Genomic DNA, 115,343 nt, shown 5'->3' with positions numbered 1-115,343 from the left:
TGGCCAGGCACGTTATCTGGCATCTGCACTGGGTAAGCTGCAAAAAGATCAACTGCAACCTATGCAGCAAATTAGTTTTAAAGCGCGTGATGGCAAAACTATTCGCGGCTTGCTGACACTGCCATCAGACGGTGCAAAAAACCTGCCGTTAATTGTCAATGTTCACGGCGGTCCTTTTGGTCCTTTTGATAGTTGGGGCTTTAATAGCGATGTCCAGTTTCTGGCAAGCCGCGGCTATGCTGTACTGCAGATAAACTTCCGCGGTTCTGGTGGCTATGGCGATGACTTTCAGCGGGCAGGCCGTTTACAGTGGGGCCATGCAATGCAGGATGACGTAACTGACGGCACCTTATGGGCGATTGAGCAGGGCATTGCTGATAAAGAACGTATCTGTATTTTTGGCGGTAGTTATGGTGGTTACGCTGCGCTGTGGGGTGTGATTAAAGAGCCGGATTTATACAAATGCAGTGTCGGCTACGTCGGTGTTTATGATATGCCGTTGTTCTTTGATGGTGACGGCTCTGATGCCAGTCGTTCGCCTACTATAGAGCAGTATATAACCTCCCACGTAGGTGAAGGTGACGACTATATGCGTTCAATTTCGCCGGTACATCACGTCGATAAAATCAAGGCTGAACTGTTTATTGTCCATGGCTCAAAAGATGTAAGGGTGCCAATTGTCCATGCTAATAACTTGAAAAAAGCGCTGGATGACATTGGCAAGCCATATGAGTGGTTAGTAAAAGAAGATGGCCATGGCTTTTTTAAAGTGGACCACCGCGTAGAGTTGTACTCAAAAATGGTGGAATTTTTTGACAAGCATATCGGTAAGCCAAACTAACTTTCTGGTATTCAAATGGTTAGCTATGCGTAACAAGTTTTAACATTAAAGGTTTGCACTTTGTGACATGTTCCGATAATGTTTAATCTTCAGGTTGAAAAAGCAAGGAGAGAGCAGGTTGAAAATTAAATTAGTAGCGCTAAGTCTTGCCAGCTTACTGATAGTAGGCTGTGCAAGTACATCTGATGTGTCTGACAATCGTGCGTCGCGTAACTTTGAGTTTGAAGTTGTTGATGAAAATGACAAAGTAACTCATATTTGTCGCAATGAGCGTGCAACAGGCAGCAACATTGGCCGGCGTAATTGCCGCACCGTTGAGCAGGTTGAGGCTGACCGTGCTCAGGCGCGCACTGAACTTGAGCGGGCTCAGGGTTCATTAGTCACACCTCCACCGGGTGGCTGATAATCAGACGCGCTAATCACTCAGGCCAGTTAAGAAACCACTGTTACAGTGGTTTTTTTATGCCTGTTCAAAAGAAGTGTCATTAAAAATCTCCAGACAAAAGTAATACTGCTGAAACTGACTACATTAAATGGTAGATTGTCGGTTAAGCCTGAATGACATAGTTGAATTTGCCGGAGCAGACGATTTGTATCTTAATGACCAATTTATAATTATGCAGCGTGGCGGTCAGCTAATGCTCAGCCAGATATCCGGTGTGGCAAAGCCGTTTTTGGTACATGAGCTGGACCTGCTGTTGCTGGCGTTGTTTATTGATAATCACGACAAAGTATCGGTGTGTCATGCCTTTGTAAGTGATGCTGTTGTCCAGAAAAAAGTGCCTCAGATAAAAGCAGAGGCTGTATTTAATCGTATCCGGCAATTGCAGCAGGCTGGTATTTTAGTTAACGAACCTGGTAACAATCCAAATGGTAACTGTTGGCTTAGTGTGGCAAAGCTGATGCCCGGTGAGCTGGTATCAGAGCTGTCAGCCGCTGAGCAGAAGACAGAAATCCCTGAGGCACTTTGTGTCAGCATTCATTTTGCCGCAATAATTACACCAGAAGGCTTTGCTGCCTGGTCAGCCCAACATCAACAGTATATTAGTTTGCCGGTAGCCAGCCTGTTACTGTTATTAGCTTTTGCTGATGGCAAAAAGCAAGCAGAAGTCGTTGCTGCTAAAACTGATTTTTTCGACAGCGTTGGGCAGCCAGAACAGATAATAACAAAGCTTTACGAGCAGGGTTTATTGCTACGGCAAAAACGTATAGTGCATAGTAATGTTGATGATATTCCGGTTTTTAAACCTGCAGCGTCAAAACCAGGCGTAGCCACCAGCTGGCAGCAACTTGACGCGGATGGCCGGATCCCGGTCTATTTTGTGCCGCATATGGAGAATCATCTGCCATTAGCGCTGGGGGTGTTATTCAGTGCGTTACAGCACTATCAGGATGGCGTTTTACTGCAGCGGTTTGTGCTCATTCCCATTAATTTTCTAAATCCCAATGACTTACTAAATGGTCCGTACCGCAAGTTTGGCCCCGGAGTCTGGTTGTTTTCAAATTATATGTGGTCGGTAGATTTAAACCTGCAAATCAGCCAGACAGTGAAGCAACACAATAGCACCAACCTGACGATACACGGTGGCCCCAGTACACCGGATTATCCACAGGCTTGTAAAGATTTCATGCAGCGCCACCGCTCGGTTGATATTTCAGTGCATGGCGAAGGTGAAGTGGCGATAGCCGAGATCTTTGAAACAATTTCGAAAAATGATAACGGTGCCCTGGGTTTTGACGAATTTGCGCTGACCAACGTAACCGGCATTAGTTTTCGAAACGCCCTGAGCCAGAGCATAGTGCATACAGCCGGTCGTACCCGGATGAAAGAGGTTGATGTTATCCCTTCACCTTATTTATCCGGTTATTTTGATGGCTACGGCGGCAGGGTGGAAGCGGCAATTATTGAGACAAATCGTGGCTGCCCTTATGGCTGCACTTTTTGCGACTGGGGCTCGGCAACTAACCAGAAAGTACGTAAATTTGACATGGAGCGGGTTAGGCAGGAAATTGACTGGATTGGCCAGAACAACATTAAAGTAATGTGGATAGCCGATGCTAATTTTGGCATGTATGAACGTGATATTGATATTGCCAGACATATTGTCGCGGTGAAGCAACAATTCGGCTTTCCGCATGAGGTGGTAGTTAATTACACTAAAAACTCAACGTTGAAATTAGTTGAGATCATTAAAATTTTCACTGATGGCGGTATTATCAGTCAGGGTATTATCTCTATTCAGACAACGGATGAAGATACACTTGACGTCATTAACCGTAAAAATATCCGCACCGAACGTTATGATGAGTTAACTCAGATTTTTGATGACTTGAAGTTACCGTTGTCGACCGACCTGATGATAGGCTTACCCGGCATTACGGTAGCCGCATTTGATAATGATTTACAGCGTTACATTGATATGGACGTATCGGTTAAGGCTTATCCAACCCAGTTGTTACCAAACAGCCCGATGGCTGATCCCGCCTATATCGAGAAGCATCAGATTAAGGTTGATGAAAATAACTTTCTGATTTCCAGCTTCAGCTATACCGAACAGGATTTAGCCGAAATGAAAGCCATGTATCAGATGTATGTTATGGCAGACGGTTACTCATTGCTGCGCTATATTATGCGTTATCTGCAATGGGAACATGGTATCAGTGCCATCACGTTTTTGCGGGATCTGTTACGGCAGGTAACTGATGACCCAAATCGTTTTCCGCAGATAAGCTGGGCGGTGCGGTTTTTTAACAATGATAAAACCATGCCAGGTGGCTGGGCCGGTTTTTATCAGCAAATAGCCATGTTTATCGAGCAGCACTACCAGCTATCAGATAGCTCAGCACTGGCGACAGTATTCCGGGTTAACTTATTGTCCATGCCTGACGATAGCCTGAGTTACCCCCTGACAGCGCAATTGCAGCATGACTTTAAACGTTACTTTAAAGAATATAAACAGCTGCAAAAGCCGTTGGCCAGTTACCCGCCGGCAACATTTGAGGTGGCTGATCCTAATTCGATGGTCAGTGTTGATATGAACTACCTGCAATACGATACCCATCAGTTTTTCTGGGAACTCCATTCAGCCGTATCACGGCCAAAATCTGTTTCAGACTTTGCAGCTGCGTGACATGTTGGCCCTAAAGTGTTTTAAGCACATTATTAGGGCCAATAAGTTTATCTACCTGAATTTGCGACGAATAGCGGCACCTGTTATTGACCACTGCTTAATCGGTATGCATATTAGGTCTGAATACTGACAGCTGCGGCTGTCTGTATTTTTTAAGCCGGCCTTATCTGAAAGGGTATAGTCCCGGAGCAATTAAAATAAGAATCGCTTTCATGAAGAGCGGTCCAGGGAGATCAAAATGTTCACAAATAGCAAATTAAGCAAAGCCGTGCGCCTGGCTTTTGCTTTCGGTGCTGCATCAAGCATGTTGGCAGCCGGAGCCGTTTCAGCCCAGACTGAAACTGAAGAAGAAGAAGCAAAAACGGAAAAAACCGAACGCATTCAGGTGGTAGGTTCCCGTATTCGTACTGATGGTATTGACAGTGCTACGCCACTGGAAATTATCAGTGCTGATATCGCCAAAGATCAGGGCCTTAACACCCTGGGTGAATTACTGCGTACCTCAACTGTTGCAGCAGGTTCAGATCAGTTAATTTCTGCCTACTCGGTTGGTTTTGTTACTAACGGTGGTGCAGGTGCTGAATCAATTTCAATGCGTGGCTTAGGAGCAAACCGTACACTGGTGTTGTTAAATGGCCGTCGTGCTGGTCCTGCCGGTACCCGTGGTACCGTATCTGCGTTTGATATGAACGCATTGCCGGTGTCTGCCATTGACCGGGTTGAAATTTTAAAAGATGGTGCATCATCACTGTATGGGTCTGACGCTGTAGCCGGGGTAATTAACATTATTACCAAAAAAGGCGATGATGCCAGTATTAACGTTAGCGGCAGCAAGCCATTTGAGGCAGGTGGCGAAACCTACCGTATTAATGGAACCTACGGTAACACCTTCGATCGTGGTTCATGGCGGGTAGTGGCCGATTACAACGTCAATACCGGATTAAAACGTGGAGACCGTGAATTCTTTGATTGTCAGGAACGGTTATTATTTGATGCCACTACTGGCGAACGGGTAGACCCGATTGATCCTCGCACCGGCAATTATCATTGTACCGACTCAGGCCCGGGCTTATTCAATTTAAACGGTGGTCGGTTTCAATATGACTACACTAATTTTGGCTTCCCGGGCGTAAGTGAAACCAATACCACAGTAACCCAGCACCCTGATGGCTGGTACTGGGCTGGCCATAACGCTGACACTGACGGCTGGTTAGATGGCTTACATCCGTTTCGTTTAAAGCAAACCATGATCCCGGAATCTGCAGTCAGCTCAGTGTTTTTCCAGGGTGATTATGATTTAACTGACGACATTTCTGTTTATGGTGAATTTTTACATAGTCGCCGTAAAACAGAAATTGATAGCGCCCGTCAGTTCTGGACCGCGGATATCGGTTATGTGCCGATTGGTCTGGCACCAGGCTGGGAAGGCACGACCCGGGTATTGCCGGTTGCACTAACAGATCATTACAGCAGCGAAACAACCATCGATTATACCCGGGCAGTTATCGGCGCCGAAGGTATGATTGGCGACTGGTTCTGGGATGCCTCGTTCCAGCGTACACATAATAGCGGTCAGTATGAGCAGGATATTATTATTCGTGATTCAATGCTGATGGCCCAAAATGCGATACTGGGTGGTCCCTGTGCCGGCGAACAAACGCCGTTAACCGGTCGTGACTGTGTGCAGGTTAACTGGTTTACCCCTGAGCATATCAATGGCCAGTTCAGCGACGAAGTACGTGGATTCTTGTTTGGCCGTGATATTGGTAAAACCATTTACAAACAAGATACCGTTGATGCTTATATTACCGGCGACTTGTTCGAATTGCCGGCAGGTATGGTAGGTGCGGTAGTCGGTGCGGCTTATCAGTCAGATATGATTAACGATACGCCGGGTGTTGAAACCCGCCGGGGTAACTCATGGGGCTTAAGCAGCGCCGGTATTACCGCTGGTAGTGCCAATACTAAAGCAGTATATGCAGAAACCAAAGTACCATTATTGCGCGATTTACCACTGGTTGAATCCCTTGATCTTACTGCGTCTGGTCGCTGGACCGATGTAAATACCTACGGAAGCGACACAACCTATAAAGTAGCGGCAAGCTGGGTTATCGGCCATGGTTTCCAACTGCGCGCTTCCCGTGGTACGTCTTTCCGTGCCCCGGCGCTGTTTGAACTGTACCTGGATAATCAGACAGGCTTCCTGGGCCAGACTTCAGATCCGTGTGTTAACTGGATTGAGTCAACTAACCCGCGGATCCGTGAAAACTGTGCGGCTGCTGGTATTCCTGAAACCTATATTGCCGGTGTTGGTGGCTCGATGACTTCTGTTACCGGTGGTGGAGCAGGCGTGCTGGAAGCAGAAACTTCGGTTTCTAAAGGTATTGGTTTAACCTTTGTCAGCCCGGAAAACACCTTTGGTGCGTCAGTTGATTACTACGATGTCACCATCAGTGATCAGGTTTCAAGTGTTAGCGGTGCTGCGGTACTAAGCCAGTGCTACACCTCTGAAAACTTTGCAAATGAACCATTCTGTAACCAGATTGACCGTCGCGACGGTACTGATGGTGACTGGGGTGTTGACGAGGTTCGTGGTGGCTACCTGAACACCTCTGAGCAGAAAGTGCGCGGTGTTGACTTTAAATTCACCTACCAGGATACCTTCTCATTCGGTGATTTACGGATGGTGTTGAACCATACCAACCAGATTGAGCGTTCATTCCAGCAATTCTCTGACAGTGACCGCCTGTTCTATATTAAGCGGGTAGGTAATCCGAAGCATGTTGGTACGTTATCTACCACGTTAACGCGTGATGACTGGCAGTTTAACTGGAACATCAGTTATTTCAGCAAGACATCAAATTACCATTTGTATGCTAATGAGAACCGCACTACTTATCGCGGAACACCGGTTACTTTCTTAGCTGAAACGCCAACCTATATTTTGCACGCAGCGTCTGTCAGCTATACGTACGGCGATCATATCGATCTGACTGTTGGTGTTGCCAACCTGTTTGATAAGCAGCCGCCGGTAGCCAGCCCGGCAGCGTCAAACGTAGTGGGTAACGTACCGCTATTCGCATCGCAGCTGGATTATTTAGGCCGTCGTGCTTTCGTTAATATGACTTATACGTTCTGATAAGTCTGTTACAGCGTACCTTGCTGTAAATTGAAAGCCCCGCACTTTTGCGGGGCTTTTCTTTTTGGATTATTCGCTTTGGCGCTTTTCAAAGCGGCGTAAATTCATTACCATTAGCGCCCTTAAAATGTTCTTCAATAGCAAAGAGTGGATTGGATGGCCGACGAAAATTTTAAAGATTCATTTAATTTTTGGCAGTTTCTGGCGTTTGTCGCCTTTTTTGTTGCTTTGCTATGTCTGGCGCCAATAGTGCGCTGGGTACAACTTCTGTTCTGATCAACGTCGTCAGACCCAAATAGGTAGCACCATGAATTTGCATCAACTCGCTTCTGACTTAAAAGCCGTAATTAAGACGGTACCTGATTACCCAAAACCAGGTATTACCTTTCGGGATGTAACCAGCCTGATGCAGGACGGCCCTGCCTTTAAAAAAGTGATTGATGCTTTCGCGGCTTATTACGCTGATAAGGGTATCGAGAAAATCATTGGCACTGAGTCACGCGGCTTTATTTTTGGCGCACCATTATCCTATGCGTTGGGTATTCCGTTTGTGCCAGTACGTAAGCCAGGCAAACTACCCCGCGAACGGATTTCGCAAAGCTATACCCTGGAGTATGGCGAAGATGCGCTTGAACTGCACGCCGATGCAATAGAAGCAGGCGACAAGGTATTACTGGTTGATGACTTACTGGCAACCGGCGGTACCATCGATGCTACTGTACAGTTAGTCCGTCGTTTGGGCGGTACAGTTGATCACGCTGCTTTCGTTATTGCGCTGCCTGAACTTGGTGGTGTTAGTCGGTTAGAGGCTTTAGGTTTAAATATCCTGAGTCTGGTTGAGTATAGCGGCGAATAAGTTTAGTCTGATACCAGAACATCCTCTTACCTATCAGGCTGTGGCATGAGTTATCAGGTTTTAGCAAGAAAATGGCGGCCAAAGCAGTTTGCAGAACTGGTTGGCCAGGACCATGTAAAAACAGCGCTTAGTAATGCTCTGCACAATAGCCGTTTGCACCATGCTTACCTGTTTACCGGCACCCGTGGCGTGGGTAAAACCACGATAGCGCGGATTTTTGCCAAAAGTTTAAACTGTGAAACCGGCATTACCGCCACACCTTGTGGCGTTTGCAGCGCCTGCCTGGAAATTGATGGCGGCAATTTTGTTGATTTACTCGAAATTGATGCCGCGTCGCGCACCAAAGTTGAAGACACCCGTGATTTATTAGACAACGTGCAATATGCGCCAAGTCGTGGTCGCTTTAAAGTGTACCTGATAGATGAAGTGCACATGTTGTCCCGCCACAGTTTTAATGCCCTGCTAAAAACCCTGGAAGAGCCACCTCCACATGTTAAGTTTCTGCTGGCAACGACCGATCCGCAAAAGCTGCCGGTGACGGTATTGTCGCGTTGTTTGCAATTTAGCTTAAAAGCACTGAACCAGGATCAGATTTCAGCGCATCTGGCGCGAGTGCTGACGGAAGAGCAAATCTATTTTGAGCCGGCGGCCCTGTCGTTACTGGCAAGGGCTGCCAATGGCAGCGTACGCGATTCGTTAAGTTTAACGGATCAGGCGATTGCTCAGAGTAACAGCCAGCTAACACTGGAAACTGTGCGGGCGATGCTTGGCTTTTTGGATCAGCAGTTCGCCAGCACCATTCTTGGGGCTATTCTTCAGCAAGACTATCAGGCGATGCAGGCTGGCTTACAGGCGTTGATCAGCCAGCACAGTGCTTACAGCAGGGTGTTGGATGACATGTTAACCCTGTTGCACCAGGGGGCATTGAGCCAGTTAGAACCCGGCGCAGCGCAGTTATCAGAGCAACCGGAATTTGTGTCGATGTTGGCAGCTAACCAGACGCCTGAAGCATTACAGTTGTATTATCAGTTGCTGATAAGCGGTAAACGTGAACTGAGCTATGCACCGGATGAGCGAACCGGTTTGGAAATGGCGTTACTGCGCGCTCTGGCTTTTGTACCCGCGACAGGTGCAGTTCAAACTGGCGGCATTCAGCAATCTGCTGGTTCCGGCACCAGGGATAGTGCGTCAGGTGCCATCCAAAACATACCAACTACAACAGTGCCCGCCTTTGCAACAGACGAGAGCCACATTTCAGGGGCTGAAGCTGGAGCAGCAGAGCAGCGCAACCGGCCAGAGAATGTGGTTCAGCCAGTTTTTCAACCAACTGGGCAGCGGGAATCATCCGACACTGCGAGCTCTGATACGGAATCAGCTACTGCAAAGCCTGCAACAGCGCATACCGAGAGCATTGATCCACTAACAGCCAGTATTATTAAACGTCGCGGCCTGGCGATGGATGCGGGAGTTACGCCGCCAAAAAAGCCTGAGCACCGGCCAGCACCGGTGGCTAATGCTGGTCCGGTGGCAACGGCAGAACACACGGATGATAGCGAATTGGCAGCGGATGCGCAGCCTGATGCGGTGCAGCCTGGCAGAGCGTCGGAGCAGGCCAGCAAATTGATGCCGGAATATCCGGATGACACCGAGACGGATACTGAGCAGCTTTATCCGGAAGATGCAGCAAACCTGGCAATGCTGGATTCGCTATGGCAGCAAAGCCACCAGCAGATTGAACCGGGAAAAGGTTTTGACGGTGAAATTAACGAGCAGAATTTTTCGATCCGCTTTGCCGCTGAAGTTGATAGCTGGGCGGCGTTAATTGAAAAAATGCCGGTTGGTGGGCTAATGAGGTTGTTTCTGCTAAACAGTGCCATGCAACTGCAACAGCAGCGGCTGACACTGGTTGTAAATCAAAGCCAGCAACATCTGGATAACTCTGATTTCCGTATGCAGTTGGTTAAGTTACTTTCTGAAGCAACACACCAGCAGCTTGAGCTGGAGATAAGCTACAGCAATGAGGTACCACAATGCCCTTTGGCTATTCAACAGCGGATAGAGCTTGAGCGCAAAAACTATGTGAGCCGGCTGATGCAGGAAGACCCGAACGTGCAACTATTACAGCAGCAATTTGATGCCAGTTTGTTGTTAGATACTCTGCAGGTAAACTAGCAGCGTATTACCAATGCCGGTAAACTTGTAATTTAAAGCGCTACTGATTATCGTGGCGCAAACAATTTTAACAGAGAGATAGAGCTATGTTTAAAGGCGGTATGGGCAATATTATGAAGCAGGCGCAAGCCATGCAGGAGAAAATGCAGAAAGTGCAGGCCGAAATTGCCAACATGGAAGTGACGGGTGAATCGGGTGCTGGCCTGGTAAAAATTACCATGACCGGCAGCCACAATGTACGTCGGGTAGAAATTGATGACAGTTTACTGGCTGATGATAAAGAGATGCTGGAAGATCTGGTGGCTGCAGCATTAAATGATGCCGTCAGAAGGGTTGAGGATAATAACAAAGAACAAATGGCAAAAGTTACCGGCGGTATGCAGTTACCACCAGGTATGAAGTTACCATTTTAATCCGGGTATTAGCAGCAGTATGAGCAAACTTGCGCCATTAGTTCAGCAATTAATTGAAGCGTTGCGGGTATTGCCCGGTGTGGGTCCAAAATCGGCTCAGCGCATGGCGTTTCAGTTGCTGGAGCGCAACCGGGAGGGCGGCGTGCGGCTGGGCGCCGCCTTAACCAGAGCCATGGACAAGGTGGGCCATTGTCAGAGCTGCCGCACTTTTTGTGAAGCAGACGTTTGCGCGTTATGTGCTGACCCGCAGCGACAACAGGCCGGCACGCTGTGTATCGTTGGCTCGGCATCAGACCAACTGGCAATTGAACATACCGGCCAGTTTAATGGTTTGTATTTTGTGCTGATGGGCTACATTTCACCACTTGATGGTGTTGGCCCTGCTGAGCTTGGCCTGGACCGGCTGGATAAGCAGCTGGCTAAAGGCCAGATCAGTGAAGTTATTCTGGCGACAAATCCGACGGTAGAGGGTGATGCTACCGCATTTTATCTGGCAGAGCTGTGTCATAAATATCAGATCCCGGTTACCCGCTTAGCACAGGGTGTGCCGGTTGGTGGTGAGCTGGAGTATATTGACGGTACCACCTTATCGCATGCCTTCAGCGGTCGTAAAACTTTCTGATTGCTTACCCGGCATTTTTATAACTTGAATTTAGTGAGCAGCTGCCCCATATAACAGGCAACTGACGGGTACAAGCGTGCCCGGTAAATCCTGTAAAAACTAAGTTCGAGGACCCGAGAATGAGTGATAATACTGCCACTAACCCTGGACAGAAGCAGACTCATGGCTTTCAGGCAGAAGTTAAACAACTTCTTAATCTGATGATCCATTCACTGTATTCCAACAAAGAAATATTCCTGCGTGAATTGGTATCTAATGCCTCTGATGCCGCCGACAAACTGCGCTTTCTGGCCTTGTCTGACTCCAGCCTGTACGCAGATGATGGTGAATTAAAGGTTCGGATAAGCCTGGATGAAGCCAACCGCACCCTGACTGTCAGCGATAACGGTATCGGTATGACTGAGCAGGAAGTTATTTCACACCTGGGTACTATTGCTAAATCAGGTACTAAAGAGTTTTTCTCTCAGTTATCTGGCGACCAGAGCAAAGATTCAAAATTAATCGGTCAGTTTGGGGTTGGCTTTTATTCTGCCTTTATCGTTGCAGATAAAGTGACTGTACGAACCCGTAAAGCCGGCACTGAGCAGGCAGTAGAATGGGAGTCTGCAGGTGAGGGCGAGTATACGCTGGCACCAATTAACAAAGACAGCCGTGGCACCGATATTATTTTGCATCTACGTGAAGGTGAGGATGAGTTTTTAAGCCGCTGGAAAGTGGAAAGTATTATTACCAAGTATTCTGACCATATCAGTATTCCGGTAGAAATGTGGCAGGAAGGCTCGCCGGAGCGGGAAGAAGACGGCGAGAAAATAGCGGCAACTGAGGGCAGCTGGCAGGCCGTAAACAAAGCCACTGCACTGTGGACCCGCGATAAATCTGAGATAACTGAGCCCGAGTATCAGGAGTTTTATAAGCATATATCGCACGACTGGAGCGAACCATTAAGCTGGAGCCATAATAAAGTTGAAGGTAGCAGCAATTACACCAGCTTACTTTATGTGCCTAAAAAAGCGCCGTTTGATATGTGGAACCGCGAGGCGAAGCATGGCTTAAAACTTTATGTTCAACGCGTATTTATTATGGATGACGCCGAGCAGTTTATGCCAAGCTATCTGCGTTTTATCAAAGGCGTACTGGATTCCAGCGATTTACCACTGAATGTTTCGCGGGAAATCCTGCAGGACACCAAAGTTACCCAGAGCCTGCGCAAAGGCTGTACCAGCCGCACCCTGAAAATGCTGGATAAACTGGCAAAAGATCCTGAGCAGTATCAGATTTTCTGGAATGAATTTGGCCAGGTGTTAAAAGAAGGCCCGGCAGAAGACTTTGCCAACAAAGAGCAAATTGCCGGCTTGTTGCGTTTTGCATCGACTAATAATGAAGATGCAACTCAGAATGTGTCTCTGGCGGACTATGTTAGCCGGATGAAAGAGGGCCAGGAAGAAATTTACTACGTGGTAGCTGATAGCTATCAGGCGGCCAAGCATAGCCCGCATCTGGAAGTGTTCCGTAAAAAAGGCATTGAAGTACTGCTGTTATCAGACCGGATCGACGAGTGGCTGATCCAGCATTTACCGGAATTCAGTGACAAAAAGCTGCGTTCGGTAGCAAAAGGTGGCTTAGATTTATCCAAACTGGATGATGAAGAAACCAAGAAAGCACAACAGGAAACTGCTGAAGCATTCGCCAGCGTGTTGGAGCGCTTCAAAACGGCCCTTGGTGACGAAGTAAAAGAAGTGAAGGTTAGCCACCGTTTAACTGACAGCCCGGCCTGTGTCGTTACTGATGAGCACGATATGAGCACCCAAATGATGAAGTTGATGGAATCGGTAGGGCAGAAGGTGCCGGATGTTAAGCCAATATTTGAACTTAACCCAGAGCATCAGCTGGTAAAACATATCGCTGATGAAAGTGACGATGCCCGCTTTAACGAATGGGCCCAGGTGTTGTTTGAACAAGCGCTGTTAGCTGAGCGTGGCAGTTTAAAGAACCCGGCCAGTTATGTAACGCGGCTAAATAACTTATTATTGTCTCTGGCAAAGTAATGTATTGCAATTAATTTTAAGCCCGCCAGGTGCTTTTGCATTGGCGGGCTTTTCTATTTGTAAATATTGCCTCGCATCTATCTGATTACAAACTATACTTTTTCCAATATTCGGTTGTGTAGCGGGAGTGCATCATGGTGTCGAATTGGAGAAACTTAAGCTTGGGTGTCAGACTGACTGCCAGTATGGTGGGGCTGATATTGTTGTCGATTGTAGTGCTGACCAGTCTGGTTTTTATCGAATATAAAAACACCCGCACGGAAGCTGTTCTAACCAACTTAAAAAATAACGGTAGTGCCAATGCTGAGGCATTTACAAACTGGTTATTGGTTCGCCAGGAGGAGATGCGCTATCTGGCCGGGCTTGCTCAGGTTCAGCAGGGCGATTTAGCACTTAGCAGCAGCTTGCTGCAGGCAATGGCACAAAGTCAGGGCTATTATGACACTATTTTTGTGGTGGGCCCTGATGGCCTGGGCCGCGCGGGTGTCAGCTATGCCAACGGTCAGGCCCGGGTGTTGTCCTTTGCTGAGGCGCAGGATTTCAATGTCGCTGACAGGGCCTGGTTTAAGCAGGCTATCGCCGGGCAGGATACTTTTTCTCAACCGATAGTATCCCGGGCGACTGGTGCCAGAGTAAGTACGGTGGCCATTCCTATTCGCCAGAATGGCGAGGTTGTCGGAGTAATGCGGGGCGCCGTTCAGCTAAGTACAATTTTTGAGATGGTAAATGAGCTAAGTCATAACAGCTACACTGAAATTTACTTGCTGGACAGTGACGGCGCAGCCATTACCGCCGCCGCTTCGTTAACGGGGGTAACCGGACAGCTAAGTACGGATGCAGCGGTAGCAGCCAGGGCGAAACAAAGTGGGGTGGGGCAGTATCAGAATGCTGCTGCCACTGAGGTATTTGGTAGTTATAACTTTATCCCGATGCTTGGTTGGTCGCTGGTACTTGAAAGTCGCCAGGCTGAAGCTCTGACCGATGTAAAAGCAATGTTCTGGACATTGTTAGTTATTTCATTGGTAGTGTTAATCATTGCTGCGCTGATCTGCATTATGCTGGTTCGCAGTGTCACCAGATTACTTGGGGGTGAGCCGGAATATGCCGCTGCAGCGGTACATAAGGTTGCTGAGGGCGATTTGACAGCACAGATAATGCTTAAATCAGGTGACAGCGATAGCCTGCTGGCGTCCATTGCCAGTATGCAGCAAAACCTGCGTAAGATGATTGGCCAGGTCGGTGACTATTCGGATCAGGTTGCCTCTGCGGCAACAGAGCTGTCAAAAATTAATGAGCATACCCGCACTGGGATTGAGCAACAAAACAATGAGATTAATAGTTCGGCTGTGGCCATGAATCAGATGACCAGCTCGTTGGAAGAAGTCTCACGCAATACTCAGCAAGCAGCACAGGCAGCAACGGCAGCTGAGCGGGAAACGGCGCATGGCCAGCAAGTAGTCAGTACCACGCTGGCTGATCTTAAAAAGCTTTCTGCAGAGGTTGGCAAGGCCTCAGAGATCATAAACTTACTAAAACAAGACAGCGATCATATCGGCAGTATCCTGCAAGTAATTGAAAGTATAGCCGAGCAAACCAATTTACTGGCTCTTAATGCAGCGATTGAAGCCGCGCGGGCCGGCGAAAGTGGGCGCGGCTTTGCTGTGGTAGCGGACGAAGTGCGCACGTTGGCCAGCCGGACGAAAGACTCTACCACTGAAATAAAACAAATGATTGATAAGCTACAAACCGGAACAGAGCGTGCAGTAAAAGCCAATCAGAGTAGCGAACACTCAGCCAAAGTGACTGCGGACAGTGCAGGAAGTGCTGGTCAGGCGTTGTTTGCGATAAGTGAGGCGGTAGAACTGATCAGTAGCACTGCCCATCAGATAGCCAGTGCCACCGAGCAGCAAACAACAGTGTCGCGGGACATTAATCAGAACATACACCGGATAAGTGATGTTGCGCTGCAAAATAGTGAGAATGTTGTGCAGTCAGCCAAAGCCAGTGATGCCTTGTCAGAGCTGGCGGAGCAATTGCAGGAGTTGGTGCGCCGGTTCAGACTTTAGTCGTTATATCATGATTTAGCTGGCAGAAAAGCATTACTTTCTGCCATTTTGACGCATAAACACTGTCAGACACTGCTGAAATCAAGGCTATCGACTAAAGGCTAGTAAATACGCCACCTCAGGTAGCACCAGTAGACAAAATTCTTGTTTCGGCAGGCGCATTATGTAAAGATTCGCTTTTATAAATATTTGAATAATCCCAGATTACGAGGGTGTTGCTATGCGTATCATTTTGTTGGGGGCGCCGGGTGCCGGAAAAGGAACCCAGGCTCAGTTTTTAATGAATAAATATGGGATCCCGCAAATTTCAACCGGCGATATGTTGCGCTCAGCAATAAAAGAAGGCTCTGAACTGGGACTGGCCGCTAAAGAGGTTATGGATGCGGGACAGCTGGTGTCAGACGATATTATTATTGGTCTGGTAAAAGAGCGGATAGCGAAAGATGATTGCAGCAAAGGGTTCTTACTTGATGGCTTTCCTCGCACCATTCCTCAGGCTAATGCGATGAAAGAAGCCGGTGTTGTGGTTGATCACGTTATTGAGTTTGATGTACCGGACGATGTTATTGTTGAACGAATGAGTGGTCGTCGGGTGCATCCGGCATCAGGCCGTGTTTATCATATAAACTACAACCCGCCAAAAGTTGCAGGCAAAGATGATGATACCGGTGAAGAGCTGGTGATACGTGCCGATGATGAGGAAGCGACCGTTCGCAAACGGCTGGCGATTTATCATGAGCAAACTGAATTGTTAGTTGGCTACTACCGCCAGGCGGCGGCGGCAGGTGAGACTCAATATCATTATGTTGACGGTACCAAGCCAGTAGATGAAATTAGTGCTAATCTGGTTAAATTATTAGACTGACTCTGGCGACTGGTTCGCGTTGTCCGAACTGTTTTTTGATATTAAAAAGCCCTCAATTGAGGGCTTTTTGATCAGTAAACCAGTAGGCCTGGTTATCCCGGTTAATTAAGGCTTAACCGTTTACAGCAGTTTTAATTTTGCTGCTTTGCTGTTCAGCTGCATTGTCACCATTGACCAGTTGCGGCTGTTTAATATTGCCAATTGCGATTTTTCTCGGTTTTAACGCCTCAGGGACTTCCCTTACCAGAGCAATGTGAAGTAAACCATTTTCCAACGATGCGCCGGTTACTTTAACATAATCAGACAGCTGGAATTTGCGTTCAAAGTTCCGCTCAGCAATACCCTGATGAACAAAGTGACGACCATCATCCTTATTGTCTTTCTGACCTTGCACCACTAAGGTGTTGTTTTCAGTTTCAATCGACAACTCCTGCTCAGTAAAGCCGGCAACGGCCATCGTGATACAGTATTGGTCTTCGCCTGTTACCTCAATGTTGTAAGGCGGATAGGCAGGTTGTTTTTCGTTGCGCGCAGCGGCATTCATCAGGTTTGCCAGATGGTCAAAACCAATAAAAGAACGGTAAAACGGAGTAAAATCTAAGTTATTCATAGCCAAATCCTCTGTAGATAGCAAAATGGTTAGTTAATACCCTTCAAGTGAACGGGTAATCAGCTTGCCGGCTCAAACCTGGCCGGCTTGCTTTAGCAGGTGCCTTATCAGGCCACCTGATACATAAATAAGGTTACTTAACCATTTTTCAAGAGTGATTATTCAGCATGAGAGAAAAAATTTCCGGGGCCGGCTCAGGATTTTTTCAGCACAGATGCCAATGCGCTCAGTGCAGCATCGTAGTCTGGCTCTTGCGCCAGCTCAGGCACTAATTGTTGATAACGCAACTTGCCGCTGCTATCAATCACCAGAATTGCCCGGGTTAACAAGCCCATGTCTTTAATCAGTAAACCGTAGTTGCTGCCAAAATCACGCCATACTGCATCGGACAAAACAGCCATGGAATCGACTTGTTCTTGCTGACAGTAGCGCTTCTGGGCAAAGGGTAAATCAGTACTGATAGTCAGTAGCACCACGTTCTCTGGTAAATTGGCCACTTCACTGTTAAAACGTTTGGTTTGCAGTGAGCAGATGCCGGTATCGATGCTTGGTACTACACTGATTAAAATCGTTTTACCCTTAAAATCGCGCAACTGAACTGTTTTGAAATTGTTATCGACAACTTTAAATTCTGGTGCCTGTTGGCCTGTCTGCAGCTCCTGTCCTAACAATACGACTTGCTGATTGCCGGCTTTTACCTCGCTGACTCTGCTGCTTAAATCAGCAGTCAGATCAATTGCTGTTGCTGGTAGACTAAACAAAGCTGCGCACAACAAGGTGGGTAGCAAAACAGGTTTTTTAAACTGAGTTAACATAGTAAGTTTCCTAATTATCTGGAATTTAATGGTATTTAAACCAATAACGCAATTTATTTGCCACTACTGCTGTTATCAAAAGCAGTTTTGCGTCTATTATAAACAGACGAAGTATTAAAGTGAGTGCCCAATGACCACCGCAGTACTGATATGTGATGACTCGAACATGGCACGCAAGCAACTTGCCAGGATTTTACCACAGGACTGGCAGGAGCGTGTTCATTTTGCCGGACATGGTGCCGATGCCTTGGCAACTCTGGAGAAAGAGTCGATTGACTGGCTGTTTCTTGACTTAAATATGCCGATAATGGATGGTTACCAGGTGCTGGCAGAGCTTAAAAAGCGGCAGCTTAGCGTCAACGTAGTGGTAGTATCCGGCGATGTTCAACCCGAAGCGTATCAGCGGGTAATGGAATTGGGGGCCCTTGATTTTATTCGTAAACCTGTTGATGCTGCAAAACTTCAGGTTATTCTGCAAAGTGTAAGCTTACGTCAGCCAGACAAAACGTCAGCGCAAAGCAAACGCATTACAGATACTGAACTTAATGCCGAAATGCGGGATGTGTTTCAGGAAATTACCAATGTGGCAATGGGCCAGGCCGGCGACTTGCTGGCCCGGTTACTGAATGTTTTTGTTAAACTGCCCATACCTAACGTCAATGTTATTGAAGTGAGTGAATTACATATGGCGCTCGCTTCGGTAGAGCAGCATTCGTCTACCTCTGCGGTTTGTCAGGGGTTTATTGGCGGTGGTGTCGCGGGCGAAGCATTATTGATCCTCACCGACTCCAGTTTTAAAGATATTGCCAGCCTTCTTAATTTTCAGGGTGACTTAACCCCGTCAACTGAACTTGAATTACTGATGGACGTGGCCAATATTCTGATTGGCGCAGTATTAAAAGGTATCGCTGAGCAATTAGATATGAGTTTCAGCCAGGGGCATCCTGTGGTACTGGGCCAGCATGCACCGGTTAGCGAGTTAATTAAAGCGAATGCCAGACGCTGGCGCAAAACGCTGGCAATAGAGTTAAGTTACGGCATCGAAAACTACAACATTAACTGCGACTTGCTGCTACTGTTTACCGAAGACAGTGTAAAAACCATGAAGCAGAAAGTCGCTTTTTTACTGGAAGAATAACCATGAGTTTAACCAATGCCGAGTTTGATGTATCTGAAATTCATTGGTTAATGGATATGTTCCAGACGGTGGATGTTGGCCTGGTGGTATTGAACAGTGACTACCGGATCCAGGTATGGAATGGTTTTATGGAAAGCCATAGTGGTTTAACGCCGCGGCAGGTTCGGGAACGCTATTTATTTGATTTGTTTCCAGAAATTGATGAGGACTGGCTGCGGCGAAAATGTGATCCGGTTATTCTGCTTAAAAACCGCGCTTTTACCATCTGGGAGCAGCGGCCTTATATATTTAAATTTAAGAATTACCGGCCCATTACCGGCAGTGCTGAATACATGTATCAGAACAGCACTATCTTTCCACTGACCGACACCCGGGGTCAGGTTACCCATTTATGTATTATTATTTATGATGTCACTGACGCAGCCGTTAGTCGTACCGAGCTGGAGTCAATGAATAGCCGTTTGCAGCAACTATCAAAAACAGACTTCCTTACTCAGCTCTGCACCCGGGGACATTGGGAGGATGCGCTTATCCAGGAGTTTAACCGGCTGCAGCGTTACCGTCAGCATTACAGCACCCTGTTAATGTGTGACATTGACCATTTTAAGCGAGTTAATGATACCTATGGCCATACTGCCGGCGACGAGGTGATCCGTAAAGTTGCTGACGTAATTAAAGCGAATATCCGGACAACAGATCTTGCCGGGCGTTATGGTGGCGAAGAGTTTGCGATATTGCTGGTAGATACATCAATGCAACAGGCTCTCTGCCTGGCAGAGCGGATCAGACAGCAGGTGGAAGCATTAACTATTAAATTTAATAATACAACATTAAGCGTTACTATCAGTCTGGGGTTGGCCGAACGGGATCTTAATATGCAGGAACATCGCCATTGGATAGAAGCTGCAGATAAAGCGTTGTATCAGTCTAAAGTGGATGGCCGCAATAAAGTAACTTGTCATCATCCTGAAGATGACGGCAACTAACTTTATTGCTGATTCAACTGTTAAGGTAATTCAATTGCTCAGGATTCAGCCTGTCCGGGTTACCGGTTCGGGGCAGCGGGCCAGTAGCTCATTGCTGCCATCCTGATTATACTGTTCCAAAATAACTTCAAAGCCCCACAACCGATGCAAGTGCTTCAGTACTTCAGCAGCGTTTTTTGCCAATGGTACACGTTGTTGCGGGATGTAGCGTAAGGTCAGCGCCCTGTCAGTATTAATATTGACATTATAAACCTGAATATTGGGCTCAATCTGGCTCAGATTATATTGTGCCGACAGCATTTGCCGGATCCGCTGATATCCCTCGGCATTGTGAATAGCGCTGACTTCGAGGGTATTGGCTTCATCGTCGTCTATGATGGCAAACAAGTGAAAATCACGGATCACTTTAGGTGACAAATACTGACTGATAAAACTTTCGTCCTTAAAGTTCTGCATGGCAAAGTGCAGGGTTTGCAACCAGTCACTGCCAGAGATATCAGGAAACCACTCTTTATCTTCAGCGGTAGGCCGCTCACAAATACGACGAATGTCGGTGAACATGGCAAAGCCAAGGGCGTATGGGTTTATACCGCTGTAATACTTGCTGTTATATTCTGGCTGTGCCACAACATTGGTATGACTGTGTAGTACTTCCAGCATAAAGCGGTCGCTGACTTTCCCTTCATCATACAGATGCTGCAAAATGGTGTAATGCCAGAATGTGGCCCAGCCTTCATTCATTACCTGAGTTTGTTTTTGTGGATAAAAATACTGGGAAATCTTCCGGACAATTCTGACAATTTCCCGTTGCCAGGGTTTTAGTAAAGGCGCGTTTTTCTCAATAAAATACAACAGATTCTCTTGTGGTTCTGCCGGAAAGCGAGTTAAACATTGCTCTTCAGTGGGGGCTTTTAACGGGATCGTGCGCCACAAGTCGTTAACCTGACTTTGCAGATAAGCTTCACGCTCTTCCTGACGTTTCTGCTCAATTTCCAGTGAGATTTTCTGGGGCCGTTTATAGCGGTCAACACCGTAATTCATCAGTGCGTGACAGGAGTCCAGCATATCCTCAACTTCAGTTATGCCATATTTTTCTTCACACTGACTGATATAATTTTTGGCAAATACCAGATAATCAATAATGGAGCTGGCATCGGTCCAGGTTTTAAATAAATAATTGTTTTTAAAGAATGAATTGTGGCCGTAACTGGCATGTGCCATAACCAGTGCTTGCATTGTTATGGTATTTTCTTCCATCAGATAGGCAATACAGGGGTTAGAGTTAATAACAATTTCATAGGCCAGCCCCATGTAACCGCGTTTATAATTCTGTTCGGTCTGAATAAACTTTTTACCGTACGACCAATGATGATAGCCCAGCGGCATACCAACACTGGAGTAGGCGTCCATCATCTGCTCTGCAGTAATAACCTCAATTTGATTTGGATAGGTATCAAGCTGATAAAAAGCGGCTACCCGGGCAATCTCCTGATGATACTCCTCCAGCAAATCGAACGTCCAGTCCGGGCCGTCGGCCAGGCATTGAGGCTTCGCTTTTGCTTTTGCCATACTCCCTCCTCAGGCGGCTTGCTTTTTAAACAGCTGACGGAATACCGGGTAAATATCAGCCAGCTCCCGGATATGTTCTATTGCAAAATTATCATGCTGAGCCAGCAATTTTTCATATTCCTGCCACAGGCTCTGGTGGGCTCTTGGTGTGATTTCAATGTAGGCATAGTAGCGCACCAGTGGCAGCAGTTTGTTGGCCAGCAGCGCAGCGCAGGGGGCACTGTCATCTGTCCAGTTATCACCATCAGAGGCTTGCGCTGCATAAATATTCCACTGAGTGGGGTCGAACCGGTCGGCGATGATTTCCTGCATCAGTTTTAGTGCTGAAGACACAATAGTACCACCGGTCTCCTGGGAGTAGAAAAACTCCTGTTCGTCGACTTCTTTCGCCTGAGTGTGGTGACGAATGTAGACCACTTCCACATTTTTATAGCTGCGGCTTAAAAACAAATACAGCAAAATGTAAAACCGTTTCGCCATATCTTTGGTTGCCTGATCCATTGAGCCAGACACATCCATTAAACAAAACATCACTGCTTTACTGGTGGGTTCCGGCTTTTTCTGATAATTGCGAAAACGCAAATCAAAACTGTCAATAAAGGGTACAGCCGCTATGCTGGCTTTGAGCCTGGCTATTTGCTCCAGTAGCGCCAGCCGTTGTTGCTGATCAGGTACCGGCTCGCGATCCAGAACCTGTAATTGTTGCTCCAGCTCAGCCAGACTCGCTTTTTTCCCTGCTGTCATGGCAACGCGTCTGGCCAGGGATCCGCGAAGCGAGCGCACTATATCAATATTACTGGGCACGCCCTCAGCCCGGTAACCCGCTCTGACTGTTTTATACTGTACTAATTTATCCAGCTGGTTTTTTCTGAGGTTTGGTAGCGCCAAATCTTCAAACAGCAGGTCGAGATATTCATCTTTGGAAATAGAGAAGACAAAATCATCACTACCTTCACCGTCAGCACTGGCATCACCCTGACCGCTGCCACCAGCACCACCTTGCGGGCGGGGAATACGGTCGCCCTCGCTAAACTGGTCGTTGCCCGGATGGATGATCTGCCGGCGCCCGCCCTTGCCCTGGTGAAAGAAAGGCTCGGTAATATCTTTATTGGGAATAGTAACATTTTCGCCACTGCTGATGTCGGTAACGCTGCGCTCACTGATAGCGTCGGCTACAGCTTTTTTAATCTGCTGTTTGTAACGGCGGATGAAGCGCTGCCGGTTGACAGCGCTTTTGTTTTTGCCATTGAGTCGACGGTCAATAAAGTGCGCCATACTGCCTCCGGCGTTATTGTGACTTGCGAACCCGCAAATACCATTCCGATAGCAATCTGACTTGCTTGCGGGTGTAGCCTTTCTCCATCATCCGATTGACAAAATCATCATGCTTTTTCTGATCTTCTGTTGACGTTTTGGCATTAAAAGAAATGACCGGCAGCAGCTCTTCTGTGCTGGAGAACATTTTCTTTTCAATGACGGTACGCAGTTTTTCGTAACTGGTCCACAACGGGTTTTTACCATTGTTCTTTGCCTTGGCCCGCAAAACAAAATTAACGATTTCATTGCGAAAATCTTTGGGGTTACTGATCCCTGCCGGTTTCTCGATTTTTTCAAGTTCAGCATTCAGGGCGGCTCTGTCAAACAACTGACCGGTTTCCGGATCACGGTATTCCTGATCCTGGATCCAGAAATCGGCATAAATTACATAGCGGTCGAAGATATTCTGGCCGTACTCTGAGTACGACTCCAGATACGCTGTCTGAATTTCCTTACCGATAAATTCAATGTATTTCGGGGTAAGGTAGCCTTTCAGGTGTTCAAGATAACGCTCTGCGACATCTGCGGCAAACTGTTCGCGCTCTATCTGCTGTTCCAGCACATAAAATAAGTGCACCGGGTTGGCTGCTACCTCAGTACTGTCGAAATTAAAAACCCGCGATAATATTTTAAAGGCAAACCGGGTTGATAAGCCGGTCATGCCTTCATCTACTCCGGCGTAGTCGCGATATTCCTGATAGGATTTCGCCTTAGGATCGGTATCTTTTAAGCTTTCACCATCATATACCCGCATTTTGGAGTAAATACTGGAGTTTTCAGGCTGCTTCAGTCTGGACAACACTGCAAACTGCGCAAGTGAGCTAAGTGTACCCGGCGCACAAGGGGCGGCACTCAACTCACTATGTTCCAGTAATTTCTGGTAGATTTTTTTCTCTTCGCTTACCCGCAGACAGTACGGTACTTTTACAATGTACACCCGGTCCAGAAAGGCTTCATTATTTTTATTGTTCCGGAATGTCTGCCATTCTGACTCATTGCTGTGTGCCAGAATAATGCCATCGAATGGCAGGGCGGCCAGGCCTTCAGTGCCGTTATAATTTCCTTCCTGCGTGGCAGTCAGCAGCGGATGCAGCACCTTTATTGGCGCTTTAAACATTTCAACAAATTCCATCAGGCCCTGATTAGCGCGGCACAATGCGCCTGAATAACTGTAAGCATCGGGGTCATTCTGGGCGAAATGTTCCAGTTTACGAATATCAACCTTGCCAACCAATGCCGCAATATCCTGATTGTTTTCATCACCCGGTTCGGTTTTGGCAATTGCAATCTGGTCGAGAATGGAAGGGTACTTTTTAACTACCCGGAACTGGCTGATATCGCCGTTATACTCATGCAAGCGTTTGGTTGCCCATGGCGACAAGATGTTGCGCAGGTATCGTGGCGGAATACCAAATTCCTGCTGAAGTAAACGGCCATCTTCAGCGGCATCAAACAGTGACAGTGGATGGTCATACACCGGCGAGCCTTTCAGGTAGTAGATTGGCACCTGCTGCATCAGATGCTTCAGTTTTTCCGCCAGCGACGACTTACCGCCACCAACTGGGCCCAGTAAATATAAAATTTGTTTACGCTCTTCCAGGCCCTGGGCTGAATGTTTTAAATAGGAAACAATTTGTTCAATGGCATCTTCCATGCCGTAAAACTCGGAAAATGCCGGATAACGGGCGATAACCCTGTTAGAAAATAACCTGCTTAGTTGTGGATCCTGGGCGGTATCAATCAGTTCTGGCTCGCCAATTGCCAGCAATAACCGCTCGGCCGCAGTGGCATAACAACTTTTGTCTTCTTTACAAAGTGCCAGATACTCCTGAATACTGAATTCTTCTTCTCGGGTGGCCTCATATCGTGATTTGTAGTGCTCAAAAATGCTCATTTGCACCTCCAGCCATTGCTCGTGGGAAACCTGATATCGCTGCTGTTGCTTTTAAGGTTAGACAGTAAAAATCAACTTCGCCTGCCTAATTAACCGAAAATAATCATATTTTTTTGTTCGTATTTTCATCAATACGTAACGCAGGCGTGCCGGGTTTACAGCAAAAGGCAGAAAGTTTTGTCGCTTAGAATTGATGCATAAAGGTAAATTGAGAATAAAAAAATACCCGGCATGTGCCGGGTACAGGGACTATAAATTTCACTTTTACAGTAGCGGTTACTTCGCGAAATTGTCAGCGGCGAACTGCCAGTTTACCAGTGCCCAGAATGCGTCAAGGTATTTCGGGCGGGCATTGCGATAATCAATGTAGTAAGCGTGTTCCCACAAATCTACAGTAAGTACCGGAGTAACAGTTGCGTCCTGAATAGGTGTTGCTGCGTTGCTGGTATTAACAATATCTAGGCTGCCATCGGCTTTTTTGACTAACCAGGTCCAGCTTGAACCGAAGTTATTAACTGCCTTGTCATTCAATGCTTTCTTAAACTCGGCAAACGAACCCCACTTGGCATTAATTGCATCGGCCAGGGCGCCAGTTGGTTCGCCGCCACCATTAGGTGATAAACAGTGCCAGTAAAACGTGTGATTCCACACCTGTGCCGCGTTATTAAACAAGCCACCATCTGAACTACGGATAATTTCTTCCAGAGATTTGCTGGCGTTTGGCGTATCTTTTACCAAACCATTTAATTTTTCCACGTAAGTATTGTGGTGTTTGCCATAATGATATTCCAGCGTTTCTGCTGAAATATGCGGGGCTAATGCGTCTTTTGGATAGGGTAGTGCTGGTAATTCAAAGGCCATTGTTGTGCTCCGTTATCGTTGTTAAAGATGTCTGCATCGCGTAGACTACAAAACCTGACTAAATTACTCAAGTTTTAGACTGTGTCAGCTTTTACGCTTAGCACGCTGCGCCGGTTTGTTAATTAAACCTGCGATTATTTTAAGTCATAATTATGATAGTAAAGCAGATATTGGGTTTTTTTTTGTGAACTCAAGTGGCGATAGCGAAAGATAAGCGTAAAATGATTCAAATCATTAAGTTTCTGTCGAGGTGAAAATGGAGACGTTGGATAAAATTAAGCAGCAAATTGCTGAAAACCCAGTTTTGTTATTTATGAAAGGCTCGCCTAAATTTCCCAGTTGTGGTTTTTCTGCTCAGGCTTCGCAGGCACTAATCGCCTGTGGCGAACAGTTTGCCTTTGTTGATATTCTGCAACATCCGGATATCCGTGCCGAGTTGCCCAAGTATGCCAACTGGCCGACTTTTCCACAGTTATGGGTTGAAGGCGAACTCATTGGTGGCTGCGATATTATTCTGGAAATGTTTCAGCGTGGTGAGTTGCAACCCATCATCAAGGAAACCGCTGCGAAAACCGCTAAGCCGGACACTAAGGCCGACGCTGAATAACAGTTAAGTTGCCAGCGGGCCTGATAAGCGATAATAAAAACAGGGAGCTTAGCTCCCTGTTTTTATTTGAAGTGTAAACTCAGTCTTAATGTTCTTGTTCTTCATTTTCATCCTCATCTTCAGCAATAGCCAGCGGCCAGCCGCCAAGTTGCTGCCATTTGTTGACAATGTAGCAAAATAATTCTGCCGTGCGTTCAGTGTCATACAGTGCGCTATGTGCTTCTTTATTGTCAAAGGCAATGCCAGCTTGCTGACAGGCTTTCGCCAGCACCGTCTGGCCCAACGCCAGTGCTGCCAGGCTGGTGGTATCAAAAGAGACAAAGGCATGGAAGGGTGATCGTTTATAATTGGTGCGGGCTATCGCGGCATTAACAAAGCCCTGATCAAACGCAGAGTTGTGCGCGACAATAACCGTTCGTTGGCAGCCTGCAGCTTTTTGTGCTTTACGCACCGCTTTGCAAATTTCGGTCAGCGCCTCCCGTTCAGACACTGCGCCACGCAGCGGATTAAAAGGATCAATACCATTAAAAGCAAGTGAACTGGCGTCCAGATTGGCACCTGCAAACGGCTCTACATGAAAATGCAATGTCTCCCCCGGCACCAGAATGCCGTCGTCGTCCATTTGCAGCAGGTTTACTGCAATTTCCAGCAAAGCATCTGTTTGAGCATTAAAGCCAGCAGTTTCTACGTCGATAACCACAGGGTAGTAGCCACGAAATCGCTGAGCAAGCTGGGAGGTTTTATCTGTCATAAGCCAACCATAAAAAAATTCTGAGCGCATTATGCCAAAAAAATCAGTCAGCGTCTTGTATTCGGCACAGTGTTTGCTTATTAATCTTTAGTATTCTGCCTGACTGAAGCCGGCAGAGGCGAGTGAGGTTGGTTAACTCCTCGGTAATTTTGTGACAGGGTAGATTAAATGCATAATTATGCCTTATTATACATAGCGTTAGCATGTTCACTGTTGGCTGGGAACAGTTATGCTGTGTCGCAACAACTGCGTCAATATTCTGCCAGTATTGAGCAATCAGCATGGCAACTTACTGAAAAAACTCCGCTGCTTTGTCAGTTAGAACACACGATTCCAAACTTCGGCAACGCCATATTTCAAAGTAAAGCGAGTAAGGCACTTAACTTACATTTTGAACTGGATATGCTCAGGCTGCCAGATGCGTACAGCCTGGCAGAAGTGCTCTCGATGCCGCCGGCCTGGCGTGCAGGAGAGCCCGGTAAAAACGTTGCCAGCATGGCATTGTTAAAACAATTCAACGGTGAGTTACCAAAAAAAACTGCCTGGACACTGCTAACTGAACTTGAACAGGGCTACAGCCCAACTTTCTATTTTGCCGACTGGTACAGCCCCTATGACAACGTCGCGGCAGCGCTTAACCCTGTAAAATTCCCCCCGGGTTACCAGGCTTTTACCGAATGCGTTGCGGGGCTGTTACCTTATAGCTTTGAAGATATTGCCTTTACCGTGCTCAGCTACGAGTCGGGCAGCGATCAGTTAACAAAAGAGTCGCAGCGGCGGTTGAGTCAGATTGCTGAGTACCTTAAGCATGATCCGCAGATTGAAGCGATTGAATTGCAGGGTTATACCGACAGCTATGGCGGCCGTTGGATGAATGAGCAATTGTCGGTAAAACGGGCTGAAGCAATCAAGCAATTTTTAGCAGAAGCTGGCGTCGCCAACGAAAAAGTTCAGGTAGAAGGTTTTGGTGAGAGACGTCATGTTGCGTCAAATCAAACCAGCCTTGGGCGGGCTACCAACCGACGGGTGGTATTACAAATGGCCAGGCAATGACCGGCTGGCGGTTAGCAATAGCCAGTGCTGTTACTGCACCATAATATCAATCTGGCGCCAGTCATTTTGCTCAGAGATAAGTATTCTGACTTGTTGCTGATTTACCCGGTAATACAGGTTCAACCGGCCATGAACAACAACGCTGTTGTCAGGCTCACCGAGCTGCTCACGATAGAAATCCTGTAGTTGGCTAACAGACTGTCGACTGAAAAAGCTTAACACTGCCGGTAGTTTATTTTCCAGCCTGGCAAATTCACGGGCATCGGCTGTTAGCGGAACCTGATAAAAACTGTCAGCATTCGCATTAAGTGATACTGCAGCTAACAGACTTGAAGCCAAAAGCAAAGCTGAAGAACGCATTATATTTCCTTTTTGCAGCACGAAAGTACGGCATAACCATAGCAAATTTAAGCAGTGGTTGACCAGCAAAAACCGCTGGCTGCTGTTTTTAATTCTGTTGCAGTCAGGCGACAGATACAAGTTATTTTTCAGGCCTTTGCAGTGTTGGAGGTAAAGCGCACCGGGGACAGTCTGGCCAGGCAGGATGTGCTTAGAGCCAATGGTTGACCGGTAATTTGACACGCCAGGGTTTCTGCCAGCAACGGTGCCAGTAAAATGCCCCGGGCACCCAGACCACCAAATACATACAACCCATTACAATCAGATATTGAACCCAGTAACGGCAGATGATCAGGCACCGTTGCCCGGAACGCGGCGCGGGCCGAGGTAGCTTTCGCATCTGCGAACCAGGCGGGTTGTTGTAACTGACTGTTGACCAGCGCAAGGTTTTCTTCATTGTCGGTGTCAGACACAAAAGCTGTTGTAGCATTGCGGTCAAATGTTGCGCCTACCGCGTGGCAGTTATCAAGCTGCGGCGTGATATATCCTTTGTGACATAGCACCGTTTTCAGCGGTTGCATGCCATTACTGCTGACGTGACTAACCTGACCACGAACCCGGTTCACGGGCAAGCTCTCACTCACTGCAAAGTTGTTAATGCCGGCACCGTTGGCCAGTACCACACAGTTGTAACTAACGGCGGGGGAGTGATCAGCAAACTGAAGTTCCCAGCCTGCTGCTGGCTCCGTGCTACTGGTATTGCCGGCGACTGGTGTTAGTGTAGTAACTTTGCTGTTAAACCTAACCCGGAAGTGTCCGGATCCCAATAACAGCTTCAGCGCTGTCTGGCAAAACTGCTGTGGGCTAAGCCAGCCGGCCTGCGGCAAAAAAATGCCGCCATGATTAAGAACTACCCCGGCCAGGTTTGATGCCTGCCCCGCTGTTACCGGATATACCAACTCGGACGGCCAGTTTGCCAGTGTTACCAGTTTTTGCTGGCGTTCTGTTAATGCCGGATTAGTTGCCAGATGCAATACCCCGCACCACTGCAAAGCAAAGGGCAGCCCGTTAGCTGACAGCTGCTGATAAAAACTGCGGGCGAAATAGAACGCCTGACAATGCAGCAGACTGGCAAAAGTTGGCGACGGATGAAGGTTTGGGTAAATTGCACCCTGCAAATTATGGGATGCACCCTGAGCAATCTCAGCATCTGCGCAAATCAAAGTTGTGTTAATTCCTTTATCAACCAGTTGCAATGCCAGACAAACGGAGGCAATTCCTCCGCCAACAATGCATACCTCTTTCACGGGTTCAGCAGGACTGCTTCGCTCATCCGCCATAATGGCAGGGGCAACTGGTTGATAGGTTGCGGTCAGCATTTCCCGTTTGCGGCCAAAACCTTTCACTTTTTTAATGGTAAAGCCACTTTGCACCAGGCCTCGTTTTACGATGCCTGCACTGGTAAACGTAGCAACAGTTGTTTGGCAATGGCTTAGCCGGGCCATCTGCTCAAATAAGCCTTGTTGCCACATATCCGGGTTTTTGCCAGGGGCAAAGCCATCGAGAAAAAAGGCATCGGCCTGATTATTGCCAGTCAGTTGCGGCAACAGCTCGTTAACGTCACCCAGCCACAAATCAAGTACAACAGCACCGTCATCGAATACCATTCGGTGGCATCCTGGCAGTGCCGGAGGATATTGAGCAAGTAGTTGCCTGCATAGCCCGCTAAGCCCGGTATGAGCCTGCAGCGCTGTAGTCAGATCCGCCAGGGTTAATGGATACTTTTCGAAGCTGGAGAAATACAACTTACGGCAGGCAGCATCCGGATGTTGTTGCCGAAACTGGCGGAACCGCTGCCAGCTTAGTAAAAAATTGGCACCAGTGCCAAAACCTGTCTCTATAATATGAAAGAAGGTGCGGCTGGTATGTTGCCAGCGTGCTGGTAAACCATTTTGCTGTAAAAAAACGTATTCCGTTTCTGCCATACCACCATCATTGGAAAAATAAATGTCATCAAAATCAGTGGCAACTGGGGTACCCTGTTGGTTAAAGTGGATATTGGCGTTCTTCAGCGACTGCATCTTGGTATCCGGCAGGAAAATCGGCTTGTAGTTTACCTGAAGCTGAAGCAAAATTAAAAAGAGTACAGCTGTACGCTGAAAGCTGACCAGTTTTGACTGCAAAGTCCGTACAATACGCCGTAACCTAAATATTTACCTGCCGTCAGGCAGACATGGGAGTAAGCATGAAAAGAGCCGTTATCACAGGCATAGGTATTGTTTCAAGTATTGGCAATAACCAGGCAGAAGTGCTGGATTCATTAAAAGCAGGCCGATCAGGTATTACTGCTTCAGAGGAATTTGTCGAGTTTGGATTACGCTCACAGGTATGGGGCAACATTAAACTCAACCCTGCCGAGCACATTGACCGCAAAGCAATGCGTTTTATGGGTGATGCCGCTGCTTACTCTTACATTGCGATGCAGGAAGCGATGACCGATGCGGGTTTAAGTGCAGAGCAAATTTCAGATCCCCGGGTCGGACTGGTAGTAGGTTCCGGCGGGGCATCGTCCAAGACCCAGATCGAAGCCGCTGACACCCTGCGTGAGAAAGGGGTAAAGCGGGTTGGCCCGTATGCTGTGCCTAAGACCATGTCCAGTACCTGTTCCGCCTGTCTGGCAACCCCTTTCAAAATTAAAGGTGTTAATTACTCGATAAGCTCAGCCTGTGCTACCAGTGCTCATTGTATTGGCCATGCGGTTGAACTTATCCAGCTTGGTAAACAGGATGTGGTATTTGCCGGTGGCGGTGAAGAGGTGCACTGGACGTTGGCGATGGAATTTGACGCGATGGGCGCGTTATCCAGTCGCTACAACGACACACCGGAACTGGCGTCACGTACTTATGATGCAGAGCGTGACGGCTTTGTGATAAGCGGTGGGGGCGGTATTGTTGTGGTCGAAGAGCTGGAACATGCACTGGCACGCGGCGCGACAATTTATGCGGAAATTGTGGGTTACGGGGCGACGTCTGATGGTTATGACATGGTTGCGCCCAGCGGCGAGGGTGCAGTGCGCTGCATGGAAATGGCGATGCAGGGGGTGTCTGCACCTGTAGACTATGTGAATACCCATGGTACCAGTACCCCGGTTGGTGATGTTAAAGAACTGGCGGCAATTCAGCAGGTTTTTGCCGGCAAGTCACCGGCAATAAGTGCTACCAAAGCCATGACCGGCCATGCACTTGGTGCCGCTGGAGTGCACGAAGCAATTTATTCGCTGTTGATGATGAAGCACAACTTTATTGCGCCTTCAATTAATATCAGCCAGCTGGATGAAGCGGCAGCAGGGCTGAATATTGTTACAGAAACAAAAGAGGCGACGCTTAATACCATCATGTCGAATAGTTTCGGCTTTGGCGGTACCAACGCAACTTTAGTTATGCAGCGTTATCGCGGGTAAGCGATGTCGCATTCTTAGTTGAAAAGCCAGGCAGTATTTCGCCTGGCTTTTTGTTTTTTTGCTAGACTGCGCCAGGAATACGATTGCAGCCGTTGATTTCGGTTAGATCAAAACACCAACATTTATAAAAGCACGCTAATGAAAATATACGCTGATGAAAATATGCCGCTTGTTGCCGAGTTTTTCGACCATATTGGGCCGGTAACCTTGTTTAACGGTCGCACCGTTAAGGCCGCTGATGTCGCCGATGCCCAAGTGTTACTGGTCCGCTCGGTGACACAGGTTAACGAGGCATTACTGGCGCAGAACAGTGCGTTGCAGTTTGTCGGCACTGCAACCATAGGTATGGACCATATTGACCAAAGCCTTCTGGCTGAGCGACAGATCAGTTTTAGTTCGGCGCCGGGCTGCAATGCCCAGTCGGTGGTTGAGTATGTTTTAAGTGCTATCTGGTATCTGGCAGAAAAATATCAGTGGCAACTAAGCAGCAAAACCCTGGGTATCGTCGGAGTGGGGAATATTGGCCAACGACTGGCTGATGCGGCCGCGGCCCTCAATATCAGGCTGTTGTTATGTGATCCGCCCCGGGCTGTCGCTGAAACCAGTTTCAACCACACACCCTTTGCCGAGTTGTGTCGGCAGGCTGATATCATCAGTTTTCATACTCCCATGGTCAAAACCGGCGCAGCACCGAGCTGGCATTTATTGAATACTACAACCCTCGGAATACTAAAACCTGATTGTGCACTTATTAATGCGTCGCGAGGGGCAGTTATTGATAATCAGGCATTACTGCAAGCGTTAAAACATCAAGCCAGACCGGTTGTACTGGATGTCTGGGAGCAGGAGCCGGATATTCTGCAGGCGCTGCTGCCACATGTAGATATTGGTACAGCGCACATCGCCGGCCATAGCGTTGAGGGCAAGGCCCGTGGCACTGCTATGCTTTACCAGCAGCTTTGTCAGATGCTTAATATAGCGCCAACTCGTACGCTTAATGATTTATTGCCAGTGCCAGCAGTGGAAAAAGTGAAAATATCTGATAATTTTGGGCTTCCAGATGTCCAAAATCTGGCAAGGATGTTATATGATGTGCGGCGGGATGATGCGTTGTTCCGTTTTCATATTCAGCGAGAAGGGTTTGACTGGCTGAGAAAGTCTTATCCGCCGCGACGTGAGTTCAGTTCGGTACAGCTTACAGGCCGTAAGGTACCAGCCTGGATGGCGCAGTTAGGCTTTACAAGTCAGTAAAAAGGGGTTCAGGAATGGCATCGCAATATAATGTAGCAATTTTAGGCGCAACGGGGCTGGTTGGGCAGCACCTGATCGAAATTCTGGAGCAGCGTGATTTTCCCATCGGCCAGTTGTTTCCGTTAGCCAGTAGTCGCTCTGCCGGCGGTACTGTAACTTTTAAAGGTAAGAAGATAACAGTTCTTGATGCTGATAGCTTTGACTGGAGTCAGGCGCAAATCGGCTTATTTTCGGCAGGCGGCAGCGTTTCAGCACTTTACGCTCCTAAGGCCGCAGATGCGGGCTGTATTGTTATTGATAACACATCACATTTTCGCTATGACGCAGATATCCCTTTAGTTGTGCCTGAGGTCAATGCATCTGCTATCGCTGATTTTCGTAATCGCAACATCATTGCTAACCCGAATTGCTCAACTATTCAGATGTTGGTGGCTTTAAAGCCAATTTACGATGCCGTTGGCATAAGCCGGATAAATGTCGCGACATATCAGTCAGTAAGTGGGGCAGGTCAGTCAGCATTAGATGCATTGGCTCAGGAAACCGTGCAACTGATGAATGGCCGGCCGCTTGAGGGCGAGGGCCAGTTCGCCCGTCAGATTGCGTTTAATGTGATCCCGCAAATCGATGTATTTCTGGATAATGGCTACACCAAAGAAGAGATGAAAATGCACTGGGAAACCCAGAAGATTTTTGCAGATAGCAGTATTGCGGTCAATGCTACTGCGGTAAGGGTGCCGGTATTTTATGGTCATGCAGAAGCAGTTCACATTGAAACCCGGATGCCGCTGAGCGTTGAGCAGGCCAAAGCGTTGCTGGCAGATGCGCCAGGTGTGGTGCTTTTGGAAGACAACGCCGAATTCCCCACTCAGGTATGCAGCGCAACCGGCAAAGATGAGGTATTTGTCGGGCGGATACGCCAGGATATTTCTCACGAAAACGGTCTTAACCTGTGGGTGGTTGCAGACAATATTCGAAAAGGTGCTGCGACTAACAGCATCCAGATTGCAGAGCATCTTATTCGCGATTACCTTTGACCATCTGTCATTAAAGGCTCCTGAAGGAGCCTTTTTTCCGGATTGGGTTTATGCTGGTAACATTGTCGTTACTGTTTTATATTTTGCTGACCATATTTTTTGCTGACTATTGTCTGCTGATTTCTTCTACCATAATAGTGGAACGGTGTTTGCATCAGTTTTGATATTGATAAAGTTATACTTAAAAAAAGCATAACTAAGCTTAAGTTGCCCCGGAAAGGAAAGGTAATGCCACTTCGTCTCTTGTCTTTATTGTTGGTTGTCAATTTCTCGACGCTGCTGGTGGGCACCGCTCTGGCAGATGAGCAGGTATCGACGTCGTTGCGTGGGCCGAAGAATACGGACACCGCATTGATGCAGCGTCAGCTTGGGCCGCTAAGTCCAACGGATACGCTGTGGCGGATTGCCGAGCAGGTCAAGCCGGCAGGAGCTGATGTCAGCACTTATCAGGTAATGTACGCAATATACCTGAAAAACCCCGATTCATTTATTGATGGTAACCTCAATCACTTAAGACCCGGTTCGACGCTACGGTTACCTGATTTGCGGGAGATCCGGGCCATTGATAACAATATAGCGCGAACCAAGTCAGATTCAGATGACAAGGCGTGGGCTGCGCGGACCCGAGCTTCCCGTCAGGCCAATAGTCAGCAAAATGGTAACCCGCCTTCAGCCACGACGGCTGCGTCTGGCGTCTCTGCTGAACAATTACAGCAACTTACCGAGTTAAAAGATCAGTTTGGTAATTCATTGCTGATGATAGAAGCCATTGCCAGAGAAAATAACCAACTTAAATCGACGTTGGAGCGGGTACAGGCTGAATTGCTGGCTCTGCAACAACAGTTGGGAGAAGACAGCACCTTACAGCAGCAGTTAAATACGGTACTGAAGCAACAAGCCGACATTCTGGCGGCACAGAAAGCGCAGGAGCAACAAGCAGCTGAGGCAGCCAGGGCGTTGGCTGTCGAGCAAGAGCAGAGCGCTGCATTCTTAAATAATCCAATTGTATGGGTGTTAGCTGCATCAATACCGGCATTAGTGATTTTGATTGGTGTCGTGTTATGGCTTAAGCGGCGTGGTCAGCAAACAGAGGCTGCCGTGGTTGCAGCTAATAGTGCCTCAACACCACCGGCCGATTATAAATCACCGCTGCCGCCGCTGGATGACAGCAATGATTTAGACGACAGCGGTTTATTCGATATAGACGAGAGCCTGCTGGACGACGCATTTGCCGATAGTGGCGATTTTGCCGGTACAGAAGTGTCAGATGATAGCCTGCCTGACTTTGGCAATGATGCGTTACTGGACGACGATGCTTTGCTGGATGATGATATTCTGCTCGATGATGATAGTTTACTGGCGAATAATGACAATATCGGTACCCCGACAGACGATGATTTGCTGGATGATGTACTGGGTATGCCGGAGGCCTCAGAAGAGCCGGCCAAAACAGATTTTGATGCCAATAATATTCTGTCAGACAGTGATTTAAATGCTTTACTGTCGGCAGAGGATGACGATGATGCCATTATTGCGCTCGATGATGAGCCTGAACTCGATTTAACTGATTCTGAATCATCTGCTGCTGACCCGTTGGTAGATCTGAGTGATGTTACTGAGCCGGATGTGAATGCTGAAGATGAAGAGATTATTGATCTGGATGAGGAACCGCTTCAGCCTGAGGTTGAACCGGAAGCGGCCGAGCAGATTGAGCAGGATACATTGCTGGAGGCTGATGAACCTGTTGCTGACGATGACTTACTCGAAGAGATTGAACTGGATGTGCCGGACGAGCCTGAAGAGTTGACAGCAGTAGTAGCGTCAGAACAACTGTCAGATGCCGATGACATACGTCCTGATGACGACTTAGCTTCGGACGACGGGGCAGAAGATATACTGGTAGAGACTGACAATAGTAGTGAGCAGTTAGTCAGTGAGCATGTCAGTATAGACGCTGTTGATGATCAGTTGACGGATAGTCAGATCACCAGTCTGGTTGAAGATGAAAGTTTTGACCGGACTGAGCTTGATGCATTTGCCGAGGCGCTGGCGTTAGAGGGAACTGAACAATCCAGCGCAAATGCAGAAGAGGAAGAGGCGTCTGAACTGCTCAGTGCTGAACTGGACGAGTTGCTGCAACAGGTTGAAGCTGTAGAGCCCCATCAGGCCGCAACCACTACAGATGATAAATCCGGCGCTGATACCGGTTCAGAGACAGATGAGACAGCCGATGAGCTGACCGATGATAACTATATTGCGATTGACAGTGACGCTCCTGACTTGCAGAGTAACGACGATGATTCTGTTGCAAAGCCATCTGAAGCTGCCCTGTCTGTCGAAAACCCAAGCAAAATGCTGGACAGCTATCCTGAACTTGAATTAAGCGATGACGATTTTACCGCGGAAGATATGCAGCCGGCTGAAGATGCGATAAGCGTTGATATTTCCCCGGCAGATCCGGATGTTGATCAAAGTCTGGCGAAGCTTGATGACAGCCAGTTTGATAATTTGCTGACTGAGCTCGAAGCCATGGCGCATACCACCGCCAGTGATAGCGAAGACTTAAGCCTTGATGTCGATGCGGTGTTTAGTCCGTCACTGGACGATGAAGAGACGATCGCATTATCTGATGCAGACTTTGTTGAAATTGATAACTTACTCGCCAGCAGTGAGCAGGCGCAGGAAGATGATGGTCGCTTTGAACAATTAAATGTTGATGTCGGGCTGGATGAATTTGCAGATGTAATTGGCAATGATAATCCTCAGGATGTTGATGCAGAAGACAATGGATTTGCCGCTAAAATGGATTTGGTCAGGGCTTACATTGAAATAGATGATCTGGATAGTGCCAGCCATATTATCACCGAGATTCTGGATTCAGACGCGCCAGAACATGTTAAAACCGAAGCAAAAGCGCTCCAGAAGAAAACTGAATAATTTGGCAGTTGAGCCGGAGCGTATCAGGCTGTTATCAGAGGTGCTCTGCGGTATAATCGCGGCAGATTATCAGAGGACACCCCATGCGAATAGCTTTAGGTATTGAATATGATGGCACTGGATTTTTCGGCTGGCAACGGCAGCGGGAAGTAAACAGTGTGCAACAGGAGTTAGAGACTGCGCTGGCGAAAGTGGCGAATAGTCCGGTTGAAGTTTTTTGCGCTGGCCGGACAGACGCCGGGGTGCATGCCACTGGTCAGGTAGTACATTTTGATACAGATGCGGTGCGGGATAATAAAGCCTGGATCATGGGAACCAATAGTCAGTTACCTGATCAGATCGCTGTTCGCTGGGCTCAACCTGTAGCAGATGATTTTCATGCCAGGTTCAGTGCAACGGCCCGACGCTACCGCTATATTATTTATAATCAAAAATACCGTCCAGCCATTTTACGTTCCGGGCTTAGCCATTACCATCAGCAGCTGGATATCAGCCTGATGCAGCAAGCGGCGCCTGTGTTAATCGGTGAGCATGACTTCAGTGCCTTCCGGGCGATTCAGTGCCAGTCAAAAACCCCGTTTCGAAATGTGCATCATTTGCAGTTGAGCAGAGTTGGCGACTATCTGGTGCTGGATATAAAAGCCAATGCTTTTTTACACCATATGGTGCGCAATATAACCGGTTCTTTACTGGAAATTGGCATGGGCCGTAAGCCAGTGGACTGGCTAAGTGAGCTACTGCATAGCCGCAACCGCAATCTGGCAGCGGCAACAGCTAAACCAGGTGGCTTGTATCTGGTTGATGTGGATTATCCCGGGCACTACGCAATACCTAAACCTGCACCAGGCCCATTATTCTTATAACGGCTGCTAAGACCAGTTTTTTATATTCTGTATGCCACTGTTTATGCTTTAATAGCGCCCGTTTAGTTTTATTTCGGCGTTTTTTGACGTATTTTGTCTACTATTAGGTCTAACGTCTGATACCTGTTGATAGGAATGCATTATGAGTTGGTTAGAAAAAATCCTGCCCAGAACCTCCACCTCGGCGCGCCGTAATATTCCCGAGGGGGTCTGGACAAAATGCAGCTCGTGTGACGCTGTGTTATATAAAGCTGATTTGGATCGCAACTTAGGCGTGTGTCCTAAATGCGACCACCATATGCGGGTCAATGCCCGTACTCGCCTGAATCACTTTTTTGATAGCCATTCTACCACTGAACTGGCGGCAGAGCTTGAACCGCAGGACTTACTGAAATTTAAAGACAGCAAGCGCTATAAAGACCGGATTTCAGCAGCTCAGAAACAAACAAATGAAAAAGATGCCATGATTGTGATGCACGGCACTTTGCACGGTATACCAATGGTTGCTGCATCTTTTGAATTTGAGTTTATGGGTGGCTCAATGGCATCGGTGGTAGGTGCCAAGTTTGTTGCCGGTGTTGAATACGCTCTGACCCATAAAGTGCCTTTTGTCTGCTTTTCGGCCAGTGGTGGTGCGCGGATGCAGGAAGCATTATTCTCATTAATGCAGATGGCGAAAACCTCTGCCGCTCTGGCAAAACTCAGTGAGCAGGGTTTGCCTTATATTTCTGTGCTTACCGACCCTACGATGGGTGGGGTATCTGCCAGTTTAGCGATGTTAGGTGATATTAATATTGGTGAGCCTAAAGCCCTAATCGGCTTCGCCGGTCCCCGGGTTATTGAACAGACCGTTCGTGAGAAACTACCTGAAGGCTTCCAGCGCAGCGAGTTTTTGCTTGAGCATGGTGCGATTGATATGATTGTTGACCGGCGGAAAATGCGCGATACAATTGCCCGCCTTGTTGCCAAATTTATGCAGCTGCCGGCGCCGGTATCCGAGCACGACGCTGCTTAGGAATATGCATAGGAAAATATGCCTGATACGTTAATGTCAAGCCAATCGTGCCAGACTCTGGCCGATTGGCTTTGTTATATTGAGCAAAGCCATCCCATTGATAAAATTGATCTGGGGCTGGAACGGGTAAAGCAAGTTGCTGATCGCGCCGATTTAGCAAACTTACCCGGTAAGGTTGTTTTAATCGCCGGTACTAACGGCAAAGGCTCAACTGCACGTATTCTGGAACAATTATTACTGGCGCAGGGGTTTAGTGTCGGTGTGTATAGTTCACCGCACTTGTTACGCTTTAATGAGCGGCTGCGGCTAAACAACTATGATGTGGACGATGCATTGTGGGTTGACGCTATGGCGGAAATTGAAGCGTTGCGGCAAGATACCGCGCTGACGTATTTCGAATTTACCACATTAGCAGCATTGTTAATTCTGAAACGTCGGCCCGTCGATTTTTGTCTGATTGAAGTTGGGCTTGGCGGCCGGTTGGATGCAACTAATATTGTCAGTCCAGATATCAGTGTGATTACCACGATTGATTTAGATCACCAGGATTGGCTGGGAAGCGACCGCGAGGCCATCGGCCGCGAGAAAGCCGGAGTGTTCCGCCAGGATAAACCAGTTGTTATTGGTGAGCTGGCAGTGCCCGCGACGGTAACTAACAGAGCATCGGAGTTAAACTGCCCGGCACTGATTATTAATCAGGATTTTACATATCAGCTGTTGGCAGATAGCTGGAGCTGGCAATGTGGTGCCGCAGGATATCAATACTTACCGATACCGGGGTTACCGGTGCAAAATGTGGCTACAAGCCTGGCAGTGCTGCACCACTTATCATTATTACCCGAACAGCCGCTGCTGATAAAAGTACTGTCAGAGCTCAGACTGGCTGGCCGGATGCAGTTTTTGCAGCACCAGCCGGCAATCGTTGTCGATGTCGCTCATAATCCGCAGTCAGCACGCTATCTGGCATCTAAACTGGCCGCGCTTAAACCCGGCTATAAAAGAGTGTTGGCATTGGTGGGTATGCTCAAAGACAAAGACATGACCCAGGCGATGGGGCCCTTGACCTCTGTAATTGATCAATGGCATCTTAGCAGCCTGCCGGGTGTCCGGGGAGCCTCAGCTGAACAGTTAACAACAGCATTGCTATCGGCAGCTCAGGCCCAGCCTGATTACCGGCTTTATCAGGATGTGACAACGGCATTCAGAGAGCTATTATCTATGTTGCAGGATGATGATTTACTGATTATTTTTGGTTCATTTGTCACTGTTTCAGCAGTGCTGGCAAGCTACCATCAGGAGACAACATGACCGCGGGATTTAAGCACAGGTTACTTGGTGCCACTATTTTGATTTTGGCCGGGATCATTTTTTTGCCAGATCTACTGGATGGTGAAAAACAAGTGGTGAAAGATGATTTCAAAGTCATTCCGGATCGTCCCGAGTTTCAGGGCGTTCAGCAACAGAAGCCGTTCAATCAGGCTGAATTTGATAGTGCTAGCAGTGCTGCTGCAACAGAGCAAATGGATGAAGTTGCACTTGACGATGAGCAGCCGGTTAATCAGCGCAGTGAGGATGAGTTTCCCTCTGATACTTATGCGCAGGTTACAGTAAATAGTGAACCTGCTGCACCAGGCACGCCTGCAGCGAATGTTGATAGCCAGCCCACTGCTGCGGTTGCTGAAAATGCCTGGGTGGTGAGGGTTGGCAGTTTTAGTAACCCGCAAAATGCCAATGCGTTAGTTGCCAAGCTGCGTCAGGAAGGGTACGTAACTTTTACCCGCGAAATTACCAACAGTAATGGCCAGAGGTTAACCAGTGTCCTGGTGGGGCCTGAGCTTCGTAAAAACCTGCTTGAGCAACAAGTTGAGCAATTACAGGAACTGACAGGGATAGCGAGGTTAGTAGTAAGTCGCTATCAGGTTACCGAAAATAATTAGCCAAGCTGCAGCCGGTTTGATAGAATGCGCGCCGTCATCAGGCATCCTTTGGTAGCAAATGATTTGGGTTGATTTTGTTATACTGGCAATTATTGCCTTATCGGCTGTTATCAGCCTGATCCGCGGTTTCGTTAAAGAAGCTATCTCACTGGTGGTTTGGTTTCTGGCCTTTTTTGTCGCCAGTCAATATTATCCACAACTCGCATCACTCTTTACAAATATTACCGACCCGACAATTCGTAATGCGTCTGCTATTGCTATTTTGTTTATCTGCACCTTGATCCTGGGGGCGCTGATTAATTTTGTTATTGCTAAGTTAGTGCAAAGTACCGGGCTATCGGGTACCGACCGGGTATTAGGGCTGGTATTTGGTGCATTGCGAGGCGTGTTAGTAGTGAGTGCCATTTTATTCTTTATGGATGCGTTTACCCCGGCAGCACAGGCGCTTTGGTGGCAGCAATCGGTGTTGATCCCGGAATTTGGTTTTATTATTGAATGGTTTTTTGAATATCTGGAAAACCATTCCAGTTTTATGCAAAAGCCTTAGGGCTGGCGAGGAAATAATCAATGTGTGGTATCGTTGGAATCGTAGGTAAGTATCCGGTAAATCAGGCGCTGTATGATGGTCTGACAGTGTTACAACATCGGGGCCAGGACGCCGCAGGTATTGTTACAGTTGACAACAATACCCTAAGATTACGCAAGGCCAACGGCCTGGTCAAAGATGTATTTGAAACCCGTCATATGCAGAGGTTGTCAGGTAACATCGGTATTGGCCATGTTCGCTACCCCACTGCCGGTTCGTCCAGTACCGCAGAAGCTCAACCGTTTTATGTTAATAGCCCGTTCGGTATTGCACTGGCTCACAACGGTAACTTAACCAATTCACATGAATTAAAAGAAGACATGTTCCGGCTGGCCCGCCGGCATATTAATACGACTTCTGATTCAGAAATTTTGCTGAATATTCTGGCGCATGAATTGCAGTCAAAGTCGACCATGCAATTGGAACCGGAACAGATCTTCAATGCTGTTGCCAGTGCTCACCGGAAAATTCGAGGTGGTTATGCGGCGGTGGCACTAATTATCGGCCATGGTTTGGTGGCGTTTCGCGATCCGAATGGTATCAGACCACTGGTAATGGGGAAGCGGGAAACGCCAGCGGGCACTGAATACATGGTTGCGTCTGAAAGTGTTGCCCTGGATGCAGATGGCTTTACCGTATTGCGCGATGTATCACCGGGTGAAGCGGTATATATTACTGAGCAGGGCGAGCTTTTTAGTCAGCAATGTGCCGAAAATCCCAATTATACACCTTGTATTTTCGAGTATGTTTATTTTGCCCGCCCTGACTCTACTATCGATAATATTTCGGTATATGCCTCAAGAGTGGCGATGGGTAAAGTACTTGGTCAGAAGATTAAACGGGAATGGGCGCATCTGGATATTGATGTAGTAATTCCGATCCCGGAAACCAGTAACGACGCCGCTCTGGAAATAGCCAATGAGCTGCAACTGCCTTTTCGCCAGGGGTTCGTTAAAAATCGCTATATTGGTCGTACGTTTATTATGCCCGGCCAGGTTCAACGGAAAAAATCTGTTAAACGTAAACTTAATGCCATCTGGCAGGAGTTTAAAGGTAAAAATGTATTGCTGGTTGATGACTCAATCGTGCGCGGTACAACCTCGGGTCAGATTATTGAAATGGCACGGGAAGCGGGCGCTAAAAAGGTTTACTTTGCCTCAGCGGCACCGGAAATTCGTTTCCCAAATGTTTATGGTATTGATATGCCGTCGGCAAATGAGTTAATTGCTCATGGCCATGATGTTGAGAGCATTTGTGACACCATCGGCGCTGATGGTCTGATTTTCCAGTCATTGCCGGATTTAATAGCGGCCGTTCGTTCTGAAAACCCGGATATTAAGCGGTTTGAAACTTCGGTATTTGATGGTCATTATGTGACAAATGACATCGATCAGGATTATCTGAACCGGTTAGATCAGACTCGCAGTGATGATGCCAAGGCTCTCACAGCAATGTCGATGGCAACCAATTTAGAAACCTACAACGAAGGTTAATAAGCAGCTATAAATAACACAGGCGCCTATAGGCGCCTGTGTTATTTATACAGAACTAAAACGTCAATGAGTGTAGGTCGGACCAAAACCTGACATCCATAAAATGACGGTAGTCGCCATTAGAACGGCCAGCAAGGTTAAACCACCGGTAACCACAGAGCTGGCATAAATAAAGCCTCGCTCTTCAGGAATATGCATCAGAATGGGTACCCCTACATAAAGTAAGTATACCGAGTAAGCCAGGCCAACCAGGCCGACACTGACCACAAACCACAACTCCGGATAAAGTGCTGCAAAGCCCACCATAAACAATGGGGTTGACGTATAAGAGCACAATTCTAATGTCTGCGTGTAAGTGGGTTCAGCACCAAACGTATGTGCCATCCAGTGTGACAGCCAGGCCAATGCAAATACACCAATAATTAAGCCACAGTACATGGCGACAGACATTACCAATGCGCTTTGAGAGGTTAGCTTAATAGGGTCACCCACACCTATACTCCAGCCCAGGTGCACTGCAGAATAATAGGCACAGATTGCCGGGATTAGCGCCACGATGAGGATGTGAGCCATACTGTAGCGAAAACTTTCATGTCTGGCATCGATAGTGTGCCATTCTTCTTTCGGGTGGGCATAAATGCCCCATAAATGGTTTAGTATCATAATTATTATCCTTTTTACTACGCCCCTTATATCGGGTAACGATGTTACACTGCCACCCTTAGCTCAGTTATGACCAAATCTTGCGCATTCGTCAAGCAACTTGCACTAATTTTCAACAAAGTACCCATCCAGATCAAAGTTGGTCGATGCTGCTGCGTTAGGTATAATACGGTAACTTTTTCAGGTCCGGTTCAAACTATGCAAAACAGTGAGTGGCAACAATTGCTACAACCAATAAACCGTTTTTTAGGTTGCACAACGCCGGACGCTTGGCTGGAGCAAGCTGCACGGCCAGAGAATCTGCCTGGTTTGTTGCGGGACCATCTGATTTGCGAATTAAAAGCAGCACAAAGTGCCATGTATCTTATTCGCCGGTATGCGGTAAATGACAGCAGTGCCGATGCATTGCTGCAATGGCTGAAGCCTTATGAAGATTTTACCTATCGGCAGCAGGGCGACTGGCGTGCGCTGGCTGGCCTTAGCCTGAAGAAATCGATGATCCCACAGGCAAGCAGCCGATATGCTCAGGATTTGATTGATAAAATGGTGCTGTTGATTAAAGAAGAGCTGCATCATTTTTATCAGGTGCTTGAGGTTATGGCCGCAAATGGTATTGCTTATGAGAAAACCACATCCAGTCGCTATGCCAAAGGTTTACTGCGCCATGTCCGTACTTATGAGCCTCAGGCTATGGTAGATAAACTGATTTGTGGTGCCTATATTGAGGCACGATCTTGCGAACGTTTTGCCAGATTGGCGCCTTTACTTCCGGTCGAAATTGCTGAATTTTATACTTCTTTACTGCGCTCTGAAGCACGGCATTATCAGGATTACCTGAGTTTAGCCCGGCAGATTGCTGATACTGATATTAGTGAGCGGATCGCTTTTTTTGGCAAGGTGGAAGCAGAATTGATTAGCAGCCCGGACACTGACTTTAAATTTCACAGTGGCTGCCCCACTATTGCGGTTGGTGATCAGTCAGCGGCGTAAATACCAGTTGCCACTCATCTGCCGATACGGTTAAGTAACTACTCTGGCTATACCAGTCACCTAATACATAACGTTCACCAGGCTGACCATTTACATCAACCTGATGCACTGCCGGGCGGTGAGTATGGCCATGGATAAGTTTAGTGACACCGTGCTCTGCCATTACTTTGGGCACTTCTTCCGGTGTAACATCCATTATTTGTTGTTGCTGCTGCTCTGCATAACGTGCTTTATTCGCGGCACTTTTGCGACGGGCTTTTGCTGCAATACCCTGACGAAATTTTAATGGGGTTTTTAGCAGTAACCATTGCCACCATGGCTGGTTCCACCATTTACGAAATTTTTGATAGGCAATATCCATGGTGCATAAACTGTCGCCATGCATAATCAGGGTAGGGGTGCCATATAAGTTGATCACCTGCTGCTGGGGTAATAACTGCATGCCCGCGCGGTTGGCATAGCCCTGGCGCAATATAAAGTCACGGTTGCCATGAATAAAGAAAACAGGTGTTAGTTTGCTCAGTTCGGCTAACGCATCCGCCACTGTGGTAAGCAATGGCTCCGGATTGTCATCGCCAATCCACACTTCAAACAAATCACCGAGAATATACAGCGCCTCAGCTTTTGATGCATGCTCTTGTAAAAAGCGCAGAAAGGCGGTGGTGATATCAGGCCGATCTGCAGACAAATGCAGATCGGCAATAAAAAGCGTATGCTGCCCGGACATCAGCTCTGGCATCAACAGCGCTTATGCAAGCAACTCAGCTTTTTCAATAACAACCGGCTCTACTGGCACATCGCCATGGCCGGCAAAACGACCGGTTTTTACCTGGCGAATTTTATCTACTACGTCCATACCGCTGGTTACTTCACCAAATACACAGTAGCCCCAACCCTGGCTTGATTCTGCTGTGTGGTTTAAAAAACTGTTGTCGGCAACATTGATAAAAAACTGGCAGGTGGCTGAATGCGGGTCATTAGTTCTGGCCATCGCAATAGTGCCTTTTTTATTTGGTACTTTATTATTTGCTTCGTTTTTAATGGGTGCTTTGGTTTCTTTCTGGTCCATATCCGGCGTAAAACCACCGCCCTGGATCATAAAGCCGTCAATTACCCGGTGAAAAATCGTGCCATCAAAAAATCCATCTTTAACATAGCCGATAAAGTTGTCTACGGTAACCGGCGCTTTGTCTGCAAATAAGTTAATGGTGATAGCGCCATAATTAGTATGTAAGTTAATCATTAATTTGTGTCCTCTGTTTGAATGGCTGCATTGTAACTCAGCTGGTGCATTTCATAAAGCAAGGATAGCGGCTGCAGTTTGCCGGTGGTACACTAGCGGGCTGGATATTATGCCTTTATAACGTCGTTTCTGAGGATACAAATGTTACAAATCTACAATACTTTAAGCCGTAAAAAAGAAGAGTTTAACGCGATTGAACCTGGCAAAGTAGGTTTGTACGTTTGTGGTATTACTATTTACGATTACTGCCACGTGGGGCATGCCCGCACTTATGTTGCCTTTGACGTCATCAACCGCTATCTGCGTTTCTGTGGCTATGACGTGACTTACGTTCGCAATATTACTGATGTTGACGATAAAATTATTAAGCGAGCGGCTGAAAACAATGAAAGTTGTGATGCCTTGACTGCTCGTTTTACGGAAGCAATGCATGCCGATTTTAACGCTCTGGGGTTATTACCGGCTGATATTGAGCCAAAGGTTACCACTCATATGGCAGAAATTATCAGCCTGATAGAGACGCTGGTGGCCAAAGGTTATGCCTATGTTGCCAGTGATGGCGATGTATTGTTCGATGTCAGCAAATATGACGCTTATGGTGAGCTAAGCCAGCAAAACCTGGATATGTTAAAGTCGGGTTCAAGGGTGGAAGTGGCAGATAATAAAGACGACCCACTGGATTTTGTTTTATGGAAAAGCGCCAAGCCCGGTGAGCCGTTTTGGCAATCTCCCTGGGGCAATGGCCGGCCGGGTTGGCATATTGAATGTTCTGCAATGAGCGCCAGGCACTTAGGCCAGCATTTTGATATTCACGGTGGCGGCTCTGACTTACAGTTCCCGCATCATGAAAATGAAATTGCCCAGTCAACCTGTGCCCATGGCCACAAGTACGTGAATACCTGGATCCACACCGGTATGGTGCAGGTAGATAAAGAAAAAATGTCAAAATCACTGGGCAATTTCTTTACTGTTAAAGACGTGCTGGCCCAGTATAACGCAGAAGCCGTGCGCTATTTCCTGTTATCCAGCCATTATCGCAGCCAGTTAAATTACTCGGCCGAAAATCTGGAGCAGGCGCATGCTGCACTAGGCCGTTTGTATACTGCACTGCGTAATGTGACGCCAAGCCACAGTATTGATTTAAAAAGCCCCTATATTGCCCGGTTTAAAGCGGCGATGGACGATGACTTTAATACCCCGGAAGCCTTACCTGTATTGTTTGAACTGGCCAAGGAAATAAACCGCTTTAAAGAAACCGAGCCCGCCAAAGCGGCAGAGTTAGCGGCGTTGCTAAAATTGTTAGCGGGTGCTTTAGGTATGCTGCAAGGTGATGCAGAGCAGTTCTTGCAAAGTGGCGCATCAACAGATGATGTAGCAGAGATTGAAGCGCTTATTGCCCAGCGCAACAACGCCCGTGCTAACAAAGACTGGGCCGCAGCAGACGCCGCCCGCGACGCCTTAACGGCAAAAGGTATTATCGTCGAAGATAAAAACGGTGTTACCAGTTGGCGTAAAGCATAGAGCAAGCAAGTTAGATTCGAACAAAAAACCGCCTGCTGGCGGTTTTTTTATGTCTTAGTCTGCCATCGCCACCAGGTCTGAGCGAAGAAACTTGGCTAACACAGCCTGATGTTGCTGGGCCCATAAGCTTATAGCTCTGCTGTCATTGGTGGTTATTTGCTCAATAAACGCACTGGATAGGGCCTGGGTAGCGGCTTTAATGACTTGTTGCTGTGCCGCTGAGTCTGAACTACGGCGCCAGCCTGAGAAAATATTGTGGCTACCTGAACTAAACACTGCCAGCACTTTGTAGCTGCTGGCCATTGCATAATATAAGTCAAACCTGTCTTGTGGAGATGAATAAAAGCCGGGCACCCGAATCTCATCTTCTGTGGTGGTGATGTGCAAAGTGGGGATATAGACTTTAGCCAGCACTTTATCCAGCGCTTGATCGTTATAAAACGGCGGGGCTGAAATTAAAATAGCAGCTTTGATGCGGTCGTCTTTCAGGCTGACCAGAGTACCGTTTTGTTCAACTTGGGCACCACTTAGTAACATCGAGGTATTAGCGCCATAAGAATGGCCGGCCATTACAATATTTTGGTTATCAAAATAAGCGGCATGTTCTGACGCCAGGATCTGGTCTAAGGCAAATTTGACATCATTTACTCTGGCTAGCGCTTCGGCTGTATCTGCCGCGTCCATTAATCGAAAAGGTAACGTTAGCCGGCTGCCGCGCCAGACTTTTCTGTCACTGCCGTCATGCTGTACATGCAAGCTGGCATAACCCTGACTGGCCCAATACTGGCCCAGGTAAGCGTAACGTTCTTTCGAACCGCCCAGGCCATGAGAGAACACTATTAATGCGGTGGCTTTTTGCTGGCGCGCGGGTTTAAATAACAAAGCCGGAACTACCCGGTCTCTGCTTTGATCCAGCCAGTCAAAACTGATTTGCTCAATATTCAACGCCAAGCTACGAGCGATTTCAGCCGAATACTGCACTGATGGTAAATTCAGTTGCTGTTGCCAGATAACGTTATCCGGAGTCGGCTTCTGCGCGCACCCGCTTAATGTTATCAGTAGAGCAAGAATAAGTGCGACGGCGCCTGCAGCATCAAGCTTGAAATGAGATGGCATGAAAATCCCTCGTTGTTATAACTAACATCTCTGATACGCACAAAACTGATGTAGGGTTTTGTATCATCAACTTGCTTTGGTAATACTCGTTGTTCGTGTTCTGCATGAGAGCTTTTATGTTCCCCAATGGCCGCGGGAATAGCGGCTATTTTCTTCCGGTTTTTCTACAGGCTTTTTATGGGCCTTGATCTTACGATGCCTTCGCTTTATGTTAGCTGTTTACCACGGTGTATCACCGTTAGTGCAATTAATTAACCTCCATCAAGTAGAACAATCCCCTTATGAGTCGGTTTGGCGATAATATAAAGAACAATCCTGTAACATGGATATTTACTGTAGTCGCGCTTGTATTGCTCGCACTGATTATATTGTGGTTTTGGCCTGAGAGAGAGCAGTCTGAGACGACTAGTGATTTGAGTTCTAAGTCTGATTTTCTTCAAAGTAGTGACAGAAACGGATTAAATAACAGCCATTCAGATAACATTGACTCTAATTCAGCCGTAAAAATTGATACGAGCGATTACGCGCAATGTCAGCAATTTACCCGGGAGTTTCGTTCCACAAGTGTTGGATGGGGCTATGAAAACCACAAAGAGTGGGACCGCTATCTGCTTCAAGGCTACTCTTTAGATGAAATTACCCTGGCTATAGAGCATTTCGCAAACTCAAACTTTGCTGCCCGCTTCCGGGTTGAGCAGCTGCGCAAGGGCACTGAAATCTCGTTGACGAATCAGCAATTGAATGAACAACTTCGTCAACAATTTCCAGAACTGGCGGGTTCTGGTCTTTCTATTCAGCGTGCAATTCCACTTCCTGCACTGGCTGCATTTGCGACAATGACTGCCGAGGAAAAGCAGCAGGTTTTGTCTGCTCAACCGCTTGGTGTAGACGATGTCGCTTATTTTATTCATTCCGGGCTACCTGACGACGATATTATGATGATGCTTAGTCACATTAGTGACCCGGCGGCCATGGTAAGTTATGAACGGCTTGAAGCGACCTCTTTACTGGATTTTGCGGTAGCTGCGTCCCGACCGGTATTGGTAAAGAGTCTACTGCAAAGCGGCTTATTGCCATCCTCAGATGACTATTTAGGTTCTTCAATGGAATGGGCTTTGAGCAGGCTGTCCTATGCCGACGAAAATGCCATACAGAATGCTGTAGAGGTCGTTAAACTACTAAAGCTCTATGGAGCAACAGCACGGTTTAGAGTGAAAAGTCAGGCTAAAATTGAGGGTAATTTCCCTCGCAACTATTTTCAATTCACTGAGCAACAAATTTTATCTATATTGCAGGATTATCAGCTTGATCTGACACAAATAGAGCAGCGTCAGGTATTTGTATTGCCAGAACAGCATCCACTGATCACGAGCCTGGAAGCTCAGCGGGATGCTTTTCTTACCAAACAGCTTAGTGGTGAGTATCCTGTGCAACTTATTGCTTGTGAAAGGACATTAAAATCGGTAAATGCTCAATGGCAGCCGGAATCAGCTCATGACGTCATAAACCGCATCGAGAAGTTGTACAATGGGTCGCCAGAGCTTGTTATCAGTAAGTTAGCCGATATTGATCCCCTGTTGGTAGATATGTACCGAGAGCGGTTGGACAGGCTCGCCAGACCAATGACAATAATAAGCTTTCCGCCAGAAGCAAGTGCACTATTGCAAAAAGGCGATATAAAGCAAACGATTCGTTATTTTGAAGCACAATCCTATAGTGATGAAGTAAAGCGATGGCTTATACCCCAACTTTTAGGGTTCAACGTTGAGTATTACTCAGAAGTGAGACAGAGCTCATTGTGGTTAGATGATCTTCAACTGTCTGATCTTATGTTGTTGCGGCTTGGGGCTGAACAAGTTCAGGCGCTTGAACATGCAGGCGCAAATTTACGCGGCATGGACAGCAGAAATAAAACCTTGATGCATTATGCTGCTGAACAATCTGACGTAAGTCTGGTGTCGTTTTTAAGATCGCAGGGCTACCCATTTTCCTTAGACGACCAGGGACAAGACCCACTTCACATCGTACTAAGATCTGATCAACTAAAATTATCTAAGCAGAAAATCGAAAGTCTTGTGGATGTCGTCATGGATTATCAGCCTGACATAGACGCTTTTCATCACAGCAGAATGGCTCTTATCAAACTGAAGTACCCACAGCTGTATCAGTCGCTGATTATTCGGCACCCTGTTCTTGCGGTTACGGCTGAGACACCATTACCGCAAGTTCGATAACAGTTACCTAAACTAGTGCTTGTCGTGGTAAAGCTCGCAAGCTTCCAGAGTGTTTTCAATTAAGCTGGCAACTGTCATCGGGCCAACGCCACCCGGTACCGGGGTAATATAACGGGCGTGCTTAACGGCTGTAGCATATTCCACATCACCGACCAGTTTGCCGCTATCTAACCGGTTAATGCCTACGTCGATAACCAGCGCACCGGGCTTTACCCAATCGCCAGGGATAAACTCGGGTCGGCCGACAGCTACCACCAGTAAATCGGCACGGCGCACCTGGGCTTCCAGGTTTCTGGTAAATTTATGACAGACCGTGGTAGTGCAGCCGGCTAACAACAGCTCGAGCGCCATCGGCCGGCCAACAATGTTAGAGGCACCAACTACTACAGCATCCATGCCTTTGATATTAACTCCGGTACTTTGCAGCAAGGTCATAATGCCTTTTGGGGTGCAGGAGCGTAGTGCAGGCATACGCTGCGCTAAACGGCCAATGTTGTAAGGATGAAAACCATCCACATCTTTATGGGGCGCAATTCGCTCTAAAATGGCAGAAGAGTCTAAGCCTGCCGGCAATGGCAGTTGCACCAGAATACCATCGACTGAATTGTCGTTATTTAGTTTATCGATTAACTCTGCCAGTTGTTTTTCTGTGGTGTCTGAAGGTAAATCGTAAGATACCGAGTTAAACCCTACCTCTTCGCACGCTTTGCGCTTGCTGCCAACATAAACCTGCGAAGCCGGGTCTAAGCCAACAAGTACAACTGCTAACCCTGGTGCTCTTTTGCCGGCTTTTACCCGTGCTCTGACCTGTGCGGCGACTTTATCTTTCGTTGCCTGGGCTACTGCTTTGCCATCAATAATTTGTGCTGTCATTTTGCTGGAGTCTCTGTCACTTTTTAATGGCGCTATTTTCGCACAGCCATTACCAGAACTCCATCCTCGGTCAATAAAGCAGATAAAGGTTCAAATAATCAGCAATCAGCTGAATATTGCAAAAAAAGGTTTGACGCTTCAGGTGGCGGGCGTTAATATTCCGCCCCGTTGCAGCAGTGCAGCAAAGTCGGTGATTGGCGCAGCTTGGTAGCGCACTTGGTTTGGGTCCAAGGGGTCGCAGGTTCAAATCCTGCATCACCGACCAATTTAAAAAAGGTCAGGTATACACGTGGTTTGGGTACTCTTAGTCCACGGGTCGCAGGTTCAAATCCTGCATCACCGACCATTAGTTTACAGCTTGGTAGGGTTTCGATTGTGCGCCCGTAGCTCAGTTGGATAGAGCAACGGCCTTCTAAGCCGTGGGTCATAGGTTCGAATCCTATCGGGCGCGCCATAACAAGCGCAAGGCAGTTTCAGTGGTGGTTGTAGCTCAGTTGGTAGAGCCCCGGATTGTGATTCCGGTTGTCGTGGGTTCGAACCCCATCATCCACCCCATTTTTCCCAGAGTTCTTAGAGTCGGTGATTGGCGCAGCTTGGTAGCGCACTTGGTTTGGGTCCAAGGGGTCGCAGGTTCAAATCCTGCATCACCGACCATTCTCCCCTAAGTTAAAATAGCGCACTTGGTTTGGGTACTCTTAATCCATCGGGTCGCAGGTTCAAATCCTGCATCACCGACCATTCTCCCCCTAAGTTAAAACAGCGCACTTGGTTTGGGTACTCTTAATCCCACGAGTCGCAGGTTCAAATCCTGCATCACCGACCATTCTCCCCTAAGTTAAAATAGCGCACTTGGTTTGGGTACTCTTAATCCCACGGGGCGCAGGTTCAAATCCTGCATCACCGACCATTTCTCTTCCATTAAAAACTTAGCCAGGTTGGTTATTGTCACCCTGAGCGTATCCATTTCTTAATTCTATCTCGTTTATACCAGGTATTCATGATATTTATAGTGGTGAGCTTTATGCATCCGCTTTTTCGCAACTTCAATTAGAAACGATTGCTGCTAAAACTGTAATTTTACTACAGTTTTACTGATTAAAAAGTGAGCAGCAAGCTGGTTTTTGATGGCGGGTTTTATGCTAAATTAATGAATATTAATACTTATTTTCTTCGCCTGCCGGCCCTTATGCCGGTGCCAGCGGTGGTGCCGGGTAAGCCTTTTTGGTATAGTACTGCCGGTCAAAACAACGGAGGAGCTATGATAAACCCAAGCTGGCGTCGGGTCGTACTGAAGGTGGGCAGTGCCCTGATTGCGCCAGATAACGAAGGATGTAGCGAACAATATTTACGTCCGATCGCTGAATTTATCCATCAATGCAGACAACAGGGCCGAGAAGTGATTCTGGTGTCTTCTGGTAGCGTAGCTGCAGGTCGTCATCATTTTAACTTTTCGCACCAACGGGTACCTATAGCGTTAAAACGTGCAATGGCGGCTGTTGGTCAGAATCAGATGATGAACTTCTGGACCAATTGTTTCAACTTTCCCTGTGCTCAGGTGCTGCTGACACACGGCGATTTAAGTGACCGGGTGCGTCACGTTAACATTCAGAATACGCTCAGGCGTTTGCTTGATCATCAGGTGCTGCCTATTGTTAACGAAAACGATACCATTGCTACTGATGAGCTGAAAGTAGGGGATAACGACAATCTGGCTGCGATGGTGGCAACAGTGGTTAATGCTGATGCGCTAATTATCTGTTCAGATGTTAAAGGCTTATATACCGCTGACCCAAGCAAGGATCCGATGGCCACCTTAATCCCGGAAGTCAGCACGATTGATGCTGCAATATACAGCCTGGCAGGCGGAGCAGCGTCGGCTGTCGGAACCGGGGGTATGCGTACTAAAGTAGAAGCTGCGGAGAAGGCGACGGCTCAGGGCATCGACACCCTGATTGTTGATGGCCACAAGCAGGAAACTTTTGAGTGTCTTTTAGCGGGTGAGAATCCTGGCACAGTATTCTTTGGCCAGCATAAACCGTTACCGGCTAAAAAACATTGGGTACGTCACACCTTGCGTGCTAAGGGTGAAATCTGGGTTGATGACGGTTGTGTTGAGGCATTGAGCCAGCATGGCGCATCGTTGTTGAGCAGTGGTATCGTTAATATAAAAGGTGAGTTTGATTCAGGTGATGCCGTTATTATCCGCTGTGCCAAAGGCACACGTCGCATCGCCAAGGGCGTTAGCCGGTTTAGTGCGACGGAGCTGTTCTCGATTAAAGGACAACAAAGCCGCGACATCCCAAAGTGTTTGGGATACTGCCCAGCCGGTAGTGATGCTGTTATTCACCGTAGTGAAATGATGTTATTGGAGAAACTATGATTTCTGATGTTGCAGCCACTCTGGCTGCCCAGGCAGCTAAAGCTGCCAAAGCTGTTGCTGTATTAAATACAGAGCAAAAAAATTTCGTTTTGCAAAGTTTTGCTAACCGTATTCGTGAAGCGTCCGATGCGATTATTGCCGCAAACAAAGATGAAGTTGCTCAGGCCAATAGTAATGGCACCAGTGCGGCGATGATTGATCGCCTTACCCTGAATTCTGAGCGGATTGAAGCGATGGCGCAGGCAATTGAGCAGATTATTCAGCTGCCCGACCCGGTTGGTTTAACCAGGCAGATAGAGCAGCGCCCAAATGGCATTAATATTGCGAAATCCCGCATTCCGCTGGGCGTAATTTGCATGATTTACGAAGCCCGCCCTAATGTCACGGCTGATGCTGGCGCCCTGTGCTTTAAATCAGGTAACGCTGTTATTCTGCGTTGTGGCCGTGAAGCTATCAATACCAGTCTGGCCATTGCTGCGGCTATGCGTCAGGCATTGCGTGACCACGAGTTGCCTGAGGAAGTGATCACTATAGTGCCAGATCCTGACCGTGAATTATTACTGGCATTACTGAAGCAAGACCAGTTTGTTGATCTGGTTATACCGCGCGGCGGTGAAGGGCTGATCCGTTTTGTAACGGAACATAGCCGGATCCCGGTTATCCAGCATTTTAAAGGCGTGTGTCATTTATATGTTGATCAGACGGCTGATTTAACAATGGCGCTGAATTTACTTCTTAACGGCAAGGTGCAGCGCCCCGGTGTTTGCAATGCGCTCGAGGGATTACTGGTTAATAAACATCAGGCAGCAGACTTTTTGCCAATGGTTGCTAAAGCACTGGCTGAGCATCAGGTAAAAGTTCACGCCTGTAAGGACAGCATCAGCTTCTTTTCCGGCGCGTCAGCTATTGCGGACGACGAGTTTGGTCAGGAATATCTGGCACCGGAAATCGCGGTTAAAGTTGTCGCGGATATGGACGAAGCCATTGCCCATATCGACCGGTTTGGCAGTCAGCATACTGAAGTGATCTGTACCGCCGATCAGGGAAATGCTGAACGTTTTATCCGCACCGTAGATACTGCGGTGGTAATGCACAATGCCTCGTCACGTTTTTCAGATGGCGGTGAACTGGGGTTAGGGGCCGAAATTGGTATCTCTACCAGTAAGCTGCATGCCTATGGTCCAATGGGGTTGGAAGCGTTGACCACCGAAAAATATGTGGTAACCGGTAACGGTCAGATAAGGAACTGATGTAATTCAGCAGCTATCAGAAGCTAACTGCGGCTAATACTGAGTGTTGTTATATGAAATAGCTGCCTAACCTATTGAACAGACTTAGCTTTACCGGGCTAAGTCTGTTTTTCATTTTTTGTCAAGATAAACAGCTGAAACAACCGTAGCGAAAGGCTCGACTATGCGGATTTAGCCCGCTATAATGCCGCGTCCAATTTTATAACAGGTCAGGTTCAGCTTAGATTTACCGAGTCCAGACCATACAAGCAAGGCGTAATACAGACGTCTGATTTTGATTTCGAGGTAGCATGATGCAAGTTTCTGTGGAAACCACCCAGGGTTTAGAGCGCCGTTTAACGATTACCGTACCGGCCGACAAAATTGATTCAGAAGTAAAGAGCCGTTTACGTGACCTGGCTAAACGCCAGCGTATTGATGGTTTCCGTCCGGGCAAAGCTCCGGTATCAATCATTCAGAAGCGCTACGGTCAGGCCGTATTGCAGGAAGTTGCCTCTGAGCAGATGCAGCGTTCATTTTACGAAGCGGTGATTGAAAATAAATTAACACCTGCCGGCGCGCCTACTTTTGCTCCGGGCACTTTAGCTGCTGGCAAAGATTTAGAGTTTGCCGCTACTTTCGAAGTATATCCGGAAGTTAAAGTTGCAAATCTGGAAAAAATTGAAGTTAACAAACCTGTGGTCGACATCAGCGAAGATGATCTGAACAAAATGCTGGAAACACTGCGCAAGCAACATGCGAAATGGCAGGCGAAGAAAGGTGCGGCTGCCAGTGGCGACCGTGTCAAAATGGACTTTGTAGGTTCAATTGACGGTGAAGAGTTCGAAGGTGGCAAAGCAACTGATTTCCAGCTGGAATTAGGTGCAGGCCGGATGATCCCAGGTTTTGAAGATGGCATTATCGGTAAAAAAGCCGGTCAGAAGGCGACTGTTAACGTTACTTTCCCGGAAGATTACCACGCAGAAAACCTGAAAGGTAAGGCTGCCAGTTTTGCGGTTACCGTAAACGAAGTAGAAGAACAGGTACTGCCTGAGTTAAATGATGAGTTTGCTACCCTGTTTGGTTTAGCGGAAGCCAGTGTTGACGCCCTGAAAACTGAAGTGCGTAAAAACATGGAGCGTGAGCTGAAACAGACAATTAAAGGCAAAGTGAAAGAGCAGGTGATTAAAGGCTTACTTGCTAACAACGAAGTAGAAGTTCCACAATCGTTGATCGGCGGTGAAGTTGAAGTTTTACGTAAGCAAGCGCTACAGCGCTTTGGCAACAACGTTGATCCTAAGCAATTACCAGAGCTACCGGCGTCGTTATTTGAAGAGCAGGCTAAAGACCGGGTGAAAGTCGGTTTGTTACTGGGTGAAGTGATTAAAACTAACGAGCTGAAAGTTGACAACGCCAAAGTTGAAGATTTAATTGCTAACGTAGCGTCTGCCTATGAAGATCCGGCTGAAGTGGTGCAATATTACCACAGCAACAACGAGTTAATGCAGAGCATGCGGAACGTTGCATTGGAAGAGCAGGCAATTGAGTTAATTCTGGCAAAAGCCAAAGTAACTGAGCAAACTGCAGCCTTTGACGAGATAATGAATCCGCAAGCCACTAACTAAGATTGACTTATCGTGGTATGACGGTTTTAATGGCTCGAACACTAGTTCGGGCCATTTTATTTTCCGGCAAACTATACCGAGTTTATTTTAAGGGACCCCATTTATGCCTATGTCACGCGATATGACTGACATCATTAACGCTTTAGTTCCTATGGTTGTTGAGCAAACTGCCAAAGGAGAACGCTCATATGACATTTTTTCCCGGCTGTTAAAAGAGCGGGTGATCTTTTTAACCGGTCAGGTTGAAGATCATATGGCTAACCTGATTGTGGCACAGTTACTGTTTCTTGAATCGGAAAATCCGGAAAAAGATATCTACATTTATATCAACTCGCCAGGCGGATCAGTTACCGCGGGCTTATCAATTTATGACACTATGCGCTATATTAAACCTGATATCGCTACGGTATGTGTAGGTCAGGCAGCCAGTATGGGCGCATTTTTGTTGTCAGGTGGCACTAAAGGTAAGCGTTACTGCTTGCCTAACGCCCGGGTAATGATTCACCAGCCTTTAGGTGGGTTTCAGGGCCAGGCCACTGACTTTGAAATACACGCCCGTGAAATCCTGGGCATTAAAGAGAAATTAAATCGCCTTATGGCTGACCATACCGGTAAAAGTTACGAAGAAATCGTTAATGATACGGAGCGTGATCGTTTCTTAAGTGCGCAACAAGCCTTGGATTATGGTCTGATAGATACCATATTAAGTAAAAGAGAAGCGAAGTAATTAGAGCAAGGTGACCATTTTGGCGGTCACCAGCGACGTAATAAGAGGTAGTTACATGTCTGATCACCGCACTGACGGCGATAAAAGCGGCAAGTTATTATATTGCTCGTTTTGTGGCAAATCACAGCATGAAGTGCGTAAGTTGATCGCAGGCCCACAAGTGTATATTTGTGATGAATGCGTTGATTTATGCAACGACATTATCCGCGAAGAAATTAAAGATATTTCGCCTAAACGCGAATCTGATACCTTGCCTACACCGCGGGAAATACGGGCCCACCTCGATGACTATGTCATTGGTCAGGAGCACGCTAAAAAAGTGTTAGCGGTTGCAGTTTACAATCACTATAAGCGGTTGCGCAGCGCTCAGCACAAACAGGAAGTTGAACTTAGCAAAAGTAATATTTTATTAATTGGTCCTACCGGCAGTGGTAAAACCCTATTGGCTGAAACGCTGGCCCGACTGCTTGATGTGCCGTTTACCATGGCAGATGCAACCACCCTTACTGAAGCTGGCTATGTCGGTGAGGATGTTGAGAATATCATTCAGAAGCTGCTGCAGAAGTGCGATTATGACGTTGAAAAGGCGCAACGCGGTATCGTTTACATTGACGAAATCGATAAAATTTCGCGCAAGTCTGATAACCCCTCAATTACCAGAGATGTGTCAGGTGAGGGGGTACAACAGGCGCTGTTAAAACTGATTGAAGGCACCATTGCCTCCGTTCCGCCACAAGGCGGTCGCAAGCATCCGCAACAGGAGTTTTTGCAGGTTGATACCTCCAAGATCCTGTTTATCTGTGGCGGTGCTTTTGCCGGTTTAGATAAAGTTATCGAGCAACGCAGTGCTAAAGGAGCAGGCATTGGTTTTGGCGCTATGGTCAAAAGCAAAGAGAGCACCCGCAGCCTGAGTGAGTCATTCCGGGATGTTGAGCCGGAAGACTTAGTTAAGTATGGTTTAATCCCTGAATTTATTGGCCGTCTGCCGGTTGTAGCTACCCTAACTGAACTGGATTTAGACGCTTTGGTGCAAATACTGAGTCAGCCCAAAAACGCGCTGGTGAAACAGTTTGCAGCATTGTTTAAAATGGAAAATGTAGAACTGGAGTTCCGGGATGATGCGTTAAAAGCCATTGGTCAGAAAGCAATGGAACGGAAAACCGGCGCTCGCGGTTTACGGTCTATCGTTGAAGGTGTATTGCTCGATACGATGTATGAATTGCCTTCAATGGATGATGTCAGCAAAGTGGTTATTGATGAAACAGTGATCCGCGGCGAGACTCAGCCCATATTAATATATGAAAACAGCGAGCCGGAAGTGGCGCAGTCACACTAAGAAAAGGGAGCTGATTCAGCTCCTTTTTTATTTTCACAATTGAAGTTTGCCGATTTAACCCCATATACTTGCTATTAAGAGTCGCCCGCAGTATTAATTCGAGAGATAATCAATGACAGTAGAACAAACTGAACGTTTGCATATGCCGGTATTGGCATTGCGTGACGTCGTCGTTTACCCACACATGGTGATCCCCCTGTTTGTTGGTCGGGCTAAATCTATTAAGTGTTTAGACGCGGCGATGGACAATGATAAGCAGATTTTTCTGGTGGCCCAGAAAGATGCGTCTCTGGATGATCCCAGTGCTGACGATCTTTACCAGATTGGTACCGTAGCGACCATTTTGCAGTTACTGAAATTACCTGACGGTACCGTCAAAGTGCTGGTGGAAGGCGCAAAACGCGCCAGACTGGCAGAATTTACAGAAACCGAAGATGCGTTTGCTGCTCACGTAGAGCTGATCCCTTCGATTGATATTGACAGTAGCGAGCAAGAAGTATTCTTGCGCTCTGCAATCAACCAGTTTGAAGGCTACATCAAGCTTAACAAAAAAATCCCTCCTGAAGTACTTACAGCGTTAAGCGGCATTGATGATGCAGCAAGGCTGGCCGATACCATGGCTGCTCATATGCCACTCAAGGTAGAAGATAAGCAGAAGGTGCTGGAGCTGGTCGATGTAACCGAACGTCTTGAATACCTGATGGCAATGATGGAAAGTGAAATTGACATTTTGCAGGTAGAGCGTCGAATTCGTAGCCGGGTCAAAAAGCAAATGGAAAAAAGCCAGCGCGAGTATTACCTGAATGAGCAAATGAAAGCGATTCAGCGTGAACTGGGCGACCTGGAGGATGCGCCTGACGAATTTGAAGCGTTAGCAGCTAAAATTGAAAATGCGAAAATGCCCGTTGAAGTGGCAAACAAAGCAAAAGCTGAGTTACAGAAACTGAAAATGATGTCGCCGATGTCAGCAGAAGCAACAGTGGTGCGCAGCTACATTGACTGGTTGTCGACGGTGCCATGGAAAGCGCGCAGTAAGGTAAAGAAAAACCTTGCGGCTGCTGAACAAGTGTTAAACGCTGATCATTATGGCCTGGAAAAGGTCAAAGAGCGGATTATTGAGTATTTGGCAGTACAACAGCGGGTTAATAAATTAAAAGGCCCGATTTTGTGCCTGGTTGGGCCTCCAGGTGTCGGTAAGACATCGCTTGGTCAATCTGTTGCTAAAGCAACCGGGCGCAAGTATGTTCGGATGGCGCTTGGTGGGGTGCGGGACGAAGCGGAAATTCGCGGTCATCGTCGTACTTACATCGGTTCGATGCCAGGAAAAATTATCCAGAAAATGGCCAAGGTTGGCGTGCGTAATCCGCTATTCCTGCTGGACGAAATTGATAAGATGGCATCTGATTTCCGGGGAGATCCGGCTGCTGCATTGCTGGAGGTGCTTGATCCTGAGCAAAATGCTACTTTCAGTGATCATTATCTGGAAGTTGATTACGACTTATCTGATGTAATGTTTTTCGCCACCTCAAATAGTTTGAACATCCCGGCAGCGCTGCTTGACCGGATGGAGGTCATTCGCTTATCGGGCTATACCGAAGATGAGAAGCTGAACATTGCCAGACAACACCTGATTGCCAAGCAAATCAGTCGTAATGGTTTAAAGCCTAATGAATTAAGCATTGAAGACAGTGCCATTATCGGCATTATCCGTTATTACACCCGCGAGGCTGGCGTACGGAGCTTAGAGCGTGAGATTTCAAAACTTTGCCGCAAAGCGGTAAAGGAGATCCTGTTAAATTCAGAGACCAGGAAAGTGGTCATCAATGCTGAGAATCTGGAAAATTATTTAGGTGTGCAGCGTCACGATTACGGTAAAGCTGAAGACAGTAACCGGATTGGTCAGGTTACCGGCCTGGCCTGGACTGAAGTAGGTGGTGATTTACTGACTATAGAAGCCGCGTCAGTGGTAGGGAAAGGCAAGCTGACGTATACAGGCTCTCTGGGTGATGTAATGAAAGAATCTATCCAGGCCGCGATGACAGTGGTGCGCAGCCGGGCTGAGGTACTGAGGATTAGTGAAGATTTTTATGAGAAACGGGATATTCATGTCCACGTACCTGAAGGCGCCACACCAAAGGATGGTCCCAGTGCTGGTATAGCCATGGTGACTGCATTGGTATCGAGTTTAACGGGTAACCCGGTGCGGGCCGATGTGGCCATGACCGGTGAAATTACCTTGCGTGGTGAAGTATTGCCGATTGGCGGCTTAAAAGAGAAGTTACTGGCAGCGCACCGGGGAGGTATTAAACGGGTATTAATACCTCACGACAACATTCGGGATCTGAAAGAAATACCGGACAACGTTAAAGGTGACATAGAAATTAAGCCAGTTAAATGGATTGAAGATGTGCTTGAATTTGCGTTGCAGGAGCCTACAGACCGCGTCAGTGTGGTAAATACGGCAAAAAATGCAGCAAAAAGCAAAAAAACCATAAAAAATCCGGCTTAGGGGCTTTTCATTCCCGTTGGCTGTGCTAAGTTATGGTCAGTTTCGACCGAGCCCTTGTAGAACAAGGGCTGTGGTTAAAGCGAAAATTTATTAGTTTGAAAGCGTCTTCCGCTTGCAAGACAACAAGATGCTTGTTATAACGAAGCGCAGTCTATAAAAGCTAATAACTGCTGGTTGTAGAAAATAATAACAATTGAAGGGGATGATATTGTGAACAAGTCTCAACTTATCGACAAAATTGCTGCTAATGCAGATATCTCAAAAGCGGCAGCTGGTCGTGCACTGGACGCGTTCATTGACGCTGTTACTGATGCTCTTAAAGAAGGCGACTCTGTAGCTCTGGTTGGTTTCGGTACTTACAGCGTACGTGAGCGTGCTGCCCGTACTGGCCGTAACCCGCAAACCGGTGCTACTATTCAAATCGCTTCTGCGAAAATTCCTTCTTTCAAGCCAGGTAAAGCGTTAAAAGACGCCGTAAACTAACTGGTTGCTTGCCCCGGCGCGCCGGGGCAGCCTGTAAAGCACGGGTAAGTTACCGGGCTTCATTAAAAAAGGCGCATCTGTTAAGATGCGCTTTTTTTTTAAGACAACTTACCGTTAAGTTGAATATAGAGATATCGCGAAGATGTTAGAGAGAATCAGAGAAGGCTCCCAGGGGGTTGTAGCCAAAACTATTTTAGGTTTGGTTATTCTTACTTTTGCCCTGGCAGGTGTAGGTAGTTACTTAAGCTCGCCAACCGACGTTGCGGTGGCAGTAGTCAATGGTGAAGAAATTAATCAAACTCAGTTTGAACAAGCGCTGCAGCGAGACAGGGCGCGGATGCAACAGCAGTTTGGTGAAATGTATGACACCATAGCAGCAGACCCTGCTTATAACAGCCGGTTCCGCTCTGAAGTGCTGGAGCGGCTTATTGATGAGACGTTACAACAGCAGTTTGTGCGTAAGCTGGGGATCCGGGTCGGTGATGATCAAGTTCGTGACACTATCAGAAGCCTGGGCGAATTCCAGGTTGACGGTACCTTTAACAATGATCGCTATATCGCATTATTACGGCAAATGGGCTATCAAAGTGCTGATTTTCGCGAAATGGTGCGGGAAGACATGGCCGCCAGTCAGTTCAGGGCCGGGGTGTTTGCCAGTGAATTCTATTTGCCGTCGGAAATGCAGCAAATTCGCCAGCTTGAGCAACAAAGCCGGGATATCAGTTATTTCGTTGTTAAAGCGGAAAGCTTTGCTGATCAGGTATCAATAAGCGAGCAGATGATTGAAGACTATTATCAGATGCAATTGCAGCGCTTTGAAACTGAACCTAAAGTGGCGGCTGAGTATGTAGAGCTGTCTGCTGCGGCACTGGCTGACGATATTGAGGTAACCGACCAACAAATTCAGACCTATTATGAAGCAAATCAGTCGCGGTACAGCACTGCTGAGCAGCGCGAAGTCGCGCATATTATGCTGGAGTCTGATGGTACTGATGAGGCGATAGCGGCTGAAGCTGCGTCTCTTTTAAGTCAGTTGCAGCAAGGGGCAGATTTTGCACAGCTGGCGAAAGAACATTCTGATGATACGTTTTCAGCTGAAAACGGCGGTGTACTGGAAAGTCTGGAACCGGGGCAGATGGATCCTGATTTTGAACAAGCTGCGTTTGCCCTGACTGAAGCTGGACAATTAACCGACGTGGTAAAAAGTGAATATGGATATCATATTATTAAATTGGTTAGTTTAACGCCAAGCCAGCAGCAACCGTTAGCCGAAGTGCGCGATGATATCGCTGAGCGTTTAAAGCAGGAGCAGGCAACAGAGCAGTTCTATCAGCTGCAAACCCGGATGGCTGAAGTGGCGTTTGAAGTGCCTGATAATCTGGAGGAGACAGCGGCTGTGCTGGGGCAGCGCGTGCGTTCTACGCCACTTTTCAGCAAAGAGCAGGCGACTGCACCATTAGACTTTCCGGCGGTCACCAGTAAATTATTTGACCAGCAATTTGTTGCAGATGGTTTAAATAGTGACCCTATAGAAGTGGGTAATCAGCATCTGGTGGTGGTAAGGGTAAAAGAGTTCCAGCCTGCCCGTACCTTGCCACTGGAAGAAGTTCGTGCGCAAATTACAGAATCAATAAAAGTTGAGCAACAAGCCAAACTGGCACAGGAAAAAGTCAATGCATTGCTGCAAGAGCAAGCTGATTTGGCGAGCCTTGCTGAGCAAGCCGGTAGCACTGTTCAGGCCGCGCCTGCAACGCCACGCTTTGGTGGCACCCTGGATCCGGAAATTCGGACTAAAGCATTTAAATTGGCCCGACCGGTAGCTGGACAACCTAGTATAGATTCGGTGACACTTGCTAACGGCGACGTTGCAGTGGTTTCTGTTTCTGCGGTACAGGATGTGGAAGTAACGGCTGTGCCTGCGGAAGAGGAACTGGACAGAATGGCCCAGCGCCAGGCAGAGCAGGGCTATCTGGCATTGGTGGCAACATTAAAAGCTAATGCGGAAATAAGCCGTAACCTGCGGGCCACGGCTCAGGAACAAAACTAAGCTTGAAGTAGGTTTAAGGAAATAAAAAACCGTGCCCAGTGCACGGTTTTTTTTGGCTACAGCACGGTTCTGTTAACCACCAGAGCTGTTTATAAGCTTTTTGGTGTAATCGTGAGCTGGCGCAGCAAACACCTCTGTAGTGCTGCCGTAGTCGACGGCCTGGCCCTGATGCAGGACCAGAATGCTGTCACTGATGTGCCGAACCAGCCGCAACTGATTGCTGATTAATAAATAGGCTAGCCCCGAGTTTTGCTGTAGCTCCAGCAGTAAATTGACAATTTGCGCCCGTAAAGTTGGATCAAGTGCGGTTAATGCTTCATCAAGAATAAGTAACTTAGGGTCGAGAATAAGTGCCCGCGCCAACGCTACACGTTGCAGCTGCCCACCAGAAAACATATGAGGATAATACTCAGCATGTTCATCAAGTAAGCCAAGCAGCTTTAATGTCTGAGCGATTTTATAGCGACGTTGCTGCTGATCAAGTACCGTGCTGAAGCTCAATACGTCCTCCAGCATCTGGCCAACTTTTTGCGACGGATTTAGCGAGCGTCCCGCATCCTGAAAAATAAAACGGATAACATGATTGTATTTTCTATAGTGACTGATTTCGACCGGCTGTCCGGCAAGCAAAATCTGACCGCTGTCTGGTTTCTCAATGCCCACAAGCAGTTTCGCCAGCGTGCTTTTTCCTGAGCCGGTTTCCCCGACAATGGCGAGTGTTTTGCCCTCAGCCAGGGTAAAACTAATGTTATCAAGCGCTGTAATATGCTGCTGACTAAACCAGCCCCGTTGTTTTTTATAGCCTTTACTGAGCGCCTGAACTTCGAGTAAGTCACTCATTGGTTACCCTTAGTTGTTAGTGGAAAGTGACAGCTGAAATAGTGGTTTTGCTGACGCTCCAGAGCAGGAGTTTTCACGCATTCTTTTCTGGCATTAGGACAGCGCGGACCCAGCCGGCAACCAATTGGCACGTGCTGTAAGGTCGGAATACTGCCGGGTAAGGCATAAAGTGGCGTTTTCGGTGCTAAGTCAGGCTGAAACTCCGGCACGCTTTTAATCAGGGCGTCGGTATAGGGATGTAATGGTGTATGCAGCACATGATTGGTTTCGCCGGCTTCCACTAACTGGCCGCAATATAAAACACTCAGTTTTTGGGTATACCGTGCGACGCTTTCCAATTCATGGCTGATTAGCAATACGGCCATCCCCTTGAGCTGGTTAAAGCTGGCAAGCAGGCGAAAAAGCTGAGCCTGAGTGGTGCTTTCCAAAGCAGTGGTTGGCTCATCAGCAATCAGCAGTTTCGGGTTTTTGGCAATGGCCATTGCTATCATTACTTTTTGGCAAATGCCTTCAGACAATTGATACGGATAACTTTGTAATACCCGTTGATGATCACGTACCCCGACTTTATGCAGTAAGCCCACCGCTTTTTTACGGCGCAGTTTACTGCGGCGCCACCAGGGACCGTTTAGAAGATGATCTGGAATGGCTTCCTCCAGCTGCTCGCCAATTACTGCGGTAGGGTCGAGACTGCGGCTGGGTTCCTGATAGATCATCGCGATATCGCGGCCAATAATTTGCCGGCGTTGCTCTGGAGACAAACGCAGTAAATCCTGCCCGAGCCAGTGAAAGCGGTCAGCCGTGACCTGCCAGCGACGATTTAGCACACCGACTATAGCTTTAGCTATCAGGCTTTTTCCAGATCCTGATTCGCCAACCAACCCCCGGGTTTCACCTTCACGCAAACTGAGACTCACTCTGTCAACCGCTCTGACAAGTCCATCAGCAGTTTCCAGTTCAATCGTCAGGTTTTTGATATCGAGCAATAACATTTAATTTTGCCGCCTTTTCAAAATTGCGGTTTTTAATCCGTCGCCAACCAGGTTAACGGATAACACGGCAGTTAAAATAAGCAAGCCCGGAATGGCGACGCTGCTGGGTGCCAGATAGATCAAGTCGAGCGAGTCGCTGATCATTGCCCCCCACTCAGATAACGGTGCCTGGGCACCGAAGCCGAGAAAGCCCAACGCCGCGATATCTAAAATGGCAGTAGAAATTGCCATTGTTGCCATAATAGTTAGTTTTTCCCATATATTGGGCAAAATAAGTCTGGTTAAAACGTGCCAGTTGTTCGCTCCATCTAAACGATATGCAATTACGTAATCTTGTTTCAATTCTTCATCAATAGCGTTGCGAATGCCGTGCACAAATTGTGGCAATAGTGCCAGCATAATAGCCCAGGTGGTATTCAATAAACCCGGGCCAATGATTGCGACAATAATAATTGCCAGCAGTAACGATGGAATGGTTAGCGCAAGATCAAGAATATGATTAAAGACGCTGGATTTTACCCCTTTACTCATACCGGCCAACGCGCCAAGCACCAGCCCCATAAGCAAAGCGCCAGCTACCGTAATAAGCGCAAAGCCAAAGGTGTAGCTGGTGCCTTTAATCATTCTGGACAGTAAATCCCGACCCAGATCATCGGTACCGAACGGATATTGCACTAAACCCGCAGCGTTCCAGGATGGTGGTAGCAATAACAAATCGTCGACTTGTAAATAGGGATCATGTGGCGTGAAAAATGGTGCCAGCAGGCTGATGACAAAGAATGAAACGAACAGCACTAAACCGGTCATTGCTGAATGTTGCCGTTTAAATTCTCGCCAGAGTTGTTTAACCGGTGAACGGTTGTTTTCTTCAAGGTATAGCCGGAATTTGCTCATACTAACCCCGCCTGGCCAACGGGTTAAAAAAAGCATGCAAAATTTCTGTCAGCATGTTTACGGTAATAACCATGGTTGAAATGACTAACAACCCGGCCTGAATTGCCGGATAGTTGCGCTGATAGATGCTGTCTATCAGCCAGCGACCAATACCCGGCCAGGAAAAAATAACTTCTGTCAGCATCGCCAGGGTGATCAGGGTGCTGAACTGCAATCCAATCTGCCTTATTACTGGCAGCAGTGCATTACGCAGGCCATGACGATAAAGCACTTGTCCGCGGTTTAAGCCTTTTGCTCTGGCAGTTTTAATGTAGTTTTGCTCCCAGACATTGAGCATCGCATCACGGACAAACCTTACCATCACTGTGGTTGGAAAGGTTGCCAGGACAATGGTTGGCAAAAGCAAATGCAGCATGGCATTGTAAAGGGCCTCACGGCGATAGTTAATGTTCGCTTGCAGAATGTCATACAGCATAAAACCGCTGCTATGAGGGATTTCATACAATACGCCAATCCTGCCCGCAGATGGTAACCATCCTAAGGCCAGAGAGAAAAACATAATAAGCAATAAACCCCACCAGAAGATCGGTAATGAGTAGCCCACCATCGCTATGGCAGATATTGACTTGCCAACTAAACTATCGGGCTTAAACGCCGCCACAATACCCAGTGGAATGCCAACTATGAAAGACAGCAATAACGCATAAGAGGCCAGTTCCAGCGTAGCAGGGAGCAGTAGCTTAATCTCCTGGAGCAAAGGTTGCTGACTGGCGAAAGATAGCCCCCAGTCACCTTGAGCAATTCTGCTTAAAAAAGCCATGTATTGCTGCAGAATATTCTGGTCCAGATGATAATAGCCAATTAGTTGCTGTCGCTGGTTTTCATCAATTTGTCTTAAGCCACTGAGGTTTTGTACCACATCACCAGGAAACAGGTAGCCAAGGCTAAAGGCAAGGATGCTCAACGCCAGCAGAACAAAGGCCATCAGAAACAAACGGCGGAATAAGTAGCGGGTCATGGTTCAACCCTTGTTGCATGTTGCAGAGAAATGCCACCGTAGGGGTTAATGTTTACCCCACTGACAGAGCTGCTGATTGCCTGAAAACGCTGAGAGTGAGCGATGGCCACCAGCGGTTGCTGCTGATGTAAATACTGCTGGGCTGTTAAGTACAATGCACGGCGCTGCTGCTGATTGGCCGTTAACAACGCCTGGCTGATAATGTCATCAAATAATGGGTCGCACCAGTTTGCCCGGTTGCTGCCACTGTCTCTGGCGGCACAACTTAACAGAGGGCGAAAAAAATTATCCGGGTCGGGGTTATCTGCTGCCCAGCCAATAAGCACCGAGTCATGTTCAAAATTACCCAGTTTCTGCCGGAAACTGTTCCACTCATAAGAAATTATATTGGCCTTCACACCAATCTGAGCGAGGTCAGCTTGCATTAACTCGGCCATTTTCAGAGCGTTTGGATTATATAAGCGCTGCACCGGCATTGCCCAGATATCCATGGTAAACCCGTTCGGATAACCTGCTTCAGTCAGCAATGCCTTCGCTTTAGCGGGAGAATACACTGGCGCGGGCAGACCGTCATTATAAGCCCAGGATGTCGGGGGTAAGATACCGTAGGCCGGAGTCGCCTGACCGTAATACACGGCTTGCAGAATGGCCGCTCTGTTAATGGCCATCGCCAGCGCCTGACGTACGGCTAATTGGTCAAAAGGTGGTTTCTGAGTATTAAATGCCCAGAAACCGACATTCAAGCTGGTGCTTTCCTGAACTGTGACATCAGGTCTGGCAGCGATAAGCTCTAATTCTGCAACCCTGGGATAGGAGACGATATCGCATTCGTGGGTGAATAATTTTGCCATGCGCCTGGCATTATTAGGAACAATGTCAAAAACCAGTTGCCCGGGTTTGGTATCACCACGCCAATAGACGTCGTTGCGGTACAATCTGACCAGAATATCTTTCTGATACTCACGAAACCGAAACGGGCCTGTACCAATAGGTAATCGATCAATCTGGGCTGTTTTACCCTCAGCCATCAGTGTCTGGCCATACTCTGCTGACAGGATGGCCGCAAAATCGGTCGTCAGGTTTGACAAAAATGAGCTGTCGGGACGTTGTAATTCAAACACCACGGTACGTTCATCGATTGCCTGTACCCGCTTTACCAGGCTTGCCCAGTCGACACTCTGAAAATAAGGGTAAACGCCACCACCTTCCATGTGAAACGGATGCAACGGGTCGGTGATCCGGTTAAAGGTAAACACAACATCTGTTGCATTAAAGTACCGGCTTGGCGAGAAATAGCGGGTGGTGTGGAAACTGACATCATCACGAAGGGTAAACTGATAACGGGTGCCGTCTGCGCTAACCTGCCAGTTGCTGGCAAGGCCCGGAATAATATCGCCGTTATCAGGATTAATATCGACCAGCCGGTCGTAGAGCTGTTGGCTTACAATGTCGATAGTTGTGCCTGAGGTGACCAGTTGCGGATTAAAACTTTCAGGCGAGCCTTCAGAGCAGTACACCAGACCACTGCGCGCGGCTTCCGGCAACTGCGGCTGACAACCGCTAGCCAGCAGAATGGTAAGCACGATAAAAAAATGCTTCGGATACAGTAAAATATGAGTAGGCAAATTCATCCCTGCTGACTTTCCAGCAACTGATACTTTTTCATATAACCACGTAACTGATGATAGGTCAGGTTTAACAATTCTGCGGTTTTTTTCTGGTTATACTGACTGGCACTAAGTGCATCTTTAATCAACTTGACTTCAAAATCCTGCGACAGGGTTTTAAAGTCGACACCATTACTGAAATCGAAGCTGTTATTGGCGCTGGCAGCCGTGGCTACCGGGTTATTGTTTGCCAATGGCGCCGCGGCGGGCTGTTGTGATTCAGACTCTTTGGTAGCCGTCGCTGAGCGCGCTTTAATACGCTGGGTTGGCCTGTATGCTGACTCGAACGGGTTCAGCTGAATATTATGAACGGGAACGTATGGGTTATTGGTACGATAAACGCTGCGTTCAACCACATTTTTCAATTCACGGACGTTGCCCGGCCAATGATACTCCAGCAAAGCATTTTTGGCTTTTTCACTAAAACCACTGAACAGCTCAAAGCCCAGTTCGCGGGCCATATTCATTGCAAAATGTTCTGCCAGCAACAGAATATCTTCCCGACGCTCGCGCATCGGCGGTAGGGTAATAACGTCAAACGCCAGCCGGTCAAGCAAGTCGGCCCGAAACTCACCGTTGTCAGCCATTGTCGGCAAGTCTTCGTTGGTAGCGCAAACTAAACGCACGTCTACCCGCACTGGCCGGCTGCCGCCAACCCGTTCAAACTCGCCATATTCAATAACCCGCAACAGCTTTTCCTGCACCAGCGCCGGCGTGTTGGCCAGCTCGTCCAGAAACAAGGTTCCACCGTTTGCCCGCTCAAACCGGCCTTCATGCCTTTTACCCGCGCCGGTAAAGGCACCTGCTTCATGGCCGAACAATTCACTTTCCAGCAGGTTTTCATTCAGGGCAGCGCAGTTGAGCGTAAGATACTGTTGGTCCCAACGTTGCGATAAGAAGTGCAGACGGGCGGCGATAAGCTCTTTACCGGTGCCACGCTCGCCGATAATTAATACCGGCTTGTCGAGTGGCGCCAGTTGCGACACCTGATCCAGCACATTCAGAAAACTGTTGGCCTGGCCAATCAGGTTGTCTTGTTGGTATTTTCTGTTCATTGGCAGCTACTAAGTAGTTAATTTGGCTAATAAGTAGTGTATTTCATAAGTGGCGACAGCTAAAGCTTTTGTTTAAAATAAATAAAGTTTTTTAAAATTAGTATGTTGCGGTAATTTTAAAAGTTGGCAAGAAACCTGAATAAGCAATAGCGTAATAACATCAACAGACAGAGGTAACTAAGATGGGTATTTTTTCACGCTTTTCAGATATTGTGAACTCAAACATCAATTCGTTGCTGGATAAAGCTGAAGATCCGGAAAAAATGGTTCGGCTGATTATTCAGGAAATGGAAGATACTTTGGTAGAGGTACGTTCGTCATCGGCTAAAACCATTGCCGAGAAAAAGGATTTACAGCGGGTTGTCAGCAGATTGCAGAACGAATCTGATGACTGGCAGGCTAAAGCAGAGCTGGCACTGAGCAAAGAGCGCGATGATCTGGCGCGCGCAGCATTGATTGAAAAACAGAAAGCTGCCGAGCAGGCAGAAGCACTGCTTCGTGATATTGCTGTACTGGATGAGCACATCAGTAAGTTACAGGATGAAGTATCACAACTGCAGGAAAAGCTGGCCGATGCCAAGGCCCGTCAGAAATCAATGCTGATGCGTCGCACCACAGTTGAAAACCGGCTGGAAGTGAAGAAGTCACTGGATAGCAACCGGATTAACGATGCAATGTATAAGTTCGAGCGTTATGAGCAGAAAATTGATTCGCTGGAAGCGCAGGTTGAGTCTTATGATTTAGGCAAGAAAACCCTGAAAGACGAGTTTGCAGAACTGGCGGCTCAGGATAAAATCGATAACGAACTGGCTGAGTTAAAAGCCAAAGTGACTAAAAAATCCAGTAAAGGAGACGCCTGATTTCAGGCGTTGCAGGAGCAGCTAAATGGATATTCATGAGTTAATTTTTGTGCCACTGATCCTGTTTATGATCTTTGTGGCACCCTTATGGGTAATTATGCATTACCGCAGTAAAAGTAAAATGCAGCAGGGTTTAACGGATGTTGAATTACAGCAGTTAAACAACCTGGCAGCCCGGGCAGAAAAAATGGCCGAGCGCATTCATACTCTTGAAGCGATTTTAGATGCAGAAAGCCCGCAGTGGAGAAACCAGCATGACTAAGCCAAAACGCGAATTACTGCGCGATGATGCCAATGGCAAGCTAGCCGGTGTCTGTGCCGGGGTAGCTGACTATTTTGGCTGGGAACTCTGGTTAGTGCGAATCATTACTGTATCCGCATTCTTTCTCGGGGCAGGTGGCTTTGTCGTCGTGTTGTACATTGCCGCTTGGGTAGTGCTTGAAAAAAAGTCAGTCGTTGCTGCTAAGCGCCCGCTGGGCAGCACGGCACGGGCTGAAGAGCCCGGGGTTGAAGTTAAAACCCGGGTCTGGCAGCGTGGTGAGCCACCTAAACAAGCATTACAGCATTTGGCAAACCGCTATAATAGTCTGGAGTTACGTTTGCAGGATATGGAACGGCACGTTACCTCGAACCGGTTCCAGTTAAACCGGGAATTTAACAACCTATAATCGGAGTATTATGACCTGGCTTGGTAAGCTACAGCATCAAAGTCGTCAGCTTCGCCACCGCGCCCTTGACCGGCACATCCGGCTGGGCGTGACTGGCTTAAGTGGGGCCGGTAAAACGGCCTTTATCACATCACTGGTCCATCAACTTACTCAGGGTGACAGCCCGCAAAATTTGCCTTTTTTTAGTGTGGTGCAGCAGGGACGTTACCTTGGTGGCAGGCTCGCCGCTGAGCAGGCGTTAACCATTCCGCGATTCCCGTTCGAACACAACCTTAGCTTTCTGCAGCAAGACCAACCACGATGGCCACCTTCAACGACCGGCTGGAGTCAGCTTAGTCTTGCACTTCGCTATAAAGCCAGTGAGGGACTGCGTTCGCATTTACAGTCCTACAGTGAACTGGAGCTTGATATTGTCGATTATCCCGGTGAGTGGCTACTGGATTTACCGTTGTTGCAACTTGACTATAAGCAGTGGTGTGAATTCAGCTGGACGCTGTTTGCCAAACCCCATCGCCAGGCGATAGCGGCTGAATTTGAACGCCTGCTCAGCGATATTGACCTGACTGATGCCAGTGAAAGCCAGCTACAAACATTAACCGACGAGTACAAGACGGTATTGCAGCAATTCAGCGCTACCGCCGGCACCTATTTAAATCAGCCTGGCCGGTTGTTAGTGCCGGGTGAGCTGGCCGGGGCACCGATGCTGCAGCTGGTGCCATTGTTACCCAGACAGCTTACCCAAAGCAGTGCGCTGTTATCAAAACTGACCAGTCATTACCAAAGTTATCGCGATTATGTCGTAAAGCCTTTTTATAAACAGCACTTTTCCCAACTGGACCGCCAGGTTGTGCTGGTAGATTGCTTAAGTGCACTAAATGCTGGTGCAGCCGCAACTGCCGAGCTGAGTCAGGCGTTACAACTGATTATGCAAAGCTTTAGTTATGGGCCGTCCAGTTTGTTGCGCCGGCTATTTAAACCGCAAATCAGCAAAGTGTTATTTGCCGCCAGTAAAGCCGATCATGTGACGCCGGAACAACATCAGGCGCTTACCCTGCTGCTGCAAAACCTGTTACGCCAGCCGTTAAAGCAAACAACCTATCAGTTGGTGAAAACGGAAGCGATGGCGTTAGCGGCGTTACGCGCCAGTCAGACCGGCTATATAGACCAAAATGGTCAGAAACAGGTGTGCCTGGCGGGTATCGACAGTGCAACCGGCAATAAAATAAGTCTGTTCCCCGGTGATGTGCCCGCTGATGTACCCGATACCGTGGTCTTTGCCAGCCACAAATTCAGTTATCCGGCGTTTTTACCGTTACCTAAGGCGGCCAGTGCAACCTTACCACACATTCGGATGGACCATGCCCTGCAGTTTTTACTGGGAGATAAATTACGATGAAGCCTTTAAAACCAGCTGAGGTATATACATTAAATGATCATGGTGCGGATCCGGTACAGCCTGTTTTAAAGGCCCGTGCCGAGTATGACGCCGCCGACTGGCAAACCGAACCAGAGTTGGTAAACCAACCGGTGGTAGCAAAACCGGCAGTGGTGAGCAAGCTGATTTGGTTTGCATTGCTCAGTCTGTTGATTCTGGCGTGCTGGCAGTGGGTTGAGGTGATTATTGCCAGCTGGCAACAAAACCTGATAAAGGGAGCTGTTTTCAGTGCGCTCAGTGTTGCTGCACTTGGTGTTATGCTTTGGCTGCTATGGCGGGAGTGGGTGCTTTGGCGGCGGCTTAAGCAGAATAGCCAGTGGCAGCGAAGCGCCCGGCGCATAGCACAAAGTGTGCAATATGGTGAGGCCGATGCCTTGTGTCTGGACATTATTAATCAACTACCGGCCAGTGCTGGCCTTCAGGTTGCTGCCAACAACTGGCATAGTGCAGCTGGGCCTCAGCACAGTGATCATGAGAAATTACAGTTACTGGACAAAATGGTACTGGAACCGCTCGATCAGCAGGCTAAAGCGATAATTTGGCGTGCTGGAACGGATACCAGTCTGGCTGTTGCGGTGATCCCGTTCGCGCTAATCGATATGGCAATGGTGGTTTGGCGCAGCAGCAGGATGGTTCGCCAGCTCGCCGCTTTATATGGTGCGCCGGTAGGGCAGCTACGCAGCCTGATAATGTTGAAGCGGGCGTTAGCAGCAATTCTCTGGGCTGGTGGCAGTGAGTTGGCACTGGATATGGCAGCAGATGTTATGAGCAGTGAATTAACCGCAAAATTGTCAGCACGGGCGGGGCATGGCGTAATTGCCGGCCTGTTAGTGGCAAGGTTGGGTAATATGGCGATGCAACAACTTCGGCCGTTGCCGTTAACCGAAAAGCAGCGAATTAATGTGGCCAGCCTCAGCCAGAGCCTGATTCAGCGCTTTCGCGGACGAAATGCTGCCAGCGAAAGTTGACAAATTAGCTGAAAAAATTCCAACGGCCAGACTGCAAGATGTCTGGCATGCTTCCAAAAATTAAGATTTCTGCTAAACCTGTGCGGGTCTTTCACTACCTTACGCAGTAATCCAATGCAGACTAAACATAATCACCCGCACACCCTGTGTATTCATGCTGGCAAAGAGAAAAACCAACATGGCACCCTTGCTACACCGTTGTATCAGACATCAACCTTTGTATTTGATAACGCCGAGCAGGGCGCTGCCCGTTTTGCAGGTGAGCAGGAAGGTTATATCTATACCAGGCTGGGTAATCCAACTACCCGTGAGCTGGAGCAAAAAATTGCTGCGCTGGAGGGTATGGACGATGCGGCGGCGACCGCAACTGGCATGGGCGCAGTTGCTGCCAGCACCATGGCATTTTTGCAACATGGTGATCACCTGATTGCCAGCAAAGCCATATATGGTTGCAGCTTTGCATTGTTTAATCATATGTTTGCCCGTTATGGTATTGAGGTCAGCTTTGTTGATTTGACTGACCACGCGGCAGTTGCTGCAGCACTTAAACCCAACACTAAGATGCTGTTTGCAGAAACACCAATAAACCCGAATCTGGTGGTGCTTGATCTAGCTTTTTTAGGCCAGTTTTGTCAGCAGCATAAGCTGATTTCAGTGGTCGACAATACCTTTTTGACACCATTGCTGCAGCAGCCGGCAAAATATGGCATTGATATTATCATTCACAGTGCCACCAAATATCTGAATGGCCATGGTGATGTTGTGGCTGGCATTATTGTCGCTAATCAAGAAAAAATTGCCACCATCAAAATGACAACGCTAAAAGATATGGGCGCAACCATCAGCCCGCACGATGCCTGGCTGATAATTCGCGGTTTAAAAACTCTGGCGGTGCGGATGGAACGGCATTGTCAGAATGCCCAACAGGTTGCCGAGTTTTTACACGCGCATCCTGCAGTGAAAGAGGTTTACTATCCTGGCCTGCCCAGTCATCCGGGTTACCGTTTTCTGGGTGAGCAAATGCAAGGAGCTGGCGGCGTGCTGGCATTTGAGCTGAATGCCACCCTGGAACAAAGCCGGTTTTTTATTAATCAATGCCGATTGCTGAGCCTGGCAGTAAGCCTGGGTGATGCCGAGTCGCTTATTCAGCATCCAGCGTCTATGACCCACAGCCCCTATACTCCGGAAGAGCGACAAATGGCTGGTATCAGCGATGGCCTTATCCGGGTGTCGGTAGGCTTAGAACACGTTGCGGATATTATCTCTGATCTGGAACAGGCATTGGAGAAAATGCTACAACAAGGCTGAAGCCTTTGTATGCTGTGGCGTTAAAGACTGTTGTAATCTAAGCTTTACAACAGTCGCTGCAGCTTTACAGCGATTTTATTGTGCACAAGATACACAGTCATAGTCTTATCCTCTAGTATCCGCTCTACCAATAAGGTGGCTTTGGCCGCTAATTTATTTGCAACAGGTTGTATATGAGTAAGACAAGTCAGTATGTATCCAGACAATCAGATGACACCGGCACTATAGCCTGGTCAGCAGAAGAGAATCAGATTTGGCACGAACTGATTACCCGCCAGCTCGGCGTAATTAAAGGTAAAGCGTGCGATGAGTTTCTGGCAGGGCTGGAGAAATTGCAATTGCCTACTGACCGCATTCCGCAACTGGAAGAGGTCAGCAAGGTACTGCGGGCAGAAACAGGTTGGGAATGTGCTGAAGTTCCGGCACTGATCAGTTTTGATAAGTTTTTTGAGTTACTGGCCAATAAGCGCTTCCCGGTGGCTACTTTTATCCGTTCCCGTGAAGAGTTTGATTACTTGCAGGAACCGGATATTTTTCATGAAATTTTTGGCCATTGTGCCATGCTGACCAACCCGGCTTTTGCAGAGTTTACTCATATGTATGGCAAGCTTGGCCTGGCTGCCAGTAAACAGGATCGGGTTTTTCTGGCGCGGTTATATTGGTTTACCATCGAATTTGGTTTGTTAAATACCAAAGACGGTCTGCGAATTTACGGAGGTGGCATTTTATCGTCGCCGGGCGAGACAATGTATGCTCTGGAGTCGGCAAAACCCGAGCGCAAAGCGTTTGATGTGGTCGACATGCTGCGAACACCATACCGGATCGATATTATGCAGCCGATTTATTTTTTACTGAATAATATTGATGATTTATTTGATGTTGCTCATCTGGACATCATGGCACTGGTAGAGCAAGCAAAGGCGCTTGGGCTGCATGCACCACGGTTTGAACCCAAACAAAAACAAGCAAGTTAGGAATTGGAATGACTGAATTAACAACAATGAAATGCGAAGCCTGTAAGGCTGACGCCCCAAAAGTTTCTGATGCGGAACTGCCGGCTCTGATGCGACAGATTCCAGACTGGACGCCGGTTTCACGCGACGGCATTTTACAACTTGAAAGGCTGTATAAATTTAAGAACTTTAAGCAAGCCTGGGCTTTTCACAACAAGGTTGCCCAACTGGCTGAAGATGAAGGCCATCACCCTGCGTTATTGCTGGAATGGGGTAAGCTGACAGTAACCTGGTGGTCGCACTCTATTAAAGGTCTACATAAAAACGATTTTATTTGTGCTGCGAAAACAGACAGTTTACTTGCGGACTAGTTCCGGTTGACTATTTAAGTGTCACTGCTGCGCCAATTATTACCCCACTGATATTGGCGCATATTTCTGTCTGCCCGTTTAGCGTTAACTTTATATTCCACCAGCAATCTGCCGTGCTGAAAACCACTTCTGGCTTATTTGTTCACATATCTTTACAAAATTGCTGGTCTGACTATAGCCTGATACCGTATTATAAGCTAATGAACTGGTATCGGGGTATGTCGCTGTTATGCGTTTAGAAATTCAATGTCAGAACCGCCTGGGGCTGGCCCAGGAAGTATTAAATATTCTGGTCGGTTATCAGCTTGATTTGCGCGGGATAGAAGTGGACCCGTCACTGAACCGGATGTACGTGTCGTTTCCTACGGTTAACTTTGAAAGATTTCAGGAGCTGATGGCTAAAATGCGCCGGATAGCCGGCGTAGAGGACGTGAAAACCACCGCGTTTTTACCGTCTGAACGTGAGCATAATGAACTGACAACCTTACTGAAAACCTTGCCTGATGGCCTGATAGCTATTGATATTAAAGCGAATGTGACAGTGATAAACGATGCTGCACTTGAGGCGTTGTCGGTTGCACAGCAGGATATCCAGGGGCAGTCTTTGCAAGGGATGGTCAAGGGGTTTAATTTTCAACGCTGGCTGGAAAGTGATGAGGTACTGGCGCAAACCCGTCGTTTTGAAATTCACGGTAAACGCTTTATTGCCGACATTCTGCCGGTAATGGTACCTGATGAAACCGGCCATGAGATCCTCGCTGGCGCTGTTATCAATTTAAAATCAGAAAGCCGGTTAGGGCAGCATATGGTGGCCTTCAAAAAAGGCGATCAGGAAAGTTTTAATACCCTGCAGGCTAACAGTAACCTGATGCGTAAAGTGGTGCGTGAAGCGAAAAAAATGGCTCAGCTGGATGCGCCAATTTTAATTATGGGTGAAACCGGTACCGGCAAAGAACTGCTGGCCAGAGCCTGCCATGCAGCAGGTAGCCGGGCGGCCAAACCATTTTTGGCGGTAAATTGTGCGTCGTTGCCTGACAATGTGGCTGAGTCTGAATTATTTGGCTATGGCTCTAACGCCTTTGCCGGAAGTAGCGAAGGCAAAAAGGGTATTTTCGAGCAAGCCAACGGCGGCAGTGTTTTTCTGGATGAAGTAGGCGAGATGTCTACCCAGCTGCAAACAAAGTTAATCCGCTTTTTACAGGACGGCAGCTTTCGGCGGGTGGCAGACGAAAACGAAGTAAAAGTGGATGTCAGGGTTATTTGCACCACGCAGAAAGACTTGCCGGGCATGGTTCAGGAAGGGCGTTTTCGCGAAGACTTATTTTACCGGCTAAATGTCTTAACGCTGACATTACCGCCTTTGCGTGAGCGCAAACAGGACGTTGTGCCACTTGCTGAGTTTTTTATCGCCCGTTTCGCTGCGCGCCTTGGCCGCAAAGCACCTCGCTTAACGGAAAATTGCAGCCAGTTTCTGCAGCAATACCCCTGGCCGGGTAATGTACGCCAGCTGGAAAATGCATTATACCGGGCTGTCACCTTACTGGATGGCTACGAGCTGGAGAAAGATCACCTGCAACTGCCCAGTTACACCAGTGACTTTGGTTACCTGGAGCAGGATTTTGACGGCACCCTGGATGAAGCCGTGAAACGGTTTGAAGCAAACCTGCTGCGCAAACTTTATCCGGCGTATCCAAGCTCACGTCAGCTGGCGAAAAAACTGGGCTTAAGTCATACCGCCGTTGCCAATAAACTGCGAGACTATGGCATAAACCGCAAGACTGTAAAAATATAATTACGGCTTTGTCTTGAATGGTTTACTTGATATCGGCTGGCGGGCTTGTCTGTCGGCCTTTCCGTTCAAGGTATTCAGCAAAGCACCGTTTGTAGTTATTTCTGTACATATTTAGCCGCGAACTAACGCCTGATTACAGCCTGGTCCCCTCTTCCTTTTTTTACTGGTAAGCGCATGATAGCGCCCACATTCGTTGTTCGGAGAACCGTTAAATGGTAACTACTAAAAATACAATTAATCCGTTGGGTACAGATGGTTTTGAGTTTGTGGAATATACCGCTGCCGATGCAGAAGGTATTCAAAAGTTAAAAGACCTGTTTTATTCATTGGGCTTTACTGAAGTCGCTAAGCACCGCTCCAAGCAAGCCTGGTTATACAAGCAAGGCGATATTAACTTTATTATTAATGCTGAACCGAACTCTCAGGCAGAGGAATTCGCCCGAGTGCATGGCCCGTCTGTATGCGCTATGGCGTTTCGGGTAACTGATGCCGCTGCTGCGCTGAAGCATGCATTGGCTAACGGTGCCAAGGAATACAAAAATCAGGTTGGACCGATGGAGCTGAATATTCCTGCCGTATACGGTATTGGTAGCAGCCTGCTTTACTTTGTCGACCGTTATGGCGCAAGCTCGGTATACGACATTGACTTTAAATACTACGATAACTGGCAGGCTGAAATGGCAGACCATAGCGTTGGCCTGGAAGTGCTTGACCATTTAACGCACAACGTGATGCGCGGCAACATGAATCTGTGGGCCGGATTCTATGAGAATATCGGTAACTTCCGTGAGATTCGCTATTTTGATATTGAAGGCAAACTAACCGGTCTGGTATCAAAAGCGATGACCGCACCCTGTGGTAAAATTCGGATCCCGATTAATGAGTCATCAGATGATAAATCGCAGATTGAAGAATTTATCCGCGAATATAAAGGCGAGGGTATTCAGCATATTGCCCTGACGTCAGATAATATTTATGAAACCGTGCGGACATTGCGTAAGCGCGGTATGGAATTTATGCCCACCCCTGATACTTACTATAATAAAGTTGATGAACGGGTTGAGGGACATGAAGAAGATCTGGACCAGATGCGTGAACTGCGGATCCTTATCGACGGCGCACCAATGAAAGATGGCATTCTGCTGCAGATTTTCACCAAAACCGTTATTGGCCCGGTATTCTTCGAAATTATTCAGCGTAAAGGCAACGAGGGCTTCGGCGAGGGCAACTTTAAAGCGTTGTTTGAGTCTATTGAGGAAGATCAAATTCAGCGCGGAGTATTAAGCAATGCGTAAATGGGCATCTTTTCCGTTAAAGGAAGGTGATGTATCACGCCAGGCTCATGCCGATTTTCCACAGCAGGCGATTTATGAGCGGGAGACAGGTCGCAGTGGCTTTTTCGGCCCTGCGACACACTTCCATCATACGCATGCACCAACCGGCTGGAGCGACTGGCAGGGGCCGTTGCGGCCTCATCTGTTTAACTTTAATGAGATTGAACAGAATAAAACCATGTCACCATGGGCGGTACCCTATTTACTGTTTAACAGCCATTGTAAAATGCGCACCTGGCGCCTTACTGACAGTATGAATAAACTGGCACGCAATGCAGACGGTGATGAGCTGTTATTTATTCATGAGGGCAGTGCCGAGCTTTATTGTGACTATGGCCATTTAAGTGTGCGCGATGGTGATTATATCGTGATCCCGCGCTCGACTATGTGGCGGCTGGTACCAAACGAGCCGATGTTTATTTTGCTGATAGAAGCCACTAACGACAGCTATCAGCTGCCGGAAAAGGGCCTGGTAGGTAATCACGCCATTTTTGACCCGGCCATGCTTGACACCCCCAAAATCAATGATGCATTTAAAGCACAGTACAGTGAAGACAGCTGGCAGGTGGAAGTAAAACGCCATGGCCAGGTGTCGGTAATAACGTACCCATACAACCCGCTGGATGCGGTAGGTTGGCATGGTGATTTAGCCGTAATGCGGATCAACTGGCGGGATATCAGGCCATTGATGAGTCATCGTTATCACTTGCCACCGTCAGCCCATACCACCTTTGTCGCGCAGCGTTTTGTGGTGTGTACCTTTGTACCAAGGCCTATTGAAAGTGATCCCGGCGCGTTAAAAGTACCGTTTTATCATAATAATGATGATTACGACGAAGTGCTGTTCTACCACGCCGGAGACTTTTTCAGCCGCGATAATATTGAAAAAGGTATGGTAACTTTCCATCCGGCCGGTTTTACTCATGGCCCCCATCCGAAAGCTTTTGCTGCCGGCCGCGAGTACAAAAAGAAGTTTACCGACGAAGTGGCGGTTATGCTGGATACCCGTGATGCATTGGAAATTGGCGATGCGGCGCTGGCCACTGAAAATCCTGATTATGTAAACAGCTGGAAAACCAGGCCTCAGGACTAAGCGACCAAAACAGGTTTTGTTAAGGAATAATATGAAGTTAGCTAGTTTAAAAAATAATACCCGTGACGGCCAGTTAGTAGTGGTGAGCCGTGATTTAAGCCGTTGTGTGGCGATAAGTGATATTGCCGTGACCCTGCAACAATTACTGGATAACTGGGCTGTTCTGGCGCCAAAAGCCGATAAAGTGTATCAGGCGCTGAATGCTGGTAAGTTAGATGGTGAAATGGCCTTTGACCCGACCCACTGTGAGTCGCCATTGCCACGAGCCTACCAATGGGCGGATGGCAGTGCTTATGTCAACCACGTTGAACTGGTGCGCAAAGCACGTAATTCTGAGATGCCGCCAAGCTTCTGGACTGATCCGCTGATGTACCAGGGCGGTTCTGATGACTTTATTGGTCCGCGTGATCCGATTGAAGCAATAAGTACTGACCATGGCATCGACTTTGAAGGTGAAGTGGCGGTAATTACTGATGATGTACCAATGGCGGTTAGCCCAGAGCAGGCACTGGATAAAATACGGCTGCTGATGCTGGTTAATGACGTGTCGCTACGGGGCTTAATTCCAAATGAGCTGGCTAAAGGTTTCGGCTTTTTTCAATCCAAACCGGCATCAAGCTTCAGTCCGGTTGCTGTGACACCAGATGAGCTGGGTGATAAGTGGCAGGACGGCCGGGTACATTTGCCACTGCTGTCAACCTACAACGGTAAGCCTTTTGGTAAACCCAATGCCGGCATAGATATGACTTTTAATTTTGGCCAGCTGATTGCCCATGCTGCCAGAACCCGTAACCTTGGCGCCGGAGCGGTCATTGGTTCTGGCACGGTGTCGAATAAGCAGGGCACCGAGTATGGTACTGCTATTACCGAAGGTGGCGTAGGCTACAGCTGTATCGCTGAGATCCGAATGATTGAAACCATCCGCGATGGCAAGCCAAGTACCGCTTTTATGCAATTCGGTGATACCATAAAAATGGAAATGCTGGATAGCGATGGCCAAAGCATTTTTGGTGCTATCGACCAGCAAGTGGTGCAATATAAGGCGACGTAATAAAATGGACCGGTGCAAGCACTGCGAACATTTTTTCTGCAACACGCCGTAAACCCATCCATGGGGGCTTGTTTACGCCCGTCCAGGGCTTCAACGGTCGCAGAAAAAAGTACATACGTGCTTTCACCTCCTTTGTACTCAGCGATTTTTCCGTGCAACAAATTAGCAGGTGTTACAGGATGAAACTTTATAGTTACTGGCGCTCTTCAGCCGCCTATCGGGTGCGTATTGCGCTGAATTTAAAACAACTCAGTTTTGAGACGATACCGGTACACCTGCTAAAAGATGGCGGCCAGCAACATAGTGCCGAATATCAGCAAATCAATCCGAATCAGCTGGTGCCGGCTTATGTCGATGGTGAGCTGAGCTTAAATCAGTCGCTGGCCATTATTGAGTACCTGGATGAAGTATATCCCGAGCCAGCGTTGCTGCCGGCAGACCCTGCAGCTAAAGCACAGGTGCGCTCGCTGGCGCTTGATATTGCCTGCGATATTCACCCACTAAATAATCTGCGGGTGTTGCAATATTTAACCGGGCCGCTGGCGCTGAATGACGATCAGAAAACAGAGTGGATCCATCACTGGCTGCATACCGGCTTTCGCGCTCTTGAACAGCGGCTGCAAGCCACAGCAGGCGAGTTTTGCTATGGCGACAGGATTACTCTGGCCGATATTTGTCTGGTACCCCAAATGTATAATGCATTGCGGTTTAAACTTGATACTCTGGAATATCCGACCATCAGCCGGGTCTATCATCATTGTCAGCAGCTGGCAGGCTTTGCGCTGGCTGCGCCTGAACAGCAAAGCGACGCTCAGGTGTAGTAATGACGGAAAAGTCCTCTGTATCAAGTCATCAATCCAGAAAAACATTGGCTATGCCCAAAAGGCTGCTGAACCGGGTATTGGTTTACGTTGGGTTATTCGGGATTGTATTTCAGCTTACGGCTGCGTTATATGCACTATGGCATGGCATGCCCTTACAAAGCTTCTGGCTTTTTATGTTGCTGGCACCATTACTGTGTGTCGCTTCGGGAATCTTGCCAGCGCTGCAGTTGCAGCGCGAGCCTGATTAACGTGATGTGACTGACTGGTGTGATGATACTGATAAGGTGAAACGCTATGGGGATTCCGTTGCGTTTGGTTTATTAGGCAATTTAAACATACCTTTAATCTCAACCCGCTCAATACCCTCATCATTAAAAATAAAATTAACCTGACCTGGACCGCGGTTGAAGCGGTAACGACCGCCATCATAGTGCAGTATAAAATTTCTCCGGCCATCTTTCAGCTCAGGATCCTGGCTTAGCTTGAGTTCAAAACCGCTTATTTCATATTCAAAACTACTAAGCGGCGCATTAACGAAGTCTGGCACCCAAACCTCGTCGTCATTTTGCAGGATTAAAGCCAGTGAGTATTTTTGCGGCAGACTGCTGACAACCAAACTTTGCTTGCCTGCACTGAAATGAAACTGCCCTTCCTTTCGGACATAACCGAAACCATACTGAAAGGGTACCGTTTTCCCATCCTGCAGCGTATAGCTACCATTGCCGGCTAGCTGAAACTGGGCATAAACCGGCACGCTTAACAGTAAACTTATAATAAAAATTAATGCTTTCATGTTATTACTCCTTAAGCAGCCATTTACGCTTCGCTACCAAATGCAATTTATACCTGGGTTACATCGACAATCAGTTTTAGTTGCTGCCCGGGTTGCAGGTATCGCTCGGTGTTAATATTATTCCATTTGACGATTTCAGCAATGGAAACACTGAAGCGTTGCGCAATCCTGGCCAGTGAATCGCCTTTTCGCACTTTGTAGTTAACTGTGCGGGTTACCGCCGTTGTTACGCTACTGTCACTGTCATGCCACATTACCAGTTTCTGACCTGGTTTTAACGTGTCGCGTTGTACCATGCCATTCCATTTAGCCAGTTCTGCTACGGTAACTTTATGCTCCCGGCTGATGTCCCATAAGGTATCGCCTGCTTGCACAATATATTCAGTTTTGACGCTGCCAGCGGCCCGTCCCTGAGCCCTCGCAATACGATTTTGTTGACTGAGCTCGTATTTTTCAGCCGCTTTGGCTGACATGGGTATCAGTAAATGCTGACCTATCCGGATGGTATTGCCGGTTAGGTTATTAAGACGCCTGATAGCACTGACGTCTGTTTTATAGTCACGGGCAATTTTACCAAGGGTATCACCAGAGCTCACTGTGTAGCTTTGCCATTGCAAGCGATCAGCTGCAGGTGTTTGTGCCAGCAGCCGCTTAAAATTATCCGCTTTAGTCAACGGCAGCACTAGCTGATGCGGACCATCAGGATCGGTGGCCCATTGATTAAAACCGGGGTTCAGGGCCTGCAACTCAGCAACACTTAATTCAGCCAGCTCAGCTGCGATAGCTAAATCAATCTGGCCATCGGTCGGTACCACGGCGATTTTTGGCTCGTTAGCAATAAATTTCCAGACAATGTCGAAGTCATCAGGACGTTTTAAAATGTCAACCAATGCCAACAATTTTGGAACATAAACAGTTGTTTCTGCCGGCAAATCAAGTGACCAGAAATCAGTTGGCAACCGACGCTTTTTGTTCGCTCTGATTGCCCGGCCAATCCGGCCTTCACCAGCGTTATATGCGGCAATGGCGTTTAACCAGTCATGCTCCAGCGTGTTGTATAAATACTGCAGGTAATCCAGGGCTGCCCGGGTGGATTCAATAACGTCACGTCTGCCGTCGTACCAGAAGTTTTGCTTTAAACCAAACCGGCTGCCGGTCGCCGGCATAAATTGCCACATACCTGACGCCCGGGCATGGGAATAAGCAAACGGATCGAACGCGCTTTCCACAATCGGCAGCAGCGCCAGTTCGAGTGGCATATTACGTTTTTCCAGTTCCTGCACAATATAGTACAGGAAGGGCTGCGCCCGGTTGGCAACCCTGTCCAGGTAGCTTTGGTGCTGGCTGTAAAAATTACGTTGCTCTACGATTGGTCGGGTTTGTGGCACATTAAAGGTCAGTTGCAACTGTATGCGCTGCCACAAGTCTTCCAGTTCGGCCGCATCCAGCGGCGGCAGCTGCTCTGCTTCGCTATCGCCATACCACAAGCGGTTGGCTATTTGTTCGGCACTGGCGCCTTTTACCTGTAGCAGAGCTGGCGTACTGGTGGTCTTTACAGTCTTTTGAGCAGTGGATGAAGTGGATTCTGATGTACTGACACAGCCGCTAAGCAATGCAACTAACGTGACGGCAGATATTTTAAAATGCATAGCGTAATCCCGCACAAAAACTGTCATGTTACCTGTTCAAAACATGATTGCAAGTCAGGATTTAAACTGATCTTTCAATGCCCTCAGCTCGCTAAACAGGGTAACAGCAGTCTGGTGCTGATAGTGTTGTTGCAAGGTCTTGTTTTCACATCGCAAAAATGGATTGATTTGCAACTCAGTTGCCAGGTCTGTGGGCAATGTTGGCTTTTTTTGCTGGCGTAAACGCTGGCAATGTCGCTGATAATCCTGCAATGCCTGATTATCAGGTTCAACCGTCGTCGCAAAACGCAGGTTTGCAAGGGTATATTCGTGGGTACAGTACACCAGGGTATCGGCGGGTAACGCTGCGAGTTTTTGCAACGAATGATGCAGTTGCGCCGCAGTGCCTTCAAATAAGCGGCCACAGCCTCCGCTAAACAGGGTATCGCCGCAAAATAAATAGGGTTTACTGTAAAAACCAATATGTCCCAGCGTGTGACCAGGCAAATCAAACACCTGAAATTGGTAGTTAAAAACGGGCAGCTGAACCACATCACCCTGCTGTACCAGCTCGGTTAACAAGGGGATCTTAGCTGTCTCGGCAGCAGGACCAATAATACGGACATCCGGCCAGGCTTGCTTTAATTCAGCAATACCGCCGGTATGATCGGGATGATGATGGGTTATCAGAATAGCGTACAGAGATTTTTGCTGTTGCTCTAAGAAATCCAGCACAGGTTCGGGGTCACCCGGGTCAACCACAACACAAAATGAGTTGTCAGGCTGACACAGGGTCCAAATGTAGTTATCCTCAAAGGCAGCCAGTGGGCTAATAGTCAGCATCAGGTTTTCTCTTGTCTTGTTGCACATTAAACGTCTCTCAACATTAAAGCAGGCAAAACGTTATCATGAAACCGGCATTAAACGAAAACGAACCGCAGGTGCCCGATAGCTGGCAGGCTTTTTTACAGGGGCCAGCATTGGCTCAGGCTATCGCCGGGCAACTGCAACCCTGGTGGCAGCAAATTTTTGGCTATTATTTGCTTAAAGTTGGCGATTTAAGCAGTGACTTAGTGCTGCCGGGGTGCAAAATTAAGCATCAGATACATATTGGCAGCGCTGACAATGGAAAAAGCCATCTGATTGCGTTGCCAGACACGCTGCCGATCGACAGCCAAAGTATTGATGCAGTGCTGCTTAGCCAGTGTCTGGAGTATCAAACAGACCCTCATCACATTGTGCGGGAAGCGCATAGGGTGTTGTTGTCGGACGGTTATCTGCTGTTAACTGGTTTTAATCCATTAAGTATGCTGGGATTGGCTGGCATTGCCCCCTGGCTGAAGCAGCGTTACCCGTGGCAGGGGCGGTTTTTTTCTCCCGGCCGGATAAAAGACTGGTTACATCTTATTGGTTTTGAAGTGCTGGCTGAGCAACGCTTCTTTTACGGAAGCATGCTGGTTAATGACTATGCTAATAACAGCCTGCAGCGTTTCGCTGAAAAATATCTGAATTATTTTTCCGGCTGTTATTTGCTGGTGGCGCGGAAGCGCGAGTTACCACTCACTCCCATCCGGCCCCGCTGGCAACTGGCACCGGCATTTAATGAAGGAGTAAAAGGGGTGAGCGCCCGCCAGGGCTGTCGTTAATCATTGACATCATGACGGGGTTAGTTATTACTCGGTTAACTGGCTTAGGGTGTAGCCCTGTTGCTGTAGCAGCTTTAATAAGCCGTCATTTCCAGCCAGATGCAACGCACCAACTAATACCAGCGTCGTTTGTTCATCACTGGTCAGTTCCTGCAGTTGCGGTAGCCATGCATGGTTGCGTTTAACCAGTAAAATCTCATATAACTGCGGGATCTCCTGCAAATCATCAATAAACATTTGTTCCAGTTTAGCCGCATCACCACTGCGCCAGGCTTGCTTCATATCAACCAGTTGGCTTTCTACTTTGTGCATATCTTCAAGTGTTGATCGGATCGTTAAGTCTGGATCAAGCTGGTTCATGCCTTCCAGCACAGCCAGATGCTCTTCCATGGTTTCCAGACCCGCTACACTTTTATTTTGTTGCAGGGCCAGTTGCATATAATGCATATCTACCCCTGTTTCGGCTGCGCCTAACCGCTGCATTTCAACACTGGCCAGCATCATTGCTGCAAAGCCAGGTTTAAATTTGCTGATTGCTGCAATTGGCATATTGCGCTCGGTGGCGTAGTTTTTCAGTTGCTGATACACCTCAGGTGACAATACCTGCTCAAGTGTTTTACCGTCAGGATAGGTGTTTTGCTGCATCATCTTTGACAGGCCAGCCGGGCTGGTTAATGCATTTAAGTCGGTTTCAAACAGCAGCTGGCTACTGGCATTAAAAGCCGTATCGTAAGCCACTGGCAGCGGGTAATCACTTTTACTCAGCAAGTGAACGGTTCCCGCCAGATAAAAGTGCTGACCATCTTTGCTGACTTTCCAGACACTGGCGGCCAGCACCGAACTGCTTAACAGCAAAAGCGATAAAAAGAAAAACGAAATTAATAAACGCATGGTGTCTCCTTGCATACCATCAATGTTAGTTATTAAACGTTACCACATTAAATCATCCGGGATTTGGTAATCCGCATAGGGATCGTCTTCTTCCGGTTGTTGCTGTTTGGTATTCAGCAAGATAATGCTGCCAGCATCACGTTGCATCACTTTTTCTGCTACCGGCGCTGGTATTACAATATACTGCTCAGCCAGGCGGGCGATGGCAACTAAGCCACGGCTTAATTCATCATGCACTTTACTGGTCACGTAAAGCTTTTTAACCAATTTACCATCAACGAAGTTAAAGCCAACATCACCCTTGCTGGTGATCGCGTTAGTTTCAATAATTTGCTTAACCTGAGCTGCAATCGCCTTCTGGGCTAATTCAGTCTGCTTTTGCCGGTTTAATTCCCGGTCACGGGCCACTTGCTCGGCTTTAGCCTGTTGCGCCAGTGTGGTTGATGTGTTCTCGGGCACCGCTTTTTTGCCCGCCTGGGTTTTCAGCTGATGTTTTTCTTTTTTAACTTTTTTAACTTTCTTGGCATCGGCCAGGCCAGCTTTCAGCAGCTGGTCACGTAACGCATTGCTCATAATGGGGCTACTCAGGTTGCAGGGTGAATAAGCACGTAGTGTACCTTAAGCATTCTTATTAACTCAAATGGGCCAGTTCGGTTATCATATACCAGTACTCCAAGCTGATGAGGTTAATTTTGCCATTTAAAGATTTAGCATTAGATCCGCGGTTACTGCGGTCTGTTCAGCATCTGGGCTTTGCCAGGCCCACTGAGATCCAGCAAGAAGCAATACCGGCAGTGATGGTAGGCCGCGATTTAATCGTGTCGTCTCAGACGGGCTCGGGTAAAACCCTGGCATATTTGCTACCAATGATGCAGCGACTGCTGAAAAGCCGGGCTTTGTCGAAACAGGATGCCCGGGCGTTAATTTTGGCACCAACCCGTGAACTGGCCAAGCAGGTATATGCCCAGTTGCGCTTACTGGTAGCCAATACGCCTGTGACGGCTGCGCTGATTGTTGGTGGCGAAAACTTTAATGATCAGGAAAAAATCCTGAAACGTCAGCCAGCAGTTGTGGTGGCAACGCCAGGGCGCTTTGTCGATCACCTTGAGCATAAAACCCTGTTTTTACAAGGTTTGGAGATGTTGATTCTGGATGAAGCTGACCGGATGCTGGACCTTGGCTTTCTGCCACAGCTTACTGTTATCAACAAAGCCGCCAGCCACCGTTTGCGCCAGACATTGTTATTTTCAGCCACACTGGATCATGCCGAGGTAGACAATCTGGCGTTGGCACTACTGAAGAACCCTTACCGGATAGCTGTGGGGGCGGGCTATCAGCAGCATCAGGATATCGAACAACAATTTTTTCTTGCCGATAATTTAAGCCATAAGGAAGCCTTGCTGCAGCATTTTTTGCAGCAGCAGGATATAAAGCAGCTTATTATGTTTACTGCGACCCGCGCTGATGCGGAGCGATTAACCGGCGTTTGTGAAGCTGCCGGTTTTACCGCAATTGCGCTAAGCGGCAAACTGGCTCAGCAGCAGCGCAACAGCGTGATGCAGCAATTTGCCACTGGCAAATTCCAAGTGCTGGTAACGACAGATTTAGCCTCACGGGGGTTGGATTTACTGCAGGTTTCACATGTTATTAATTTCGACTTACCGAAACACCCTGAAGAATACGTGCACAGGATTGGCCGCACCGGGCGGGCCGGAGCCAAAGGGCAGGCACTATCACTGGTGGGGCCAAAAGATTGGCCCAGCTTACAGAATATAGAAAAGTTTTTACGCCATGCAGTTGAGTTTTCCGTTGTTGAGGACTTGCCTGCGCGTTTTAGTGGTATTAAAACACTGACAGGAAAAACTAAAACGGAGCGTAAGAGCGCATCACCTGATAAGGCTCGCAGGCCTCGTCCGGCAAAGGCCGTTAATGCTAAAGTGAAGTCAGCGCCGTTTTTTGAGGGGGGCGATGACGGCAGCGGTCCGGTACGGCGTAAAAAATAAATTTTGGGTTGCTTAAATGTTCAGCGATTTTGCTGCTACACTGAAAACGCGTAAGTCGTACCAGCTGACGGTAAACCGTTCTGGCAGATGCGATTTAGCTGGTACGGCCGGTTAAGAAATATATTTTCTGCTCGTCGGGTATTTATGTTGACCACATGATCAGCTTAACTGATAATGCGGTTGAATATTTTGCCGCTCGATTAGCTGGCCGAGAATATTTAAGTCGCCGAAAACTCGGCAAATTTAGTTAAAGTAAGAGAGTGTTATGTCACAGTTAATTTCTGGTACAGTTAAGTGGTTCAACGAAGATAAAGGTTTTGGCTTCATCGAGCGCGAAGGCGGCAAAGACGTATTCGTTCATTTCCGCGCTATCAATGGCACCGGCCGCAAAACTTTAGTTGAAGGTCAGCGCGTAACTTTCGAAGTTACCGAAGGTCAGAAAGGTCCACAGGCTGAAAACGTCACTGTAACCGGTTAATCTGATTTTTTGTAAAGAGCCAGCCATTGGGCTGGCTTTTTTATATCTGTTGCCTGGCTAACTATACACGCATAAAAACTGTTGAACGTGGCTGGCATCAGAACTGATTAATGTGTAATTGGAAAGCTAACGACTGCCAGCAACCTCAAATGGCAGGCAGAGCTGGCCGGGGTTCGGTGAGCTGAAGCCAAGGTGTAAGCCAACCAATCGGACACCTTGCTGTTGCCGTCGCTGCCATGCCTGATGAAGTAGCGGTACAAACTGCTCCAAACTGACGGTTTGGGCCTGACATTCAACAGTGGTCTGCCGAAAATCACTGAACTTCAGTTTAACGCCAATTTTCTGCAACCCCTTGTCGCCCTGCTGCCCTAACCGCTGTTGTAATTTAGGCCATAACAACTGTAACGCTTGCACACAATCCTGATAATTACTGATATCCTCTGCCAGGGTGTTTTCCACCCCGACTGATTTGGCCTGACGCTCGGTGCGTACCGGGCGATCATCGATTCCCTGGCTGCGTTTAAGCAACGTATCGGCCATGCTACCAAAATGCTTGACCAGTATTGCCAGATCACAACTGACAATGTCCTGGCAGTGGTTTAAGCCAAGCCGGGCCAGGCGCTCTGCTGTTTTGCTGCCTACTCCGGGTATTTTTGCCAACGGTAACTTTTTGACAAAAGCAGCGACCTGGTCTGGGGTAATAACAAATAAACCATCAGGCTTATTTTCATCACTGGCAATTTTCGCCAAAAACTTATTGGGCGCCACCCCTGCAGATGCTGTTAAGCCGGTTTCAGCCAGAATTACCCGGCGGATATCCTCTGCAATCCGGGTGGCGCTGCCACCAAAGTGGCTGCTCTGACTGACATCGATAAAAGCTTCATCCAGTGATAAAGGCTCTATTACATCACTGTAACGCTGGAAAATAGCCCGTATTTGCCTGCTAACCATTTTATATTTGTCCATACTGCCAGCCATTAAGTGCAGTTGCGGACATAACTTCAGTGCCTGAGCGGTGGGCATTGCTGAGCGCACGCCAAACGCCCGCGCCGGATAATTACAGGTGGCTATCACACCGCGACTGCTGCGGCTGCCGCCAATAGCCAACGGAATATTGGCCAGCGCCGGATTATCACGCATTTCAACTGCGGCGAAAAAGCAATCCATATCGATATGAATAATTTTGCGCTGACTGGTCATAGGTTAGCAAGAGCTGTATTGATATACAGTATGGTAGTCCGCTGTAGTTATCTTGTAAAGCGCTAAGGACTGTAAAGCATGTTGTGCAGTTTATCAGCGAAACTGATATGAGGCAGTAGCAGACGGCCAGATGGCTATATTTTCGGTGCATCCGGAATAAAATCAGGGTAGAATAAGCGCCAATTTATATCCCCCTGAAATTAAAACCAGTTAGCGTAACCCGCGCCCAGGAGAAAGCATGTTAAAGCGTGAAATGAATATTGCCGATTTTGATCCGGAATTGTGGCAGGCAATCACCGATGAAACCGCCAGACAGGAAGCGCATATCGAGTTGATCGCATCTGAGAACTATGCCAGTCCGCGAGTTTTGCAGGCGCAAGGGTCGCAGCTTACCAACAAGTATGCGGAAGGTTATCCGCATAAACGTTATTACGGTGGCTGCGAGTTTGTTGATATTGCAGAGGATTTAGCGATTGCCCGGGCAAAACAATTGTTTGGTGCTGATTACGCTAATGTTCAGCCACACGCAGGTTCGCAAGCGAATGCTGCAGTATTTTTAGCCTTGTTAGAGGCTGGTGATACCATTTTAGGGATGAGCCTGGCGCATGGTGGCCATTTGACTCACGGTTCACATGTCAGCTCGTCAGGTAAACTTTATAAAGCTGTTCAATATGGCTTGCACCCTGAAACAGGCGTAATTGATTATGATCAGGCTGAAGCGTTAGCGCTTGAACATAAACCCAAATTAATTATCGCCGGTTTTTCTGCGTATTCAGGCATTGTTGACTGGCAACGTTTTCGGGATATAGCCGACAAAGTCGGAGCCTATCTGTTAGTTGATATGGCGCATGTTGCTGGCCTGGTCGCTGCCGGCTTATATCCAAACCCGGTGCCGGTGGCAGATGTTGTTACTACCACTACCCATAAAACGCTGGCAGGCCCTCGTGGCGGTTTAATTCTGGCCCGCAAGAACGAGGCTGTTGAGAAGAAGCTGAATTCTGCTGTATTCCCTGGTAGCCAGGGTGGTCCGTTAATGCATGTTATTGCTGCTAAAGCCGTGGCATTTAAAGAAGCGTTAGAGCCGGAATTTAAAGTGTATCAGCAACAGGTATTAAGTAATGCCAAAGCCATGTGCGATGAAATGATTAAACGTGGCTATAAAATTGTATCCGGCGGTACGGAGAACCATTTATTTCTGATGGATCTGATTGATAAAGATATTACCGGTAAAGATGCCGATGCGGCCTTAGGTAGGGCGCACATTACGGTGAATAAAAACTCCGTACCAAATGATCCGCGTTCACCTTTTGTAACCAGCGGTTTACGGATTGGCACCCCAGCCATAACCCGCCGTGGTTTTAAAGAAGAGCAGGCGCGTCAGGTTGCAGGTTTTATTTGTGACGTGCTGGACAATATTAATGACGAAAGCGTAATTGAACGGGTGAAAGCCGATGTTGGCCAGTTGTGCAGTCGCTTTCCGGTTTATGCTTAATCGTTAATTTAGTGCTATTATGGCCGCATTTGCGGCCATTTTTATCTATGGCCATTTTGTCTATATCGATGGGAAGTGCCCATGTATTGTCCCTTTTGTAATGCTGATGACACTAAAGTAATTGACTCCAGATTAGTTGCCGATGGTCATCAGGTTCGCCGGCGCCGGGAGTGTCTGGCTTGCCACGAACGGTTTACCACTTTTGAGGCTGCTGAACTGGTTATGCCGCGAATTATTAAGCGGGATGGCTCACGTGAGCCATTTAACGAAGACAAGCTTCGAAACGGTTTGTTACGGTCACTGGAAAAACGGCCGGTATCTACTGAACAGATTGAACAGCTTATTCAGAAAATTAAATCTCAGTTGCGGGCGACCGGTGAGCGTGAACTGGCCAGTAATATGCTGGGTAATCTGATTATGGATGAACTGGTGAAAGTGGATAAAGTGGCTTACGTTCGCTTTGCATCGGTGTACCGTTCATTTAAAGATATACGTGAATTTGGTGAAGAAATTGCCCGCCTTGGAGAGCAATAGTGGCTTTGGATACAGCCGATAACCACTATATGGCGCTGGCCATTGAGTTAGCCGCCAAAGGTCGTTATACCACCGACCCTAACCCGAATGTCGGCGCTATCATTGTCAAGGAAGGCAAGGTAGTGGGCGAGGGCTACCATCATCAGGCTGGTGACGGCCATGCTGAGGTGTATGCACTGGAACAGGCAGGTGAGTATGCCCGTGGTGCAACCTGTTACGTGACACTGGAACCCTGCAGCCATTTTGGCCGTACACCACCGTGCGCAAATGCGTTAATCACTGCCGGTGTAAAGCGGGTGGTGGTCGCTATGCTTGACCCGAATCCACTGGTTGCCGGTAAGGGTGTTGCGTTGCTGCAACAAGCGGGAGTAGCAGTTGATTGCGGGATAATGGCTACAGAGGCAAGAGCCTTAAACCGGGGTTTTCTGAGCGCTATGGAGCGGAAAAAGCCCTGGCTGAAGCTGAAGCTGGCCGCCAGTATTGATGGTCGTACCGCCCTGGCAAATGGCCAGAGCCAATGGATTACTGGCCCTAAAGCCAGAGCAGATGTCCAGTTTTACCGGGCACAAAGCAGCGCAATTTTATCAACCGCCAGCACTGTACTGGCAGATAATGCCCGCTTAACGGTGCGTCAGCCAAAGCATGAGCCAGTGATAACGACATTACAGAATGGTGAGTTGCGTCAGCCGTTGCGGGTTATTCTGGACCGGCGACAACAATTAACGGGGCGCGAGCTACTTTTCAAATCCGCTGGCGCCATTTTATTGTGTGTTGCCCCAGATAAGCCGCTACGCACTATGCCTTCTCATGTGCAGCAACAAGTGGTGCCGCTAGCTGCTGATGGCTACTTTGATTTGCCTGCCCTGTTAGCACTGATGGCTGAACGTCAGGTACGCAGTGTCTGGGTAGAGGCAGGCGCTACGCTGGCCGGGGCTTTATTACACCAGGAACTGGTAGATGAGTTTATTTTGTATCAGGCACCGGTAATGTTGGGGCCGCAGGCAAGAGCCATGGCCGACTTGCCTCAGCTTGGTGATCTTAGCCAGGCACATCGCTTTGCGTTTGATGATGTTTGCCGGCTCGGGCCGGATATAAGGCTGACAGCGGTTCTTGCTGGGCCTGGTTAAGTTAGACATAACAGGCTTACAGTGTGAACTAATTACATATTAACGACCGGTGCCAGCTGCGTGATCTTGACCGGTATTATTGAACCAACTTAGAACAAGGGTTTTTATGCAACTGAATACGCCTGCTGAAATTATCGATGACATTCGTCAGGGTAAAATGGTCGTGCTGATGGATGATGAGGACCGTGAGAATGAAGGCGATCTGGTGATGGCCGCGGATTACGTGACACCCGAGGCGATTAACTTTATGGCCAAGCACGGTCGGGGCCTTATTTGTCTGACTTTGAGTAAAAAGCGTTGCAAACAATTAAACTTGCCCTTAATGGTAGACGCCAATAAATCGCCTTTTGCTACAAATTTCACGGTATCTATTGAAGCGGCGGAAGGAGTGACTACCGGGATTTCTGCAGCTGACCGGGCCAGAACCGTTAAGGCAGCGGTTGCCCGCGACGCCAGCCCGGCAGATATCGTTCAGCCCGGGCATATTTTTCCGTTAATGGCGCAGGACGGTGGAGTGCTGGTCAGAGCCGGCCACACTGAAGCCGGTTGTGATTTAGCCCGGTTGGCCGGGCTGGAGCCAGCTGCTGTAATTGTTGAAATTCTTAATGACGACGGAACCATGGCCAGACGGCCCGATTTAGAGGTTTTTGCCCGTGAGCATAATATCAAAATTGGCACCATTGCTGACTTAATCGAATATCGTAATTTAAATGAAACTACAATTGAAAAAGTAGCCACCTGTCAGTTGCCAACTGAGGTAGGCGATTTCCAGTTAGTCACCTTCAAAGACACCATCGATAATCAACTGCATTTTGCTTTGGTAAAGGGTGATGTTAAACCGGAAGAACCTACCCTGGTGCGGGTACATTTACACAACACCTTTTCTGATCTGCTGTTGGCCGACCGTGCTGCCAATCGTAGCTTCCCGCTGCACACTGCCATGAAACGGATTGCTGAAGAAGGTGGGGTGCTGGTGTTATTAGGCAAGCATGAATCGACGGCTGAGCTGGTACGGATGGTGCAGGCGTTTGAGGCAGAAGACAAAGGCGAGCAGCCGAAAACCTCTCCCTGGAAGGGTACATCACGAAATGTTGGTGTTGGCTCGCAAATTCTGGCCAGTCTGGGGGTAAAGAAAATGCGCTTATTAAGTCAGCCGAAAAAATACCATGCCTTATCTGGCTTTGGTCTGGAAGTGGTTGATTACGTATCAGAATAACAGCGATGCCGCATTTGCGGTTTTTGTGATATTATGCGCGGCTGATTTTTGCAGCCCCAGATTCGAGAGGATTTACCATGCAAGTAATTGAAGCCGGCTATGCGGCCAAGGACAAGAAGTTCGCGTTAGTGGTGGCACGGTTTAATGGTTTTATCGTTGAAAGCCTGTTGGAAGGTGCACTGGATACCTTAAAGCGGGTTGGCAATGTAGCTGAAGATGATATTACCGTGGTTCGCATTCCTGGCGCTTTTGAAATGCCGCTGGCGTTGCAACGGGTTGCTGCCAGCAAAAAGTATGATGCGATTATCGCCCTGGGTGCGGTGATCCGTGGCGGCACACCACATTTTGAATACGTGTCTGGCGAATGTACCAAAGGGATCGGTCAGGTAGCGCTGGCCTATAATTTACCGGTTGCGTTTGGTGTGTTGACGGTAGATAGCATTGAGCAGGCAATTGAGCGGGCCGGCACCAAAGCAGGCAATAAAGGCGCAGAAGCGGCAATGTCGGTGCTGGAAATGGTTAACGTTCTGGACCAGCTGTAACAGGAAAACTTATGAAACCAAATGTGCGTCGTCAGTCGCGTTCACTGGCAGTACAGGGCATTTACAGTTGGCAGGTTAGTCAGAACCCCATTGCCGATATTGAACAGCAATTATTGCTGGAGAATAATGTTAAGCAATTAGATGTTGCTTACTTTCAGGATATTTTGCGTGGCGTTGTGCTGCATCACAGCAAACTGGATGAAGCATTAAAACCCTATCTGGAAAGACCGTTTGAAGATATCGACCTGGTTGAAAAAGCGGTGTTACGGGTGTCGGCATACGAGCTCAAATACCGGCTGGATGTACCTTATAAAGTTATTATCAACGAGGCCATTGAACTGGCAAAAGCCTTCGCGGCAGATGACAGTCATAAATTTGTCAATGGTATTCTTGATAAAGCCGTCCGGGTGTTAAGGACAAACTAACGGAGAGCCGGCATTCGTCGGCTTTTTTACATACTATGGGTGAATTTGAACTTATTGCCAGCTTCTTTGCTGATGCCGGTATTGCCCGCCAGGATGTAGTGGTTGGTGTCGGCGATGATGGTGCTGTGTTGCAAATGCGTGATGGCTATGATCTGGTCGTCACAACCGACACAATGGTTTGTGGTACTCATTTTTTTCCTGATGTTGATCCAAGAGCATTGGGCCATAAGTTGGTGACGGTAAATGTCAGCGATTTAGCAGCAATGGGCGCTGAACCGTCCTGGTTGTCACTGGCACTGACTTTGCCAAATGTTGATGAAGACTGGCTACGTCAGTTTGCGGCCGGTCTTGCCGAAACCGCTGATTATTATAATTGTCGCCTGGTCGGGGGCGACACCACCCGTGGTCCGCTTAGCCTGACGATGATTGCCAAGGGCCAGGTGCCGCGTGGCCGGGCTATTACCCGTTCCGGCGCAAACGTGGGTGACTTTATCTACGTTACCGGTACGCTGGGTGATGCTGCGCTGGGCTTAAAAGTGTGTCAAGGTCATGCTGAGGCCAGTAAGAAACATCAGGCACATTTGTTACAGCGTTTTCATTTTCCATCAGCCCGGGTAGCGTTGGGGCAGGCATTACGCAACGTGGCCAGTAGTGCCATGGATATTTCTGATGGCCTGTGTGGTGATTTGCCGCATATTCTGCGCCGCTCCGGAGTTGGTGCTTACATAGATGTCAATAAACTACCTTTATCACAGGCATTAAAAGACAGCTGTGATCAAAGTACGGCGCTGAAAATGGCCTTGTCAGGGGGCGAAGATTACGAGTTGTTGTTCACGGTTCCTGAAAGTAAGCGTGGCAGCCTTGATGTCTTGCTGTCACCCTATGGCGTGCCTGTAAGCTGTATTGGCAGGATCACGGGCGTAGCTGGCAAGCTGGAATTGAAGGCTGGTGAGCAACCCTTTGAATATCAGCATCAGGGGTTTAATCATTTTCCATGACTAAGACTAAATTTCAGTTGAGTCGCTGGCAGCATATGCTGGCACTGGGTTTTGGCGCTGGCCTTGCACCCCGTGCACCCGGAACCTTCGGGACCCTGGTGGCGATCCCCTTTGTTATTGCATTGGCTGCGCTGGGTCTTGTCTGGTATCTGGTGTTTCTGCTTGCTGGAACCGTACTTGGCATTTATATCTGTGGTAAAACAGCACGCGATGTTGGCGAGCACGATCATGGTGCAATTGTCTGGGATGAAATTATAGGCTATGCCTTAACCATGCTGCTGGTGCCGGTAAGTGTGCAAAGTCTGTTAATTGGTTTTTTATTATTCCGCTTTTTTGATATTCTGAAACCCTGGCCAATACGCTGGTTAGACAGACGTATCCATGGTGGGCTGGGTATTATGCTCGACGATTTAATGGCTGCCGTGCCAGCCTGGTTGATATTACAACTACTTTTATACTATCAGCTGCTGAGTTAGCCGTTGGCGGGGGAAGGAACGCAGGACAAGGGAATGAAAAACGTAATATTACCGGGTATTGTGTTTCTGCTGAGTTTGTTTAGTCCCCTCAGCGCTCAGGTTGTTCAGGATAAGAGCAAAGCGATTACTGAAGCCGCAACAGCTGAAGTCTCCGGGCAAGCAGAGCAGTCAGTGTATGATTTTGATATCAGACACTGGACCAGCAACGATGGCCTCTCCAGTAATTCTGTCCGAACTGTTGTTCAGGATAACCTTGGTTATTTGTGGCTTGGTACCCTATATGGCCTGAACCGTTTTGATGGCCTGCAGTTTGAACATTTTATTACTGATAATACCCGCCACTTAGCCAGCAACAGTATTACCAGGCTACTGCGCGATAAAAGTGGCTATATCTGGGTTGGGACTAAGGCTGGATTGTCCGGCTTTGATCCGGCAACCCTTAAGTTTGAACGCTACCCGATAGTGGCTGAAGTAACGGCACTGATAGCAGTGACTGATGACGAAATCTGGGTAGCAGCAGATAATTTATTCAGGATAAAAAACGGTAAGATCAGTCGGATTGACGCCGTCCGCAGCCAGGTCCATCAGCTTGAAAAAGCGAGCGAAGGTATCTGGGTCAGCAGTGCCGAGCATATTTATCAGCTAAGCAATGATGGTCATCAGCAGTTGCAAATGTATCCGTTACCGCTGGAACTTGCCCAGACCCCGGTGTATGACTTAACAGTAACCGAGCAGGGTCTGCATCTTGCCAGCGAAACTGGTTTTTATCATTTAACCCCTGCAGGTGTGATTCAGAAGTGCCAGTTGCCAGATGGTGAACATAGCGCGGTTTACCGGCTTTTTAAAGACAGCCAGCAAGGTAGCTGGATTTCTACATACCGTAAGCTGTTTTATCGTCAGCGCCCGCAAAGCTGGCAAACTGTTACCACAACAGAGCTTGGCACCACCCCCTGGTTCAGTGACATTTATGAAGATCAGCAGCAGAATATCTGGCTGGCCAGCTACAGCGACGGTATTTACCGGGCTGCAGCTGGCAATATCCGCCGGGTTAGTGAAGGTTTGCCAGACCCGGTAGTTCGTAGTGTCGGTGTAACACCGGACGATCAGCTGATCGTTGCCAGTCAATCGGCGTTACAATTACTGGATACATCTGGCAACTTTACCACCTTGCTCGATGCCAGTGTGTTGGGTAATCAAACCATACATGCTTTCCATTGGCCTGAACCTCGGCTACTCTGGCTCGGTACCGACAGCGGCCTATTGCAATATAATCTGCGCAACCTTCAGCTCAGTGTGCCATTTCCAAGTTTACAGGGAAACACCGTCAAAGTTGTACAACCTGCCATTGATGGTGGAGTCTGGCTGGGCGGCGTTCGCGGTTTGTATCACGCGACAGACAATAAGTTAACGTTGTCGCATTTAAATGAACAGTTTGAATCCCGAAATATTACGGCGTTGCAGCAAACTTCAGCACAGCTGTTTGTTGGTACTACCCGCGGTTTATATCAGTATCAAGATGACAACCTGCAACGGCTTGGCGTGGGCACCCCGCTATACAACAGCTATATTCTGGCGCTTATTGCGTTACCCGATGGCAGCGTAATGGTTAGTACCATTGATGATGGTATTTTTATCCGCCGGCCTGATCAGCAATGGTTGCAGTTGCATAGTGGCAATGGTATGCCACATGGACCAGCGGTCAGTTTCAGTTACGACGCGAAACAGCAACAGGTTTGGGTTAGCAGCCACAAAGGGATTTACCGCCTGGCGCTGGCGACATTACCTGTCAGCAGCAGTCAGCCGTTTTTAATTGATGAAGTATTGACCCCATTTGACCGGCAGTTAGGCAGTGGTCCTAATCGTTGTTGTAACGGCGCTGGCCAGGCCAAAATAGTGCGGTGGCAGGACGAATACTGGTTTCCGACACTGAACGGATTAATCGCCGTACAGGCAAATTTAAAGCAGATGTCTGAGCAGGTGTTAAAGCCGCAAATTAAGCAGGTTACAACCAGCCAGCAATACCAGCTTGCTCAGGGCCAGCAACGACTGGTTCTGGAAATGAATGAACGCAATGTCACCTTGCATTACTCTGCTCTGGAGTTTATTAAACCTGACGCCTTGCAATTCCGTTACCGGCTGGAAGGCTTCGACAGTCGCTGGCATGAGGTAGAACAGCGGCGGGAAGCTGTTTATACCAATCTGCCACCAGGTAACTTTGTATTTAAGCTGCAGGTGCGTCTGAGTGGCCACAGCTGGCAATCAGCCACCGAAACCAGCTTATTATTAGTTGTGCCCGAGCGATTTGATGAAACCCTGCTATACCGCTCGTTGTGGTTGTTACTGCTGTTATGTTGCTTATATGGTGTCATGTGGCTGGTCAGGCGCAACACCTTGCACAAACAGCAGGAGCTGGAGCGACTTGTAAAACAGCGTACCCAAGAGCTGGAAAACAGCAATGTCAGATTAAATGAACTGAATGAACAGCTTAGCCAGTTAACGCATAAAGATAACCTGACGGGACTTCGTAACCGGCGCTTTATGTTTGAACAGTTGCCGAAAGACATTGAGCACTTTCAGCGAAACCGTGAGTCGATGCAGGATCAGGGTAAATGTCTGGCGCTGCTGCACGTAGATTTGGATAACTTTAAGCAAATTAATGACCAGTACGGTAACAGCGCAGGCGACAGCCTTATTCAGCAAGTCAGTGGTTTGTTAATTCGGGAAACCCGTGGTTCTGACTACGTTGTGCGCTTTAGCGGCGCCGCTTTCGTGCTGGTACTGCGCGATATTCAGCTCGATCTGGTAAGTCAGTTCAGCTACCGGCTGAACGAGCAGATTGCGAAAGCGGCTTTTAACCTCCCTGATGGCCAAACCGTCCGGCTGACATGTTCAATCGGTTATGCTCACTATCCGTTACCGCTGCTCGGTGGACAGTTAATTAACTGGGAAGTATCGCTGCAGTTGGCCGAACTGGCGCTATATCATGTTAAGCATAGTGGTAAAAATGCGGTAGCCACCCTGGCATTTGACTCGCAGCTGGACGCCTTTGAATTTGAGGATTCAGCGCATATTGAAGCACAAATTGAAAAGCTGTTGGCAGAAGGGTTGGTATGGTTTGAGCAGGGCGACAGCCAGGCACTGTAATAAACCTGGCTGAGTATCCGGCTGAGTCCGCTTAGCGGTTTACAAAGGTTGTTATCTGCCGGCTGATGCCAGCACTGTCCAGCGCCAGTTCGGCATAGATTTCCTGCTGGCTGCCATGTTTAATAAACTGATCAGGTAAACCCAGGTTCAGTACTTTGACGGTGTGGCCCTGCTGTAGCAGATAGTCATTAACGGCTGAACCGGCCCCGCCAATCAGTGCGTTGTCTTCCACTGTCACAAAATGGCTATGCTCGCTAAGTAGCTGTTGCAGCAGCGTTTCATCCAGTGGTTTTATAAAACGCATGTCAACCAGCGTGGCATTAAGCTCAGTTGCCACCTGCAAACATTGATTCAGTAACGGACCAAAGGCCAGAATGGCTAACTTGTTACCCTGCCGGACTACTCTCGCCTTACCCAGTGGTAACAGCTGCATTTGTTGCTCTGCTGCAACACCCGTTCCGACACCACGCGGATAGCGAACTGCAGCCGGTCCGGCATGTTGATAGCCAGTATATAACATTTGCCGGCATTCATTTTCGTCCGACGGCACCATCAGCAGCATATTCGGTATACAGCGCATAAAACTGATATCAAAAGCACCCTGGTGGGTGGGGCCATCAGCACCGACAATACCGGCGCGATCGATAGCAAACAATACGTCGAGGTTTTGCAGGGCCACATCATGGATTAATTGATCATAGCCGCGTTGCAAGAAGCTGGAATAGATAGCGACTACAGGTTTCAAGCCTTCAATAGCCATACCGGCAGCCAGGGTAACCGCATGTTGCTCTGCAATGGCAACATCAAAATACCGCTTGGGGAAACGCTTGGAAAAAGCCACCAGATCAGAGCCTTCGCGCATGGCCGGAGTAATACCCTGCAGGCGCTCGTCAGTTGCCGCCATGTCACACAACCAGTTACCAAATATATTGGAAAACGTCGGTTTGCCCGCTTTTTTTACTGGCTGACTGCTGGCATCCGGGTCAAACTTTGCCACAGCATGGTAGCCAATCGGATCTGCTTCAGCCGGTGCATAGCCTTTACCCTTTTTTGTAACGATATGCAGTAGCTGCGGGCCCTTCAAATTACGCATATTGCGAATAGTATCTGCCAGGGTAATCACATCATGGCCATCAATAGGGCCAATATAATTAAAACCCAATTCTTCAAAAAAAGTGCCTGGCGTTACCATTCCTTTAAAATGTTCTTCGGCACGGCTGGCCAATTCATGCAGAGGCGGTACGCCTTGCAGAATCTTCTTACCGCCTTCGCGCAGGCTGGTATAAAAACTGCCAGATAAAATCCTCGCAAAATACTGGTTTAGCGCGCCGACATTTTCTGAAATTGACATTTCGTTGTCATTAAGAATAACCAGCATATCAGGCCGCACTTCTCCGGCATGGTTCAGGGCTTCAAATGCCATGCCAGCGGTAATAGCGCCATCGCCAATCACCGCCACCACTTTACGTTTTGATTTAGCCTGGCTGGCAGCAATAGCCATACCCAGTGCTGCGCTGATTGACGTGCTGGAATGGCCCACTGTCAGCGTATCGTATTCACTTTCTTCCCGGCAGGGAAAAGGATGTAACCCGTCTTTCTGGCGAATACTGTGCATTTGCTCGCGCCGGCCGGTTAAAATTTTATGCGGATAAGCCTGGTGGCCGACATCCCATATTAGACGGTCAAACGGCGTGTTATAGACGTAATGTAAAGCCACTGTCAGTTCAACAGTGCCCAGACCAGAAGCGAAGTGTCCGCTACTCTGACTTACTGTTTTTAACAGAAAACGTCGCAGCTCAGCACTCAGAGCAGGTAATTTATCCTGAGGTAACTTACGCAGTTGCTCAGGCACATCGGCTGCGGCTAACAGCGGGAAATCGGTCATATCTAATGCCATCTTCAATGCCTTTATTAAAACTTGCGGGCGACAATGTATTGAGCAAAGGCTTTTAACTCATTGGTATCGTAGGACAAACAGTCCAGTGCTGCCAATGCATCCTGATAAAGCTGTTGCGCTTTAGCCTTCGCTTGTTCCAGCCCCAATAATGCCGGGTAGGTCAGTTTGTTCGCTTTACAATCAGAGCCCTGAGGTTTACCCAGCACCATGGTATCACTTTCGATATCAAGAATGTCGTCCTGCACCTGAAAAGCCAGACCCAGGGCACTGGCAAAACGGGTCAGGGTATCCAGTGTCTCAGGGCTGTTGAGTTCACTGCTGTAATAAGCAAGTTGTACGGCACATTCAATTAACGCCCCTGTTTTCAGGCGATGCATCTGCTCCAGTGTGGCTAAATCGGTGTGCTGATTGGTCTGGGCTAAATCGATTGCCTGACCGGCACACATACCCGCTACGCCGCTTGCGTTTGCCAGAATGGCTAGCCTTTTCAGCTTTCGCTGTGGGCTTAAATCGCCGTCGGCGTGGGCTAGTATATCGAACGCCAGCGCTTGCAGTGCATCACCGGCCAGAATTGCTGTGGCTTCATCAAACGCTTTATGGCAAGTGGGCTTGCCGCGGCGAAGATCGTCGTTATCCATGGCCGGTAAATCGTCATGGATAAGTGAATAACTGTGCACACATTCCAGGGCGCATGCTGCACTGTCCAGATTGGTCAATGATGCACCAAGCATAGTACCACAGGCGTAGACCAAAAATGGCCTGATCCGCTTACCACCGTTTGTCAGGCTATATGACATTGCCTGGTGCAACCGCTTTGCAGATTGTGGCTGGGCAGCCATTGTCAGTTGTAATTGTTGTTCAATCCGTTGTTGATACAACGTCAGACTTTCTGGAGCCAAGTTACTCTCCTGGCGGTGGTGTAAATGCTTGCAGACTTTCCTGCTGTTGTTGCTGTAACAGTAACTGGACTTTCTGTTCAGCGCTTTGCAGTTGTTGCTGACTTTGTTTTACCAGACTGATCCCGCGTTCAAACTGGGTTAACGAGGCATCGAGCGATAAGTCGCCTTGCTCTAATTGCTGCACGATATTTTCGAGTTCTGCCATCGCCTGCTCAAACTGACTCAGATCGGCTTTCTTCTTACTCATAATTATCCCCAAAAAAACTGTGCGCAACGTTACCCTAGCAGGCTATTATGGTCAATCATAACGAATAAGTGAAAGCCTAAATTACTTCTTTTCTGTAATTCAGTGCTCAATCTTTACGAAGTTTTGTCGATAACCGACTATAAGTTAATATAAAAATATCAAAATTCCCGCTTGGGGTCTGTATTAAGGAGTAAACGGTGGATATAGCAACCCTGGTTGGCATGATTGGCGCTATAGGTTTTGTCGTCATGGCGATGATTATTGGCAGTAGCGGCGACCCGGCAATGTTTGCTGATTTAGTGTCAGTGCTAATCGTGGTAGGTGGTTCAATTTTCGTGGTTATCGCCAAATTTACCATGGGCCAGTTTCTCGGCGCAGGCAAAGCGGCCGCAAAAGCCTTTATGTTTAAAATTGAAGCGCCGGAAGAGCTGATCGAGAAAGCTGTTCAACTCGGTGACTCTGCCCGTAAAGGCGGATTTTTAGCGCTGGAAGAAGCAGACATTCCCAATGCCTTTATGCAAAAGGGCGTTAATATGCTGGTGGATGGTCACGATGCTGATGTGGTGAGAGCAACTTTACTGAAAGACATCAGCCTGACGGAAAAACGGCATGAAACGGCAATTGCTATCTTCCGAAGCTTAGGTGATGTTGCGCCGGCAATGGGCATGATTGGTACCCTTATCGGCCTGGTCGCGATGTTATCTAATATGGATGACCCAAAGGCGATTGGGCCGGCAATGGCCGTGGCTTTGTTAACAACCTTATATGGCGCCTTTATTGCAAACGTTATTGCGATACCGCTGGCAGATAAACTGGCCATTCGTAATCAACAGGAGAAGCAGAATAATCAATTAATCCTGGACGCAATTTTGGGCATTCAGGACGGCCAGAACCCGAAAGTTATTGAAGGCATCTTACGCAATTACCTGGCGCAGGGTAAACGCGAGGTCGCAGCCGGAGAGCCGGCATGAGCGATCAGGAAGAGCAGGAATGTAAATGCCCGCCACCCGGGCTACCGCAGTATATGGGAACCTTTGCTGATTTGATGGCATTGTTAATGTGCTTCTTTGTTCTGTTGCTGGCGTTTTCTGAGATGGACGTGCTGAAATTTAAGCAAATAGCCGGTTCAATGAAGTTTGCTTTTGGTGTACAGAACAAAATTGAAGTGGAAGACATCCCTAAAGGCACCAGCGTTATTGCGATGGAGTTCCGGCCTGGTCGGCCTGATCCGACACCTATTGAAACGCTGCAACAACAAACGATGGAAATTACCCAGCAAGTCATTGAGTTTCAGGCAGGTGAAGAAGACTCCGCCGGGGGGCGCCAGGAGCAACGTGATGACATGACGGGTGGCCAGTCTGCCGCCAATGCAGAAGAAACCGCTGATGCGGAAGCAGCGGCAGCCGAAGCCGCAGCTCAGGAAATGCAGGAACAAACCAATGAAATGGTTAAAAAACTGGCTGAGCAACTAGAACAACAAATTGTCGACGGTGCCATTGAGCTGGAGTCACTCGGCCAGCAAATTATTATCCGGATCCGGGAGAACGGCTCCTTTCCGTCCGGTTCATCGTTTTTACAGCCAAGGTTCCGGCCTATCATCCAGCAAATTGGAACTCTGTTGAATGATGTCCCCGGCGAAATAACGGTAAGCGGCCACACCGATGATATCCAGGTGTCGGACGAGTTGCACAGTAATAACTGGGAATTATCGGCAAAACGGGCAGTGTCAGTGGCCACTGAGCTTATCCGGGCACCAGAGTTTGATCGTCAGCGGGTGGTCGTAATGGGGCATGCCGACACCAGACCATTGGTTGAAAACGACTCTGAAGCAAATCGCCGGCGTAACCGTCGGGTTGAAATTTCAATAATGCAGGGTAAAGCGAAAGAGTCTGAACCGATAAGCTTTGAACCTGCGGCCAATTAGTGGGGCAGGGCTCATCCTGTGTATCAGGTAAGTTCGGGAGAGTAAATAAAGCCAGAGTTAAGCCAGAGTAGAGCACGATGTTAGGTGTTCCTCTGGCTTTGCGCTATAATCCGCGCCACTTTTTAGCGCTGTTACTGCCAAGTTTGAATGTTATGCTTGAATTTATTATTAAACTGCACCCTGAAATATCAATTAAAAGTAAGTCAGTTCGTAAACGCCAGACGAAATTGCTGGAACGGAACCTGAAAACTATTCTGGCGCAGGTTGATCCGGATGTTGTGATCACAAACCGGTTTGATCATCTGACTGTCAGCAGTGTTATCAATACGCCAGCTACCCGCAGTAAAATGATTGAACGCTTAACCTGTATACCAGGAATTGTAACATTCTCAGAAATGCGCACGTCAGACTTTGCCGACTTACACGATATTTATTTGCAGGTTCTGGCCGTTTATCAAGCTCAGCTTGTCAACAAAACGTTTTGTGTGCGGGTCAGACGGCAGGGTACCCACAGCTTTAGTTCTATTGAAGCAGAGCGCTATATTGGTGGCGGCCTGAATCAGCAAGTTGCGTCGGCTACAGTACAACTCAAGCAACCTGATATGGTTATTAAGCTGGAAATTAAACAGGACAAATTGTTGTTGTTAAGCGAGAGTTTTCGTGGCATGGGCGGCTTCCCGTTGCCGTCGCAGTCAGATGTGCTGTCACTTATTTCTGGTGGTTATGACTCGGCAGTTGCCAGTTATCTGATGATTCGCAAAGGTCTGCGTACTCACTACCTGTTCTTTAATCTGGGCGGTGCTGCCCATGAAGCCGGTGTGCGCGAGATGGCATTTTATCTCTGGCAAAAATACAGCCTGTCACATCGGGTAAAATTTGTCAGTGTCGACTTTGCTCCGTTAGTCAACAATATTCTGGAGCAGGTAGATAATGGCGTAATGGGCGTAATTCTGAAACGAATGATGCTGCGCGCGGCGAGTCAGGTGGCGCACAACCTGGGTATTAAGGCGGTAGTAACGGGCGAGAGTATCGGCCAGGTATCAAGCCAGACTATTGCTAACCTGGCTGTTATTGACCGGGTAACCCCTGACTTAGTACTCAGACCGCTTATCTATCATGATAAACAGGATATAATTGATATTGCCCGTCAGATCGGGGTAGAAGAGCTGGCGAAAAGCATGCCAGAGTATTGTGGTGTTATTTCGAAAAAGCCAACCGTTAATGCTGTGCTGAGTGATGTTGAGCAAAACGAGCATAAGTTGGATATGTCGTTGTTGGATCAGGTGATCAGCGCGGCAAAAGTACTGGATATCCGTACCATTGATTATCAGGCAGAGCAGGAAGCGCATGTGGTAACTCAGCGCAGCGATTTGGCCGAAAATGCGGTGATTCTGGATATCCGCAGCCCGGAAGAAACTGAACAGTCACCGTTTACTGAAAATGGATTGCCGGTTATTGAGTTACCGTTTTTCCGGCTGGCCAGTCAGTTTGCAACGCTCGATCCCGACCAGCATTATTACTGCTACTGCAGCAAAGGCGTGATGAGCCGTTTACAGGCTGTGCTGTTGCATGAGCAGGGCTATACTAATGTATCAGTATACCGGCCTGTTAGTTAGCAGCAGTTAACGCCAGAATTTGGCTAAGCATGTTCTGGTTGGCTGGCACAGCAAGTTGCAATTGCGCAGCTTGCTGGCATATATAACCACTAATGGCGTTAATTTCGGTTTGCCGGCCGGCGGCCACGTCCTGCTGCATTGAGGAGAAATTGCCGGCAGTGGCGGCAATGACCCGGTAAACCTCAGTCAGGGTACTGGCAGGCTGCATCGGATAACCGAGCGCTGTGGCAACCTGGCACACTTCGCTAACCAGTGCAGTAATCTGCGGTAGGTATTGTGGGTCAGATAATTGACCATTTCGACAGTTTTCTAATGCACTCAATGGGTTAATGGCCGCATTTATTGCCAGTTTATGCCACAGCAGCGGGTAAATATCAGCAACCACTTCCAATGGGCCCAGTGCCGCAGTCATCGCGTTGATAATGTGTTGATCATCGCTGGCCGCTTCGGTCAGTTTGGCAAGGTAACTTTTGCCCTCGCCACTGTGAATTACCTGATCCACCGCCGGTTTGTAAGCCGCCTGACTGGTCGACAGGAACCACAGCCCCTGACCAGGTTGCAGCTGTTGCAGCAGGGGCTGGTGTGGCACCATGCCGTTGTGGCTGATAACAAGCTGGGCACTGGGGCTGAGCGCGGGGATTATTTGAGTAACGGCACTTATTACATCGTAGGCCTTTACCGGCACAAACACACGTTGAATAAAATGATCGGTTGTCTGAGGTAATAACAACAGTTGTTGATGCTGATTTATCGCGGTAAATGTCAGCTGCAGTGATTGCGGGTGTTTAAGCCACAGGCTTGGCAGGTAACCGGCAAGTTGCAGTCTGGCGCTGGCCAGCAGGCCTATCGCCCCCCTGCCAACGATGCACCAGCTTAGCGCTGGCCGCGTGGACGGATGTGATGCCACAATGCGCGAACCAGATAAAAAACGATCACCCCGGCAATATCAGCCAGCCAGTCCCACCAATCGCCGTTGCGCCTTGTAAAGTAGTGCTGTGCCAATTCAACTGCACCGCCATAGATGCCCAATACCAGAAAAGCAATAACCGGTGCCAGCTTAAAACCTTTCCAAAGCAACGCCGTTAACACGGTGAAAATACCGAAATGAGCCAGTTTATCCATATGAGCAAAGCCACCACCAATCCGGTGGCCGCTAAGCTCAGCCAGAAAACCGGCAGTTGCCAGTAAAAAACATATTACACAAACCCAACGATAAAAAATCTGCGGCACAGCAACCCCCGGCATAGAATCGGCGCTCGGATTGTAGCAGTTTTCTGGTTATAATCACCAGCATACAGAAAGGCTTGTGCTAAGGAGATTTACTATGCCCTCATTTGATATCGTTTCAGAAGTCGATCAGCAGGAAGTGCTTAATGCAGTTGAAAATGCGAATCGGGAACTCGCCACCCGCTTTGATTTTCGGGGCGTGCAGGCAGACTTCACCCTGAAAGAAAAAGTCATTACGATGAAAGCTGAAGCAGAATTTCAGCTGCAGCAAATGCTCGAAATATTTCTGGCAAAAGCGGTAAAACGTGGGCTGGATGTCCGGTCATTTAAAGAGGGTGATGTGGTTCACTCTGGTAAGACGTACAGTTTGAGCGTTAGCCTGCTGCAAGGTATAGAGCAGGATATGGCCAAAAAGCTGGTTAAACTGATAAAAGATAACAAGCTGAAAGTTCAGGCTGCGATTCAGGGGGATCAGGTGCGGGTCACCGGTAAAAAACGCGATGATTTACAGGAAGCGATTGCGCTGGTACGCGGCAGTGAGCTTGAACAGGCGTTTCAGTTTACTAATTTCCGGGATTAAACGGCTTTTGATTTTTAGCCGTCTGGATATCTGTTGACATTTCCAGACTCAGCGGTAAACTGCTCGCGGCCTACACAGGCCGCTTTTTTTTCAGGTGCTGCAGCATGCTGCAGTTAAACGGGAATCTGGTAAAGGCCAGAGCTGCCCCCGCAACGGTAAACAACTATCAAAACTTTGAACACCACTGTCAGCTGATGGGAAGGTAAAGTTTTGGCGCAAGCAGGTTGTAAGCCCGGAGACCGGCCTGAAAAGTCCACTAACTAACCAAGATGTGCGGTGGGCACATTGTAGGAGTTTTCATGTTTAAACCCGTTTTCGCAGCCTTACTGGTTGCAACCTGCTGTCCGGCAGGAGCCAATACATTTGTCGCCGATCCATTGGTTGAAACAACCCGGAGCGACCCTGCTGTTACCAACGAACACTCTGACGGCTCAGCCATTGAGCATATCAGTATTTACGCTAACCGCACAGAGAGATTACAAGAGGACGTGCTGGCCAGTATTACCGTGCTGAACCGCTCTGATATTCTGGCGCGTCAGGCTAATGATTTACCGGAACTACTGGCGCAATTACCCGGTATTAATATGTCGCGTGATGGTGGCCGTGGCCAGAACAGCAGCATTTATCTGCGTGGCGGCAACACCGGCCACACTTTGGTGCTGGTCGATGGTGTGCGTAGTGGTTCGGCTACCCTGGGCTATAAACCGCTGGCAATGGTGCCGCTGGAGCTGATTGAGCGAATTGAGGTTATCCGGGGGCCTCGTGCAGCCTGGTATGGCTCGGATGCACTGGCAGGGGTTATTGCAATTACTACCCGTCGCAGCAGTGCGTTGGAATTACACGCCGGCGCCGGCAGTTTTGGCCAGGCAGGCGCCGATATCAGCGCCAGTCAGCAAGTGCAACAGCTAACGCTTAGGGCCAGTGCTGGGGTTAGCCAGGCCGATGGTTTTAATGCTCAACCAGCATTGGACCCCGATAGCGATGGTTATCAGCAGCAATACCTGAAAGTTGCGGCTGATTACCGCTCAGACTATGGCTTGTGGTCAGTTCAGGCTGACGTGAATTCCGGCTTTAATCAGTTTGACACCAGTTTTGGCAGTGAAGATGAAACTGATACTTTAAACCGCGCTTATCTGCTGGGCTGGCAGCAACAGCTCAATAGCTGGCAGCATCAGGCTTCGCTTAGCCGGACTTTTGACAGTGATACAACCTTTAGTTCTGATTCCCGTAGCCCTTTTGTGACAGAGCGGGACGAGTTTAACTACCAGGCAGCAACTGATTTTAGTTCTGGTCTGGGATTTGTCAGTGGTGTTAACTGGTATCAGGAGCAGGTGGCAAAGTCAGCCACAGCCTACGAGCAAACCAACAGAATAAACCGCGCAGTTTTTGCCGGCCTGAATTACCAGTTGGCTGGATTACAGCTGGAAGGCGCCGCGCGACATGATGCGATTAACCATTATGGTGAACAGGTAACCTGGCAGCTGGCTGCGGGGTATCAGTTTGCCTACCAGTGGCAATTAAGGGCGAGCCGTGGCACGGCCTTTAAGGTTCCATCGTTTAATCAGTTATACTTTCCTGGCTTCGCTAACCCAAATCTAAAACCTGAACAGTCTTTATCAGATGAGATTGCAGTCAGTTATCAGGGCAACAACTTACAGCTGCAACTGGCGTGGTTTGACCGGCAGGTTACCAATCTTATTCAGGGCGTGGAGCTGGCAGAAAATGTGTTGCTGGCGACAGTGCAGGGTATTGAGTTCAGTCTGGCCCGCCAGTGGCAGCAATGGCATAGTAATTTCAGCTACACCTGGCTTGATACAAAAAACCGCAGCAACGGCCTGAAACTGGAGCGCCGCCCTGAAAATACCGTAAACTGGCGTGGCAGCTATACTGCGGACCGTTGGTCGGCGTTTATTACGGCCGATTATCAGAGCGCGACTTATCAGGGCGCCGACTGGTTCAGTGGTGATGCGTTTCCTGATGCGCCGGCTCATACGGTTTGGGGGGCAGGGCTTGGCTATTCTATTTCGCCGCAACTGACGTTAAGAGCCCGCTTGGCTAATCTGACCGATAAGCAATATTATACCAGCCGTGGCTATGCCACCGCAGGGGCTAATTTCAGCGTGTCGGTCAGCTATATACTGCAGTAACCAACAGGCCTGATAATCAGGGGCAGTATCAGCAGTCTGCGAAATCAAGCCAGGCTTTAAGTAGCCCGGCAACCTCTTCGGCGGCGGTCATATGACAATGATGACCGCCGCTAATTTGTTGCACGGTTAACTGCTGGTACCAGCTTTGCATCGTTGCCAGTTTACCCACAAAGGGTCCGTCCTTCGCCAAAATTGCCAGCACTGGTGCCTCAACTGCCTGACAAAGTTGTTCTGCCTGATCTGCAGTCAGCCTGTACACTGATTTAACGCGCAGGCGGTAATCATGGTGCCAGGTGATACCACTCTGACTTGCAACAGTGCCGCGTTCAGCCAACAGCAGCGCATGTTGCATGTCAAAGTCACTTTGGGCCAGTCGTGCTTTGGCGGCTGCGTTCAGATTAGGGTAGGATGGCTTGCGCCTTGCTGGGGTTTTCAGCCGGGAGATTATTCCCTGGCGTAACTGTTCACTGCTGCTATTATCTGCGGTAACAAAGCCCAGACTATCAATCAGGACTAAACGTGCTACCAGCTCGGGAAAAGCAGCTGCCAATGCCGTGGCGACCATGCCTCCCATAGAATGGCCGATTATTGTCAGCTGCTGCCAGCCTTGCTGCTGGCAAAGCGCAACCAGATCCTCTACCCAGTCAAAAAAATAATAATGGGCATCGCTGCTGCGGGCAGCCGACTTGCCATGACCCGGAAAATCCAGTGCTAACAGCGGCAACTGGGGTAAGCAGCGGGCCAGCGGGATAAAGCTTGCCGCATTATCCAGCCAGCCATGCAGACATAATACCGGTTGCGCTGTACTGCTAAATGCTGGCCGGTTGGCGAGGGCGGCCAGTTGCATGCTATTTTTATAATCAGCTAAGCTGAAGTTAAGTGAGTGATCCATAAGAGGTACTTGCTACGTTTATTCTGAAACAGTAAAAAAACTTTTAATTACCAGTTATTGTGCCAGCGTGATCAGGCAATTGACAGCGCTGTTGTTTTGCCTGATGTTACTGGCCCAGCGCAATGGTACTCAGCGAACAGGTTTATCTAATGTCTTACACCCATAATACGATTGTTAAACTGCAGAAAAGCAGCCCGGCTCAAACTGAATTTTATCAGGCAGTGGAGGAGGTATTAGACTCCCTGGCTATGGTACTGGATGAAGACAGCCGCTTTTGTAAACATTCCATTATTGAGCGGATAGTTGAACCGGAGCGGCAAATAATGTTCCGGGTGGCATGGGTAGACGATAACGGTACCGTACAGGTTAATAAAGGTTACCGGGTCGAGTTTAATTCTGCCCTGGGGCCATACAAAGGCGGTTTGCGGTTTCATCCCAGTGTTAATGCCAGCATTGTAAAGTTTCTCGGTTTTGAGCAGGTATTAAAAAATGCCCTGACTGGTTTACCACTGGGTGGTGCCAAAGGTGGCGCAAATTTTGACCCTAAAGGTCGCTCTGATGGCGAAATTATGCGATTTTGTCAGGCGTTTATAAATGAATTGTACCGTCACATTGGTGCCAGGACCGACGTGCCAGCCGGCGATATTGGGGTCGGAACCCGTGAGCTGGGTTATATGTTTGGCCAGTATAAAAAGCTGACTAATCAGTTTGATGGTGTGTTTACCGGCAAAAATACGCTCTGGGGCGGCTCTCTGGGGCGAAAAGAGGCCACGGGCTATGGCTGCGTCTACTTCGCCAAGCATATGCTTGAAGGCAATGATGAAACGATTGAAGGTAAGGAGTGCCTGGTATCAGGTTCCGGCAATGTTGCTATTCATACCATCGAAAAGCTGCTTGATTTAGGTGCTAAACCTGTTACCTGTACCGACTCGGATGGCACTGTTTATCACAAAAAAGGTATCGACATTAAGTGTTTAAAACAAATCAAAGAAGTAGAGCATGGCCGGCTCAGTGATTATGCCAAACGTAACCCTGATGCAGAATATATCAGCCGGGAAAAGTACCCTGATGATGGTCACGCTGTCTGGCGGCTTAATGGCCAGTTAGCGTTTCCTTGCGCCACCCAAAACGAGCTAAACGCCGCAGATGCGCGCTCGCTGTTGGATAACGGCTGTATAGCGGTTTGTGAGGGAGCAAATATGCCTTGCACGTCAGATGCGGCGGATTTGTTTCTAAAAGCGAAGATTGCTTACGCACCAGGCAAGGCTGCTAACGCTGGCGGTGTCGCCACCAGTCAGCTGGAAATGGCGCAAAATGCCGGTATGCAGCGTTGGACATTTCAGCAGGTTGACGAGAAACTGCAGGATATTATGCTCGATATTTATCAGCGCACACGCGACACTGCTGCCGAGCTTGACCGGCCTACCAATTTTATTCTTGGTGCAAATGTTGCGGGTTTCAGACGGGTAGCCGATGCCATGATCCAGCAAGGCGTGGTTTAGCGATCCGGCGACAGATACTCATTGTCATAAAAGGTTCTGAGCCAGTGAGGGCGGTAGACGCTCATCAGGGTAACGGCCATGCCATTTAACAACGCCTCGGCAAACCAGATGAGTAACGCCAGTTGCAGATAGTTCTGATAGACACTGTTCCAGCTGTAAGTTCCTTGATAGTACAACCAGAATGCCGTCAGCGACATTTTAAAGATGATAGTAAGCGCTGCATTGGCGAAACCGGCGACAAAGATGTAGATAAATAAATGACGCGGTAAATAATGATAGGAAAGCGCAAATATCAGATAACTGAATAATGCCGGCAACACAACGGTAAGGAGCGCCATGCTGCCTGTGTCTGCTACGTTGACTTTTCCTGCTGCAACCAGAAAAACGACAGCAATGCTGCCAATCAGCCAGGCAATTCGCCAGCCATGACACAACACCAGTGTTGTTATCCCCAGCAAGTGCAGTTCAAGGCTGGGTTCAATGCCGGCCTGAACTGTCCAAAGCAAAGCGATGACCACAATGGAGCTAAACCATAAATGTAGATAGCTGGTGTCTGTTTTCAGTTTTGTTATCACTTCAGATGGAAAAAACCGTAACAGTAGCACCAGCCATAGTAACAACGCCGCAGCCTGCCAGAAAGTCATGGGTCTCCCCGGTTCAAAACACTTTTATAGGGTATAGCAGCACAGTATGTCTCTGGACATAATATACCGTGCCTGTGTGATTGGATCAGACGCCAGTTATTTTACCAGAGTAGTTGCTGTGTCCAGATAACGTGCCGCCTGTTTTTTAACTTTAGCAAAATCCATGTTCTCCGAACCCAGGTGAACCTCTTCCAGTACTTCTTTTAATTCCGTTGTTTCGCTGTGGATCTTCTCCAGCGCATTCTCCAGAGTGTAAGTAAGCTGATGTATTTCTACCATTGCTTCCGGGCTAAGATCGCCCTGCAGCAATTGCTTAAGTTTTTGGTTACTCGTCCGGAACAACTCGACTGCTTCAGTTAAGCTTGCGGCCTGCTGGCCCTTAAAATGGTCGGGCCGTTGTTCATCGGCTA

The 115,343-nt window shown here is 48.1% G+C and carries 102 protein-coding genes, 4 tRNA genes and 1 riboswitch (2 of these 107 cut by a window edge); of the genes, 72 read left to right on the top strand and 34 right to left on the bottom strand.

The window, feature by feature from the left end; translation table 11 throughout:
- The 11 genes from KQY15_RS19220 to adk form a co-directional block, all read left to right on the top strand.
- A protein-coding gene (locus tag KQY15_RS19220; RefSeq protein WP_217667152.1) for an alpha/beta hydrolase family protein crosses the window boundary here: on the top strand, positions 1-841 show its end. The gene continues 1,091 nt to the left of window position 1, outside the view; the window shows 841 of its 1,932 coding nt (coding positions 1,092-1,932); its start codon lies off the left edge, out of view; the stop codon is at positions 839-841.
- A 118-nt stretch (positions 842-959) separates the two neighbouring features.
- On the top strand, positions 960-1,244 hold the full coding sequence (locus KQY15_RS03300) for a hypothetical protein (protein ID WP_217667150.1): 285 nt from the start codon (positions 960-962) through the stop codon (positions 1,242-1,244).
- A gap of 130 nt (positions 1,245-1,374) precedes the next feature.
- Positions 1,375-3,972 (top strand): B12-binding domain-containing radical SAM protein, encoded by a 2,598-nt coding sequence (locus KQY15_RS03295; protein WP_217667148.1) that lies wholly within the window; start codon positions 1,375-1,377, stop codon positions 3,970-3,972.
- Positions 3,973-4,210: 238 nt separating this feature from the next.
- Complete coding sequence (locus KQY15_RS03290) at positions 4,211-7,111, top strand: TonB-dependent receptor domain-containing protein (protein ID WP_217667146.1); 2,901 nt, start codon at positions 4,211-4,213, stop codon at positions 7,109-7,111.
- A gap of 307 nt (positions 7,112-7,418) precedes the next feature.
- Positions 7,419-7,967: an adenine phosphoribosyltransferase gene (apt, locus tag KQY15_RS03285; RefSeq protein WP_217667141.1), complete on the top strand. Its 549-nt coding sequence runs from the start codon at positions 7,419-7,421 to the stop codon at positions 7,965-7,967.
- A 45-nt stretch (positions 7,968-8,012) separates the two neighbouring features.
- On the top strand, positions 8,013-10,139 hold the full coding sequence (dnaX, locus tag KQY15_RS03280; RefSeq protein ID WP_217667139.1) for a DNA polymerase III subunit gamma/tau: 2,127 nt from the start codon (positions 8,013-8,015) through the stop codon (positions 10,137-10,139).
- Positions 10,140-10,225: 86 nt separating this feature from the next.
- The gene (locus tag KQY15_RS03275; protein WP_019674843.1) at positions 10,226-10,552 is read left to right on the top strand and encodes a YbaB/EbfC family nucleoid-associated protein; all 327 of its coding nucleotides are present in this window, start codon (positions 10,226-10,228) and stop codon (positions 10,550-10,552) included.
- 19 nt (positions 10,553-10,571) lie between these two features.
- A complete protein-coding gene (recR, locus tag KQY15_RS03270) occupies positions 10,572-11,174 on the top strand; it encodes a recombination mediator RecR (RefSeq protein ID WP_217667137.1) in 603 nt (200 codons plus the stop codon).
- Between the two features lie 119 nt (positions 11,175-11,293).
- The gene (gene htpG, locus KQY15_RS03265) at positions 11,294-13,219 is read left to right on the top strand and encodes a molecular chaperone HtpG (RefSeq protein ID WP_217667135.1); all 1,926 of its coding nucleotides are present in this window, start codon (positions 11,294-11,296) and stop codon (positions 13,217-13,219) included.
- A 134-nt stretch (positions 13,220-13,353) separates the two neighbouring features.
- Positions 13,354-15,285 carry a methyl-accepting chemotaxis protein gene (locus KQY15_RS03260; RefSeq protein WP_217667133.1) on the top strand — a complete coding sequence of 644 codons (1,932 nt, stop codon included), beginning with the start codon at positions 13,354-13,356 and terminating at the stop codon, positions 15,283-15,285.
- Positions 15,286-15,505: 220 nt separating this feature from the next.
- The gene (adk, locus tag KQY15_RS03255) at positions 15,506-16,150 is read left to right on the top strand and encodes an adenylate kinase (RefSeq protein WP_217667131.1); all 645 of its coding nucleotides are present in this window, start codon (positions 15,506-15,508) and stop codon (positions 16,148-16,150) included.
- A gap of 112 nt (positions 16,151-16,262) precedes the next feature.
- Here the strand turns inward: adk and KQY15_RS03250 are convergent, their stop codons facing one another.
- Positions 16,263-16,760, bottom strand: coding sequence for an Hsp20 family protein (locus KQY15_RS03250; RefSeq protein WP_217667129.1), 498 nt, complete (start codon positions 16,758-16,760; stop codon positions 16,263-16,265).
- A 194-nt stretch (positions 16,761-16,954) separates the two neighbouring features.
- Positions 16,955-17,575, bottom strand: coding sequence for a thiol peroxidase (tpx, locus tag KQY15_RS03245; RefSeq protein WP_217667127.1), 621 nt, complete (start codon positions 17,573-17,575; stop codon positions 16,955-16,957).
- 130 nt (positions 17,576-17,705) lie between these two features.
- Here tpx and KQY15_RS03240 point away from each other — a divergent pair, with 130 nt between their 5' ends.
- The gene (locus KQY15_RS03240) at positions 17,706-18,713 is read left to right on the top strand and encodes a response regulator (protein ID WP_217667125.1); all 1,008 of its coding nucleotides are present in this window, start codon (positions 17,706-17,708) and stop codon (positions 18,711-18,713) included.
- Between the two features lie 2 nt (positions 18,714-18,715).
- Positions 18,716-19,699: a sensor domain-containing diguanylate cyclase gene (locus KQY15_RS03235; RefSeq protein WP_217667123.1), complete on the top strand. Its 984-nt coding sequence runs from the start codon at positions 18,716-18,718 to the stop codon at positions 19,697-19,699.
- A 45-nt stretch (positions 19,700-19,744) separates the two neighbouring features.
- On the opposite strand, the gene KQY15_RS03230 is transcribed toward KQY15_RS03235, so the two are convergent.
- From KQY15_RS03230 to sodB, 4 genes are all read right to left on the bottom strand, one after another.
- Positions 19,745-21,268, bottom strand: coding sequence for a SpoVR family protein (locus tag KQY15_RS03230; protein ID WP_217667121.1), 1,524 nt, complete (start codon positions 21,266-21,268; stop codon positions 19,745-19,747).
- A gap of 9 nt (positions 21,269-21,277) precedes the next feature.
- A complete protein-coding gene (locus tag KQY15_RS03225; protein ID WP_217667119.1) occupies positions 21,278-22,543 on the bottom strand; it encodes a YeaH/YhbH family protein in 1,266 nt (421 codons plus the stop codon).
- A 13-nt stretch (positions 22,544-22,556) separates the two neighbouring features.
- A complete protein-coding gene (locus KQY15_RS03220; RefSeq protein ID WP_217667117.1) occupies positions 22,557-24,479 on the bottom strand; it encodes a PrkA family serine protein kinase in 1,923 nt (640 codons plus the stop codon).
- Positions 24,480-24,755: 276 nt separating this feature from the next.
- The gene (gene sodB / locus KQY15_RS03215) at positions 24,756-25,340 is read right to left on the bottom strand and encodes a superoxide dismutase [Fe] (protein ID WP_217667115.1); all 585 of its coding nucleotides are present in this window, start codon (positions 25,338-25,340) and stop codon (positions 24,756-24,758) included.
- A 256-nt stretch (positions 25,341-25,596) separates the two neighbouring features.
- On the opposite strand from sodB, the gene KQY15_RS03210 reads away from it, so the two are divergent.
- Positions 25,597-25,947 carry a Grx4 family monothiol glutaredoxin gene (locus KQY15_RS03210; RefSeq protein WP_217667113.1) on the top strand — a complete coding sequence of 117 codons (351 nt, stop codon included), beginning with the start codon at positions 25,597-25,599 and terminating at the stop codon, positions 25,945-25,947.
- Between the two features lie 85 nt (positions 25,948-26,032).
- Here the strand turns inward: KQY15_RS03210 and rnt are convergent, their stop codons facing one another.
- Positions 26,033-26,698, bottom strand: coding sequence for a ribonuclease T (rnt, locus tag KQY15_RS03205; RefSeq protein ID WP_217667111.1), 666 nt, complete (start codon positions 26,696-26,698; stop codon positions 26,033-26,035).
- Positions 26,699-26,932: 234 nt separating this feature from the next.
- Between rnt and KQY15_RS03200 the strand changes: the two genes are divergently transcribed.
- Entirely contained in the window at positions 26,933-27,751 is an 819-nt protein-coding gene (locus KQY15_RS03200; RefSeq protein ID WP_308160220.1) for a flagellar protein MotY, read from the top strand.
- A gap of 30 nt (positions 27,752-27,781) precedes the next feature.
- Here KQY15_RS03200 and KQY15_RS03195 read toward each other — a convergent pair whose 3' ends face one another.
- Together KQY15_RS03195 and mnmC are read right to left on the bottom strand one after the other, a co-directional pair.
- Entirely contained in the window at positions 27,782-28,111 is a 330-nt protein-coding gene (locus KQY15_RS03195; protein ID WP_217667107.1) for a hypothetical protein, read from the bottom strand.
- Between the two features lie 128 nt (positions 28,112-28,239).
- A complete protein-coding gene (gene mnmC / locus KQY15_RS03190) occupies positions 28,240-30,171 on the bottom strand; it encodes a bifunctional tRNA (5-methylaminomethyl-2-thiouridine)(34)-methyltransferase MnmC2/FAD-dependent 5-carboxymethylaminomethyl-2-thiouridine(34) oxidoreductase MnmC1 (protein ID WP_254795397.1) in 1,932 nt (643 codons plus the stop codon).
- Positions 30,172-30,335: 164 nt separating this feature from the next.
- On the opposite strand from mnmC, the gene fabB reads away from it, so the two are divergent.
- The 10 genes from fabB (at position 30,336) to purF (ending at position 42,666) form a co-directional block, all read left to right on the top strand.
- Positions 30,336-31,550 carry a beta-ketoacyl-ACP synthase I gene (gene fabB / locus KQY15_RS03185; protein ID WP_217667105.1) on the top strand — a complete coding sequence of 405 codons (1,215 nt, stop codon included), beginning with the start codon at positions 30,336-30,338 and terminating at the stop codon, positions 31,548-31,550.
- 138 nt (positions 31,551-31,688) lie between these two features.
- Positions 31,689-32,801, top strand: a complete 1,113-nt coding sequence (locus KQY15_RS03180; protein ID WP_217667103.1) for a 4-phosphoerythronate dehydrogenase — start codon at positions 31,689-31,691, stop codon at positions 32,799-32,801.
- Positions 32,802-32,815: 14 nt separating this feature from the next.
- The gene (locus tag KQY15_RS03175) at positions 32,816-33,835 is read left to right on the top strand and encodes an aspartate-semialdehyde dehydrogenase (RefSeq protein WP_217667101.1); all 1,020 of its coding nucleotides are present in this window, start codon (positions 32,816-32,818) and stop codon (positions 33,833-33,835) included.
- 228 nt (positions 33,836-34,063) lie between these two features.
- A complete protein-coding gene (locus KQY15_RS03170) occupies positions 34,064-36,772 on the top strand; it encodes a FimV/HubP family polar landmark protein (protein ID WP_217667099.1) in 2,709 nt (902 codons plus the stop codon).
- Between the two features lie 83 nt (positions 36,773-36,855).
- Positions 36,856-37,635, top strand: coding sequence for a tRNA pseudouridine(38-40) synthase TruA (gene truA, locus KQY15_RS03165; protein ID WP_217667097.1), 780 nt, complete (start codon positions 36,856-36,858; stop codon positions 37,633-37,635).
- A 142-nt stretch (positions 37,636-37,777) separates the two neighbouring features.
- Positions 37,778-38,650 carry an acetyl-CoA carboxylase, carboxyltransferase subunit beta gene (accD, locus tag KQY15_RS03160; protein ID WP_217667095.1) on the top strand — a complete coding sequence of 291 codons (873 nt, stop codon included), beginning with the start codon at positions 37,778-37,780 and terminating at the stop codon, positions 38,648-38,650.
- Positions 38,651-38,683: 33 nt separating this feature from the next.
- Complete coding sequence (folC, locus tag KQY15_RS03155; protein WP_254795396.1) at positions 38,684-39,958, top strand: bifunctional tetrahydrofolate synthase/dihydrofolate synthase; 1,275 nt, start codon at positions 38,684-38,686, stop codon at positions 39,956-39,958.
- Entirely contained in the window at positions 39,955-40,587 is a 633-nt protein-coding gene (locus KQY15_RS03150; RefSeq protein WP_217667091.1) for an SPOR domain-containing protein, read from the top strand. The genes folC and KQY15_RS03150 overlap by 4 nt, the downstream gene beginning before the upstream one ends.
- A gap of 58 nt (positions 40,588-40,645) precedes the next feature.
- Positions 40,646-41,134: a CvpA family protein gene (locus KQY15_RS03145; protein WP_217667089.1), complete on the top strand. Its 489-nt coding sequence runs from the start codon at positions 40,646-40,648 to the stop codon at positions 41,132-41,134.
- Between the two features lie 20 nt (positions 41,135-41,154).
- A complete protein-coding gene (gene purF, locus KQY15_RS03140) occupies positions 41,155-42,666 on the top strand; it encodes an amidophosphoribosyltransferase (protein ID WP_217667087.1) in 1,512 nt (503 codons plus the stop codon).
- Between the two features lie 63 nt (positions 42,667-42,729).
- Here purF and KQY15_RS03135 read toward each other — a convergent pair whose 3' ends face one another.
- Entirely contained in the window at positions 42,730-43,329 is a 600-nt protein-coding gene (locus KQY15_RS03135; RefSeq protein WP_217667085.1) for a Yip1 family protein, read from the bottom strand.
- Positions 43,330-43,527: 198 nt separating this feature from the next.
- On the opposite strand from KQY15_RS03135, the gene miaE reads away from it, so the two are divergent.
- Positions 43,528-44,319, top strand: a complete 792-nt coding sequence (gene miaE, locus KQY15_RS03130; protein WP_217667083.1) for a tRNA isopentenyl-2-thiomethyl-A-37 hydroxylase MiaE — start codon at positions 43,528-43,530, stop codon at positions 44,317-44,319.
- Here the strand turns inward: miaE and KQY15_RS03125 are convergent.
- Both KQY15_RS03125 and KQY15_RS03120 read right to left on the bottom strand, forming a co-directional pair.
- On the bottom strand, positions 44,288-45,058 hold the full coding sequence (locus KQY15_RS03125) for a UDP-2,3-diacylglucosamine diphosphatase (protein WP_308160219.1): 771 nt from the start codon (positions 45,056-45,058) through the stop codon (positions 44,288-44,290). The two genes, miaE and KQY15_RS03125, sit on opposite strands and share 32 nt — an antisense overlap.
- A 9-nt stretch (positions 45,059-45,067) precedes the next feature.
- Positions 45,068-45,562 carry a peptidylprolyl isomerase gene (locus tag KQY15_RS03120; protein WP_217667081.1) on the bottom strand — a complete coding sequence of 165 codons (495 nt, stop codon included), beginning with the start codon at positions 45,560-45,562 and terminating at the stop codon, positions 45,068-45,070.
- A gap of 141 nt (positions 45,563-45,703) precedes the next feature.
- Here KQY15_RS03120 and cysS point away from each other — a divergent pair, with 141 nt between their 5' ends.
- Positions 45,704-47,083: a cysteine--tRNA ligase gene (cysS, locus tag KQY15_RS03115; RefSeq protein ID WP_217667079.1), complete on the top strand. Its 1,380-nt coding sequence runs from the start codon at positions 45,704-45,706 to the stop codon at positions 47,081-47,083.
- Between the two features lie 54 nt (positions 47,084-47,137).
- Here cysS and KQY15_RS03110 read toward each other — a convergent pair whose 3' ends face one another.
- The gene (locus tag KQY15_RS03110; protein WP_217667077.1) at positions 47,138-48,199 is read right to left on the bottom strand and encodes an alpha/beta hydrolase family protein; all 1,062 of its coding nucleotides are present in this window, start codon (positions 48,197-48,199) and stop codon (positions 47,138-47,140) included.
- Positions 48,200-48,480: 281 nt separating this feature from the next.
- Between KQY15_RS03110 and KQY15_RS03105 the strand changes: the two genes are divergently transcribed.
- The gene (locus tag KQY15_RS03105; RefSeq protein WP_217667075.1) at positions 48,481-50,433 is read left to right on the top strand and encodes an ankyrin repeat domain-containing protein; all 1,953 of its coding nucleotides are present in this window, start codon (positions 48,481-48,483) and stop codon (positions 50,431-50,433) included.
- Between the two features lie 12 nt (positions 50,434-50,445).
- Here the strand turns inward: KQY15_RS03105 and folD are convergent, their stop codons facing one another.
- Positions 50,446-51,306 carry a bifunctional methylenetetrahydrofolate dehydrogenase/methenyltetrahydrofolate cyclohydrolase FolD gene (gene folD, locus KQY15_RS03100; RefSeq protein ID WP_217667073.1) on the bottom strand — a complete coding sequence of 287 codons (861 nt, stop codon included), beginning with the start codon at positions 51,304-51,306 and terminating at the stop codon, positions 50,446-50,448.
- A gap of 188 nt (positions 51,307-51,494) precedes the next feature.
- Here folD and KQY15_RS03095 point away from each other — a divergent pair.
- From KQY15_RS03095 to KQY15_RS03040, 12 genes are all read left to right on the top strand, one after another.
- Positions 51,495-51,571: transfer RNA gene (locus KQY15_RS03095), tRNA-Pro, on the top strand.
- Positions 51,572-51,683: 112 nt separating this feature from the next.
- Positions 51,684-51,760: transfer RNA gene (locus KQY15_RS03090), tRNA-Arg, on the top strand.
- Positions 51,761-51,785: 25 nt separating this feature from the next.
- Positions 51,786-51,861 (top strand) — tRNA-His (locus KQY15_RS03085).
- Positions 51,862-51,883: 22 nt separating this feature from the next.
- A tRNA-Pro gene (locus KQY15_RS03080) sits at positions 51,884-51,960 on the top strand.
- 604 nt (positions 51,961-52,564) lie between these two features.
- Complete coding sequence (gene proB / locus KQY15_RS03075) at positions 52,565-53,686, top strand: glutamate 5-kinase (RefSeq protein ID WP_217667071.1); 1,122 nt, start codon at positions 52,565-52,567, stop codon at positions 53,684-53,686.
- Positions 53,683-54,936 carry a glutamate-5-semialdehyde dehydrogenase gene (locus KQY15_RS03070; protein ID WP_217667070.1) on the top strand — a complete coding sequence of 418 codons (1,254 nt, stop codon included), beginning with the start codon at positions 53,683-53,685 and terminating at the stop codon, positions 54,934-54,936. Before proB ends, KQY15_RS03070 begins: the two co-directional genes overlap by 4 nt.
- Before the next feature lie 290 nt (positions 54,937-55,226).
- Positions 55,227-56,540 carry a trigger factor gene (gene tig, locus KQY15_RS03065; protein ID WP_254795395.1) on the top strand — a complete coding sequence of 438 codons (1,314 nt, stop codon included), beginning with the start codon at positions 55,227-55,229 and terminating at the stop codon, positions 56,538-56,540.
- 121 nt (positions 56,541-56,661) lie between these two features.
- Complete coding sequence (gene clpP / locus KQY15_RS03060) at positions 56,662-57,267, top strand: ATP-dependent Clp endopeptidase proteolytic subunit ClpP (protein WP_217667659.1); 606 nt, start codon at positions 56,662-56,664, stop codon at positions 57,265-57,267.
- Positions 57,268-57,322: 55 nt separating this feature from the next.
- Positions 57,323-58,603 (top strand): ATP-dependent protease ATP-binding subunit ClpX, encoded by a 1,281-nt coding sequence (gene clpX / locus KQY15_RS03055; protein WP_217667068.1) that lies wholly within the window; start codon positions 57,323-57,325, stop codon positions 58,601-58,603.
- Between the two features lie 112 nt (positions 58,604-58,715).
- On the top strand, positions 58,716-61,112 hold the full coding sequence (gene lon, locus KQY15_RS03050) for an endopeptidase La (protein WP_217667066.1): 2,397 nt from the start codon (positions 58,716-58,718) through the stop codon (positions 61,110-61,112).
- 210 nt (positions 61,113-61,322) lie between these two features.
- Positions 61,323-61,595: a nucleoid-associated protein HU-beta gene (gene hupB, locus KQY15_RS03045; RefSeq protein ID WP_019674802.1), complete on the top strand. Its 273-nt coding sequence runs from the start codon at positions 61,323-61,325 to the stop codon at positions 61,593-61,595.
- A gap of 142 nt (positions 61,596-61,737) precedes the next feature.
- The gene (locus tag KQY15_RS03040) at positions 61,738-63,642 is read left to right on the top strand and encodes a SurA N-terminal domain-containing protein (RefSeq protein WP_217667064.1); all 1,905 of its coding nucleotides are present in this window, start codon (positions 61,738-61,740) and stop codon (positions 63,640-63,642) included.
- A gap of 72 nt (positions 63,643-63,714) precedes the next feature.
- Here KQY15_RS03040 and KQY15_RS03035 read toward each other — a convergent pair whose 3' ends face one another.
- From KQY15_RS03035 to pspF, 6 genes are read right to left on the bottom strand one after another with little or no spacing between them, the layout of a single operon-like run.
- Positions 63,715-64,482, bottom strand: a complete 768-nt coding sequence (locus tag KQY15_RS03035; protein ID WP_217667062.1) for an ATP-binding cassette domain-containing protein — start codon at positions 64,480-64,482, stop codon at positions 63,715-63,717.
- Positions 64,479-65,474: a peptide ABC transporter ATP-binding protein gene (locus tag KQY15_RS03030; RefSeq protein WP_217667060.1), complete on the bottom strand. Its 996-nt coding sequence runs from the start codon at positions 65,472-65,474 to the stop codon at positions 64,479-64,481. The genes KQY15_RS03035 and KQY15_RS03030 overlap by 4 nt, the downstream gene beginning before the upstream one ends.
- On the bottom strand, positions 65,475-66,368 hold the full coding sequence (locus tag KQY15_RS03025) for an ABC transporter permease subunit (protein ID WP_217667058.1): 894 nt from the start codon (positions 66,366-66,368) through the stop codon (positions 65,475-65,477).
- A gap of 1 nt (position 66,369) precedes the next feature.
- The gene (locus tag KQY15_RS03020; protein WP_217667056.1) at positions 66,370-67,386 is read right to left on the bottom strand and encodes an ABC transporter permease; all 1,017 of its coding nucleotides are present in this window, start codon (positions 67,384-67,386) and stop codon (positions 66,370-66,372) included.
- Positions 67,383-69,017 (bottom strand): ABC transporter substrate-binding protein, encoded by a 1,635-nt coding sequence (locus KQY15_RS03015; RefSeq protein ID WP_217667055.1) that lies wholly within the window; start codon positions 69,015-69,017, stop codon positions 67,383-67,385. Before KQY15_RS03015 ends, KQY15_RS03020 begins: the two co-directional genes overlap by 4 nt.
- The gene (gene pspF, locus KQY15_RS03010; protein WP_217667054.1) at positions 69,014-70,108 is read right to left on the bottom strand and encodes a phage shock protein operon transcriptional activator; all 1,095 of its coding nucleotides are present in this window, start codon (positions 70,106-70,108) and stop codon (positions 69,014-69,016) included. Before pspF ends, KQY15_RS03015 begins: the two co-directional genes overlap by 4 nt.
- 182 nt (positions 70,109-70,290) lie before the next feature.
- On the opposite strand from pspF, the gene pspA reads away from it, so the two are divergent.
- The 14 genes from pspA (at position 70,291) to KQY15_RS02940 (ending at position 83,013) form a co-directional block, all read left to right on the top strand.
- Entirely contained in the window at positions 70,291-70,968 is a 678-nt protein-coding gene (pspA, locus tag KQY15_RS03005; RefSeq protein ID WP_217667053.1) for a phage shock protein PspA, read from the top strand.
- 25 nt (positions 70,969-70,993) lie between these two features.
- Complete coding sequence (gene pspB, locus KQY15_RS03000) at positions 70,994-71,230, top strand: envelope stress response membrane protein PspB (RefSeq protein WP_214000201.1); 237 nt, start codon at positions 70,994-70,996, stop codon at positions 71,228-71,230.
- On the top strand, positions 71,223-71,636 hold the full coding sequence (gene pspC, locus KQY15_RS02995) for an envelope stress response membrane protein PspC (RefSeq protein ID WP_217667052.1): 414 nt from the start codon (positions 71,223-71,225) through the stop codon (positions 71,634-71,636). Before pspB ends, pspC begins: the two co-directional genes overlap by 8 nt.
- A gap of 10 nt (positions 71,637-71,646) precedes the next feature.
- Complete coding sequence (locus KQY15_RS02990) at positions 71,647-73,032, top strand: YcjX family GTP-binding protein (protein WP_217667051.1); 1,386 nt, start codon at positions 71,647-71,649, stop codon at positions 73,030-73,032.
- Positions 73,029-74,039, top strand: coding sequence for a TIGR01620 family protein (locus KQY15_RS02985; RefSeq protein WP_217667050.1), 1,011 nt, complete (start codon positions 73,029-73,031; stop codon positions 74,037-74,039). The genes KQY15_RS02990 and KQY15_RS02985 overlap by 4 nt, the downstream gene beginning before the upstream one ends.
- Before the next feature lie 114 nt (positions 74,040-74,153).
- On the top strand, positions 74,154-75,347 hold the full coding sequence (locus KQY15_RS02980; RefSeq protein ID WP_217667049.1) for a trans-sulfuration enzyme family protein: 1,194 nt from the start codon (positions 74,154-74,156) through the stop codon (positions 75,345-75,347).
- A gap of 173 nt (positions 75,348-75,520) precedes the next feature.
- On the top strand, positions 75,521-76,321 hold the full coding sequence (phhA, locus tag KQY15_RS02975; RefSeq protein ID WP_217667048.1) for a phenylalanine 4-monooxygenase: 801 nt from the start codon (positions 75,521-75,523) through the stop codon (positions 76,319-76,321).
- Between the two features lie 8 nt (positions 76,322-76,329).
- Positions 76,330-76,671, top strand: a complete 342-nt coding sequence (locus KQY15_RS02970; protein WP_217667047.1) for a 4a-hydroxytetrahydrobiopterin dehydratase — start codon at positions 76,330-76,332, stop codon at positions 76,669-76,671.
- Positions 76,672-76,900: 229 nt separating this feature from the next.
- The gene (tyrR, locus tag KQY15_RS02965) at positions 76,901-78,463 is read left to right on the top strand and encodes a transcriptional regulator TyrR (protein WP_217667045.1); all 1,563 of its coding nucleotides are present in this window, start codon (positions 76,901-76,903) and stop codon (positions 78,461-78,463) included.
- A gap of 212 nt (positions 78,464-78,675) precedes the next feature.
- Positions 78,676-79,758, top strand: a complete 1,083-nt coding sequence (hppD, locus tag KQY15_RS02960) for a 4-hydroxyphenylpyruvate dioxygenase (RefSeq protein WP_217667044.1) — start codon at positions 78,676-78,678, stop codon at positions 79,756-79,758.
- Positions 79,751-80,890, top strand: a complete 1,140-nt coding sequence (locus tag KQY15_RS02955) for a homogentisate 1,2-dioxygenase (protein WP_217667043.1) — start codon at positions 79,751-79,753, stop codon at positions 80,888-80,890. Before hppD ends, KQY15_RS02955 begins: the two co-directional genes overlap by 8 nt.
- Before the next feature lie 31 nt (positions 80,891-80,921).
- Positions 80,922-81,941: a fumarylacetoacetate hydrolase family protein gene (locus KQY15_RS02950; RefSeq protein WP_217667042.1), complete on the top strand. Its 1,020-nt coding sequence runs from the start codon at positions 80,922-80,924 to the stop codon at positions 81,939-81,941.
- A 179-nt stretch (positions 81,942-82,120) separates the two neighbouring features.
- Positions 82,121-82,762, top strand: a complete 642-nt coding sequence (gene maiA / locus KQY15_RS02945; protein WP_217667041.1) for a maleylacetoacetate isomerase — start codon at positions 82,121-82,123, stop codon at positions 82,760-82,762.
- Positions 82,763-82,764: 2 nt separating this feature from the next.
- Positions 82,765-83,013 (top strand): hypothetical protein, encoded by a 249-nt coding sequence (locus tag KQY15_RS02940; RefSeq protein WP_217667040.1) that lies wholly within the window; start codon positions 82,765-82,767, stop codon positions 83,011-83,013.
- A gap of 44 nt (positions 83,014-83,057) precedes the next feature.
- Here the strand turns inward: KQY15_RS02940 and KQY15_RS02935 are convergent, their stop codons facing one another.
- Genes KQY15_RS02935 through gloB form a run of 3 tightly spaced genes read right to left on the bottom strand, consistent with a single transcriptional unit; the run spans position 83,058 to position 86,029 of the window.
- Complete coding sequence (locus tag KQY15_RS02935; protein WP_217667038.1) at positions 83,058-83,558, bottom strand: hypothetical protein; 501 nt, start codon at positions 83,556-83,558, stop codon at positions 83,058-83,060.
- 47 nt (positions 83,559-83,605) lie between these two features.
- The gene (locus KQY15_RS02930) at positions 83,606-85,207 is read right to left on the bottom strand and encodes a lytic transglycosylase (protein ID WP_217667036.1); all 1,602 of its coding nucleotides are present in this window, start codon (positions 85,205-85,207) and stop codon (positions 83,606-83,608) included.
- Between the two features lie 54 nt (positions 85,208-85,261).
- Entirely contained in the window at positions 85,262-86,029 is a 768-nt protein-coding gene (gloB, locus tag KQY15_RS02925; protein WP_217667034.1) for a hydroxyacylglutathione hydrolase, read from the bottom strand.
- A 65-nt stretch (positions 86,030-86,094) separates the two neighbouring features.
- On the opposite strand from gloB, the gene KQY15_RS02920 reads away from it, so the two are divergent.
- Entirely contained in the window at positions 86,095-86,832 is a 738-nt protein-coding gene (locus KQY15_RS02920; protein WP_217667032.1) for a methyltransferase domain-containing protein, read from the top strand.
- Between the two features lie 27 nt (positions 86,833-86,859).
- On the opposite strand, the gene KQY15_RS02915 is transcribed toward KQY15_RS02920, so the two are convergent.
- The gene (locus KQY15_RS02915) at positions 86,860-87,723 is read right to left on the bottom strand and encodes a TraB/GumN family protein (protein WP_217667030.1); all 864 of its coding nucleotides are present in this window, start codon (positions 87,721-87,723) and stop codon (positions 86,860-86,862) included.
- A gap of 39 nt (positions 87,724-87,762) precedes the next feature.
- Positions 87,763-88,296, bottom strand: a complete 534-nt coding sequence (locus tag KQY15_RS02910) for a DUF2058 domain-containing protein (protein ID WP_217667028.1) — start codon at positions 88,294-88,296, stop codon at positions 87,763-87,765.
- A gap of 107 nt (positions 88,297-88,403) precedes the next feature.
- On the opposite strand from KQY15_RS02910, the gene KQY15_RS02905 reads away from it, so the two are divergent.
- Positions 88,404-89,726, top strand: a complete 1,323-nt coding sequence (locus tag KQY15_RS02905; RefSeq protein WP_217667026.1) for a DEAD/DEAH box helicase — start codon at positions 88,404-88,406, stop codon at positions 89,724-89,726.
- Positions 89,727-89,991: 265 nt separating this feature from the next.
- On the top strand, positions 89,992-90,204 hold the full coding sequence (locus tag KQY15_RS02900) for a cold-shock protein (RefSeq protein ID WP_019674773.1): 213 nt from the start codon (positions 89,992-89,994) through the stop codon (positions 90,202-90,204).
- A gap of 126 nt (positions 90,205-90,330) precedes the next feature.
- Here the strand turns inward: KQY15_RS02900 and dinB are convergent, their stop codons facing one another.
- Positions 90,331-91,404, bottom strand: coding sequence for a DNA polymerase IV (gene dinB / locus KQY15_RS02895; protein WP_217667024.1), 1,074 nt, complete (start codon positions 91,402-91,404; stop codon positions 90,331-90,333).
- A 238-nt stretch (positions 91,405-91,642) separates the two neighbouring features.
- Here dinB and glyA point away from each other — a divergent pair, with 238 nt between their 5' ends.
- The 9 genes from glyA to KQY15_RS02850 all read left to right on the top strand — a co-directional run bounded on the left by glyA (position 91,643) and on the right by KQY15_RS02850 (position 101,358).
- A complete protein-coding gene (gene glyA / locus KQY15_RS02890; protein WP_217667022.1) occupies positions 91,643-92,896 on the top strand; it encodes a serine hydroxymethyltransferase in 1,254 nt (417 codons plus the stop codon).
- Between the two features lie 81 nt (positions 92,897-92,977).
- Positions 92,978-93,430 carry a transcriptional regulator NrdR gene (gene nrdR / locus KQY15_RS02885; RefSeq protein WP_019674770.1) on the top strand — a complete coding sequence of 151 codons (453 nt, stop codon included), beginning with the start codon at positions 92,978-92,980 and terminating at the stop codon, positions 93,428-93,430.
- The gene (gene ribD, locus KQY15_RS02880; RefSeq protein WP_308160218.1) at positions 93,430-94,557 is read left to right on the top strand and encodes a bifunctional diaminohydroxyphosphoribosylaminopyrimidine deaminase/5-amino-6-(5-phosphoribosylamino)uracil reductase RibD; all 1,128 of its coding nucleotides are present in this window, start codon (positions 93,430-93,432) and stop codon (positions 94,555-94,557) included. The genes nrdR and ribD overlap by 1 nt, the downstream gene beginning before the upstream one ends.
- A 106-nt stretch (positions 94,558-94,663) precedes the next feature.
- The gene (gene ribBA, locus KQY15_RS02875; RefSeq protein ID WP_217667020.1) at positions 94,664-95,773 is read left to right on the top strand and encodes a bifunctional 3,4-dihydroxy-2-butanone-4-phosphate synthase/GTP cyclohydrolase II; all 1,110 of its coding nucleotides are present in this window, start codon (positions 94,664-94,666) and stop codon (positions 95,771-95,773) included.
- Positions 95,774-95,850: 77 nt separating this feature from the next.
- On the top strand, positions 95,851-96,315 hold the full coding sequence (gene ribH / locus KQY15_RS02870; protein ID WP_217667018.1) for a 6,7-dimethyl-8-ribityllumazine synthase: 465 nt from the start codon (positions 95,851-95,853) through the stop codon (positions 96,313-96,315).
- A gap of 11 nt (positions 96,316-96,326) precedes the next feature.
- Positions 96,327-96,740 carry a transcription antitermination factor NusB gene (gene nusB, locus KQY15_RS02865; protein WP_217667016.1) on the top strand — a complete coding sequence of 138 codons (414 nt, stop codon included), beginning with the start codon at positions 96,327-96,329 and terminating at the stop codon, positions 96,738-96,740.
- 35 nt (positions 96,741-96,775) lie between these two features.
- Positions 96,776-97,738, top strand: a complete 963-nt coding sequence (gene thiL / locus KQY15_RS02860) for a thiamine-phosphate kinase (RefSeq protein WP_217667014.1) — start codon at positions 96,776-96,778, stop codon at positions 97,736-97,738.
- Entirely contained in the window at positions 97,735-98,214 is a 480-nt protein-coding gene (locus KQY15_RS02855) for a phosphatidylglycerophosphatase A family protein (RefSeq protein ID WP_217667012.1), read from the top strand. The genes thiL and KQY15_RS02855 overlap by 4 nt, the downstream gene beginning before the upstream one ends.
- Before the next feature lie 33 nt (positions 98,215-98,247).
- Positions 98,248-101,358 carry a ligand-binding sensor domain-containing protein gene (locus KQY15_RS02850; protein ID WP_217667010.1) on the top strand — a complete coding sequence of 1,037 codons (3,111 nt, stop codon included), beginning with the start codon at positions 98,248-98,250 and terminating at the stop codon, positions 101,356-101,358.
- Positions 101,359-101,389: 31 nt separating this feature from the next.
- Here the strand turns inward: KQY15_RS02850 and dxs are convergent, their stop codons facing one another.
- The 3 genes from dxs to KQY15_RS02835 are packed head-to-tail and all read right to left on the bottom strand — an operon-like array spanning position 101,390 to position 104,401.
- Positions 101,390-103,255, bottom strand: a complete 1,866-nt coding sequence (gene dxs / locus KQY15_RS02845; protein ID WP_217667008.1) for a 1-deoxy-D-xylulose-5-phosphate synthase — start codon at positions 103,253-103,255, stop codon at positions 101,390-101,392.
- A 14-nt stretch (positions 103,256-103,269) separates the two neighbouring features.
- Positions 103,270-104,154 carry a (2E,6E)-farnesyl diphosphate synthase gene (ispA, locus tag KQY15_RS02840; protein WP_217667006.1) on the bottom strand — a complete coding sequence of 295 codons (885 nt, stop codon included), beginning with the start codon at positions 104,152-104,154 and terminating at the stop codon, positions 103,270-103,272.
- A 1-nt stretch (position 104,155) separates the two neighbouring features.
- On the bottom strand, positions 104,156-104,401 hold the full coding sequence (locus KQY15_RS02835) for an exodeoxyribonuclease VII small subunit (protein ID WP_217667004.1): 246 nt from the start codon (positions 104,399-104,401) through the stop codon (positions 104,156-104,158).
- A gap of 197 nt (positions 104,402-104,598) precedes the next feature.
- Between KQY15_RS02835 and pomA the strand changes: the two genes are divergently transcribed.
- The 3 genes from pomA to thiI all read left to right on the top strand — a co-directional run bounded on the left by pomA (position 104,599) and on the right by thiI (position 107,941).
- Entirely contained in the window at positions 104,599-105,372 is a 774-nt protein-coding gene (pomA, locus tag KQY15_RS02830) for a flagellar motor protein PomA (RefSeq protein WP_217667002.1), read from the top strand.
- Positions 105,369-106,325, top strand: a complete 957-nt coding sequence (locus KQY15_RS02825) for a flagellar motor protein MotB (RefSeq protein ID WP_217667000.1) — start codon at positions 105,369-105,371, stop codon at positions 106,323-106,325. The genes pomA and KQY15_RS02825 overlap by 4 nt, the downstream gene beginning before the upstream one ends.
- Before the next feature lie 77 nt (positions 106,326-106,402).
- The gene (gene thiI, locus KQY15_RS02820; RefSeq protein WP_254795394.1) at positions 106,403-107,941 is read left to right on the top strand and encodes a tRNA uracil 4-sulfurtransferase ThiI; all 1,539 of its coding nucleotides are present in this window, start codon (positions 106,403-106,405) and stop codon (positions 107,939-107,941) included.
- On the opposite strand, the gene KQY15_RS02815 is transcribed toward thiI, so the two are convergent.
- On the bottom strand, positions 107,934-108,848 hold the full coding sequence (locus tag KQY15_RS02815; protein ID WP_308160217.1) for a ketopantoate reductase family protein: 915 nt from the start codon (positions 108,846-108,848) through the stop codon (positions 107,934-107,936). The two genes, thiI and KQY15_RS02815, sit on opposite strands and share 8 nt — an antisense overlap.
- Positions 108,815-109,171: a VanZ family protein gene (locus KQY15_RS02810; RefSeq protein WP_217666998.1), complete on the bottom strand. Its 357-nt coding sequence runs from the start codon at positions 109,169-109,171 to the stop codon at positions 108,815-108,817. The genes KQY15_RS02815 and KQY15_RS02810 overlap by 34 nt, the downstream gene beginning before the upstream one ends.
- 94 nt (positions 109,172-109,265) lie before the next feature.
- Between KQY15_RS02810 and KQY15_RS02805 the strand changes: the two genes are divergently transcribed.
- Positions 109,266-109,748 (top strand): YajQ family cyclic di-GMP-binding protein, encoded by a 483-nt coding sequence (locus tag KQY15_RS02805; protein ID WP_217666996.1) that lies wholly within the window; start codon positions 109,266-109,268, stop codon positions 109,746-109,748.
- Between the two features lie 75 nt (positions 109,749-109,823).
- Positions 109,824-110,010, top strand: a riboswitch (cobalamin riboswitch).
- A gap of 37 nt (positions 110,011-110,047) precedes the next feature.
- Complete coding sequence (locus KQY15_RS02800; protein WP_217666994.1) at positions 110,048-111,895, top strand: TonB-dependent receptor domain-containing protein; 1,848 nt, start codon at positions 110,048-110,050, stop codon at positions 111,893-111,895.
- Between the two features lie 28 nt (positions 111,896-111,923).
- Here the strand turns inward: KQY15_RS02800 and KQY15_RS02795 are convergent, their stop codons facing one another.
- Positions 111,924-112,787: an alpha/beta fold hydrolase gene (locus KQY15_RS02795; protein WP_217666992.1), complete on the bottom strand. Its 864-nt coding sequence runs from the start codon at positions 112,785-112,787 to the stop codon at positions 111,924-111,926.
- A 149-nt stretch (positions 112,788-112,936) separates the two neighbouring features.
- On the opposite strand from KQY15_RS02795, the gene gdhA reads away from it, so the two are divergent.
- A complete protein-coding gene (gdhA, locus tag KQY15_RS02790; protein WP_217666990.1) occupies positions 112,937-114,289 on the top strand; it encodes an NADP-specific glutamate dehydrogenase in 1,353 nt (450 codons plus the stop codon).
- On the opposite strand, the gene KQY15_RS02785 is transcribed toward gdhA, so the two are convergent.
- Together KQY15_RS02785 and KQY15_RS02780 are read right to left on the bottom strand one after the other, a co-directional pair.
- Entirely contained in the window at positions 114,286-114,933 is a 648-nt protein-coding gene (locus KQY15_RS02785; RefSeq protein WP_217666989.1) for an energy-coupling factor ABC transporter permease, read from the bottom strand. The two genes, gdhA and KQY15_RS02785, sit on opposite strands and share 4 nt — an antisense overlap.
- Before the next feature lie 96 nt (positions 114,934-115,029).
- Positions 115,030-115,343 carry the 3' portion of a DUF6746 family protein gene (locus KQY15_RS02780; protein WP_217666988.1) on the bottom strand. The gene runs 61 nt beyond the window's last position, so the window shows 314 of its 375 coding nt (coding positions 62-375); the start codon falls outside the window, past its right edge — the gene reads right to left on this strand; it ends in the stop codon at positions 115,030-115,032.

It is taken from the genome of Arsukibacterium indicum, assembly GCF_019100565.1.
Taxonomy (GTDB): Bacteria; Pseudomonadota; Gammaproteobacteria; order Enterobacterales; family Alteromonadaceae; genus Alishewanella; species Alishewanella indicum.
Note: the sequence above shows the minus strand (reverse complement) of the source record. Positions and strands in the feature narration are given on the sequence as shown.

What these genes read in the sequence shown, in the direction of transcription:
- KQY15_RS03295 (WP_217667148.1), top strand. Translation starts at nt 1,375, where the DNA reads ATGGTAGATTGTCGGTTAAGCCTGAATGACATAGTTGAATTTGCCGGA.
- KQY15_RS03290 (WP_217667146.1), top strand. Translation starts at nt 4,211, where the DNA reads ATGTTCACAAATAGCAAATTAAGCAAAGCCGTGCGCCTGGCTTTTGCT.
- apt (WP_217667141.1), top strand. Translation starts at nt 7,419, where the DNA reads ATGAATTTGCATCAACTCGCTTCTGACTTAAAAGCCGTAATTAAGACG.
- dnaX (WP_217667139.1), top strand. Translation starts at nt 8,013, where the DNA reads ATGAGTTATCAGGTTTTAGCAAGAAAATGGCGGCCAAAGCAGTTTGCA.
- KQY15_RS03275 (WP_019674843.1), top strand. Translation starts at nt 10,226, where the DNA reads ATGTTTAAAGGCGGTATGGGCAATATTATGAAGCAGGCGCAAGCCATG.
- recR (WP_217667137.1), top strand. Translation starts at nt 10,572, where the DNA reads ATGAGCAAACTTGCGCCATTAGTTCAGCAATTAATTGAAGCGTTGCGG.
- htpG (WP_217667135.1), top strand. Translation starts at nt 11,294, where the DNA reads ATGAGTGATAATACTGCCACTAACCCTGGACAGAAGCAGACTCATGGC.
- KQY15_RS03260 (WP_217667133.1), top strand. Translation starts at nt 13,354, where the DNA reads ATGGTGTCGAATTGGAGAAACTTAAGCTTGGGTGTCAGACTGACTGCC.
- adk (WP_217667131.1), top strand. Translation starts at nt 15,506, where the DNA reads ATGCGTATCATTTTGTTGGGGGCGCCGGGTGCCGGAAAAGGAACCCAG.
- KQY15_RS03250 (WP_217667129.1), bottom strand. Translation starts at nt 16,760, where the DNA reads ATGAATAACTTAGATTTTACTCCGTTTTACCGTTCTTTTATTGGTTTT.
- tpx (WP_217667127.1), bottom strand. Translation starts at nt 17,575, where the DNA reads ATGTTAACTCAGTTTAAAAAACCTGTTTTGCTACCCACCTTGTTGTGC.
- KQY15_RS03240 (WP_217667125.1), top strand. Translation starts at nt 17,706, where the DNA reads ATGACCACCGCAGTACTGATATGTGATGACTCGAACATGGCACGCAAG.
- KQY15_RS03235 (WP_217667123.1), top strand. Translation starts at nt 18,716, where the DNA reads ATGAGTTTAACCAATGCCGAGTTTGATGTATCTGAAATTCATTGGTTA.
- KQY15_RS03230 (WP_217667121.1), bottom strand. Translation starts at nt 21,268, where the DNA reads ATGGCAAAAGCAAAAGCGAAGCCTCAATGCCTGGCCGACGGCCCGGAC.
- KQY15_RS03225 (WP_217667119.1), bottom strand. Translation starts at nt 22,543, where the DNA reads ATGGCGCACTTTATTGACCGTCGACTCAATGGCAAAAACAAAAGCGCT.
- KQY15_RS03220 (WP_217667117.1), bottom strand. Translation starts at nt 24,479, where the DNA reads ATGAGCATTTTTGAGCACTACAAATCACGATATGAGGCCACCCGAGAA.
- sodB (WP_217667115.1), bottom strand. Translation starts at nt 25,340, where the DNA reads ATGGCCTTTGAATTACCAGCACTACCCTATCCAAAAGACGCATTAGCC.
- KQY15_RS03210 (WP_217667113.1), top strand. Translation starts at nt 25,597, where the DNA reads ATGGAGACGTTGGATAAAATTAAGCAGCAAATTGCTGAAAACCCAGTT.
- rnt (WP_217667111.1), bottom strand. Translation starts at nt 26,698, where the DNA reads ATGACAGATAAAACCTCCCAGCTTGCTCAGCGATTTCGTGGCTACTAC.
- KQY15_RS03195 (WP_217667107.1), bottom strand. Translation starts at nt 28,111, where the DNA reads ATGCGTTCTTCAGCTTTGCTTTTGGCTTCAAGTCTGTTAGCTGCAGTA.
- mnmC (WP_254795397.1), bottom strand. Translation starts at nt 30,171, where the DNA reads ATGCAGTCGCTGAAGAACGCCAATATCCACTTTAACCAACAGGGTACC.
- fabB (WP_217667105.1), top strand. Translation starts at nt 30,336, where the DNA reads ATGAAAAGAGCCGTTATCACAGGCATAGGTATTGTTTCAAGTATTGGC.
- KQY15_RS03180 (WP_217667103.1), top strand. Translation starts at nt 31,689, where the DNA reads ATGAAAATATACGCTGATGAAAATATGCCGCTTGTTGCCGAGTTTTTC.
- KQY15_RS03175 (WP_217667101.1), top strand. Translation starts at nt 32,816, where the DNA reads ATGGCATCGCAATATAATGTAGCAATTTTAGGCGCAACGGGGCTGGTT.
- KQY15_RS03170 (WP_217667099.1), top strand. Translation starts at nt 34,064, where the DNA reads ATGCCACTTCGTCTCTTGTCTTTATTGTTGGTTGTCAATTTCTCGACG.
- truA (WP_217667097.1), top strand. Translation starts at nt 36,856, where the DNA reads ATGCGAATAGCTTTAGGTATTGAATATGATGGCACTGGATTTTTCGGC.
- accD (WP_217667095.1), top strand. Translation starts at nt 37,778, where the DNA reads ATGAGTTGGTTAGAAAAAATCCTGCCCAGAACCTCCACCTCGGCGCGC.
- folC (WP_254795396.1), top strand. Translation starts at nt 38,684, where the DNA reads ATGTCAAGCCAATCGTGCCAGACTCTGGCCGATTGGCTTTGTTATATT.
- KQY15_RS03150 (WP_217667091.1), top strand. Translation starts at nt 39,955, where the DNA reads ATGACCGCGGGATTTAAGCACAGGTTACTTGGTGCCACTATTTTGATT.
- KQY15_RS03145 (WP_217667089.1), top strand. Translation starts at nt 40,646, where the DNA reads ATGATTTGGGTTGATTTTGTTATACTGGCAATTATTGCCTTATCGGCT.
- purF (WP_217667087.1), top strand. Translation starts at nt 41,155, where the DNA reads ATGTGTGGTATCGTTGGAATCGTAGGTAAGTATCCGGTAAATCAGGCG.
- KQY15_RS03135 (WP_217667085.1), bottom strand. Translation starts at nt 43,329, where the DNA reads ATGATACTAAACCATTTATGGGGCATTTATGCCCACCCGAAAGAAGAA.
- miaE (WP_217667083.1), top strand. Translation starts at nt 43,528, where the DNA reads ATGCAAAACAGTGAGTGGCAACAATTGCTACAACCAATAAACCGTTTT.
- KQY15_RS03125 (WP_308160219.1), bottom strand. Translation starts at nt 45,058, where the DNA reads ATGCCAGAGCTGATGTCCGGGCAGCATACGCTTTTTATTGCCGATCTG.
- KQY15_RS03120 (WP_217667081.1), bottom strand. Translation starts at nt 45,562, where the DNA reads ATGATTAACTTACATACTAATTATGGCGCTATCACCATTAACTTATTT.
- cysS (WP_217667079.1), top strand. Translation starts at nt 45,704, where the DNA reads ATGTTACAAATCTACAATACTTTAAGCCGTAAAAAAGAAGAGTTTAAC.
- KQY15_RS03110 (WP_217667077.1), bottom strand. Translation starts at nt 48,199, where the DNA reads ATGCCATCTCATTTCAAGCTTGATGCTGCAGGCGCCGTCGCACTTATT.
- KQY15_RS03105 (WP_217667075.1), top strand. Translation starts at nt 48,481, where the DNA reads ATGAGTCGGTTTGGCGATAATATAAAGAACAATCCTGTAACATGGATA.
- folD (WP_217667073.1), bottom strand. Translation starts at nt 51,306, where the DNA reads ATGACAGCACAAATTATTGATGGCAAAGCAGTAGCCCAGGCAACGAAA.
- proB (WP_217667071.1), top strand. Translation starts at nt 52,565, where the DNA reads ATGATAAACCCAAGCTGGCGTCGGGTCGTACTGAAGGTGGGCAGTGCC.
- KQY15_RS03070 (WP_217667070.1), top strand. Translation starts at nt 53,683, where the DNA reads ATGATTTCTGATGTTGCAGCCACTCTGGCTGCCCAGGCAGCTAAAGCT.
- tig (WP_254795395.1), top strand. Translation starts at nt 55,227, where the DNA reads ATGATGCAAGTTTCTGTGGAAACCACCCAGGGTTTAGAGCGCCGTTTA.
- clpP (WP_217667659.1), top strand. Translation starts at nt 56,662, where the DNA reads ATGACTGACATCATTAACGCTTTAGTTCCTATGGTTGTTGAGCAAACT.
- clpX (WP_217667068.1), top strand. Translation starts at nt 57,323, where the DNA reads ATGTCTGATCACCGCACTGACGGCGATAAAAGCGGCAAGTTATTATAT.
- lon (WP_217667066.1), top strand. Translation starts at nt 58,716, where the DNA reads ATGACAGTAGAACAAACTGAACGTTTGCATATGCCGGTATTGGCATTG.
- KQY15_RS03040 (WP_217667064.1), top strand. Translation starts at nt 61,738, where the DNA reads ATGTTAGAGAGAATCAGAGAAGGCTCCCAGGGGGTTGTAGCCAAAACT.
- KQY15_RS03035 (WP_217667062.1), bottom strand. Translation starts at nt 64,482, where the DNA reads ATGAGTGACTTACTCGAAGTTCAGGCGCTCAGTAAAGGCTATAAAAAA.
- KQY15_RS03030 (WP_217667060.1), bottom strand. Translation starts at nt 65,474, where the DNA reads ATGTTATTGCTCGATATCAAAAACCTGACGATTGAACTGGAAACTGCT.
- KQY15_RS03025 (WP_217667058.1), bottom strand. Translation starts at nt 66,368, where the DNA reads ATGAGCAAATTCCGGCTATACCTTGAAGAAAACAACCGTTCACCGGTT.
- KQY15_RS03020 (WP_217667056.1), bottom strand. Translation starts at nt 67,386, where the DNA reads ATGACCCGCTACTTATTCCGCCGTTTGTTTCTGATGGCCTTTGTTCTG.
- KQY15_RS03015 (WP_217667055.1), bottom strand. Translation starts at nt 69,017, where the DNA reads ATGAATTTGCCTACTCATATTTTACTGTATCCGAAGCATTTTTTTATC.
- pspF (WP_217667054.1), bottom strand. Translation starts at nt 70,108, where the DNA reads ATGAACAGAAAATACCAACAAGACAACCTGATTGGCCAGGCCAACAGT.
- pspA (WP_217667053.1), top strand. Translation starts at nt 70,291, where the DNA reads ATGGGTATTTTTTCACGCTTTTCAGATATTGTGAACTCAAACATCAAT.
- pspB (WP_214000201.1), top strand. Translation starts at nt 70,994, where the DNA reads ATGGATATTCATGAGTTAATTTTTGTGCCACTGATCCTGTTTATGATC.
- pspC (WP_217667052.1), top strand. Translation starts at nt 71,223, where the DNA reads ATGACTAAGCCAAAACGCGAATTACTGCGCGATGATGCCAATGGCAAG.
- KQY15_RS02990 (WP_217667051.1), top strand. Translation starts at nt 71,647, where the DNA reads ATGACCTGGCTTGGTAAGCTACAGCATCAAAGTCGTCAGCTTCGCCAC.
- KQY15_RS02985 (WP_217667050.1), top strand. Translation starts at nt 73,029, where the DNA reads ATGAAGCCTTTAAAACCAGCTGAGGTATATACATTAAATGATCATGGT.
- KQY15_RS02980 (WP_217667049.1), top strand. Translation starts at nt 74,154, where the DNA reads ATGCAGACTAAACATAATCACCCGCACACCCTGTGTATTCATGCTGGC.
- phhA (WP_217667048.1), top strand. Translation starts at nt 75,521, where the DNA reads ATGAGTAAGACAAGTCAGTATGTATCCAGACAATCAGATGACACCGGC.
- KQY15_RS02970 (WP_217667047.1), top strand. Translation starts at nt 76,330, where the DNA reads ATGACTGAATTAACAACAATGAAATGCGAAGCCTGTAAGGCTGACGCC.
- tyrR (WP_217667045.1), top strand. Translation starts at nt 76,901, where the DNA reads ATGCGTTTAGAAATTCAATGTCAGAACCGCCTGGGGCTGGCCCAGGAA.
- hppD (WP_217667044.1), top strand. Translation starts at nt 78,676, where the DNA reads ATGGTAACTACTAAAAATACAATTAATCCGTTGGGTACAGATGGTTTT.
- KQY15_RS02955 (WP_217667043.1), top strand. Translation starts at nt 79,751, where the DNA reads ATGCGTAAATGGGCATCTTTTCCGTTAAAGGAAGGTGATGTATCACGC.
- KQY15_RS02950 (WP_217667042.1), top strand. Translation starts at nt 80,922, where the DNA reads ATGAAGTTAGCTAGTTTAAAAAATAATACCCGTGACGGCCAGTTAGTA.
- maiA (WP_217667041.1), top strand. Translation starts at nt 82,121, where the DNA reads ATGAAACTTTATAGTTACTGGCGCTCTTCAGCCGCCTATCGGGTGCGT.
- KQY15_RS02940 (WP_217667040.1), top strand. Translation starts at nt 82,765, where the DNA reads ATGACGGAAAAGTCCTCTGTATCAAGTCATCAATCCAGAAAAACATTG.
- KQY15_RS02935 (WP_217667038.1), bottom strand. Translation starts at nt 83,558, where the DNA reads ATGAAAGCATTAATTTTTATTATAAGTTTACTGTTAAGCGTGCCGGTT.
- KQY15_RS02930 (WP_217667036.1), bottom strand. Translation starts at nt 85,207, where the DNA reads ATGCATTTTAAAATATCTGCCGTCACGTTAGTTGCATTGCTTAGCGGC.
- gloB (WP_217667034.1), bottom strand. Translation starts at nt 86,029, where the DNA reads ATGCTGACTATTAGCCCACTGGCTGCCTTTGAGGATAACTACATTTGG.
- KQY15_RS02920 (WP_217667032.1), top strand. Translation starts at nt 86,095, where the DNA reads ATGAAACCGGCATTAAACGAAAACGAACCGCAGGTGCCCGATAGCTGG.
- KQY15_RS02915 (WP_217667030.1), bottom strand. Translation starts at nt 87,723, where the DNA reads ATGCGTTTATTAATTTCGTTTTTCTTTTTATCGCTTTTGCTGTTAAGC.
- KQY15_RS02910 (WP_217667028.1), bottom strand. Translation starts at nt 88,296, where the DNA reads ATGAGCAATGCGTTACGTGACCAGCTGCTGAAAGCTGGCCTGGCCGAT.
- KQY15_RS02905 (WP_217667026.1), top strand. Translation starts at nt 88,404, where the DNA reads ATGAGGTTAATTTTGCCATTTAAAGATTTAGCATTAGATCCGCGGTTA.
- KQY15_RS02900 (WP_019674773.1), top strand. Translation starts at nt 89,992, where the DNA reads ATGTCACAGTTAATTTCTGGTACAGTTAAGTGGTTCAACGAAGATAAA.
- dinB (WP_217667024.1), bottom strand. Translation starts at nt 91,404, where the DNA reads ATGACCAGTCAGCGCAAAATTATTCATATCGATATGGATTGCTTTTTC.
- glyA (WP_217667022.1), top strand. Translation starts at nt 91,643, where the DNA reads ATGTTAAAGCGTGAAATGAATATTGCCGATTTTGATCCGGAATTGTGG.
- nrdR (WP_019674770.1), top strand. Translation starts at nt 92,978, where the DNA reads ATGTATTGTCCCTTTTGTAATGCTGATGACACTAAAGTAATTGACTCC.
- ribBA (WP_217667020.1), top strand. Translation starts at nt 94,664, where the DNA reads ATGCAACTGAATACGCCTGCTGAAATTATCGATGACATTCGTCAGGGT.
- ribH (WP_217667018.1), top strand. Translation starts at nt 95,851, where the DNA reads ATGCAAGTAATTGAAGCCGGCTATGCGGCCAAGGACAAGAAGTTCGCG.
- nusB (WP_217667016.1), top strand. Translation starts at nt 96,327, where the DNA reads ATGAAACCAAATGTGCGTCGTCAGTCGCGTTCACTGGCAGTACAGGGC.
- thiL (WP_217667014.1), top strand. Translation starts at nt 96,776, where the DNA reads ATGGGTGAATTTGAACTTATTGCCAGCTTCTTTGCTGATGCCGGTATT.
- KQY15_RS02855 (WP_217667012.1), top strand. Translation starts at nt 97,735, where the DNA reads ATGACTAAGACTAAATTTCAGTTGAGTCGCTGGCAGCATATGCTGGCA.
- KQY15_RS02850 (WP_217667010.1), top strand. Translation starts at nt 98,248, where the DNA reads ATGAAAAACGTAATATTACCGGGTATTGTGTTTCTGCTGAGTTTGTTT.
- dxs (WP_217667008.1), bottom strand. Translation starts at nt 103,255, where the DNA reads ATGGCATTAGATATGACCGATTTCCCGCTGTTAGCCGCAGCCGATGTG.
- KQY15_RS02835 (WP_217667004.1), bottom strand. Translation starts at nt 104,401, where the DNA reads ATGAGTAAGAAGAAAGCCGATCTGAGTCAGTTTGAGCAGGCGATGGCA.
- KQY15_RS02825 (WP_217667000.1), top strand. Translation starts at nt 105,369, where the DNA reads ATGAGCGATCAGGAAGAGCAGGAATGTAAATGCCCGCCACCCGGGCTA.
- thiI (WP_254795394.1), top strand. Translation starts at nt 106,403, where the DNA reads ATGTTAGGTGTTCCTCTGGCTTTGCGCTATAATCCGCGCCACTTTTTA.
- KQY15_RS02805 (WP_217666996.1), top strand. Translation starts at nt 109,266, where the DNA reads ATGCCCTCATTTGATATCGTTTCAGAAGTCGATCAGCAGGAAGTGCTT.
- KQY15_RS02800 (WP_217666994.1), top strand. Translation starts at nt 110,048, where the DNA reads ATGTTTAAACCCGTTTTCGCAGCCTTACTGGTTGCAACCTGCTGTCCG.
- KQY15_RS02795 (WP_217666992.1), bottom strand. Translation starts at nt 112,787, where the DNA reads ATGGATCACTCACTTAACTTCAGCTTAGCTGATTATAAAAATAGCATG.
- gdhA (WP_217666990.1), top strand. Translation starts at nt 112,937, where the DNA reads ATGTCTTACACCCATAATACGATTGTTAAACTGCAGAAAAGCAGCCCG.
- KQY15_RS02785 (WP_217666989.1), bottom strand. Translation starts at nt 114,933, where the DNA reads ATGACTTTCTGGCAGGCTGCGGCGTTGTTACTATGGCTGGTGCTACTG.